102 protein-coding genes and 3 pseudogenes (1 of these 105 running past the window's edge) are annotated in these 115,343 nt (G+C 60.1%); 59 read left to right on the top strand and 46 right to left on the bottom strand.

Annotated features, from left to right (window positions below; all coding sequences use genetic code 11):
* The 11 genes from DTW90_RS26800 to dhaL all read left to right on the top strand — a co-directional run.
* Positions 1-316, top strand: partial view of a DeoR/GlpR family DNA-binding transcription regulator gene (locus DTW90_RS26800; RefSeq protein ID WP_149342300.1) — the final stretch only. The gene continues 473 nt to the left of window position 1, outside the view; 316 of the gene's 789 nt are visible here — the last part of the coding sequence; the start codon falls outside the window, past its left edge; its stop codon occupies positions 314-316.
* Complete coding sequence (locus DTW90_RS26795; protein WP_149342298.1) at positions 300-2,012, top strand: glycerol-3-phosphate dehydrogenase/oxidase; 1,713 nt, start codon at positions 300-302, stop codon at positions 2,010-2,012. Before DTW90_RS26800 ends, DTW90_RS26795 begins: the two co-directional genes overlap by 17 nt.
* 429 nt (positions 2,013-2,441) lie before the next feature.
* Positions 2,442-3,269 carry a phosphogluconate dehydrogenase C-terminal domain-containing protein gene (locus DTW90_RS26790; protein WP_149342296.1) on the top strand — a complete coding sequence of 276 codons (828 nt, stop codon included), beginning with the start codon at positions 2,442-2,444 and terminating at the stop codon, positions 3,267-3,269.
* A gap of 78 nt (positions 3,270-3,347) precedes the next feature.
* A complete protein-coding gene (locus DTW90_RS26785; protein ID WP_149342294.1) occupies positions 3,348-4,289 on the top strand; it encodes a D-ribose ABC transporter substrate-binding protein in 942 nt (313 codons plus the stop codon).
* Positions 4,290-4,387: 98 nt separating this feature from the next.
* Positions 4,388-5,035: a DUF2291 domain-containing protein gene (locus tag DTW90_RS26780; protein WP_246665060.1), complete on the top strand. Its 648-nt coding sequence runs from the start codon at positions 4,388-4,390 to the stop codon at positions 5,033-5,035.
* Positions 5,036-5,037: 2 nt separating this feature from the next.
* The gene (locus DTW90_RS26775; protein ID WP_149342290.1) at positions 5,038-6,582 is read left to right on the top strand and encodes a sugar ABC transporter ATP-binding protein; all 1,545 of its coding nucleotides are present in this window, start codon (positions 5,038-5,040) and stop codon (positions 6,580-6,582) included.
* Positions 6,579-7,643: an ABC transporter permease gene (locus DTW90_RS26770; RefSeq protein WP_149342289.1), complete on the top strand. Its 1,065-nt coding sequence runs from the start codon at positions 6,579-6,581 to the stop codon at positions 7,641-7,643. Before DTW90_RS26775 ends, DTW90_RS26770 begins: the two co-directional genes overlap by 4 nt.
* A gap of 3 nt (positions 7,644-7,646) precedes the next feature.
* Positions 7,647-8,681: a Gfo/Idh/MocA family oxidoreductase gene (locus tag DTW90_RS26765; protein WP_149342287.1), complete on the top strand. Its 1,035-nt coding sequence runs from the start codon at positions 7,647-7,649 to the stop codon at positions 8,679-8,681.
* Entirely contained in the window at positions 8,678-10,615 is a 1,938-nt protein-coding gene (locus DTW90_RS26760) for a hypothetical protein (protein ID WP_149342285.1), read from the top strand. The genes DTW90_RS26765 and DTW90_RS26760 overlap by 4 nt, the downstream gene beginning before the upstream one ends.
* A gap of 54 nt (positions 10,616-10,669) precedes the next feature.
* A complete protein-coding gene (locus DTW90_RS26755) occupies positions 10,670-11,677 on the top strand; it encodes a dihydroxyacetone kinase subunit DhaK (RefSeq protein ID WP_149342283.1) in 1,008 nt (335 codons plus the stop codon).
* An 8-nt stretch (positions 11,678-11,685) separates the two neighbouring features.
* Positions 11,686-12,333 (top strand): dihydroxyacetone kinase subunit DhaL, encoded by a 648-nt coding sequence (gene dhaL, locus DTW90_RS26750; RefSeq protein WP_149342281.1) that lies wholly within the window; start codon positions 11,686-11,688, stop codon positions 12,331-12,333.
* 64 nt (positions 12,334-12,397) lie between these two features.
* Here dhaL and DTW90_RS26745 read toward each other — a convergent pair whose 3' ends face one another.
* On the bottom strand, positions 12,398-13,735 hold the full coding sequence (locus DTW90_RS26745) for a four-carbon acid sugar kinase family protein (RefSeq protein WP_149342352.1): 1,338 nt from the start codon (positions 13,733-13,735) through the stop codon (positions 12,398-12,400).
* A gap of 5 nt (positions 13,736-13,740) precedes the next feature.
* Complete coding sequence (oiaX, locus tag DTW90_RS26740; RefSeq protein ID WP_149342279.1) at positions 13,741-14,994, bottom strand: 3-oxo-isoapionate-4-phosphate decarboxylase OiaX; 1,254 nt, start codon at positions 14,992-14,994, stop codon at positions 13,741-13,743.
* A gap of 195 nt (positions 14,995-15,189) precedes the next feature.
* On the opposite strand from oiaX, the gene DTW90_RS26735 reads away from it, so the two are divergent.
* The 3 genes from DTW90_RS26735 to DTW90_RS26730 all read left to right on the top strand — a co-directional run bounded on the left by DTW90_RS26735 (position 15,190) and on the right by DTW90_RS26730 (position 16,607).
* Positions 15,190-15,903 (top strand): transcriptional regulator NanR, encoded by a 714-nt coding sequence (locus DTW90_RS26735; RefSeq protein WP_149342278.1) that lies wholly within the window; start codon positions 15,190-15,192, stop codon positions 15,901-15,903.
* Positions 15,904-16,070: 167 nt separating this feature from the next.
* On the top strand, positions 16,071-16,361 hold the full coding sequence (locus DTW90_RS37260) for a hypothetical protein (protein WP_188080063.1): 291 nt from the start codon (positions 16,071-16,073) through the stop codon (positions 16,359-16,361).
* 12 nt (positions 16,362-16,373) lie between these two features.
* Positions 16,374-16,607, top strand: a complete 234-nt coding sequence (locus DTW90_RS26730) for a BrnA antitoxin family protein (protein WP_149342276.1) — start codon at positions 16,374-16,376, stop codon at positions 16,605-16,607.
* Positions 16,608-16,634: 27 nt separating this feature from the next.
* On the opposite strand, the gene DTW90_RS26725 is transcribed toward DTW90_RS26730, so the two are convergent.
* From DTW90_RS26725 to DTW90_RS26715, 3 genes are read right to left on the bottom strand one after another with little or no spacing between them, the layout of a single operon-like run.
* Positions 16,635-17,510 carry an ABC transporter permease gene (locus DTW90_RS26725; protein ID WP_149342274.1) on the bottom strand — a complete coding sequence of 292 codons (876 nt, stop codon included), beginning with the start codon at positions 17,508-17,510 and terminating at the stop codon, positions 16,635-16,637.
* Complete coding sequence (locus DTW90_RS26720; protein WP_132524459.1) at positions 17,507-18,448, bottom strand: ABC transporter permease; 942 nt, start codon at positions 18,446-18,448, stop codon at positions 17,507-17,509. Before DTW90_RS26720 ends, DTW90_RS26725 begins: the two co-directional genes overlap by 4 nt.
* 60 nt (positions 18,449-18,508) lie before the next feature.
* Positions 18,509-20,017: an ABC transporter substrate-binding protein gene (locus DTW90_RS26715; RefSeq protein ID WP_132524460.1), complete on the bottom strand. Its 1,509-nt coding sequence runs from the start codon at positions 20,015-20,017 to the stop codon at positions 18,509-18,511.
* Positions 20,018-20,242: 225 nt separating this feature from the next.
* Between DTW90_RS26715 and DTW90_RS26710 the strand changes: the two genes are divergently transcribed.
* From DTW90_RS26710 to DTW90_RS26700, 3 genes are all read left to right on the top strand, one after another.
* Positions 20,243-21,445, top strand: coding sequence for an ROK family transcriptional regulator (locus DTW90_RS26710; protein WP_149342272.1), 1,203 nt, complete (start codon positions 20,243-20,245; stop codon positions 21,443-21,445).
* An 80-nt stretch (positions 21,446-21,525) separates the two neighbouring features.
* Entirely contained in the window at positions 21,526-23,112 is a 1,587-nt protein-coding gene (gene ggt / locus DTW90_RS26705; protein WP_149342270.1) for a gamma-glutamyltransferase, read from the top strand.
* A gap of 9 nt (positions 23,113-23,121) precedes the next feature.
* Complete coding sequence (locus DTW90_RS26700; RefSeq protein WP_149342268.1) at positions 23,122-24,738, top strand: ABC transporter ATP-binding protein; 1,617 nt, start codon at positions 23,122-23,124, stop codon at positions 24,736-24,738.
* Positions 24,739-24,807: 69 nt separating this feature from the next.
* Here the strand turns inward: DTW90_RS26700 and DTW90_RS26695 are convergent, their stop codons facing one another.
* Together DTW90_RS26695 and DTW90_RS26690 are read right to left on the bottom strand one after the other, a co-directional pair.
* A complete protein-coding gene (locus DTW90_RS26695) occupies positions 24,808-25,467 on the bottom strand; it encodes a peroxiredoxin (RefSeq protein WP_132524463.1) in 660 nt (219 codons plus the stop codon).
* 173 nt (positions 25,468-25,640) lie between these two features.
* Positions 25,641-26,642: a sulfate ABC transporter substrate-binding protein gene (locus DTW90_RS26690; protein ID WP_149342267.1), complete on the bottom strand. Its 1,002-nt coding sequence runs from the start codon at positions 26,640-26,642 to the stop codon at positions 25,641-25,643.
* Between the two features lie 272 nt (positions 26,643-26,914).
* Here DTW90_RS26690 and nadE point away from each other — a divergent pair, with 272 nt between their 5' ends.
* The 7 genes from nadE (at position 26,915) to DTW90_RS26650 (ending at position 34,157) form a co-directional block, all read left to right on the top strand.
* Positions 26,915-27,748, top strand: a complete 834-nt coding sequence (gene nadE / locus DTW90_RS26685; protein ID WP_149342265.1) for an ammonia-dependent NAD(+) synthetase — start codon at positions 26,915-26,917, stop codon at positions 27,746-27,748.
* Between the two features lie 217 nt (positions 27,749-27,965).
* On the top strand, positions 27,966-28,814 hold the full coding sequence (locus tag DTW90_RS26680) for an oxidoreductase (RefSeq protein ID WP_149342263.1): 849 nt from the start codon (positions 27,966-27,968) through the stop codon (positions 28,812-28,814).
* Between the two features lie 1,021 nt (positions 28,815-29,835).
* Positions 29,836-30,864, top strand: coding sequence for a sulfate ABC transporter substrate-binding protein (locus tag DTW90_RS26670; RefSeq protein WP_132524468.1), 1,029 nt, complete (start codon positions 29,836-29,838; stop codon positions 30,862-30,864).
* A gap of 6 nt (positions 30,865-30,870) precedes the next feature.
* Complete coding sequence (cysT, locus tag DTW90_RS26665) at positions 30,871-31,728, top strand: sulfate ABC transporter permease subunit CysT (RefSeq protein WP_149342261.1); 858 nt, start codon at positions 30,871-30,873, stop codon at positions 31,726-31,728.
* Positions 31,718-32,590 carry a sulfate ABC transporter permease subunit CysW gene (cysW, locus tag DTW90_RS26660; RefSeq protein ID WP_132524470.1) on the top strand — a complete coding sequence of 291 codons (873 nt, stop codon included), beginning with the start codon at positions 31,718-31,720 and terminating at the stop codon, positions 32,588-32,590. Before cysT ends, cysW begins: the two co-directional genes overlap by 11 nt.
* 11 nt (positions 32,591-32,601) lie before the next feature.
* Positions 32,602-33,651: a sulfate/molybdate ABC transporter ATP-binding protein gene (locus DTW90_RS26655; protein ID WP_132524471.1), complete on the top strand. Its 1,050-nt coding sequence runs from the start codon at positions 32,602-32,604 to the stop codon at positions 33,649-33,651.
* An 86-nt stretch (positions 33,652-33,737) separates the two neighbouring features.
* On the top strand, positions 33,738-34,157 hold the full coding sequence (locus DTW90_RS26650; protein ID WP_132524472.1) for a CopD family protein: 420 nt from the start codon (positions 33,738-33,740) through the stop codon (positions 34,155-34,157).
* A gap of 16 nt (positions 34,158-34,173) precedes the next feature.
* Here DTW90_RS26650 and DTW90_RS26645 read toward each other — a convergent pair whose 3' ends face one another.
* From DTW90_RS26645 to treZ, 3 genes are all read right to left on the bottom strand, one after another.
* Positions 34,174-35,034, bottom strand: coding sequence for an endonuclease/exonuclease/phosphatase family protein (locus DTW90_RS26645; RefSeq protein WP_132524473.1), 861 nt, complete (start codon positions 35,032-35,034; stop codon positions 34,174-34,176).
* 110 nt (positions 35,035-35,144) lie between these two features.
* Positions 35,145-36,608: a phosphatidylserine/phosphatidylglycerophosphate/cardiolipin synthase family protein gene (locus tag DTW90_RS26640; RefSeq protein WP_149342350.1), complete on the bottom strand. Its 1,464-nt coding sequence runs from the start codon at positions 36,606-36,608 to the stop codon at positions 35,145-35,147.
* Between the two features lie 104 nt (positions 36,609-36,712).
* The gene (gene treZ / locus DTW90_RS26635; RefSeq protein WP_149342259.1) at positions 36,713-38,548 is read right to left on the bottom strand and encodes a malto-oligosyltrehalose trehalohydrolase; all 1,836 of its coding nucleotides are present in this window, start codon (positions 38,546-38,548) and stop codon (positions 36,713-36,715) included.
* Positions 38,549-38,978: 430 nt separating this feature from the next.
* On the opposite strand from treZ, the gene DTW90_RS26630 reads away from it, so the two are divergent.
* The 4 genes from DTW90_RS26630 to DTW90_RS26615 all read left to right on the top strand — a co-directional run bounded on the left by DTW90_RS26630 (position 38,979) and on the right by DTW90_RS26615 (position 41,332).
* Entirely contained in the window at positions 38,979-39,257 is a 279-nt protein-coding gene (locus DTW90_RS26630) for a DUF2934 domain-containing protein (protein ID WP_132524476.1), read from the top strand.
* Positions 39,258-39,452: 195 nt separating this feature from the next.
* Entirely contained in the window at positions 39,453-39,743 is a 291-nt protein-coding gene (locus tag DTW90_RS26625) for a DUF3175 domain-containing protein (protein ID WP_149342257.1), read from the top strand.
* 39 nt (positions 39,744-39,782) lie between these two features.
* Positions 39,783-40,508: a glutathione S-transferase gene (locus tag DTW90_RS26620; RefSeq protein WP_149342255.1), complete on the top strand. Its 726-nt coding sequence runs from the start codon at positions 39,783-39,785 to the stop codon at positions 40,506-40,508.
* A gap of 20 nt (positions 40,509-40,528) precedes the next feature.
* Positions 40,529-41,332 carry a Ku protein gene (locus DTW90_RS26615; RefSeq protein ID WP_132524479.1) on the top strand — a complete coding sequence of 268 codons (804 nt, stop codon included), beginning with the start codon at positions 40,529-40,531 and terminating at the stop codon, positions 41,330-41,332.
* On the opposite strand, the gene ligD is transcribed toward DTW90_RS26615, so the two are convergent.
* From ligD to DTW90_RS26595, 4 genes and pseudogenes are all read right to left on the bottom strand, one after another.
* The gene (gene ligD, locus DTW90_RS26610) at positions 41,329-43,860 is read right to left on the bottom strand and encodes a DNA ligase D (protein WP_149342253.1); all 2,532 of its coding nucleotides are present in this window, start codon (positions 43,858-43,860) and stop codon (positions 41,329-41,331) included. The genes DTW90_RS26615 and ligD overlap by 4 nt on opposite strands.
* A gap of 3 nt (positions 43,861-43,863) precedes the next feature.
* Positions 43,864-44,709 carry a Ku protein gene (locus tag DTW90_RS26605; protein WP_149342252.1) on the bottom strand — a complete coding sequence of 282 codons (846 nt, stop codon included), beginning with the start codon at positions 44,707-44,709 and terminating at the stop codon, positions 43,864-43,866.
* Between the two features lie 70 nt (positions 44,710-44,779).
* Positions 44,780-44,917, bottom strand: a pseudogene (locus DTW90_RS26600) (DUF2188 domain-containing protein); the annotation flags it as partial.
* A gap of 18 nt (positions 44,918-44,935) precedes the next feature.
* Entirely contained in the window at positions 44,936-45,190 is a 255-nt protein-coding gene (locus DTW90_RS26595) for a hypothetical protein (protein ID WP_132524483.1), read from the bottom strand.
* A 205-nt stretch (positions 45,191-45,395) separates the two neighbouring features.
* On the opposite strand from DTW90_RS26595, the gene DTW90_RS37255 reads away from it, so the two are divergent.
* Positions 45,396-45,536, top strand: a complete 141-nt coding sequence (locus tag DTW90_RS37255) for a hypothetical protein (protein WP_188080060.1) — start codon at positions 45,396-45,398, stop codon at positions 45,534-45,536.
* An 11-nt stretch (positions 45,537-45,547) separates the two neighbouring features.
* On the opposite strand, the gene DTW90_RS26590 is transcribed toward DTW90_RS37255, so the two are convergent.
* Entirely contained in the window at positions 45,548-45,880 is a 333-nt protein-coding gene (locus DTW90_RS26590; protein ID WP_149342250.1) for a hypothetical protein, read from the bottom strand.
* Positions 45,881-46,167: 287 nt separating this feature from the next.
* On the opposite strand from DTW90_RS26590, the pseudogene DTW90_RS26585 reads away from it, so the two are divergent.
* The 12 genes and pseudogenes from DTW90_RS26585 to DTW90_RS26530 all read left to right on the top strand — a co-directional run.
* Positions 46,168-46,365, top strand: a pseudogene (locus DTW90_RS26585) (hypothetical protein); the annotation flags it as partial.
* A 144-nt stretch (positions 46,366-46,509) separates the two neighbouring features.
* Entirely contained in the window at positions 46,510-47,871 is a 1,362-nt protein-coding gene (locus tag DTW90_RS26580; protein WP_188080059.1) for an amidase, read from the top strand.
* Between the two features lie 333 nt (positions 47,872-48,204).
* Positions 48,205-49,734, top strand: coding sequence for an ABC transporter substrate-binding protein (locus DTW90_RS26575; protein WP_149342244.1), 1,530 nt, complete (start codon positions 48,205-48,207; stop codon positions 49,732-49,734).
* A gap of 193 nt (positions 49,735-49,927) precedes the next feature.
* A complete protein-coding gene (locus tag DTW90_RS26570) occupies positions 49,928-50,662 on the top strand; it encodes a FadR/GntR family transcriptional regulator (RefSeq protein ID WP_149342242.1) in 735 nt (244 codons plus the stop codon).
* A gap of 83 nt (positions 50,663-50,745) precedes the next feature.
* Positions 50,746-52,254, top strand: a complete 1,509-nt coding sequence (locus DTW90_RS26565; protein ID WP_149342240.1) for an ABC transporter substrate-binding protein — start codon at positions 50,746-50,748, stop codon at positions 52,252-52,254.
* 58 nt (positions 52,255-52,312) lie between these two features.
* A complete protein-coding gene (locus tag DTW90_RS26560) occupies positions 52,313-53,260 on the top strand; it encodes an ABC transporter permease (protein ID WP_132524489.1) in 948 nt (315 codons plus the stop codon).
* The gene (locus DTW90_RS26555; protein ID WP_149342238.1) at positions 53,257-54,141 is read left to right on the top strand and encodes an ABC transporter permease; all 885 of its coding nucleotides are present in this window, start codon (positions 53,257-53,259) and stop codon (positions 54,139-54,141) included. Before DTW90_RS26560 ends, DTW90_RS26555 begins: the two co-directional genes overlap by 4 nt.
* Before the next feature lie 23 nt (positions 54,142-54,164).
* A complete protein-coding gene (locus DTW90_RS26550; RefSeq protein WP_149342236.1) occupies positions 54,165-55,952 on the top strand; it encodes a gamma-glutamyltransferase family protein in 1,788 nt (595 codons plus the stop codon).
* Between the two features lie 4 nt (positions 55,953-55,956).
* A complete protein-coding gene (locus DTW90_RS26545) occupies positions 55,957-56,715 on the top strand; it encodes a DUF1028 domain-containing protein (RefSeq protein WP_149342234.1) in 759 nt (252 codons plus the stop codon).
* A gap of 43 nt (positions 56,716-56,758) precedes the next feature.
* Entirely contained in the window at positions 56,759-58,588 is a 1,830-nt protein-coding gene (locus tag DTW90_RS26540; protein WP_149342232.1) for an ABC transporter ATP-binding protein, read from the top strand.
* A gap of 44 nt (positions 58,589-58,632) precedes the next feature.
* Positions 58,633-59,550 (top strand): M14 family metallopeptidase, encoded by a 918-nt coding sequence (locus DTW90_RS26535; RefSeq protein ID WP_149342230.1) that lies wholly within the window; start codon positions 58,633-58,635, stop codon positions 59,548-59,550.
* Between the two features lie 52 nt (positions 59,551-59,602).
* Entirely contained in the window at positions 59,603-60,370 is a 768-nt protein-coding gene (locus DTW90_RS26530; RefSeq protein WP_246665058.1) for a transporter substrate-binding domain-containing protein, read from the top strand.
* A gap of 12 nt (positions 60,371-60,382) precedes the next feature.
* On the opposite strand, the gene DTW90_RS26525 is transcribed toward DTW90_RS26530, so the two are convergent.
* From DTW90_RS26525 to DTW90_RS26485, 9 genes are all read right to left on the bottom strand, one after another.
* Positions 60,383-61,303 carry a DMT family transporter gene (locus DTW90_RS26525; protein WP_149342229.1) on the bottom strand — a complete coding sequence of 307 codons (921 nt, stop codon included), beginning with the start codon at positions 61,301-61,303 and terminating at the stop codon, positions 60,383-60,385.
* A 95-nt stretch (positions 61,304-61,398) separates the two neighbouring features.
* Positions 61,399-63,309 (bottom strand): DEAD/DEAH box helicase, encoded by a 1,911-nt coding sequence (locus DTW90_RS26520; RefSeq protein ID WP_149342227.1) that lies wholly within the window; start codon positions 63,307-63,309, stop codon positions 61,399-61,401.
* Positions 63,310-63,468: 159 nt separating this feature from the next.
* Positions 63,469-63,987 carry an RES domain-containing protein gene (locus DTW90_RS26515; RefSeq protein ID WP_149342225.1) on the bottom strand — a complete coding sequence of 173 codons (519 nt, stop codon included), beginning with the start codon at positions 63,985-63,987 and terminating at the stop codon, positions 63,469-63,471.
* Positions 63,980-64,351: a DUF2384 domain-containing protein gene (locus DTW90_RS26510; RefSeq protein ID WP_149342224.1), complete on the bottom strand. Its 372-nt coding sequence runs from the start codon at positions 64,349-64,351 to the stop codon at positions 63,980-63,982. The genes DTW90_RS26515 and DTW90_RS26510 overlap by 8 nt, the downstream gene beginning before the upstream one ends.
* 77 nt (positions 64,352-64,428) lie before the next feature.
* Entirely contained in the window at positions 64,429-65,220 is a 792-nt protein-coding gene (locus DTW90_RS26505) for a crotonase/enoyl-CoA hydratase family protein (RefSeq protein WP_188080062.1), read from the bottom strand.
* Positions 65,217-66,095 carry a hydroxymethylglutaryl-CoA lyase gene (locus tag DTW90_RS26500; protein ID WP_149342220.1) on the bottom strand — a complete coding sequence of 293 codons (879 nt, stop codon included), beginning with the start codon at positions 66,093-66,095 and terminating at the stop codon, positions 65,217-65,219. The genes DTW90_RS26505 and DTW90_RS26500 overlap by 4 nt, the downstream gene beginning before the upstream one ends.
* A complete protein-coding gene (locus tag DTW90_RS26495) occupies positions 66,092-68,080 on the bottom strand; it encodes an acetyl/propionyl/methylcrotonyl-CoA carboxylase subunit alpha (RefSeq protein ID WP_149342218.1) in 1,989 nt (662 codons plus the stop codon). The genes DTW90_RS26500 and DTW90_RS26495 overlap by 4 nt, the downstream gene beginning before the upstream one ends.
* 7 nt (positions 68,081-68,087) lie before the next feature.
* On the bottom strand, positions 68,088-69,695 hold the full coding sequence (locus tag DTW90_RS26490; RefSeq protein ID WP_149342216.1) for a carboxyl transferase domain-containing protein: 1,608 nt from the start codon (positions 69,693-69,695) through the stop codon (positions 68,088-68,090).
* Positions 69,696-70,859: an isovaleryl-CoA dehydrogenase gene (locus DTW90_RS26485; RefSeq protein WP_149342214.1), complete on the bottom strand. Its 1,164-nt coding sequence runs from the start codon at positions 70,857-70,859 to the stop codon at positions 69,696-69,698.
* Between the two features lie 611 nt (positions 70,860-71,470).
* Between DTW90_RS26485 and DTW90_RS26480 the strand changes: the two genes are divergently transcribed.
* From DTW90_RS26480 to DTW90_RS26470, 3 genes are all read left to right on the top strand, one after another.
* Positions 71,471-71,725 carry a hypothetical protein gene (locus DTW90_RS26480; RefSeq protein ID WP_132524505.1) on the top strand — a complete coding sequence of 85 codons (255 nt, stop codon included), beginning with the start codon at positions 71,471-71,473 and terminating at the stop codon, positions 71,723-71,725.
* A gap of 126 nt (positions 71,726-71,851) precedes the next feature.
* A complete protein-coding gene (locus tag DTW90_RS26475; RefSeq protein WP_149342212.1) occupies positions 71,852-72,520 on the top strand; it encodes a response regulator in 669 nt (222 codons plus the stop codon).
* A complete protein-coding gene (locus tag DTW90_RS26470; protein WP_149342210.1) occupies positions 72,510-73,922 on the top strand; it encodes a sensor histidine kinase in 1,413 nt (470 codons plus the stop codon). Before DTW90_RS26475 ends, DTW90_RS26470 begins: the two co-directional genes overlap by 11 nt.
* 74 nt (positions 73,923-73,996) lie before the next feature.
* Here the strand turns inward: DTW90_RS26470 and DTW90_RS26465 are convergent, their stop codons facing one another.
* The 3 genes from DTW90_RS26465 to DTW90_RS26455 form a co-directional block, all read right to left on the bottom strand.
* Complete coding sequence (locus DTW90_RS26465) at positions 73,997-74,878, bottom strand: ABC transporter permease (RefSeq protein WP_149342208.1); 882 nt, start codon at positions 74,876-74,878, stop codon at positions 73,997-73,999.
* 14 nt (positions 74,879-74,892) lie between these two features.
* Positions 74,893-75,711: an ABC transporter ATP-binding protein gene (locus tag DTW90_RS26460; RefSeq protein WP_149342206.1), complete on the bottom strand. Its 819-nt coding sequence runs from the start codon at positions 75,709-75,711 to the stop codon at positions 74,893-74,895.
* Between the two features lie 99 nt (positions 75,712-75,810).
* On the bottom strand, positions 75,811-76,821 hold the full coding sequence (locus tag DTW90_RS26455) for an ABC transporter substrate-binding protein (protein WP_149342204.1): 1,011 nt from the start codon (positions 76,819-76,821) through the stop codon (positions 75,811-75,813).
* Between the two features lie 719 nt (positions 76,822-77,540).
* Between DTW90_RS26455 and DTW90_RS26450 the strand changes: the two genes are divergently transcribed.
* The 3 genes from DTW90_RS26450 to DTW90_RS26440 all read left to right on the top strand — a co-directional run bounded on the left by DTW90_RS26450 (position 77,541) and on the right by DTW90_RS26440 (position 79,079).
* A complete protein-coding gene (locus DTW90_RS26450) occupies positions 77,541-77,744 on the top strand; it encodes a KTSC domain-containing protein (protein ID WP_132524511.1) in 204 nt (67 codons plus the stop codon).
* Between the two features lie 344 nt (positions 77,745-78,088).
* Positions 78,089-78,553, top strand: coding sequence for a helix-turn-helix transcriptional regulator (locus tag DTW90_RS26445; protein ID WP_132524512.1), 465 nt, complete (start codon positions 78,089-78,091; stop codon positions 78,551-78,553).
* A gap of 283 nt (positions 78,554-78,836) precedes the next feature.
* Positions 78,837-79,079, top strand: a complete 243-nt coding sequence (locus DTW90_RS26440) for a hypothetical protein (protein ID WP_149342202.1) — start codon at positions 78,837-78,839, stop codon at positions 79,077-79,079.
* Between the two features lie 115 nt (positions 79,080-79,194).
* On the opposite strand, the gene DTW90_RS26435 is transcribed toward DTW90_RS26440, so the two are convergent.
* Positions 79,195-79,869, bottom strand: a complete 675-nt coding sequence (locus DTW90_RS26435; RefSeq protein WP_149342200.1) for a TetR/AcrR family transcriptional regulator — start codon at positions 79,867-79,869, stop codon at positions 79,195-79,197.
* A gap of 195 nt (positions 79,870-80,064) precedes the next feature.
* Here DTW90_RS26435 and DTW90_RS26430 point away from each other — a divergent pair, with 195 nt between their 5' ends.
* The 3 genes from DTW90_RS26430 (at position 80,065) to DTW90_RS26420 (ending at position 85,590) form a co-directional block, all read left to right on the top strand.
* Entirely contained in the window at positions 80,065-81,273 is a 1,209-nt protein-coding gene (locus DTW90_RS26430) for an efflux RND transporter periplasmic adaptor subunit (RefSeq protein WP_132524629.1), read from the top strand.
* A gap of 9 nt (positions 81,274-81,282) precedes the next feature.
* Positions 81,283-84,432, top strand: coding sequence for an efflux RND transporter permease subunit (locus tag DTW90_RS26425; protein ID WP_132524515.1), 3,150 nt, complete (start codon positions 81,283-81,285; stop codon positions 84,430-84,432).
* Between the two features lie 135 nt (positions 84,433-84,567).
* Positions 84,568-85,590, top strand: a complete 1,023-nt coding sequence (locus DTW90_RS26420) for a zinc-binding alcohol dehydrogenase family protein (RefSeq protein ID WP_149342198.1) — start codon at positions 84,568-84,570, stop codon at positions 85,588-85,590.
* A gap of 232 nt (positions 85,591-85,822) precedes the next feature.
* Here the strand turns inward: DTW90_RS26420 and DTW90_RS26415 are convergent, their stop codons facing one another.
* The 3 genes from DTW90_RS26415 to DTW90_RS26405 all read right to left on the bottom strand — a co-directional run bounded on the left by DTW90_RS26415 (position 85,823) and on the right by DTW90_RS26405 (position 88,207).
* Positions 85,823-86,332 carry a low affinity iron permease family protein gene (locus DTW90_RS26415; RefSeq protein WP_149342196.1) on the bottom strand — a complete coding sequence of 170 codons (510 nt, stop codon included), beginning with the start codon at positions 86,330-86,332 and terminating at the stop codon, positions 85,823-85,825.
* 91 nt (positions 86,333-86,423) lie between these two features.
* Entirely contained in the window at positions 86,424-86,924 is a 501-nt protein-coding gene (locus DTW90_RS26410; protein ID WP_132524518.1) for a ferritin-like domain-containing protein, read from the bottom strand.
* A 158-nt stretch (positions 86,925-87,082) separates the two neighbouring features.
* Positions 87,083-88,207 (bottom strand): RHE_PE00001 family protein, encoded by a 1,125-nt coding sequence (locus DTW90_RS26405; RefSeq protein ID WP_149342195.1) that lies wholly within the window; start codon positions 88,205-88,207, stop codon positions 87,083-87,085.
* 152 nt (positions 88,208-88,359) lie between these two features.
* On the opposite strand from DTW90_RS26405, the gene DTW90_RS26400 reads away from it, so the two are divergent.
* Both DTW90_RS26400 and cueR read left to right on the top strand, forming a co-directional pair.
* Positions 88,360-90,867, top strand: a complete 2,508-nt coding sequence (locus tag DTW90_RS26400; protein WP_149342193.1) for a heavy metal translocating P-type ATPase — start codon at positions 88,360-88,362, stop codon at positions 90,865-90,867.
* 9 nt (positions 90,868-90,876) lie between these two features.
* A complete protein-coding gene (cueR, locus tag DTW90_RS26395) occupies positions 90,877-91,281 on the top strand; it encodes a Cu(I)-responsive transcriptional regulator (RefSeq protein WP_132524523.1) in 405 nt (134 codons plus the stop codon).
* Positions 91,282-91,351: 70 nt separating this feature from the next.
* Here the strand turns inward: cueR and DTW90_RS26390 are convergent, their stop codons facing one another.
* Positions 91,352-92,542 carry an acetyl-CoA C-acyltransferase gene (locus DTW90_RS26390; RefSeq protein WP_149342191.1) on the bottom strand — a complete coding sequence of 397 codons (1,191 nt, stop codon included), beginning with the start codon at positions 92,540-92,542 and terminating at the stop codon, positions 91,352-91,354.
* Positions 92,543-92,779: 237 nt separating this feature from the next.
* Here DTW90_RS26390 and DTW90_RS26385 point away from each other — a divergent pair, with 237 nt between their 5' ends.
* Entirely contained in the window at positions 92,780-94,327 is a 1,548-nt protein-coding gene (locus DTW90_RS26385) for a cation:proton antiporter (RefSeq protein WP_149342189.1), read from the top strand.
* Here DTW90_RS26385 and DTW90_RS26380 read toward each other — a convergent pair.
* Both DTW90_RS26380 and hmpA read right to left on the bottom strand, forming a co-directional pair.
* Entirely contained in the window at positions 94,314-94,787 is a 474-nt protein-coding gene (locus DTW90_RS26380) for an Rrf2 family transcriptional regulator (RefSeq protein ID WP_149342187.1), read from the bottom strand. The two genes, DTW90_RS26385 and DTW90_RS26380, sit on opposite strands and share 14 nt — an antisense overlap.
* A 145-nt stretch (positions 94,788-94,932) precedes the next feature.
* Positions 94,933-96,135 (bottom strand): NO-inducible flavohemoprotein, encoded by a 1,203-nt coding sequence (gene hmpA, locus DTW90_RS26375; protein ID WP_149342185.1) that lies wholly within the window; start codon positions 96,133-96,135, stop codon positions 94,933-94,935.
* Positions 96,136-96,422: 287 nt separating this feature from the next.
* Between hmpA and DTW90_RS26370 the strand changes: the two genes are divergently transcribed.
* The gene (locus DTW90_RS26370) at positions 96,423-98,003 is read left to right on the top strand and encodes an EAL domain-containing protein (RefSeq protein WP_149342183.1); all 1,581 of its coding nucleotides are present in this window, start codon (positions 96,423-96,425) and stop codon (positions 98,001-98,003) included.
* An 8-nt stretch (positions 98,004-98,011) separates the two neighbouring features.
* Here the strand turns inward: DTW90_RS26370 and DTW90_RS26365 are convergent, their stop codons facing one another.
* The 5 genes from DTW90_RS26365 to DTW90_RS26345 form a co-directional block, all read right to left on the bottom strand.
* Positions 98,012-98,788, bottom strand: coding sequence for a molybdopterin-binding protein (locus DTW90_RS26365; protein WP_132524533.1), 777 nt, complete (start codon positions 98,786-98,788; stop codon positions 98,012-98,014).
* A complete protein-coding gene (locus DTW90_RS26360) occupies positions 98,785-99,639 on the bottom strand; it encodes a cytochrome b/b6 domain-containing protein (RefSeq protein ID WP_132524535.1) in 855 nt (284 codons plus the stop codon). The genes DTW90_RS26365 and DTW90_RS26360 overlap by 4 nt, the downstream gene beginning before the upstream one ends.
* Positions 99,640-99,797: 158 nt before the next feature.
* On the bottom strand, positions 99,798-100,421 hold the full coding sequence (locus DTW90_RS26355; protein ID WP_132524537.1) for a hypothetical protein: 624 nt from the start codon (positions 100,419-100,421) through the stop codon (positions 99,798-99,800).
* 213 nt (positions 100,422-100,634) lie between these two features.
* Positions 100,635-101,219 carry a TetR/AcrR family transcriptional regulator gene (locus DTW90_RS26350; protein WP_132524539.1) on the bottom strand — a complete coding sequence of 195 codons (585 nt, stop codon included), beginning with the start codon at positions 101,217-101,219 and terminating at the stop codon, positions 100,635-100,637.
* A 104-nt stretch (positions 101,220-101,323) separates the two neighbouring features.
* Positions 101,324-102,385: a class I SAM-dependent methyltransferase gene (locus tag DTW90_RS26345; protein WP_149342182.1), complete on the bottom strand. Its 1,062-nt coding sequence runs from the start codon at positions 102,383-102,385 to the stop codon at positions 101,324-101,326.
* A gap of 189 nt (positions 102,386-102,574) precedes the next feature.
* Here DTW90_RS26345 and DTW90_RS37250 point away from each other — a divergent pair, with 189 nt between their 5' ends.
* Together DTW90_RS37250 and DTW90_RS37245 are read left to right on the top strand one after the other, a co-directional pair.
* Positions 102,575-102,721 (top strand): hypothetical protein, encoded by a 147-nt coding sequence (locus DTW90_RS37250; RefSeq protein ID WP_188080058.1) that lies wholly within the window; start codon positions 102,575-102,577, stop codon positions 102,719-102,721.
* Between the two features lie 69 nt (positions 102,722-102,790).
* Positions 102,791-102,928 carry a hypothetical protein gene (locus DTW90_RS37245; protein ID WP_188080057.1) on the top strand — a complete coding sequence of 46 codons (138 nt, stop codon included), beginning with the start codon at positions 102,791-102,793 and terminating at the stop codon, positions 102,926-102,928.
* A 42-nt stretch (positions 102,929-102,970) separates the two neighbouring features.
* On the opposite strand, the gene DTW90_RS26340 is transcribed toward DTW90_RS37245, so the two are convergent.
* Positions 102,971-105,154: a DUF1217 domain-containing protein gene (locus tag DTW90_RS26340; protein WP_246665057.1), complete on the bottom strand. Its 2,184-nt coding sequence runs from the start codon at positions 105,152-105,154 to the stop codon at positions 102,971-102,973.
* A gap of 151 nt (positions 105,155-105,305) precedes the next feature.
* Entirely contained in the window at positions 105,306-106,652 is a 1,347-nt protein-coding gene (locus tag DTW90_RS26335; protein WP_149342178.1) for a formimidoylglutamate deiminase, read from the bottom strand.
* Positions 106,653-106,802: 150 nt separating this feature from the next.
* On the opposite strand from DTW90_RS26335, the gene hutI reads away from it, so the two are divergent.
* From hutI to hutU, 3 genes are read left to right on the top strand one after another with little or no spacing between them, the layout of a single operon-like run.
* Positions 106,803-108,065, top strand: a complete 1,263-nt coding sequence (gene hutI, locus DTW90_RS26330) for an imidazolonepropionase (RefSeq protein ID WP_132524547.1) — start codon at positions 106,803-106,805, stop codon at positions 108,063-108,065.
* The gene (hutH, locus tag DTW90_RS26325; RefSeq protein WP_149342176.1) at positions 108,062-109,597 is read left to right on the top strand and encodes a histidine ammonia-lyase; all 1,536 of its coding nucleotides are present in this window, start codon (positions 108,062-108,064) and stop codon (positions 109,595-109,597) included. The genes hutI and hutH overlap by 4 nt, the downstream gene beginning before the upstream one ends.
* 1 nt (position 109,598) lies before the next feature.
* Positions 109,599-111,287, top strand: coding sequence for a urocanate hydratase (gene hutU, locus DTW90_RS26320; protein WP_132524551.1), 1,689 nt, complete (start codon positions 109,599-109,601; stop codon positions 111,285-111,287).
* 54 nt (positions 111,288-111,341) lie between these two features.
* Here hutU and DTW90_RS26315 read toward each other — a convergent pair.
* From DTW90_RS26315 to DTW90_RS26295, 5 genes and pseudogenes are all read right to left on the bottom strand, one after another.
* Positions 111,342-111,756 (bottom strand): annotated as a pseudogene (locus tag DTW90_RS26315) (type II toxin-antitoxin system VapC family toxin).
* The gene (locus DTW90_RS26310; protein ID WP_132524555.1) at positions 111,753-112,001 is read right to left on the bottom strand and encodes a type II toxin-antitoxin system VapB family antitoxin; all 249 of its coding nucleotides are present in this window, start codon (positions 111,999-112,001) and stop codon (positions 111,753-111,755) included. Before DTW90_RS26310 ends, DTW90_RS26315 begins: the two are co-directional and overlap by 4 nt.
* 120 nt (positions 112,002-112,121) lie before the next feature.
* Complete coding sequence (locus DTW90_RS26305) at positions 112,122-113,477, bottom strand: tetratricopeptide repeat protein (RefSeq protein WP_149342174.1); 1,356 nt, start codon at positions 113,475-113,477, stop codon at positions 112,122-112,124.
* 206 nt (positions 113,478-113,683) lie between these two features.
* On the bottom strand, positions 113,684-114,508 hold the full coding sequence (locus tag DTW90_RS26300; protein ID WP_149342172.1) for a sugar phosphate isomerase/epimerase: 825 nt from the start codon (positions 114,506-114,508) through the stop codon (positions 113,684-113,686).
* A 51-nt stretch (positions 114,509-114,559) separates the two neighbouring features.
* Positions 114,560-115,343 (bottom strand): DUF993 family protein (locus DTW90_RS26295; RefSeq protein WP_149342170.1); only part of this gene is annotated, 784 nt, incomplete at its 5' end.

Raw genomic sequence — 115,343 nt, 5'->3', positions numbered from 1 at the left:
CGAAAACTCCATTTCACGGCTTCGCGCCGATGTTCTGATCTGCTCCGCATCGGCGATCAGCGGCACCACGGCCTTCATCCAGGACCAACAGGTCGTCCGTGTAAAACAGGCGATGATGGCATCCTGCACCAAGCGAATTCTTCTTCTCGACCATGCAAAATTCGACAAGGTCGCCTTGCATGTCTTCGGCGATCTCACCGCCTTCGACGCGGTTCTGGTCACCGACGGCATCAGCGACATTGCAACAACACAACTCCAGCAGGCCGGCGTTCGGCTGCACATCGTAAGGACAGGGCATCATGAGTCTATCGGCTGAACATACGGTAGATCAAACCGCGCAACCCTCACCCGTCGCCGACAGGGGCTCGGTCGACGTCGTCATTCTCGGTGCCGGCGTCAATGGCGCCGGGCTGTTTCGCGACTTATGCGCCCAGGGCGTCAATTGCCTCATCGTCGACAAGGGAGATTTCGGATCCGGCACCAGCGCGGCGCCGTCGAGGCTCATCCACGGCGGTCTCAAATATCTTGAGACCGGCGAATTCGGCCTGGTCGCTCAATCGACGCTGGAGCGCAATCTTCTTTTGAAAAATGCGCCGCATTGCGTCAGCCCCTTGCCGACGGTCATCCCGATCTTTTCGTGGACGAAGGGCATATGGGCGGCCTTGCGCACGCTTCTCGGCTCCACCAGTGCTCCCCGCAGCCGCGGCGCCATCCTGATCAAGATAGGCCTTGCCATCTACGATTATTACGGCTCGCGGCATCAGGTCATGCCGCGTCACAAGCTGGTCGGTCGAAACCGTGCCCTCAGTGATATGCCCGGCTTGACGAAATCGATCGTGGCGGCAGGCACCTACTATGATGCGCGGATCACCCATCCTGAAAGGTTGGTGCTTGAGTTGGTAACCGATGGCCTGGAGGCCAACACATCGTCTGCCGCCCATAATTATACGACGCTGGTTGCCGCCTCCGACGGCGTGCTGACATTCAAGCCGGAAAGAGGCGCGGCATTTTCGGTTCGCCCGAAACTGGTCGTCAATGCAGCTGGCCCCTGGATCGACCACGTCAATGCGGCACTCGGCGCACCATCGAAAATGATCGGTGGTACAAAGGGTTCCCACATTCTGCTCAAGCATGACGAATTGGTTCGAAGCCTCGCAGGCCGAATGATCTATTTCGAAGCGGATGATGGCCGTATCTGTCTGGTATACGACTATCTCGGCCTTGCGCTTGTCGGCTCGACTGACATTCCCGCCGACAATCCCGACAGCGTTCGCTGCGATCCGCAGGAGGTCGACTATCTCATCGAAAGTGTCCGGTCACTTCTGCCCGGCATGACGTTCAGCCATGACCAGATCGTCTACGCCTATAGTGGCATCAGGCCGCTTCCTGCTTCGAATGCTTCTATCCCGGGTCTCATCAGCCGCGACCATTCCGCTCCGGTGACCGAGGCTGATGCGAAGCGTCCCTTCCCCATCGTCTCTCTGATTGGTGGCAAGTGGACGACATTCCGCGGCTTTGCCGAGGAGGTTACAGATACCGTCCTTTCGCGCCTTGGCCGAAGCCGGAAAGCAAGTACGCGGACGATGCCGATCGGCGGCGGCAGGAATTTCCCAACGGATCCGAAGACGCGTGCCGATTGGCTCGCCCGGAATAGCACATCGGTCGAAACGGATCGCAATCGGCTAGACAAGCTGCTGTCGCGCTATGGAACCAAGGCGCTGCAAATCGCGGGCCATCAAAGCCTGTGGAACGCGGAGGACCGTCTGCCTGATTCCTCCGACTACAGCCTCTCTGAAATCGACTACATCCTGCGCAACGAATATGTCGAGCATCTCTCCGACATCGTCATGCGTCGCACGACGCTCGCCATAACCGGTTCGCTGACCGCAAGCGATCTGGAGCAGATTGCGACAATAGCCGGTCGTGCGCTTGGATGGGATTCGCAGCGGATTTCCGATGAGATCAATATGGTGGAGAGCCAACTCAGAGATCGCAACCTGATGCATCTCTGATGATGAAGCGAGGGAACGTTGATTCCCTCGCAAACCAGTGCAATCTCTTTGCCCCGTGGCGGGCTTGAGGCTGATGGAGAATATGGGGGTACGATACCATCAGCCTCAACAGAGATGCCCCTCTGTCCCATCCCCGCAGGTCGGGTCAAGTAGGGATGGACATTGACTGTAGCATCGCTACATGAAGTGAAACTGAAAATTCAGCCGCCGCGAGTATTTCAGCCAATCGCACCCCTACGATCGCCGCAAACGGTTCGCTGACGCACCTCATTCATCACATCAAGATCGCGACGACAGGCACCTCCGTGCCCGATTTCCCGCGCGCGTTTCACGCCATGCACAGAAAAGCAGCCCTCGGCCTGATATGCTCATTGACTCATTATACCAGTTGGCTATAGTCGTGCAAAATCATACTCCAAGGGAGGAAAAATGACTTCCATTGCACTCTTCGGCGCTGGCGGAAAAATGGGCTACCGGCTTGCCAAGAACTTGAAGGGCTCGCGCTTCGACGTGCGCCATGTCGAAGTAAGCGACGCCGGCAAGGCCCGGCTTCAAAATGATCTCGGCCTTTCCTGCATCAGTGCCGACGACGCGCTTTCAGGCGCCGATGTCGTCATCCTGGCTGTGCCGGACACGGCGATCGGCAAGGTCGCAGCGGGCATCTCCGACAGGCTCAAGGCCGGGACGATGGTGATTGCGCTCGACGCCGCCGCTCCTTTCGCCGGTCACCTGCCGAAGCGCGACGACCTCACCTATTTCGTCACCCACCCCTGCCATCCCCCTATTTTCAATGATGAAACGGACATGCAGGCGAAGAATGACCACTTCGGTGGCCTCTTTGCTAAGCAACACATCGTCTCGGCCCTGATGCAGGGGCCGGACAGCGCTTATGCCGTCGGCGAGGAAATCGCCAAGACGATCTGGGCACCGGTCATGCGCTCGCATCGCGTCACGGTCGAGCAGATGGCGATGCTGGAACCGGGCCTTTCGGAGACCGTCGCCGCCTCGCTGCTCGTCGTCATGAAGCAGGCCATGGACGAATGCGTCGCTCGCGGCGTTCCGGAAGAAGCCGCCCGCGACTTCCTCCTTGGCCATATGAACGTGCTTGGCGCCGTCATCTTCGGCCAGGTGCAGGGCGTGTTCTCGGATGCCTGCAACAAGGCGATCGAGTTCGGCATCCCTGCGCTGATGCGCGACGACTGGAAGAAAGTATTCGAACCCAAGGAGATCGCTGACAGCATTCAGCGCATCACCTGATTGATCGGGAGGGCATCACGCCCTCCTTCTCTTCGGCCCCGCCGGGAACGGGGCTGATCTTTAACCCGGGAGGACCTAATGAAACTACACCGTACGCTTACCCTTGCTGCGTTTGCCGGCGTTCTCGCGCTCGGGACCGCGATGCCCGCCTTTTCCGCGGACCTGATCGCGATCATCACGCCCGCTCACGACAATCCATTCTTCAAGGCTGAAGCCGAAGGCGCTGAAACCAAAGCCAAGGAGCTCGGTTACGACGTTCTCAGCGTCTCGCATGACGACGACGCCAACAAGCAGTCGGAACTGATCGATACCGCCATCGGCCGCGGCGCCAAGGCGATCATCCTCGACAATGCCGGCGCCGACGCAACGGTCGCAGCCATCAAGAAGGCCAAGGACGCGGGCATCCCCTCGTTCCTGATCGACCGTGAAGTCAACACGACGGGCGTCGCCGTCTCCCAGATCGTCTCGAACAACTACCAGGGTGCCCAGCTCGGCGCGACGGAGTTCGTCAAGCTGATGGGCGAGAAGGGCAATTATGTCGAACTCGTCGGCAAGGAGTCGGACACCAATGCCGGCATCCGCTCGCAGGGTTATCATGACGTCATCGACGACTATCCGGATCTGAAGAGCGTTGCGAAGCAGTCCGCCAACTGGAGCCAGACGGAAGCCTATTCGAAGATGGAAACCATCCTCCAGGCAAATCCGAATATCCAGGGCGTTATCTCCGGAAACGACACGATGGCCATGGGCGCGATCGCCGCCCTGCAAGCTGCCGGACGCAAGGACGTGATCGTCGTCGGCTTCGACGGTTCGAACGACGTTCGCGACTCGATCAAGGCAGGTGGCATCAAGGCGACCGTGCTGCAGCCGGCCTATGCGCAGGCTCAGTTGGCCGTCACCCAGGCTGACGCCTACATCAAGACCAAGGCCGCTCCGAAGGAAGAAAAGCAGCTGATGGATTGCGTCCTGATCACGGGCGACAATGCCGGCAAGCTCGAAACCTTCGCGCTGACGAACTGATCACAACGGCCAGAAACCGTACGGAGAGCAAGCATGCTTGCTCTCCGTTGCCCTATGGGTCAAAGCCTCAAGAATGCAGGGTGGAGTGCATGGGAAAGATGAGGATGAAAGGAGCTGCGCTCCTTCTCATACTGGCAGCGGCAGCCTTGCCCGGCTGCAAGATCGTCAAGACGCCGACGGCCGAGGAAAAGGCTGCGGCTGCGGCCAAGACTGCATTCAACCCCGCCGAAAAGGTCGACGCCATCTGGCAAACGCAGGCGTTGCCTTCGATCGACAAGCGCGCCGGCGACATCAAGGACGTACTCGCTGCCATCGCCGCCAACCCCGACGATGCGGGAGCCAAATTCGGTCATCGCGACAAGCAGAGCGGCAACTCGCCCTGGACCTATGTTGCGAAATTCCAGGGCAAGATCGTTGCCGCCGACACCCAATCGCGCGCAGCGACGATCGACGTCGACAGTGATGGGGACGGCAAGGCCGATGCGAAGGTGCAGATCGGCCCCGCACTGCGCGGCACGGCGCTGCGTGACAGCCTGGATTTCGTCAACTTCAACGAATTCAAGAACCAGATCGAATGGGCGCAATTCGGCAAGGCCTTCAACGAGAAGGTCAACGCCACGATCCTCCAGCCGCTGCCCCGGGACGGCCTGATCGGCAAGACCGCCTCCGCAACAGGCGCGTTCCCGCTACCCTCCTCGGGACAGCTGCCCCTGGTCACTCCAGCTGCCATCACCATAGGACAATAGCCATGGCCGAGGACGTGAAGGACGACATCATCCTGCGCCTTGAAGAGGTCTCCAAGGTCTATTCGGGCATCGTCGCCGTCAAGCGCGCCAATCTCGAATTGCGGCGCGGCGCAGTCAATGTTCTGGTCGGCGAAAACGGTGCCGGCAAATCGACCCTCATGAAAATCATCGCCGGCGTGGAACGGCCGACGCTCGGGCGCATCATCCTCGATGGCAAGCCCGTCTCCTTCGACAGCCCCGCCGATGCAACGGCGCACGGCATCGGCATGATCTTCCAGGAGCTCAATCTCTTTTCGAATCTTACAGTCGCAGAAAACATCTTCGCGACCCGAGAGATCACGCGCGGCGTATTCGGCATCGATCACAAGGCGCAGGTTCGCAAGGCCAACGAGTTCCTGATGAAGCTCGATGCAGGCATCAATGCCGAAAGCATGATCGAGGACTTACCGATCGGCCAGCAACAACTCGTCGAGATCGCCAAGGCGATTTCGCTGAACGCACGCATCCTGATCATGGACGAACCGACCTCCGCGCTTTCGGCCGCCGAAGTCGACATCCTCTTCAAGGTCATCGCCGAGCTCAAGGCCCAGGGTGTTGCGATCGTCTATATTTCCCATCGTCTCGAAGAGTTGATGCGGATCGGCGACTACATCACCGTGTTGCGCGACGGCCAGATCACCGGCCAGGCCATGGTCCGGGATATCGATACGAAATGGATCGTCCGCTCGATGATCGGCTCCGACGCCAAGGATTTCGCCCGGGGTGAGGGCCATGTCATCGGTAACGAAGCCTTTCGCGCCGAGGATATCAGTCTGCCGCGACGGACCGGCGGGCTTTCCGTCGATCACGTCTCGCTGTCGGTTCGCTCCGGCGAGATTCTCGGCATTTATGGCCTGATGGGCGCCGGCCGCAGCGAATTCTTCGAATGCGTCATGGGGCGGCACATGCACTCCACAGGCCGCATCTTCATCGACGGCAAGGAAGTCCGCGCTCGTGACACGACCCGCAGGATCAAGCGTGGCCTTGCACTCATCCCCGAGGATCGGCAGCGCGAAGGGCTGGTGCAGGTTCTCTCGATCGCCAGCAACCTGACCCTGGCGAGCCTCGGGCGCTTCGTCCGCTTCTTCCACATCCGGGCTGGAGAGGAGAGGAAGGCGATCGACGAGATGATCCGCGACCTTTCGATCAAGGCGCCCAATCCCGATTTCGAGGTCACCTCCATGTCGGGCGGCAATCAGCAAAAAGTGGTTATCGGCAAAGCCTTGATGACAGGGCCTAAGGTTCTCCTGATGGATGAACCCAGCCGCGGGATCGATGTCGGCGCGAAGGCCGACGTCTTCCGCACCATGCGCCGGCTTGCCGGCCAGGGTCTCGCCATTCTGTTTTCAACCTCCGACCTCGAAGAGGTCTTGGCTCTTTCGGATCGCATTGCCGTCCTGAGCAATGGACAACTCGTCGCCATCTTCGATCGGAAGGACGCGACCGAGGATGCGATCATTGCAGCTTCGGCCAAGGGACACGGACACACAGGGAAACTCGCATCATGACGGCGGATACTTCTTCCACTTTTGCAGCCAAGCGGTCGAACGGCTCCGTGCTTCTGACGCTGATGAAGCTCAGAACCTTCATCGCCCTCTTTGCCGTCATTATCTTCTTTGCGTTTGCCGCGCCGAATTTCACCTCGACGGCCAACGTTATCCTGATGTCGAAGCATGTGGCGCTGAACGCCTTCCTCGCCATGGGGATGACCTTCGTCATCATCACCGGCGGGATCGACCTCTCGGTGGGCTCTATCGTTGGCCTCTGCGGCATGGTCGCCGGCGGCCTGATCCTGAATGGTGTAGATTTACCAATCGGTTACACCATCTACTTCAATCTCTTTGAGATCATCCTGATCACGCTTTCGGTCGGTCTGGCCATCGGATTGATCAACGGCCTGCTGATCACTAAGCTCAACGTCGCGCCCTTCATCGCCACACTGGGCACGCTCTATATCGCCCGCGGCCTGGCACTGTTGTCTTCCGACGGGCAGACCTTCCCCAATCTGACCGGCCGGCAGGAATATGCGACAACAGGCTTCGACATATTCGGTGCGGGACGCATCCTCGGCCTGCCGGGATCCATCTGGATCCTGATCGTCCTTGCGCTCCTGGCTGCCTACTTTTCGCGATCGACGCCGATCGGGCGGCACATCTTTGCGGTTGGCGGCAATGAACGTGCTGCCCGCATGTCGGGCATCCGCGTGGATCTGGTGAAGATCCTGGTCTACATGTTCTCCGGGCTTTGCGCGGCCATTGTCGGCATCGTCGTCTCTTCGGAACTGATGGCAGCGCATCCGGCAACCGGGGAAAGCTTCGAGCTCAACGCGATCGCCGCAGCCGTTCTCGGCGGCACCTCCATGTCCGGCGGGCGCGGCACGATCGGCGGCACGATCATCGGCGCCTTTGTCATCGGCATTCTTTCGGACGGACTTGTCATGATGGGCGTCTCCTCCTTCTGGCAGATGGTCATCAAGGGGCTGGTCATCATCATCGCTGTCGTCGTCGACCAGGCACAACGCCGGCTGCAGCAGCGCGTCACACTCATGCAGATGGCAAAGGCAGGCTAAGACATGATGGAACTACGCGGCGCCCTGATCGGCTGTGGCTTCTTCGCCATCAACCAGATGCATGGATGGAACGACGTCAGTGGAGCCAAGATCGTGGCAATCTGCGACCGCGATCCGAAACGGCTGCGCATCGTCGGCGACCATTTCAGCATCGAACGGCGTTATACCGATGCCGGCGCGCTTTTTGCCGATGGTGGTTTCGATTTCGTCGATATTGCGACAACGGTCGGCAGCCATCGCGCGCTGGTCGAAATGGCCGCTGCCCATAAGGTTCCAGCCATTTGCCAGAAACCCTTTGCGAAGACGCTCAGCGACGCCCAGGCGATGGTGAAGGCGTGCCGCGATGCCGGCGTGCCGTTGATGGTGCACGAGAATTTTCGCTGGCAGACGCCGATCCAGGCGGTGCGCGCGGTCCTCGACAGCGGTGTCATCGGGACGCCCTTCTGGGGCCGGCTGTCCTTCCGGTCGGGCTATGACGTGTTCTCCGGCCAGCCCTATCTTGCCGAGGGCGAGCGCTTCATCATCGAGGATCTCGGCATCCACACGCTCGATATCGCCCGCTTCCTGCTCGGCGACGTCAAGTCGCTCACGGCAAGGACAAAGCGCGTCAACCCTCGCATTAGGGGCGAGGACGTCGCCACCATTCTTCTCGATCACGAGAGCGGCGTGACCTCCATCGTCGACGTCAGCTACGCGACCAAGCTTTCGACCGAGCCGTTTCCGGAGACGCTTGTCGAGATCGACGGCAGCGAAGGTACGATCCGGCTGTCACAAGGCTACCGGCTCGAGGTCACCAACGGCGTTGGCACGGAAATCAAGGACGTCTCGCCAAAACTTCTATCCTGGGCATCGCGCCCCTGGCACAATATTCAAGAGAGCGTTTACGCCATCCAGCAGCATTGGACCGATAGATTGGCATCCCGCGAAGAGACCTCAACATCGGGCGCCGACAATCTGAAGACCTTTGCGCTGGTCGAGGCTGCCTATGAGAGCGCGGCGACCGGAAAGACGGTAGATCTTGGAGCTTTGTTGGGATGACCGAAGAAGAGGTCCGACGCCGGAATTTCAATCTCTACGGCACGGAGAAGATTGATACACCGCCGGTTCGGCTGGTGGCTGGACCTCTCAGCGTGGACCTGACTGGCGGCAACCTGCGCAGTATCGCGTTCGAGGACGTCGAGGTCCTGCGAGGGATTGCCTTTCTCGTTCGCGATCGCGATTGGGGCACCTACGATCCGTTGATAAGCGATCTTGCGATCGATCGGCACGAGCACGGTTTCGACATCGGCTATACCGCGACCTGCGCCGGTCCCGGCAACTCCAGCCTCACCATCAAGGCAAAAGTCCTTGGAGATAGGGCCGGGCGTCTTGTCTTCGAGGCGGAGGTTACCTCGCCGACCGGTTTCGAGACCAATCGCTGCGGCTTCTGCATCCTCCATCCCATTGTCGGGATAGCCGGTACGCCTGTTACCGTCGAACATGTCGGCGGCGGGATCGAGCATACGGAACTCCCCGATCTCATCGAGCCGTGGCAGCCTTTCAAGGACATGCGTGCCATCGCTCATACCGTCATGCCGGATGTGACGGCGGAATGCCGGATGGAGGGCGACACCTTCGAAATGGAAGATCAGCGCAACTGGTCGGACGCCTCCTACAAAACCTATGTGAGGCCCCTCGCCCTGCCCTGGCCCTATCAGATTGCCGCCGATGAGCCGGTCAGACAGCGCATCACATTGACCATCCATGACACACGGGCCACGAAGCCCAAAGCAAAGGCGGGACAGAGCGGTGCCTCGGTTCAGCTGTCTCGCGGCAGCGCAAGCGGCAACATGCCGGGCATTGCTCTGATCGTGACGCCGGAAGAAGCCAAAGCGACACTCGAGGCGTACACCACGCTGTCAGAAATCGGCCCGCAGGAACTGCTCTTCCATTTCGATCCTCTCGCCGGACATGGCGCGGCAGCGTTTTCCGACTTTGCCGCGATTCTGGAACGGCATCTGGGCGTATCCACTCTCGAGATCGCGGTTCCTTGCAAAAGACCTCTCGACGAGGAGGTGAGCGAAATTGCAGGCATGATGCAGAAGGCGGGCTTTCATCCTGATGCGATCGTCGTCTCGCCGTCGGTCGACCGCCAGTCGACGCCGCCCGGAAGCATCTGGCCGGAATGCCCGCCACTGGAGGACGTTTACGCGGCGGCGCGGCGCGCTTTTCCGGGGACCCGGCTGGGTGGCGGCATGCTGAGCTATTTTACCGAACTCAACCGCAAGCGCGTGCCTCCGGAAGCGCTCGATTTTATCACGCACTGTACCAATCCGATCGTTCACGCGGCCGACGATCTGAGCGTCATGCAGACGCTGGAGGCATTGCCATTCATCACGCGCTCGGTGCGCGGCATCTATGGCGACCGCCCCTATCGCATCGGCCCCTCGACCATTGCGATGCGGCAAAATCCCTATGGGAGCCGCACCATGGACAATCCCGATGGCAATCGCATTCCGATGGCCAACGTCGATCCTCGCCATAACGGTCTTTTTGCCGCGGCCTTCGCCCTTGGCTATGCAGCGCGTGTCATCCCGGCCGAACTTGAACTCCTGACCCTGTCATCCCTGACGGGCTCCTTTGGCCTGATCGCCGGGGTTGGCGAACCTGTCATGCCGAGCGGCCGACGACCACTCTTCCACGTCGTCCAGAATCTGGCGAAAGTGGCCGGTGCTAAATGGACGGAATGCGTCTCCTCCGATCCGGCTAAAGTTCAGGCAATCGCCATAGGCGGCCAGAATGACGTCGGCCGGCTCTGGTTGGCCAATCTCACGGCGGAGAGGCAGCAGGTTGATGTCTCGGAAATGAACCCGCAATTCGCGACCGTCACCCTGCATAGTAGTCGCGACATGGAGGGAGAGCGGCTCGATTGTGCCGGTGGACGCGTCGATCTGCCGCCCTTCGCGGTCGCATTCGTCGAAGCAGCCGGTTGACCTTTTTCCAGTGCGTGACAAATGTAGGCTCGCGCAATGACTGGGAGAATTATCTTGAAAACTAAGAAGATTATCAACGAAGGCGGTGCAGCCGTCGACGAAATGCTCGAAGGCATTTTGGCCGCGCACCCCGATCATATCTACACGGTGGCAGGGTCCCCGCGCGCGATCGTTGCAAAGCATGGCCCTCGTCAGGGCAAGGTCGGACTGGTCATTGGCGGCGGATCCGGCCACGAACCCACATTCCTCGGTTTCGTGGGCAAGGGTTTGGCGGATGCTGCTGCCGTCGGAAACGTGTTTGCGTCCCCGCCGCCTGATCCGATCATCGAATGCGCCAAGGCTGTGAACGGTGGCGCAGGCGTTCTTTTCATGTACGGCAACTATGCCGGCGATGTCATGAATTTCGATATGGCAGCCGAGATGCTTGCCATGGACGACATCGAGGTTCGAACCGTCCTGACCACAGATGACGTTGCCTCCGCTCCGCGCAATCAGCGCGAGAGCCGGCGTGGCGTTGCGGGCAATGTGTTCATCTTCAAAGCCGCCGGTGCCGCCTGCGACCGCATGCTCTCCTTCGACGAGGTCGAGCGCGTTGCGAGAAAGGCCAATGATCGCGTCTTCTCGATGGGCGTCGCGCTTTCTCCCTGCTCACTGCCGCAGACCCGGAAGCCGAATTTCTCGATCGGCGAAGACGAGATGGAAATCGGCATGGGCATCCATGGCGAACCAGGTATTGCCCGCGGCCCCTTGAAATCGGCCGATGCCATCACCGATGAGCTGATGGACAAGATTCTCGATGAGATGCAAGCGCGGAGGGGGGACCGCGTCGCAGTGCTCGTCAACTCCCTCGGCTCAACGCCGATGATGGAACTCTACATCATGATGCGGCGTATCAAGCAGCGCCTGGATGCGGAAGGCATCGCCATCCATTCCAGCCTGGTCGGGAACTATTGCACCTCGCTGGAGATGGCCGGCGCCTCCATCACTCTGATGCATCTTGATGACGAATTGCAGGCTTTGATCGACCATCCCTGTGATTGTGCCATGTTTCGTGTCGCATGAGGTCTTCCATGAGCGAAGTTACAGCGCAGAGATTGGCCGATCTGTTTGTAGCCATCGCGCAGACGATGGAGCGCGAGAAGGAGCGTCTCTGCGAACTCGACGGCGTCATCGGTGACGCGGATCACGGTATTGCCATGGAGCTCGGCTGTTCCGCAGCGGCCAGGGCAGTCGAACAGCCCGATATCGCGTCGAGCGATCCGACGACGGTCTTTAACACCGCGGCCAAATCCTTCCTGAATGCCGTCGGCGCGTCGTCCGGGCCGCTCTATGCCACAGCCTTCATGCGGGCCGGCGCGGCTGTCAAAGGCAAGACGGTCTTGAGCGATGGTGACATGGCGGACGCCTTCGCTGCCATGGCCAAGGGTATTCAGGATCGGGGCAAGGCGGAACCCGGCGAGAAAACCATGGTGGACGCCTGGGCGCCTGCGGCAAAAGCCTGGGCGCAAGAGCACGCTGCGGGTGCGCCGCTGGCCGTATGCCTCTCCGCCGCAACAGAAGCAGCAAGGGCAGGCGCAGAGTCGACAAAAGCAATGGTCGCCTCAAAGGGGCGCTCGGCGCGGCTCGGCGACAGGTCGCTCGGACATATCGACCCTGGTGCTGCTTCGGCGGTCTGCATCATTGAAACGATGGCGAAGGTGTTGGGAAACGGCGGTTAATCGCAAGCCCGGAATAGGTTCATTCCCGACACATAATCCATTTAAATCAACATGTTGTTGACGTTTATTCAGCCCTGCCGTCACGAATCTGGGCGAAATAGCCATCCTTGCCGACCTGGCCGCCCTTCAATGCAATCTGCAATCCGTTGGTCGCGGCATGATTACCATGCGCGGTGCAGAGCGGTGAGCCCGGTGTCTGCGGCAATGGTAAAAGCGTCGTCAGAGCCTGGATATGAAGCTCCCTCAGCGCGTGGCTCGACGTGTCACCGCCGGCAATGACGGCGCGTTTCAGCCCCTCTGCTTCGACCAGCCGACGCAACATCGTCCCGAGGAGGCTTCCCAGCCGATGGCGGGCACCGGCGATTTTGTCGATGCTGCTGCCGAGGTCGGCCGAAGGACCGAGCGCCGTATAGAGAATAGTGCTCCGCCCCTCTTTCAGACTGCGCAATCCGGCGGCAACGGCCTGCTCGATTACCTGATTGCCATCCTCGCCCAGCAGGGCCAGCGGATCGACGGCAATGCCATCAAAGCCATTTTCGGTCGCATGCCGAATCTGTCGCTCCGTCGTTGGCGACACGCTGCCGGAAACAACTGCGAGACGATCCACCTTGCCGGGCGATAAAAATTCCGTTGGACCATTCGTCAGGCCTTCGGACCGCCAGGCGTTCAGCAATGCATATTCAACCCCGGACGATCCGACGACAAACGAGCCGCCTGCCCGGCGCGACCGCCAGACATGGTGCCCTGCCCGCTCCTGCGATTGAGCGCTGTCGACATCGAAGAGAACAATGCCCTGTCCGGCCAGCAACGCGTCAATACGCTCGCCGGACTCTCCCTCCGCAAGCATTGCCAGATCGGCAACAGCTGTCGGAAGCGATGTCTGCGCGGCCAGATGCAGCGCAAGATCCGATTCCTTCATCGGTGTAACCGGATGGCGGCTCATGACGGGGTGGCGATCGATGCGATAGACCTGGCCCTGGTAGGCCGCGAACAGGTGGCCGAAGGCGGTGTAGCGCTTCAGCTGTGGTGCTCCGACGATCAGGGGCACGATCTTTTGACCGAACACCGCGCTGCCGATCTCGGTCGCCTTGCCGATATTGCCGATCCCAGGGCTCGAGTCGAAGGTCGAGCAGACCTTGTAATGGCAGAGAGCGGCATCAAGCGTTTTAAGCCAAGTAAAGACGGGCGTCAGATGCTCTTCCATCCACACAGGCGTCTCGCTGCGGCTGGTGCCGGCAATACCGATTGCCCTGCAATCGGAGAACCGCGCCAACAGTGCATCATCCGGAATATCCATGAAGAGCACTGTCGGCACGCCATTTGCGGCCAGGGCCTCCATCACATCCGTCGAACCGGTGAAATCATCGCCATAGTAGCTGAGCAGGAGATTGCGAGAGGCCATGGTCGTCATGCGTCCTTGCCGTCACCGAACTTGGCGATAGAGGCGGCAAGCTCCGGATGATCCTTGGCGTAAATATCGAGCGGAATATCCCGAACAGCTGCCTCCCAAGCCTGCTGCACCGCATGAACACCAGCAGCCGGACCGCCGGGATGGCTGACAATACCGCCACCGCAGAGATAGAGGAGATCCGTCGTGCGGCCTGTGCGCTGGTAAGTTTCCGGCGCCTGGCCGCCCCACTGGCCGGAGCCGGCAACCGGCAGCGGGCAATCGGATGGCTCAAAGAGCGGCGTGCTGGCTGCCCTAAAGGATTCGACGAAACTCTCGTCCGGCTCCCAATATTTGACGCGAATGCCATTGATCTGGAATTGGTCGACGCCGATCAGCCGCCAGAACTGCTGCCAGACCTTGAAATCCATGCCGATGCCGGGATGCCGCGTCAGCACGTCCCAGCCGTTGCGATGTGCGTGCAGAACCAGACCCGAGCGCTTGCGCAGGAACGTCACACCGCCCATGCCGATCGAGTTGATGTTGACGACCGCGCAATTGCCTCCGGCTTTCAGAACCAGATCGTGGTTGCGCATCATCTCATCGGGGTCGGCATGCGAAATGCCGAACGCATACATCACTTTCTTGCCGGTCTTCTGCTCGTGATCGAGAACCAGCGGCATGATCGCCTCGACCCTCTCTTTGAGCGGAGAATAGGCGGGGCTCATCAGCTTCTCATCGTCCTTGATGAAGTCGACGCCGGAGGCCACCAATTCACCGACCAGCTCCGCCGTCTCATGGGGCCTCAGCCCAAGTGCCGGCTTCACGATCGTCCCGATGATCGGCCGATCCTGGACGCCGGTCAGCCGCCGGCTCCCGGAAATGCCGAATTGAGGACCGGGGTGCGCTGCACCAAAGGCGTCCGGCAATTTCATGTCGACGATGCGGACGCCCGTCATGCCTTTAATTGAATAGACGCCACCAATCGCAATCGTCATCAGCGCCGATAGATCGGTGCCGATCGCGTCGAGCGGGAAGGCGATGTCGGCGTCAGCGCGGTGGACGACAGCAGCCGACGTCTCGGGCCAGCTTGGGGCAGGTGCATTCGGTAGCGGCCGTATCGCGGTGACCCGCGCGGCGACACGGGCCTTCAACTCCTCCGTCTCACCGGGCACTGCAACGAAGGTTCCCGTCGACTGATCGCTGGCAATCTTTGCCGCCATCGCCTCCACGCTTCCCGGCGTTTCTATGCGATATGTCAGCGTGATCATCATTGGAAATTTCTCCCCGAGCCATCAATCGAGATGGCACTCATCGAGTAACTGGTATAATGAGTATTCCATATTCTGCAACAGAAACCTTGCGACTTGCACCACCAACACGAAGTTTTGCTGGAAAGCCCCGAACCACGACTTTCACAGCCGGGATGGAAAGGTGCATAAGGGAGCGGAGACCGTGAGCGGGGACAAATGAGCCAGCAAACAGAACAGATCGTCCGTCGAAAGCTGTCCGACGAGGTCTTCGCGCGCCTGAAGCGCATGATCACGTCAGGCGAGTTGGAGCCCGGCGACGAGATGCCCTCCGAGCGCGAACTTATGGAACGCTTCGGCGTGGGACGACCAGCCATCCGCGAAGCCATGCAGGCTTTGGCGAATATGGGGCTCGTGGTGATCTCTCATGGCGAGCGCGCCAAGGTCCTGGAGGTCACGGCTCGCTCCATTCTTCAGCAGGTCAATCAGACCGCCAAGATCATGCTGTCGAAGTCCTCGGACTCGCTCGAGCATCTGAAGAGCGCCCGTATTTTTTTCGAACGCGGCATGGCACGCGAAGCGGCAGGCCGGGCAACCGACGGCGATATTGCCGATCTGCAAGCGATCCTCGAGGAGCAGCGCGATTCACTGGGCAAGGCCGAGGAATTCATTTCGGCCGACATGCGCTTTCACATGCGCATCGCCCAGATCTCCGGCAACCCGATCTTCGTCGCGGTCAGCGAGGCGATGCTTGCCTGGCTGAAGGAATACCATACCGATATGCTGATCTGGACCGGCAAGGAGAAATTCACGCTCGCCGAGCATGAGGAAATTATCCATTGCCTCGCCGATCGTGATGCCGATGCCGCGGAGCAGGCCGTCTTGAAACATCTGGAGCGATCACGGGCTCTTTATACCAACAGGGCTTCGTGAGACGCGACCCTTTCCAGAAACAGGCTTTGGAAGGCTGCATCCACGCTTGAGGACGGCAATCGCCGAGACGTGCCAAAGCCTGAAACGCAACTGTCGAGCTTCCCGATTCCCGCATAGCGCATGGCTGCCCTGCAAACAAATGCCTACAACGTGAGCAAAAGTCCTGTATGTTCATAGCCATCGAAGCGATGCACCTCCTCCCGCATCCCTTCGAATTGCAAACGTCCTACTCCTCCTCCCAAGGGCGTTTGCGGGAACAGCAACACTCCTCCTCCCAGTTGCTGTTCGGTTTTTCAGGAAAAGCCTGCCGCACCTCCTCCCGCGGCAGGCTTTTTCGTTTGCGCAGTGCTCTGCGAGCTGAGCAGTGGCAGAACGAAGCGCGCGACCAGCAAGTTTTCAATTCAGTGGATGCGTTTCTGTCTCAAGGATGGAATAAAGGCACGCGCCTGAAACCATAACCGGAGACTTTTATGACAAAAACGCCCCGACGTCCTACCAACCCGCTCGATGCCGCCGAGGCGCTTTTCAAGCCGCAGAAGAAGGTTTCTGCCCCGGCTATCGAGCGCCCCGCGCTGCCAAACACCAAGGAGCTCGTATCCCTAAGGATCGACAGCGACATACTCGCCTATTTTCAGGAAGATGGTCCAGGCTGGCAGGACCGGATCAACGACACCCTTAGGCTCGCCATGAAAGACAAGGGCTAAGCTACTGATCTTGCGAAGACTTGTGGCTTAGTCTTGCCGCGGATCGAGCGCGTCGTTGAGGCCGTCGCCAAGAAGGTTGAAGCCCATGACCAGCAGGATGATCGCAACGCCCGGCCAGATCGGCATCCACGGCGCCTGGGTAAGAAACTGCCGCGCCACGTCGAGCATCGTCCCCCAGGAGGGCGCCGGCGGACGCTGGCCAAGCCCCAGGAAGGCAAGGCTTGCCTCGGCCAATACGGCAGTCGCCATGGTGATGGTCGACTGCACGACGACAGGCGCAAGGATGTTCGGCAGAACGTAAACGGCCATGATCTTGGTGTTCGAAAGACCGAGAAGTCGGGCGGCGGCAATATAGTCCTCGGTCTTCACGGTCATGACCTGCCCACGCGTCAGGCGCACGAAGATCGGCATCGCCGATATGCCGATGGCGATCATCGCATTCTGCAGGCTTGCCCCCAGGAATGCTGCAAAGGCGATCGCCAGCACCAGGAAGGGGCATGACAGCAGCGCATCGGTGCAGCGCGAAATCGCAACATCGACCCATCCCCCGAAATAGCCTGAGATGAGCCCGAGCGGTACGCCGATGACGATCGCAATCGCCACCGAGACGATACCGACCAGGAGCGATGCGCGTGCACCGAAAATCACGCGGGAGAGGATGTCGCGACCGAGGTCGTCGGTTCCGAACCAGTGCACCGCGGAAGGAGCTTGCCGGATCGCGAGCCAGTTGGAAGCGTTCGGATCGAAGGGAGCGATAATCGGCGCGAAGATCGCGATCAGGACGAAAAAGAGAACGATGCCGCCGCCAATGATCGCACTTGGATGGCTGAGGCAACGTAGTAATGTCGACTTGCGGTGGCCGGAAGCAGCGGGAATGGCAAGGGTGGTTTCAGTCGAACTCATCCGCGCAACCTCGGGCTCAGAATGACATAGGCGATGTCGGCAAGCAGGTTCATCAGCAGGAACATGGCCGCCGAGCAAAGGACAACTGCCTGGACAACGGCATAGTCGCGACCGAAGACACCATCGACCACCATCTTGCCGAAGCCGGGAATGCCAAACACCTGTTCGGTCAGGACAGCGCCGGAAAGCAGCTCGCCCAGCTGCAGCGTACTCATCGTCACAACAGGGATAAGGCCGTTTCGCAGCACGTGTCGGATCACAACGATGCGTTCCTTCAAGCCTTTAGCGCGAGCGGTACGGACATAGTCTTGTCTCAGCGTCGTCAGCATTGAGCTGCGGGTATGGCGCATGACGATGGCGGAAGCGGCGGTTCCCAGCACAAGTGCCGGCATCAGGATATAGCGCAGATTATCCAGCGGAGAATCGAAGAAGTTGACGTAGCCGCCGGACGGCAGCCAGCCAAGCATCACGGCAAAAACCAGAATGAGCATGATTCCGAGCCAGAAGCTTGGAACGGAAAGACCTGCAAGACCGATGATGCTGACGCCATAGTCAATCGGCGTTCCCCGCTTCAGCGCTGCAATCACGCCGGCCGGTATGCCGATGACAACGGCGATGATCATCGCCAGGACCGAGAGCTCTATCGTGACCGGCAGCTTCTCAACGATCATTTCGCCGATCGATAGCTTGGTGCGGATCGACGTTCCGAAATCGCCCTGCAGGATGCCCCACAGCCAGTGTACGAACTGAATGTAGATGGGTTGATCCAGCATGTATTTGTGCCGCAGGAAGTCGATGACGGCAGGGTCTCGCTCCTCACCCGCAAGCGCGATGGCGGGGTCGCCGGGAAGCAGCTTCAGCAGGCAGAACACCAGGATGGACACCAAAAGCAATGTCGGAATGGCGACCGCCAGACGGCGCAGAATATAAAGAAACATGGTCTTCTCTCGAAAGCGGACAGCGCGGCCGTTTCCGCGCTGTCCCTCGCAGATCAGCGCTTACTTGGCAGGCTTTACGCCCGTCAGACGCAGCAGGCCATCCGGATAGATCGTGATGCCCGAGACCTCTGCACGCGAGGCATAGAACCAGTTCGGGTGATAGAGTGGGATCGACGACAGATCGTTGAGATAGATATTGGTCGCCTTTTCATAGAGCTGCTTGCGTGTCGCATCGTCAGAGGCCTGGCGAGCGGCCACCAGCGTCTTATCCATCTCGGGATTCTTGTACTTGTTGACGTTCTGGCTGCCGTCGGACCCGAAGAACGCATAGAGTGTCGGATCGGGGTCGGCGCGACCGCTCCAGTTGCCGATATAGGCCTGGAAATCGCCGGCGAGATAGCGCTGGATGGCCGAGGTGGTCTCAAGCGGCAGCAGGTCGACCTGGAATCCGGCTTCGCTTGCCAGCGACTGGATAATCTGAGCCACACGACCGTCGGTCAACGAATTCTCGAAGGTGATCTCGATCTTCGGTGCCGGACCGCCGACTTCGGCGATCAATGCCTTCGCCTTGTCGATATCACGGGCAGGGATCGGATGCGACTTGCTATAGAAGGCGCTTGACGGCGGGATCATCTGGTTGTCGGGGATGAACTCACCGTTGAAGGCGACCTGATTGATCACATTCCGGTCAAGCGACAGCTCCAGCGCCTTGCGCAGACGCGGATCGGTTCCGATCGGCGTCTTGGCCTTGTCGCCGTTGCCGACGTTGATCATCAGATGCGAAACAGCAAGGCCGGGGGAAGAATGCAGCGCGAGCTTGTTGTCGGAGCGGACGGTCGCGAGATCGGTCGGCGCAATGCGCTCGGCGACATCGAGATCGCCGGCCTGCACACGCGACAGGCGCACGGTGGAATCCGGAATGATGAGGTACTGGACCTGGTCATAGCCGATCTGGGCGGCATTCCAGTATCCCGGATACTTGTCGAGAGTGATGGAGTCGCGCGCCTTGCGGTCCTTCAGCTGGTAGGGACCGGAGCAGACCGGATTTGTCGAGAATTCGCCGCCCTTTTGAACAGCCGTCGGCGATACCATCATGCCGGCGCGATCGCTGAGCACGGAAAGCAATGGAGAGAACGGTCCCTTCAGGTGGAAGGTGACATGCGTCGGATCCACAACCTCGACGCTATCGACCGGAGCGAGTTCGGCCTTGCGGTTCGACTCCTTCATGGTCTTCATGCGTTCGATGTTGAACTTGACCGCCGCGGCATCGAAAGGCGTGCCATCCTGGAAGGTCACGCCGCTGCGCAGCGTAAACGTCACATCAGTACCCTTGTCGTTCCAGGTCCAGGCGGTCGCGAGCTGCGGCACGATGTTGAGCTTGGCATCGATATCGACGAGCTTGTCGCACATCGCGGCAAAAACGATACGCGCGGTGTAGGTGCCGCTGGTCGCCGGATCCAATGCGTCCGGATCGTCCTGCAGCCCGACTTTCAGCGTCGCTGCATTTGCAGAACCAATTCCCATGGCGATGGCGGCCGCCACCGTAAAGGCCTTTATAGAAGTTCCCATAATTATCCTCCTGTGGCGAGCCTCGAGGGCATCCCGGCTCCCCTGCTGAGCTTTTTGTACCGACCCAAGTCATGCATGATTTTCGCCCATTGTAAAGCAGCCTGACTAAATATTAGCTAAAAGATTAGGCGGCGTCTAAAAACTAGTCAAAACGATTAAAATTGCGCTTGACGGTCGACTTCATTGCGATAATTTGTTCCCGAAACTGACTAAAAAATTTGGATCATGACAGATATTTCAAATTCCGCGCTCCTGACCCGGCAGATCACATCTCGAACCGTCTTGCGGGCCGTTTTCGAGAACGCCCCTATTTCCCGCGCAGAGTTGGCCCGGCTGACCGGCCTTTCGAAACAAAGCATGTCGGAGATCGTCCGTGATCTAGAGGATGATGGCTGGCTGCGCGTGACCGGCCGTACACAGGGAACGATCGGTCGAAGCGCCATCACCTACGAGCCTGAACCGCGGAAAGCTTTTGTTTTTGGCGTCGATGTCGGCGGAACGAAGGTCCATGCCGCGCTGGCCGATCTCAGCGGCACGATCGTCGGCGAAATCGTCGAGCCGACGGATGGACGCGGTGGCGAGCGCATTATCGAGCAAGTGGCCCGCATCAGCGATGCGCTCATCGACAAGACAGGTGTCGCGCAGAAGAGCGTGAAAGTGGGAGCCATCGGCATTCCGGGTGCCGTGCATCCGAGAAACCGTCACCTGACAATGGTGCCGAATATCGCCGGCCTGACGGATCTCGATTTTGAAGCAGCGCTGAAGAAGCGGCTCGGCTATGAAATCCTGATCGAGAACGACGTCAATATGGCCGCCAAGGGCGAGCAATGGCTTGGAAACGGCCGCAACATCGACAATTTCGTCTTTGTCGCGCTCGGCACGGGCATCGGCATGGGCATCGTCAACGAGGGCCGCATCATCCGCGGGGCCAGGGGTGCGGCCGGCGAAATTTCCACCCTTCCTATCGGGGCCGACCCGTTCGACTCGCGGACTTTCACGGCCGGCGCACTGGAATCATCCATCGGCAGTATCGCCATTCGCGGACGCTATGAAGCCATGGGCGGCGCGCCGGGCCTCACCGTTCGCGAGCTTTTCGAGCGCAAGGACGATCCCCTCGCGGCAACAGTGATCGACGAAGTCGCGCGGGTGGTGGCGACCGCGCTGGTTGCCATCTCTGCCATCGTCGACCCTGAAATGGTGATCTTCGGCGGCAGCGTCGGAGCGCGGCCCGAACTTGTCGAGCGGATCACCTTCCATCTCGCACGCTGTGTACCCGTGCCGCTCTCCTGCACCATCAGTCCGCTTGGAAGCCAGGCAGGGCTCTTCGGCGCCATTGCCATTGCCATGGAGAGATTGCGCGAGACATTGTTCGAAATTCCGGGGCGCACTGAACTTGCGGTCGCTTCCATGATGGAAAAAACGGCTTAGAACATAACTGGACGAATTGCATAATGAGCCGGCCGCGCCGGGAGCGCAGCCAGACGAAGCATGAAGAGGATATTCGGAGTATGCAGCGCGATTTCTTCAAGCCCGGCCGTTCGGTCGCTATTTCCGACCGAGGCATGGCCGCCACATCTCACCCGCAGGCGACGTTGGCAGCAGTCGATATCCTGCGCGCCGGCGGCAGTGCCGTGGATGCCGCGGTTGCAGCCGTTGCCCTGCAGGGCGTCATCGATCCGCATATGACAGGCATCGGCGGCGATTGCTTTGCGCTTTATTGCGCTGCCGGCGGCAAACCGGTCGCGCTCAACGGCTCCGGCCGCTCGCCGCAGAAGGCGACCCTGGACTACTATCTTGAGAAGGGCTTCACATCCATTCCGGACGATAGCCCGCATGCCGTGACCGTTCCGGGTGCCGTTGACGCCTGGTGCAAGCTGATCGGCGCCTATGGCCGCCTTGACATGGGCCGGGTCCTTGCACCGGCAATCGCGGCAGCACAGGATGGATATTGCATCACCCCGCGCGTTGAGCTGGACTGGGTACGCTATAGCGACCGCGTCGCCAAATATCCGGCATCCGCTGCCTATTTCCTGCCGAACGGCCGCGCACCGCGCACCGGCGAGCGCATGACCAATCCTGCCCTTGCCGCGACGCTGAAGTCGATCGCCAGCCATGGCCGGGACGCTTTTTATCGCGGAGCGGTTGCGGAGGAAATTACAGCACTTCTCCGGTCGCTCGGGGGCCTGCATGAAGAAAGCGATTTTTCGAGCTACAGCGCCTTCGAGACCAACCCGATCACCGCAAAATATCGCGGCCGCGATCTCCTCGAATGCCCGCCAAATGGCCAGGGCCTCGCGGCGCTCCTCATCACCCGCATCCTCGATGGCTTCGACCTGCGCGATCCCAAGCTGACCGAGGCTGATCGCATCCATCTTCTGGCAGAGGCGACGAAGGCCGCCTATGCCAAGCGCGACCAGCTGATCGCCGATCCGCAGCACGTCACCTTCGACATCGGCGATTTGCTTTCGGACCGGTCGATCGATGCCATGCGCCGGGAAATCAGCCTGGAGCGCGCCGCCGATGCATCCATTTGGGATGGTCCGACACATAAGGACACGGTCTATGTTTCGGTCGTCGATGGCGACGGCAATGCGATTTCCCTGATCAACTCGGTCTTCTTCGCATTCGGCAGCGGCATATACGCACCCCGCAGCGGCGTTCTGTTGCAGAACCGCGGTGCCGGTTTCGTTGTCAAGGAAGGCCATCCCAACGCGATCGGGCCGTCCAAGCTGCCGTTCCATACGATCATTCCGGCAATGCTGATGGAAGACGGGAAACCGCGCATGAGCTTCGGCGTCATGGGCGGGCAATATCAGGCCGTCGGTCACGCGCATATGCTGAGCCAGATACTCGACCGCGATCTCGATCCGCAGCAGGCAAGCGACCAGCCCCGCAGCTTCTGCTACGGCGGTAAGCTGGCGCTCGAGCCAACCATATCGGAAGACGTGCGCCAGGATCTTGAGCGCCGCGGTCATGTAACCGAATGGGCGGATGAGCCGCTCGGCGGCTGCCAGGCCATCGTGATCGATCACGAACGCGGTGTGCTTCTCGGCGCTTCCGATCACCGCAAAGACGGCGTCGCCCTGGGATATTGAGGAATGACCATGAGCAGTTCCCCCGTTCTGTCTGTCCGTGATCTGACACTGACCTTGCCTGCGGGCGCGGACCGGAAACATGCACTGCAGGGACTGAGTTTCGATCTGGCAGAGCGGGAGATCCTTTGCATCGTTGGCGAGTCCGGATCCGGAAAATCGCTTTGCGCGCAGACGATCATGGGGTTGTTGCCGAAGGTGATCGGTGTTGAAAAAGGCGAAATCATCTTCGAGGGCAGCAATCTTCTGACCGCATCGCCCTTCACGCTTCGCGACCTGCGCGGCAAGCGTGTCTCGATGATCTTTCAGGAGCCTATGACGGCGCTCAACCCGTCCATGAGGATTGGTGATCAGATCGCGGAGGTCTTCGAGGCACATGGTTTGCTGACGGAGAAGGAGCGGACGGAACGCGCCATCAAGCTCGCAACGGAAGTCGGGCTACCCAACCCAGAGCGTATCGTGCGCTCCTATCCGCACCAGCTTTCCGGCGGCCAGCGCCAGCGTGCAATGATCGCCATGGCATTGGCGCTCGAACCCAAAGTCCTGATCGCGGACGAGCCGACCACCGCGCTCGATGTCACCACCCAGGCGCAGATTCTCAGGCTGATCCGCGATATCCAGCAGCGCCGCGGCATGTCGGTCATCTTCATCACCCATGATTTCGGCGTGGTCGCCGATATCGCCGACAGGGTTCTGGTCCTGCAGAAAGGGCTAGTGGTCGAGCAGGGAACAGCTGAAGCAGTGCTCACGCAGCCGACGCAGGATTACACCAAGGCGCTGCTGGCGGCCGTACCCTCGGCGACGCCGCCGGAGCGCGAACCCGTAGAGGCTCAGCCCGTTGCCTTTGCGGTCGAAAATCTCTGCAAGACCTATATTTCCGGCGGTGGCTTCCTGCAGCCGAAGCGTCGCACGCAGGCCGTCAAGAATGTCAGCTTCGAGATTCGCCGCGGCGAGACGCTTGGGCTGATCGGCGAATCCGGTTCCGGAAAATCCACCGTTGCCCGCCTCATAACGCGGCTGGTCGAGCCGGATAGCGGCAAGGTCATGCTGTCGAACAGCGATTTCACCCAGTTCAGGGGCAGCGAGCTGCGCAAGGCACGGCAGAAAATCCAGATGGTCTTTCAGGATCCATTTGCCTCGCTCAATCCGCGCCGCAAGGTCGGCCTCAGCATCGCCGACGGCCCCCTCGCCCATGGCGTCGGGTATGATGCGGCATTCAAGGAGGCGCAGCACCTGCTGATGCTGGTCGGCCTCGATCCCCGCTCTGCAGATCGCCTGCCGCACGAGTTTTCCGGCGGCCAGCGCCAGCGCATCGGTCTTGCCCGCGCGCTGGCATTGAAGCCGGATGTGCTGGTCGCGGACGAATCCGTTTCCGCACTTGATGTCACCGTGCAGGCGCAGGTGCTGAAATTATTGGAAGAGCTGAAAGGCAGGCTCAATCTGGCGATGCTTTTCATCACCCATGACCTGCATGTCGCGGCGCAGGTTTGCGATCGCATCGCTGTGATGCGGCAAGGCGAGATCGTCGAAATCAAACCGGCCGCCAAGCTGATCAACAACCCGGAACACCCCTATACGCGGGAGCTTCTTTCCGCGATCCCTGGGCAGCACCTTCACAGCGTTCATTGAGAGATCGCTGTCAAAAGTTCCCTTCCACGATTGCGGAAGGGAACGTCGTGGCCGCCAAGCTCGGCGCGATCAGTTCGCGGGCTGCTTGGTCTTGCGCAGATAGGGAAGCACGGTATCGAACGAACCGAAGCGGGTGATGGCGTCCTCGTTCGAAACGGCGGCCGTGATGATAACGTCTTCGCCCTGCTGCCAGTTCGCCGGGGTGGCAACCTGGTGCTTCGACGTCAGCTGGATGGAATCGATGGCGCGGAGAATTTCATTGAAGTTGCGGCCGGTCGTCATCGGATAGGTGAGGATCAGCTTGATCTTCTTGTCGGGACCGATGACGAAGACGGAGCGCACCGTGGCATTGTCAGCAGGCGTGCGGCCCTCGGAGCTATCGCCGGCGCCAGCCGGCAGCATGTCATAGAGCTTGGCGACGTTCAGATCCTTGTCGCCGATCAGCGGATATTCGACGTCGAAGCCGGTCGCCGTGCGGATATCGCTCTTCCACTTGGCATGGCTTTCGACAGGATCGACCGAAATGCCGATGATCTTGACGCCACGCTTGGTGAACTCGCCTTCCAGGCCGGCCATTGTGCCGAGCTCGGTCGTGCATACAGGCGTGAAATTCTTCGGATGAGAGAAGAGAACGGCCCAACCATTGCCGACCCAGTCATGAAACCCGATGGATCCCTGGGTCGTGTCGGCAGTAAAATCAGGAGCGATATCGTTGATGCGCAGGCTCATATTCAGTCCTCCATTATCTGATGGCTGTTTCAAATTCTCGGGCACGGGATTTCTTTCTGACAGCTCTGTACAGGGCAAGCTTGAACAGGTCAAAGAGAAGCTCTGCTACTTCACTACAACCTTCGGAGAAGTCACCCTCCCCGAAGGTTGTTTTGTTTGGCAATTTCTATTGTTCAGCGCTTCCCGTAGATCTGATCGAGCAGGGCGCCGGAAGCGAAGTGATCTTTCTGCACCTTGTCCCAGGAGCCGAAGACGTCCTCGACCTTCAGCAGCTGGATCTGCGGAAACTGATCCTTGAATTCGGCCGCAACGGCTGGATCGTTCACCCGATTTCCGTTCTCTGCAAGAACACGCTGTCCATCCGTCGAATAGAGAAAGTCGAGATAGGACTTGGCGATTTCGCGCGAGCCGCGAGCATCCACGACCTTGTTGACGATCGCGACCGGGAACTCCGCCAGCAGGCTCACAGGCGGCGTAACGACCTGCACCTTGTCGGTGCCGAATTCCTTGGCGATACCGCGAGTTTCGGATTCGAAAGTGACGAGGACATCGCCCTGTTCACGCTGGACGAAGCTCGTCGTCGCGGCGCGCCCGCCATTGTCGAACACCGGTACATTGTCGAAAAGCTTCTTCACGAAAGCAGTCGCCTTGGCATCGTCGTTGCCATAGGCCTGTTTGGCAAAGGCAAAGGCAGCGAGATAGGTATAGCGGGCGTTGCCCGAGGTCTTCGGGTTCGGAAAGATGACCTTCACGTCGTCGCGGACAAGATCGTCCCAATTCTTGATATTCTTCGGGTTGCCGGCTCGGACCAGGAAGGACGGAAAGGAATAGAAGGGTGAAGCGTTGTTGGGAAACTCCTTTTGCCAATCCTTCGAGACCAGATTGCTTTCTGCAAGCTTCTCGATGTCGGTGATCTGGTTGAGCGTCACCACATCGGCGTCAAGGCCTTCAATAACGGCTCGGGCCTGCGCGGACGATCCTCCATGCGACTGCTTGATCGTCAGATCCTTGCCCGTATCGGCCTTGTATTTCGGGATGAAAGCCTTGTTTATCGCGACGAACAGCTCGCGCGAGACATCATAGGAGGCGTTCAGGATGGTTGTCGGCGGGTCGGCAAGAGCCTGACCCGACAGCACAATTGCGAAAGCCGCGCCGAGCGCGAATGAGCGAAACATGAAATTCCCCCGAGACGATTTAAAGAACGACGCCAGAGTAGAAGACGAACCCTGGGCACACGAGCAACAGTCCTCCCTGCTTCCATCGATCTCTAGAATTTTTCTCTCCTCCCACAATCGATCGAAACAGCGCTTTGCTATCTCCGCGGACCTCAGGGCGGCGACATAGCGGCCGCGCGGCACCAGTCCGAGTGACTCATTTTTACTCTTCCACTCGCCCCCACCGCCCGCCATGATCTATAAAGGGCAGCCGTGTCGCCGAAGGAGCCGAAATGAGTGTGACAGCCAATGAGCAGGACCAGATTATCCGGGAACTGGGCGTGACCGCCAAATTTGATGCTGGCGACGAGATCGAGCGGCGCACTGCCTTTCTCAAGGAATATCTGGTTGCAAGCGGCATGAAGACCTTCGTCCTAGGCATCAGCGGTGGAGTGGATTCGCTGACAGCCGCCATGCTGGCGCAGCGGGCTGCGAGACAATTGCGCGAGAGCGGCCATGCCGCCGAATTTGTCGCTGTCCGACTGCCTTATGGCACGCAGGCCGACGAAGACGATGCCCAGCGCGCGTTGAATACAATCGGCGCGGATCGTAATGTGACTGTCAATATCAAGGATGCGGCCGACGCCATGCTGAAAGCCGCAAAACAGGGCGGCCTGAGCTTTGCGAATGCCGGCGAAGAGGATTTCATTCTCGGCAACATAAAGGCTCGCCAACGCATGATTGCGCAGTTTGCGCTCGCCGGCGCCTTGCGTGGCATCGTGATCGGGACGGATCATGCCGCGGAGGCGGTCATGGGCTTCTTCACGAAATTCGGCGACGGCGCGGCCGACATCCTGCCGCTCGCCGGTCTCAACAAGCGCCGGGTCAGGCTGGTGGCTAAAACGCTGGGCGCTCCGGAGGAACTGGTCTTCAAGGTGCCGACCGCCGATCTGGAAAGCAACCGCCCGCTTCGACCGGACGAAGATGCCTATGGCGTCACTTACGACCAGATCGACGATTTCCTGGAGGGCAAGCCGATCGACGAGGCGGCCCGGCAGCGCATCCTGTCGACCTACCATACGACGGCGCATAAGCGCGCGCTTCCGGTCGCGGCGAGCGATTTTTAGAATCGACCATCCCGCCGACATGAAGCCACGGGAGAAGCGGCTTTGACCTATGAAGCCGACGGGCATTCACGGGATTCTGATGAATCGGCAGTGCGGCGCAAACGGCGCATTGCGTTTATCGATTGAACAAACCGAAATCTGTTCTAGTTTCGACGGATAATCTCCCCCGGCAGCGTTATCCGCTGCCATCCCTCCATATTGAAGTTGGAAAATTGCCATGTCAGAGCATTCCCTCCCCGTTTGGTTCATCACCGGCTGCTCCACAGGCTTCGGTCGCGAGCTTGCAAAGCTCGTCATCGCCCGCGGCTGGCCAACCGTCGTCACCGCCAGAAACAAGAACAGCCTCGCCGACCTTGTTGAAAGCGCTCAAACGAATACGCTGGCGCTCGATCTCGACGTGACGGATGCAAGCGAGGTCGCTGCCGCCGTCAAGGCTGCCGAAGACCGCTTCGGTCGCATCGATGTCCTGGTCAACAATGCCGGCTACGGCTATCAGGCGAGTATCGAGGAAGGCGAGGAAGACGAAATCCGTGCCCAGTTCGACGCCAACGTCTTCGGCCTCTTTGCGCTTACGCGCGCCGTCCTGCCGCTGATGCGAAAGCATCGCAAGGGCCATGTGATCAACATTACCTCTGTTGCCGGCCTCATCGGCTTTCCGGGCTCGGGCTACTACGCCGCCAGCAAGCATGCCGTCGAAGGCTTTACCGACGCGCTTGCGATCGAAGGCGCACCGCTCGGCATCAAGGCCACCTGCGTCGAGCCGGGCCCGTTCCGCACCGACTGGGCCGGTCGCTCACTGAAGCAGACCCCGAACCTGATCGAGGATTATGCGGAAATCGTGGGCGCGAGAATGCGCACGACCGCAGCAAACAGCGGCAAACAGCAGGGCGATCCTGTGCGCGCCGGCGAGGCAATGATCCGTATCACCGAGACGGAAAATCCGCCACGCCATCTCGTTCTGGGTGAATTCGGCTATAACGCCGTCACGGAGAAGCTGAAGGAGCGCTTAGCGCTGATCGAAAAATGGCGCGAGGCGAGCCTTGGAGCGGACTTCCCGAAGGCGTAATCGCCCGCAGCGAATTTCGCAGTATTCCGTTGGGTGAGAGTGGGTTGAGCCGACTTGCAAGCGGCTTTTCCCGCCATACATAGTCAACTGTGAACCCTACGAGCCATAGCACAGACTATCTGCTTCGGATCGCCGAGAGCGCCCATATCCCAGTGGCGCGACCGACCAGCGAACTGCGGGAATTTGCTGCTAAAGATGGCTGGACAGTCGTGATCTCCAACAAGATCGGCGGGCCGGGACGAATTGACCATCTTGTTTCACCGGATGGCGAATTCGTGTCGCCATGGGATTGGCCGGAATATCCGGACGGGGAGCCAAATCCGGATCGCCAGCGAATGATCGACTGGCGCCCGGTAATCGGGTGGCCGACCCGGGGTATCGGGCGATAAGAATGGGCACTGATAGGTCACGGAAGGAACCGTCATGAAGGCCGAACTGATCACACTTACCACGCTCCTTGCCATCGCTGCCTCACCGGCGCTAGCCATACAGCGCCAGCAGACCATGAACAAAACATGTTCCGAGGTCCAATCGCTGGTGAGGGCACAGGGGGCTGTGATCCTGCAATATCCCGGCACTCGGTCGAGCGGCCTCCTCTACGATCGGGCAGTTGCGACATCCGAAATGTGCTTTGGGAGCGGATACGGCGAACGGACCTATGTACCGGCAAGGGACAGGCGGGATTGCGCTGTATGGGTCTGCCGCCCGAGTACCAATCTTCGTCCCTAGAGTCGCACAGTTAGAAAAGATAGCCGCGCTCACGTCGGGCGCTGGTCGAAATCTGGCCCCGCGATACCATTTGCCCGCTGTGGCCGATACAGCGGAGCGAGGCTGGCGGATTCTTTCTCAAGCATGTTAAAATGATCGCGGGGTGTTGGCCGCGGCCAACGGATGGGAAGTCTGTTTCACATTTCGCCCTTCTATGGGATGAGATTCTAACACCGGACGCGGAACCGGAACGATCTTCGTTACATTATACGACCAACTTGGTAGAGTTACCGTATAAACAAAGGAGGTCATCATGCAGACGATACGGTTCTCCCGGCTCCTCGCGGCCGCAGTCCTGATAGGCAGTTTTTCCCTGGCGGATCTTGCGCCTGCCTTTGCGGCGGACAAGACGCTTCTGAATGTCTCTTACGATCCCACACGTGAATTGTATAAGGATTTCAATGCGGCTTTTGCTGCGAAGTGGAAGAAGGACACCGGCGAGACGCTTGAGATCAAGTCGTCGCATGGCGGCTCCGGTGCGCAGGCTCGATCGGTCATCGACGGCCTTGATGCCGATGTGGTGACCCTCGCACTGGAAGGCGATATCGACGCCATCGCCAAGGCCACCAACAAGATCCCGGCTGACTGGAATACCAAGTTCCCGAACAAGAGCGTGCCCTACACCTCGACGATTGTCTTTCTGGTCCGCAAGGGCAATCCAAAAGGCATCAAGGATTGGCCCGATCTCTTGAAGGATGGCGTCCAGGTGATCACGCCCAACCCGAAGACCTCGGGTGGCGCTCGCTGGAACATTCTGGCAGCCTGGGCCTGGGCGAAGCAGGCAAATGGCGGGGACGAGAATAAGGCGAACGAATATCTCGGCCAACTGCTGAAGCATGTGCCGGTGCTCGATTCCGGTGCTCGCGGTGCAACGACCACCTTTGTCCAGCGCGGTCTCGGCGATGTGCTGCTCGCCTGGGAAAATGAAGCCTATCTCTCGCTCGAAGAACTTGGGCCCGATCAATTCGAAATTGTGACGCCATCGGTATCCGTCCGCGCCGATCCGCCGGTTGCAGTGGTCGAGGGTAACGCCGACAAGAAGGGCACCCGCAAGGAAGCCGAAGCCTATCTGAACTATCTCTACAGCGACGAAGGGCAGAAAATCGCTGCGGCTCACTACTATCGGCCGATCAAGCCTGAAGCTGCCGATCCGAAGGATATTGCCCGGTTTCCAAACATCAAACTCGCAACGATCGACGATTTTGGCGGCTGGAAGGTTGCTCAACCGAAATTCTTCGGGGATGGTGGTCTCTTCGATCAGCTCTATAAGCCGGGGCAATAAGACTTAATGCCTGTAGCAGCCCGCAAGCGATGGCGGTTCAGACAGCCGAGCGTCATTCCTGGATTTGGAATGGCGCTCAGCCTCACTTTGATCTGGCTCATCCTCATCGTCCTTATTCCCCTCTCCGGTCTGGCCTGGAAATCCAGCGCTCTCGGCTGGACCCAATTCTGGTCGATCGCCTCGGATCCGCGCACGCTCGCGGCATTGCGGATGAGCTTCGGCGGCGCATTGATCGCCGCCGTGGTCAACGCGATCTTCGGCGTTATGCTCGCCTGGGTTCTGGTGCGCTATCGCTTTCCGGGAAAGCGCATCATCGATGCCATGGTCGACCTGCCGTTTGCTTTGCCGACAGCTGTTGCCGGTATCGCACTGACGACGCTCTACGCACCCAACGGCTGGATCGGCCAATTTCTGACGCCTCTCGGCATCAAGGTCGCATTCACGCCGACGGGCGTTGTCATTGCCCTGATCTTCGTCGGATTGCCCTTCGTGGTCCGCACGGTTCAGCCCGTCATGGAAGAGATCGACATAGAGGTGGAGGAAGCCGCCGCCACGCTTGGCGCCAATCGCTTCCAGACGATCACGCGCGTTCTCCTGCCTGGGCTGGCGCCGGCTGTGATGACCGGTTTTGCGCTTGCCTTTGCTCGCGCCGTCGGCGAATACGGATCGGTGATCTTCATCGCCGGCAACCTGCCCTATGTCTCCGAGATCGCACCGCTCCTGATCGTCATCCGGCTGGAGGAATATAATTATTCCGCCGCAACCGCGATCGCCGCGCTGATGCTGGTCATCTCCTTTGCCTTACTTCTTGTCATCAATCTCATCCAGTCCTGGAGCAGACGGAGGTACGGCTATGGCGCATGATCTTACCTCGACGCCGCAAAAACTTCATTCCGCCGTGACCGAGCGCATGTTCGCCCGCTGGACTCTGGTCATCATCTCGTTCGTCTTTCTCGCGCTGATCCTGCTTCTGCCGCTGGCGGCGGTCTTCGTGGAAGCTTTCCGCAAGGGCATCGGAGAATATTTCAGCTCCCTTCAGGACCCCGAGACATTCTCCTCCATTCGCCTGACATTGATCGTGGCGGGTATCAGCGTCCCGCTTAATCTCGTCTGCGGCGTTGCGGCCGCATGGGCGATCGCCAAGTTCGAGTTCAAGGGCAAGGCTTTCCTGACGACCTTGATCGACCTGCCGTTCTCGGTCTCGCCTGTTATCGCCGGCCTGGTCTTCGTGCTGCTCTTCGGATCCAACAGCCTGCTGGGACCATGGCTCGAGGCCCATAACGTCAAGATCCTCTTTGCCGTGCCGGGTCTCGTGCTGGCAACGATGTTCGTGACCTTCCCCTTTGTCGCCCGCGAGCTGATCCCGCTGATGCAGGAGCAAGGAACGGCGGATGAGGAAGCGGCACTTTCGCTTGGCGCCAGCGGCTGGCAGACTTTCTGGCATGTCACGCTGCCGAACATAAAATGGGGCCTGCTCTACGGCGTTCTGCTCTGTAACGCCCGCGCCATGGGCGAATTCGGCGCCGTATCGGTCGTTTCGGGCCACATCCGCGGCGAGACCAACACCATGCCGCTGCAGGTCGAAATTCTCTATAATGATTACAATTTCGCAGGCGCCTTTGCCGTGGCGAGCCTTCTCGCCCTGCTTGCGCTGGTGACGCTCGTACTCAAGACGCTGCTGGAATTTCGTTTCAGCGAAGAAATCGCTGCCAGCCGGCGTCACTGAAGGATTGATTGATGGAAGTTCGCGTTCAAAATTTGCGCAAGGAATTCGGCCGCTTTCCGGCGCTTCACGATGTTTCCCTCGATATCCAGTCCAGTGAATTGATCGCTCTTCTCGGCCCCTCGGGATCCGGCAAGACGACGCTGCTGCGATTGATCGCAGGGCTTGAATCGCCGACCGAGGGCCAGATCTTCTTCGGCAGCGAGGATGCATCGAAAAAGACGGTGCAGCAGCGCAACATCGGCTTCGTCTTCCAGCATTACGCACTCTTCCGCCATATGACAGTGCTGGAAAACATATCCTTCGGTCTCAAGGTACGGCCTTCGTCCCGACGCCCGACGCGATCGGAAATTCGCCGCCGCGCTCTCGAATTGCTCGATCTCGTCCAACTCGCTGGCCTGGAAAAGCGTTATCCGGCGCAGCTTTCCGGCGGCCAACGGCAGCGTGTGGCGCTTGCGCGGGCGATGGCAGTTGAACCAAATGTGCTGCTCCTTGACGAACCCTTCGGCGCGCTCGACGCCCAAGTCCGCAAGGATCTGCGCAAGTGGCTGCGCGAGATTCACGACCGAACAGGGCATACGACTGTCTTCGTTACCCACGACCAGGAAGAGGCGCTGGAACTCGCCGATCGCGTGGTCGTGCTGAACAAGGGCGCTATCGAGCAGGTCGGCACGCCCGACGAGATCTATGATTCACCCGTCTCGCCCTTCGTCTATGGCTTTATCGGCCAGTCCAATTGCCTCGACGTTCGCGTGACTGACGGCGAGATCTGGTTTGAGGACCGCCCCCTGGGGCTGACGACGCGCAGCGAACCGGATGGCGAAGCTCAGCTCTATTTCCGCCCACATGACGTCGAGCTTCGCGAAGGATGCTCCGGCTGCATTGCCGGCCTTCATGTCGCCAGCCGCCGCGTTGCCGGCACTCGCCATATCGAAATCGATATCGGCGCCCGCCACAACCACGTCGAGATCGAATTGCCGCCGGACAAAGCCGGCGGTCTCGACAAGAGCCGTATCGCCTTCCGTCCGACGCGTTGGAAGCTGTTTCGAGCCAAACCGGAATGAGGCATAAAGCCGGGTTGCTATCGGCGATCCGGCGGCTATCTTTGCGCCGTCTCTGAATCCACGGGAGGTCTGTGACGGTGTTTTATATGTACTTGAAAGCGGCGCACGTCATCGTGGTCGTGACCTTGCTCGGCGGCATGCTGCTGCTCGCTTTCACGCTCTCAATCGCGTCCGGTGGCCTGGGAGGATTGAGCGATCGAGAGGCTCAATTCATTCGCCGCGTTCAGCGCTGGGACCGCATGGTTACAGCGCCCGCGCTCGGCCTTGTCTGGATCATCGGCATATCGCTCATGAGCCTGGGGCAGTGGTACTCGTCCGTCTGGCTGATGATCAAGATCGTGCCGGTTCTGATCCTCTCGGCACTGCACGGCATGGAGTCCGGCGCCTTGCGACGGTTGGCGAACGGCAAGATCATGCAGCCTCCGCTGATCGTGCGTCATGCAATCGCTGTTATCGCCATATGCTTCATCATTATCGCCGTGCTGGCCGTCGCCAAACCAATCTAACCGTTTCTGAGACCCCTCACGAGAGGCCGCCTGCCGACTTCTGCGATGGTTCCTCATCCGCTATTTCGGCATGCGCTGCCTCGAGACTGACCATCGCCTTGATCGGCAAATGGTCCGATGCGATGCGGGCCAAGGGCGAAGCATGGACTTCGACGGTCGAGACCAGACCCCGGCGGTTGGCCATGATGCGGTCCAAGGCGAGCATCGGCAGCCCCGCGGGAAAGCTCGGCACCGCTGCCGGCAGCGGCCCGAAGGCTGACTGGAAAGTATTGAGTGACGAGCGATCGCCGAGACGCCACTCATTGAGATCACCAAGCAGGATAGTCGGCGTCTTCTCACCCCGGCTGTTCATCAGGTCGATGATCATGCGGGCCTGCTGGGCTCGCGAGCGCCGCAACAGACCCAGATGGGCGGCGATGACGCGAAGCGTCCCTCCCCGCGCCAACTCGATCTCAGCAATCAGCGCGCCCCGCGGCTCGAGCCCCGGCAGGTTTGCCTGGTGCACATCGCGCAGCTTGCCCTGCTTGAAGAGGATCACATTGCCGTGCCACCCGTGCGCCTTGAGCGCCCCGGAAACGGGTACGGGAACGAGGCCGGTCTCGCGCTCCAGACGATGGAGATCGAGCAGGCCCGTGCGCTCGCCAAAACGGCTGTCCGCTTCCTGCAAAGCCATGACATCCGCATCGATCTCGTGAATGACGCGGCTGATCCTCTCCGGATCGAAACGACCGTCGGTGCCAACGCATTTGTGCACATTGTATGAAGCTATGAGCGTACCGGTAGGATGCGTTTTCCCTGTCGAATAGCTTTGGGGGCGCTTCCTGCCTTTTATGGACTCGATGATGCTTGCGCGGAGGCTCTCACGTTTTTTCTGCATCTGTCCGCTGACCGTTTCCGTTGTCGAAGAATGCGACGGAGCTATTGATTGATACTATCGCGCGGCAATCGAGTCCGCCATACCGATCGCTCGCCACCTATTAACGCAGCTCACAGGTAAGGCGATCCAAGCCACAGGATTCTTTCGAGCAGGCGCACGGCGAATGGCCGGGCTCTCAACGCGGCGAGTTCCACCGGCTTGGCCGTTCGCAATGCGGCTTCGATATGCTCCTCGATCTTGCCGGCAAAACCCCGATCGAGGACCTCAAGATCGACCTCAAAATTGAGACGAAGCGAGCGCGGATCCAGGTTGGATGAGCCGACATAAGCCCAGGTTCCATCGATCGTCAGCAGCTTCGAGTGATTGAACGCGCCTTCGGCGCGCCAGATACGGCAATAGTTCTTCAGGATCTGGTCAAACTGCGCTGTCATTGCCCGGTCGACCAGCACCAAATTATTCGCAGCCGGTACGACGATATCCACCTCCACGCCTCGCCGGGCGGCCGTCACCAGGGCACTGATCAACTCCCGGTCGGGCAGGAAATAGGGCGACATGATACGGATCGAACTGCGCGCCACCGAAAAGGCGCCTATCAGCATCCTGTGATTGGTCTCAACGCTCCGGTCCGGCCCTGAGGCAATCACCCGCATGAGCACTGGCGCTCCGGGCTGTGTGGCTGGTGTCGGAACAGTCCAGTGCTCGCCGCGAAGCACTTCGCCGGTCGCAAAACGCCAGTCTTCCGCAGCAATGTGAAAGAGATCGGCAACCACGGGGCCGGTGACGCAGAAATGCGCATCGTGCGCGTAGTTCGCCCCGGCAAACTCGTGTGTGAACCCCTGCCGAATATTCATGCCGCCGGTAAAGGCAATACGCCCGTCAACGACCAGAATCTTCCGGTGCGTGCGCAGGTTCGCATAGGGTAGCCGCAACCCCATGATGACGTTGCCATTGAAGACGTCGACCTGAACGCCCCCATCCTTCAGATGGCCCATAATGCTCGGCACCGAATAGCGGGCGCCGACCGCGTCGATCAGGACGCGAACGCTGACGTCGCGCTTGACCGCAGCGATCAAGGCGTCCGCGATCCTGAAGCCGATAGGGTCGCGATCGAAAATATAGGTCTCCAGCATGATGCTGCGCTCGGCACCATCAATAGCAGCCTTCATCGCCGCATAGGCCGCATCGCCATCTTCCAGCATTTCTATCGTGTTGCCGGTCATCAGCGGATGGCGGGCGACGCGGTCGCCGAGGATTTTCATCGCCCGAAAACGACCCCCATAGGTGCTGGCGACCGTCTCGTTATCGGCATCGAAATTCGTCAGATCCCCAAAGGCGTCTTTTTGGTAAAAGACATTGCGTTGGGAACTGATTGTTGCCCTGCGGATGCGGTTAACGCCGGCGATGGCATAAAGCACCGCGCCGACGATCGGCGACAAGAGGATGACGCCAACCCAGCCAGTGGCGGCGCGAACTTCCTCCTTGGTCATAGCGGCATGGATAGCTGCCGCTGCGCCCAGCACGATCGACAGGGCGGCAAGGATATGCGGCCAATAGGTGGATAAGAGATCAAACATATTCAAGGAGTATAGTCATGCCCCCGCGAGATCTACTCGTCTGAAAAGTGCAACACATTTAGCCGTTTAGAGCAACAACAGATCCCAGGTGATTTCGAATTTCCTCAACCTGCGTTCGCAAAAGCCGAATCGATCGCAAAAGCCACCGCCCGCGGCCCAAGCTTTCCCTCCGCCGTTTGGGCTTTCCCGGAAGGCGAGCCATTGTCAAAAATGACGACGCCGTCGAGCGGAGGAATCGCTCTCATTTCACTTGAGAGATTGGCCCGCAATTCCAGCTTGTGTTCGCCTGATGTCCAGGAGACAGCGACGACGTGATCCGGTGCCCTTAAGATCTCCGCCCTGACGTTGCCGCGCTTCAGTACGGGCACGACATAGCGCTGGCGCAATGTCAGCAGATTGCGAACCAGCCGTCGCCAGTGCTGCCCATGTCCAGTGTCGACCGATTGCCATTGCAGTTTCGATCGATCGAAGGTCGATTTGGCATTGGGATCGGGCAGATCGACGAGCGACTTCCCGTCCTTGATGCCGCCGAAACCCTCAGCTTCCGCCGCCCTGCCCTTGCGGACGATCTCACCGAGTTCGCCGGGATAGTCGCAGAAGAAGAAGAAAGGTTGCGTTTCCCCAAAATCCTCACCCATGAACAGGAATGGGATTTGTGGCGACAACAGCATGATCGATGTCAGCGCCTCGACCATGCCATCGTCCGCGAGGCTAAGGAGCCTTTCACCGAATGCCCTGTTGCCAATCTGATCGTGATTTTGCAGGAAATTTATAAAGGAGGCTGGCGGTAGAACCGCGTTGTTGCCAGGCTCTGACAGGGCACTGGCCGAGGCGGCGCCACGGTTGGGAAAAATGAATCCCTCGGCCAGCGATTTGGCCAGTTTTTCCGCAAGATCGGTCGAAAATGTCTTGTAGTGACCCGCTACTTCGCCGGTAGCGATTACATGGGCGACATGGTGAAAATCGTCGTTCCATTCCGCCGTATAGGTTTTTACTCCACCACCGGCATTGCGCGCCAGGACGCCCGTATCATTGCGTTGGTCTTCTACGACAAGATGGATTTCGCGATCAGGGAACGCCCCAAGCACTCTCTCTGCAATCTCGGTCAGGATATGCTTCGGAGAACTGTCATAGATCTGCTCGATCGCATCGAGGCGGAGCCCGTCCAGCTGAAACTCGCCGATCCAATAGAGCGCGTTGCCGACGAAATAGCGGCGCACGGCCTCCTGGCCGTAGTCGATCGCAGCTCCCCATGGGGTCTGCACATCGGCGCGGAAAAAGGCCGGCGCATACCTCGGCAGATAGTTCCCTTCCGGACCGAAATGATTGTAGACGACATCGAGCAGCACCATGATGCCATGAGCATGGGCGGCGTCTATGAAGGCCTTCATGTCGTCAGGTGTCCCATAAGCCGGGTGCGGGGCGTAGTGGAGGACACCGTCATAACCCCAGCCGCGCTTGCCGGAAAAATGGGCTACAGGCATGATCTCGATCGCCGTGAAACCACTCTCGGCAAGATGCAGCAGCCTTTCCATCGCAGCCCGGAATGTCCCTTCCGGCGTGAAGGTGCCGATATGCAGTTCGCAAATCACGGCCTCTTCCCAGGGTCTGCCGCGCCATTTTGTCTTCCATTCATAACTATCAGGCACCGTCAGCAGCGACGGCCCATCGACCGCTGAGAGCTGCGATCGCGAAGCGGGATCGGCCACGGCAAGACCGTCAGACAGGATGAATTGATATTCGCTTCCGAAGGGCGGTTTCGCGCATCGATGCTCGAACCAGCCGCCTTCCTTCGCCGTCATGGCAAATTCTTGTGAATCAAGCCGAATTCTCACCTCTTTTTCGTTGGGCGCCCATAATCGAAAGATCACATCGCCGTCATAGATCTCTGGTCCCCAGTGCGCTCGGATACCGGCCAAGTTGCGGTTCAGGCTCGTCATGCATTGGTCTCCCGGAACGTTCGCATCGGTCGATCGGACACTCTGGGCAAAGGAACAGTCAAACCGGCCAATGGTTCCTGTCTCCCTGCAATGTCCATAATTTTAACGCTAGCCGCGGATCGGCAGTCATTTTGAATTGAACCGGCAGACCGGTAGGCCCATACTCGCTGCGTCGCTGCTTCGCCTCCACACTTCTTTTTGCACAAGTCTAGGGATCTCGTCGGCAGGAGGTCGCAGCGGATTTTGTAAGCGTAGCGTTCGGAAGATGTGCCTTCCGTGGCCCAAGGGGCCTGTTTTCACATGCAAGCCCGCGTTTCAAGAACGGGCATTCACTTAATCAAGCATTGGCGTGCACAGGATGCCGCAGGCCAGGAACTTTCGGCATTTTGCAAAGTTAAGCGAAGTCCAGTCATGGGAACGGAGATAAGCGATGACGGAATCAAGGGACGAATGGATCAAAAAGCGGGCATACGCCATCTGGGAAGAAGAAGGTTATCCGACAGGTCGTGACGCAGCCCATTGGGAACAGGCAAGCAAAGAGCGCGCCTCGGTCGAAAAGACCTCTCCCCATGGCATCGAAGTCAAGCCAAAGGCAAAGCGTAAAACCGCGCCAAAGGTGGCGGTTGGCAGCAACGGCGCTGCAGCTGCTGTAACGCAGGCAGTTGCCGCAAAACGCGCGCCGCGCAAGGCGCCCGCAGCAAAAGTCTGAGCATATCCTTCTTCGCCCCACAATTTCTCGATCCAAACTTTGCGATGGCCCGACGGTTCCCCGTCGGGCCATATCGTTTTGGGTCATTTCGGCGAAATTCTTCGGGATGGAACAATCCCGAGCGCAATGAATTTCATGTGCAGCGAAAAGCGAGGAACGGGAATTGATGCTCGCGAGCATCCAGGGACGATGACCATGGCCAAGTCGCAGAAGAAGAAATGGTCGCAGGACGTGACCGAAAACAGCGATGCGATGGACCTGAAGGAAGGTGTATTCAAATCGCACGATCCGAAGAAGATTGCGGACGCTCTGAAGCATTCAGCAGAGGCAAGTTCTCGACGCAAGTCCAGCCCCTTCCGATCGGCGATGTCGATGCTGAATTTCTACATCAATCGCGCGGGCAATCAGCTCGACAAAAAGCAGAAGAATAGGCTCGAAGAAGCGAAGAACGAGCTGCGTAAGGATTTCCATCGCAAGCCCAAATAGAACGTTCACCAGCAGCATATTGGACAAGGGACGATTTGGATGACCTATGAGCTATACTACTGGGACGGCATTCAGGGCCGTGGCGAGTTCGTGCGGCTCTCGCTTGAGGAAGCGGGAGCCGACTATGTCGACGTGACGCGCGGCCCGCAGGGCATGAGGGCTATGATGAAGATCATGGAGAGCCGGACCGAGCCCCATATCCCCTTCGCGCCGCCATTCCTTCGAGATGGCGACCGGATCATCTCTCATGTCGCAAATATCCTGATGTATCTTGGACCCAAGCTTGGGCTTGCCCCGGCGGATGAAGGGCTTCGGGCCGTCACACACGGACTGCAGCTGACGATCACCGATCTGGTCGCGGAGGTGCACGACACCCACCACCCGATCGCGACCTCCCAATATTTCGAGGACCAGAGGCAGGAAGCCAAGGCACGGTCTGCCGAATTCATCGACAACCGCATTCCGAAGTTTCTCGGTTATTTCGAACGTGTCCTGCAACAGAACCCGGAAGGACCGGAGCACATTGTCGGCAAGAGCCTGACCTATGTCGATCTGTCGCTCTTCCAAGTCGTCGAGGGGCTGCACTATGCATTTCCGCGCGGGATGCTCGGCTTTGCAACGAAATATCCGGCACTTGCAGCCCTGCACAGCTCAGTCCGCAAACGTCCCAGAATCGCAGATTACGTGAAATCCGAGCGGAGGCTTGCATTCAGCGAAGACGGCATCTTTCGGCATTATCCCGAACTGGACAAGGACGCCGCTTGAAGTGCGGCTGATGGAAACCCATGGCGCGACAGACCTTCTGGAAGGGATATCTCAAGCTCTCGCTGGTGACGGCATCGGTGTCGCTGACGCCTGCCACATCAGAGAGCACCAAGATTCGTTTCCATGTGCTGAACCGTGCCACCGGCAACCGCGTGGAAAGTCATTACGTCGACAAGGTGACTGGCAAACCCGTCGCCGACAAGGACCAGGCCAAGGGCTATCCGCGCGGCGAGGACGACTACGTCATCTTGGAAGACGACGAGATCGAATCCGTCGGGCTCGAGAGCACGCGGACAATCGATATCAGCACCTTCGTCCCACGCGGCTCCATCGACTGGATCTGGTATGAGAAGCCGCATTTCCTGACGCCGGAGGACAAGGTCGGCGTCGAGGCCTTCTGCGTGATACGCGAGGCGATGAGAGCGCAGAACGTGGTCGGCATTGCCCGCCTCGTGCTCTATCGCCGCGAGCGAGCGGTGTTGCTGGAACCTGACGGAAAAGGCATCGTTCTCTGGACCCTGCGCTATGGCGACGATGTCCGCGCGCCGGAAGGTGATTTCACCCTACACGGCAAGCCCGAGGCCGAGAGCATGACGCTCATGAAGAAACTGATCCAGGAGCGCACGCGCGACTGGTCACCCGATATGGCCGAAGACCCCGTGCAGGACCAGCTCTCGGACATCATCAAGGCCAAGAAGAAGGGTCGCAAGAAGGCGCCAGCGCCGAAGCCGGAACCGCCTCCCACAACAGGCAATGTCATCAACATCATGGACGCGCTGAAGAAGAGCATCGCCTCGGAAAATCGTGGTTCGAAACCGCGCTAGCCCTTCGCCTTCGGTTTGCCTGTCTGCAATGGCCCCGCTGCCTTGAAGAAGTTGCCCCAGGGGTCGCTCGAAAGCGCCTCCGGTCGCGCCGCCGCATTGTCGACCGTAAAATGGGCAGGGCCGATTTCCTTGCCGAGTTCATCCCACGACAGGGGCATAGACACGGCAGCGCCCGGACGAGCGCGGGTCGAATAGGCTGCGACGGCAGTGTTGCCGCGGCCATTGCGCAGGTAGTCGATGAAAATCTTGCCCTCGCGTTTGGCTTTGGTCGCGACCGAGAGATAGCGCTCCGGACTGTCCTTGCTCATCCCATCCGCAAGCGATTTCGCAAAGGCCTTGACCTCCTCCCAGCCTGCCCTCGGTTTGAGCGGCGCGACGACATGCAGGCCCTTGCCGCCCGAAGTCTTGACAAAGGAAGCAAGGTCGACCGCCGCAAAGCGAGCCTTGATCTCGCGAGCTGCATCGATAACCGCGCTCCATTCGACATCTTCGCCCGGATCGAGATCCATGGTGATCATGTCGGGTTTTTCCCAATTGTCGGTCGTCGTGCCCCAAGGGTGAATTTCAAGGACCGCGGATTGCACCAGCGCGATCAACCCATCGAAATCGATGATCCGCAACAGCTTCTCGCCATCCTTGTCTTTGGGATCGGTGATCTGTTCGATATGGGCATTGATGCCCTTCCAGGCATGTTTCTGGAAGAAGCGCTGGCCATCGATGCCATCAGGGCAACGCAGCAGCGCCAGGGGCCGGTTGACGACGAAAGGCTCCATATGCCGCCAGACCTGCGCATAGTAATTCGCAAGCCCTTCCTTGGTGACGCCTTCGTCCGGCCAGTATATCCGGTCGGGATGGGTGAGCGATACGCTCGCTTTCGGCAGGCTCGGTGCTGTTGTCTTTTCCATTTCGCGAACGATCTCTTTTGCCGGTTTATCCTCGCGCAAACCCCGGAAGGCAGCGTGGCGGAGATTACCGTCGCCCGACCAGGCGCGATACTCTACCTCGCCGACGAGTTCGGGCCTGACATAGACCAGCCCTCGCCGCTCTTCGGCAGTCAGCTTATCGTCGAAGGAACTTTCCTTTTGCTCCATTGCCGAGAGCCGGAGATAAAGGTCCTGCGCCAGCGCCACTGTGTAACCGGTGCCGACACGGCCGACATGGATAAGCTTGCCCTTTTCATAAACGCCCATGGCAAGCGAGCCGATCGCGTTCTTCAGCGTGGTTGAGGGCACATAGCCGCCGATCACGAACTCCTGCCGCTGCGAGCATTTGGACTTGATCCAGCTGCCGGTGCGTCCGGATGTGTACTCACTGTTTCGATCCTTGGAGACGACGCCTTCGAGACTTAGCTGGCAGGCATGCTTTAGCACGAGACCGCCATCATCAACGAAATGGGTGCTATAGCGAAGCACCTCACCGTGCTCCGGCAGGAGCTTCTCCAGCAATTCCTTGCGCTCGATTAAGGGCACTGATCTCAGATCGTAGCCATCGAGATAAAGGAGATCGAACGCGTAGAAGATGAACCGATCGCTCCTGCCTTCGCTGAGATCATGCTGCAGGGCAGAGAAATCCGACGCGCCGGAATCGCGCTCGACGACAAGTTCACCGTCGATCAGCGCGGTCTTGGCCGGAAGCGCCTGCAATGCGGCAGCGACTGTCTTGCCGAACCGATCCGTCCAATCGAGGCCGCTGCGCGTCAGGAGCTTCAACTCTCCATCGTCCAGCCGTGCCTGAAGCCGATAGCCATCGAACTTGATCTCGTGAATCCAGTGCTCACCGGCAGGCGGTTTTGGCTTCAGTTTGGCAAGGACCGGCTCGACGAAATCAGGCAGAGCCGCCCTCTCCGCCCCCTTGGGCATGGTGGGTCTCCTTGCAACTTCAGGGGCTTTCTTTCGCGGCGAAACCGGCTTGGCTGAAGTGGCAGGTTTCTCGGCTCTCTTTGCCCTGGAGTTCCAGGTCTTTTCCGGCGCTTCGGCGACTTCATCGAGGCTGCGACCGGTCTTTGCGGAATCGGGCATCTGCTCGAGTATGTCCTCGCCGTCGTGGCGTGCCTCGGCGTCGTCACCTTTTATCAGCAGCCAGTTGTCGTGCTTCTCATCGCTGCGTCCGGCCATGCGGACAAGGTGCCAGCGGCCATGCAGTTTCTCGCCGTCCAGCTCGAAATCGAGATGGCCCTTGGCATAACCCTTTTTCGCATCACCGATCGGCTTCCAGGTGCCACGGTCCCAGACGATAACCGTGCCGCCGCCATATTGGCCTTTCGGGATAGTGCCTTCGAAGTCTCCGTAGTCGAGCGGATGATCCTCGACATGGACGGCGAGCCGCTTGTCCTCGGGATTGAGGCTTGGGCCGCGGGTCACCGCCCAGCTTTTCAGGACGCCGTCCATTTCAAGACGGAAATCGTAGTGCAAGCGCGTCGCATCGTGCTTCTGGATGACAAAGCTCGATCCCGCCTGATGGTGCGCGCGACCTCGTGGCTCCGGCGTCCTCTTGAAATCCCGCTTCGAATGGTATGTTTCGAGGGCCATGGCTCATCCCGCCTTTCGTTGGCGCTGTGCACCCGCAGGCGGCTTGCCCTTGGGCGCGCCCCCCTTGCCCTTGCCGCCGAGCCCCGCGCTCTCGCGAAGAGCCTGAAGCAGATCGACGACCTTTTCTTCCTTTGCGGGCTTCCCCTTCGGAAGCGGCTTGCCTTCGATCTTGGCTTTCACCAATTCGACAAGAGCAGCCTCGTAACGATCCTCATAGGCTGCGGGTTTGAACTCACCCTGCTTGGTGCCGATGATATGGCCGGCAAGATCCAACATCTCGTCGGTTATCTTGAGATCGGGAATGGCTTTAAATGCCTCTTTGGCGGAACGAACCTCATAGTCGAAATTGAGCAGTGTCGCGACCAGCCCGTCTTCGTGGGGACGAATGAGCATGGTGCGATAGCGGCGAAAAAGCACCGCCCGCGCAAGCGCTGTCACTTTTCTTGCCCGCATCGCCTCGGCGATCAGCGCCAGAACCTCATCGCCCTCGCCCGGACCAGCCGCGAGGTAGTATGGCCGCTCGAAGAAGAGCTTGTCGATATCGTCGCTGTCGATGAAGCTCTCGACCGTGAGCGTCTTGTCGCCATGGGGCGTGATGGATGCGATCTCATCATCTTCGATCATGATGTAATCGCCCTGTTCGAGCCGATAGCCCTTGACCTGATCATCGCGCGAGACGGGTTTGCCCGTCTCGCTGTCGACGAATTGCCGCTCGACGCGATGGCCGGTCTTGCGGTTGATGATATTGAACGACAGGCGATCCGCTGAAGAGACGGCCGTATAGAGGGCGACAGGGCAACTCAACGCCTCGATCATCAGAAACCCTCTCCAGCTTGCACGTGTCGTCATGCACCAGCCCCTCGTTTATCGATTATCTCGTTCTCGCCGCATGCTCGCGGACGCTCACGTCTTCCACGTCCAGCTTCTGGCGCGCCGCCGCGCTTTTTGCGCCTTCGATGGCGTCCTCGCGATAGGCATAAGTCTCGGAGAGAGTATTTCCGAGCTTGTAAGCCCAGCCGCCGTCGTGGCGGACGATTTCATATGTGACGTAGGTCATGAAATTACTCCTCTTTCCTCAATGTTTGCGCCTGCTTCTATCAAGCGCGATGAGCTTCTCGAGCGCCGCCACATCCTCACTGGTGACGACCGGAACAGGATCGCCGGCAATTGCCTCAAGCACCTCGTTAGACAGTCCCCCGTTACGGATGACCCATTCGAGCGTTTCGCGGGTTTCCCGCTCTGCCTTCAGCTGTGCGTAAAGCGCGATGATCAGCCGATCGCGCGGATCCATCTTCTCTTTCGGTCGGTCGATTTTGCGGATTCCAGGCATGCATTTTCCTCGAGCTTAAACTCACGAATTCAACTTTTTCTCCGGCAAAAGGTTCCTCCTCCACCGGCCTCGAAGGGAACCTTTCGCCCGGCTTCGTTGTTCGACAGAACGATCCAACGTTTGCAGGGCAAACAAGGAAAGAAGAAAGCCATGCGATCGCATCAAACTAGGGTCGTCGACGGATATCAGACTCAGTGAGTTCCAGTTGAGAACACTTCTTCTTCTCATCATTGCCGGAATGATCGCGTCGGTCCTCAGCATCGTCGTCATCAAGCCCTTCGTGTCGGGTGGCGACCAGCAATCAAGCGAGCCACCCAAGACGATAGAACAATCCGAGCCGCGATGACGGTCTCGCCGTTATTTGCTTTCTGGTTGGCCCTGGCCGTTCGGGACATCGCCAGGCGGAATGACTGGCGTCTTCCCGCCCTCAGGGGCCGGCGTCACCATGCCGCTGTCTCCCGTTGCCGGCGGTTGAAGTATCCCGGAGCAATCCGCAAGCTTGCTGCTATCGATACCGTTTGTTGCTGCGGCCTCGCCATTTTCCTTCTTCGCCTGCTGTTGATGTTGCGGTGCCTTGCATCTCTCGCTTTGCGGAGCCTGCTGTGCAAACGCAACGCCTGCCAAGGCGAAGGTTGATAGAAATGCGGCTCCAAGCGCTAATTTTCTTGCCCATTTTGGCGGGTTTCTCATCGTTGATCTCCTTGCTTCATGGAGTTCAACGGGACATTTTCCGGAAAGGTTCCTAAAAAAGCGGACGTGAGAAACGCTAAATGCGGCCCCAGGAACCTATCTCGAGATAGTCGGGGGTGGCCAATTCGTCTCCGGTCCCGGAACCTTCGCAGCCTGTGGCAGTTTGGAAGACCAAACTCTCTGTAATCCGACCTTTGAAGGAGGCACCCATGGGCAAGACCAGAATTCATCCTGAGCAGGACCCCGCAGAGGGAGCAGACGATATTGTCGAGCACGAGCTCGAACGTGCCGAAAAGAAAGCCGATCAACGTCTGCAGGATGAGGCGGATCGACCTGACGATGAGACGGTTGAGCCCGACGACCTCCCGAATTTCGACGCGATGCGGGAGGCCGCCCGCGAACATAGCGATGCCTATATCGTCAAGAGCGATCTGGAGGACGTGGATCAACGCGAAGCGACGCCTGGCACGCGTGAGCAGGAATAACTCGCGCTTCCATTGGCGAAGGAAATCCGCGTCGAATTCCAGCTTTTCAACTGTTCTAATCTAATGGACACTTGTCGACCCACAGTTCCGTGCCATAGCTTGTTCCAGAGGAACAGGCCGGCGGCGGACAAAGGGGGAATCGAGGTGGATAATACGCAGCCCGGTTCGGATGAGGACATCGGTTTTCTCGGCGTGCAGGAATTGGGCGCTCGATATCGCGACGGTTCGCTGTCGCCTGTGGATGTCGTCGAGCAGGCGCTCGCCCGTCTCGAGGATGCCGAACCGCACCTGAATGCAGTCGCCCACGTTATGAAAACGGCGGCGATGCGTGATCCGGAGCAGTTGGCGTCGGAGTTCCGCTCGGGACGGGATCTGGGGCCGCTTCACGGTGTGCCGGTTGCCATCAAGGATATCATCGAAGTACGCGATGCGCCGACCGGCTTTGGGAGCCGTGTCCGAAAGCCGGCCATCGCCAATGCCGACGCGCCGCTTGTCCGGCGACTGCGGGAAGCGGGCGCTATCATCCTCTGCAAGACCAATCTGCTCGAATACGCCTATGGCATCGCCCATCCCGATATCGGCCAGACGAACAACCCTCATGACACCGGCCGGACCTCGGGCGGATCGAGCGGTGGTTCGGCGGCGGTGGTTGCAGCCGGCATTGTCCCGCTTGCGGTCGGAACCGACACGGGCGGCTCGATCCGCATTCCCGCCTCCTATTGCGGTATCGTCGGATTGAAGCCGACTTATGGGCTTGTGCCCACCGAAGGCGTGTTCCCACTGTCGTGGAGCCTCGACCACGCCGGGCCACTCTCGCGCAGCGTCGCCGATACCGTGATCATGCTCGAATGCCTCTCGGGCAAACCCTTCTCGTTGTCACCGGCGTCTCTTGCCGACGTGCGGATCGGCGTCCTCGCCTATCATGCCGACAGTCGCGAACTGACCCCCACTGTAGCGCAAAACCTGCGGCACTCCATCGAGATCCTGAAAGCCCTGGGCGCGACCATCAAGGCAATCGACATCCCGGAGCTTTCCGCGGCAAATTCGCAGTTGCGGAAGATCATCAGGCCGGAAGCGTCCTTGATCCATGCCGAACTGCATGCTGAAAATCGGGAAGGCTATGCGCCGAGGACACGGGCGCAGGTCGAAGCGGGGTTTGAGGTCAGCGCGGTGGAATATCTGCAAGCGCAACAGTTCAGAGCAACACTCCGACAATCGATCGAAGACCGCTTCGCCGAGGTGGACGTCTTGCTGAGCCCAAGCGTTCCCTTCCCCGCCCCGATAGAAGATCCTGAATTCACCGAGGACGGCGAGGAGGGCGAAATGCTTTCAAGCGGTTTCGCCAACATGACGGGCCAACCCTCGATCAGCATTCCTTGCGGCATGGACGGTCACCTGCCGCTCGGTCTGCAACTTACCGGCGCATTTGGCGCAGACGGAAAACTTCTCCAAGCCGCACTCGCGGTCGAAGCTGCGCTCAACGCCTACCGCAGACCCTCCATCTAGGCATTTTTTAAGCACATCGCATCGGATTTCGGCGTTGCAACGGAACGCCTGGATATGCCCCGCTCGGATGTGAATTCAAGTGTTCTGCAACGCTAGAACATGAGCGCCAGGCATGACCGCCACGATATCAGCATCCTCGCATTCCGCGCAATCTGGTTGCAATATGCTCACATTCTTTGAAAGAAATTTCTAATATTATAATACATTGCACAAGATTTAGGCGCTGCACGATATTGTGCAGTGCTGTTCTCTTGTGATAGTACGCTTTCCATCGTGAAATGTTGGGACAATCGTAGGCGTTGCCGTTGGCAACCCGAAAGAGGGGTACTGACTATGCATTCACCAGTCCGCCGAGCCATCGGCGCAGCAGCCACTTTCCTTCTCGCAGCCCTCGTAACCACCGGCGTCTCGGCCGCGGATTTGCGCATCGGCCTGAGAGCCGATCCGGATGTCCTCGACCCGGCCCAAGGCGTATCGGTCGCCGGCCGCGTCGTCTTTGCGGCGATGTGCGACAAGCTGATCGACACGACTGCAGATGGGAAATACCAGCCGCAGCTCGCGACATCGTGGACCTGGTCTGCCGACAACCTGACCTTGACGGTGAAACTGCGCGAGCACGTCCTGTTCCAGGACGGCCAGGCCATGGATGCGGCGGCCGTAAAGACCAATCTCGACCGCTATCGCACCGATCCGATTTCCAAGCGCAAGACCGAGCTCAAACCGGTCGCAAGCGTGGATGTCGTCGACCCCTTGACCGTAGCCATCAAGCTCAAGGAGCCCTACGCGCCGCTGGTCAGCGTCCTGACCGATCGCGCCGGCATGATGATGTCCCCGGCAGCCCTTGCCAAGCAAGGCGCCAACATCGGCGATCATCCGGTTTGCGCGGGTCCCTTCCAGTTCGCCGAACGCGTCTCCCAGGATCACATCCTGCTCAAGCGATTCGATCAATATTGGAACCGCCAAGCGATCTTCCTGGATTCGGTCACCTATCGCATGATCCCCGATGACAGCGTGCGCCTGCTCAGCCTGCGGTCCGGCGATCTCGATCTCATCGAACGGCTTTCGCCGAGCGATATGGCCACGATCAAGGATGACAAGAGCCTCAAGGTCATTCAGGGCCCATCGACCGCCTTCGACCTGATCTCGATCAATGTCAATCACGGCGACAGTGCCAACAATCCGCTCGGCAAGAACGCCAAGGTCCGGCAGGCACTGGAGCTCTCGCTCGACCGGGACGCCTTGAACCAGGTTGCCTATGAGGGGCTCTTCGTACCGGCAAATCAGACGGAACCGGTCGGCACCCAATTCTACGATCAGTCGCATCCGCTGAAGGGTCGCGACATCGCAAAGGCAAAGGCGTTGCTTGCCGAAGCCGGCACGCCAAATCCGTCATTCACGCTCGCGGTTGCCAACAGTCCGATCCTTGAGCAGGTCGGCCAGATGATCCAGGCGATGGCGGCCGAGGCCGGTTTCGACGTGAAGATACAGACACTTGAATCGTCGACACTCGCCGCCAATTCCGACGCCGGAAAATACCAGGCGTCCATGGCGATCTGGAGCGGAAGACCCGATCCCGATGGTAATATCAGCCCTTGGGTCTCCTGCGACGGCTTCCTGAACTGGGGCCATTATTGCAATCCGGATCTAGACAAGGTTCTGTCCCAGGCGCGACAGACCACCAATGATCAGGAGCGCGCCAAGCTCTATGCCCAAGGCGTCGGCCTCTATCTCGCCGACATGCCTTTCATCACCCTCTATCACTACAAATCGCTTTGGGCAGCACGCAACAACATAGATGGTTTCGTTCCCTATCCGGACGGTCTCATCCGGCTGCAAGGCGTCAAGAAAACCTCGGGCAGCTGAGGCGATTGAAGCGACTGTTCGCACAGGAGAAAGGCGCGCCTGCGCCTTTCTCAAGCAAGTCTCCAACACGTCTTTAGGCGCATCGCACAAATATTGTGCACCTGCGAAATTGCACAAAAAAGCGCTTGACGCTCGCCTGTCATATGGACTTCTATTGGACCAATCGGAAATTGGTTCAGATAGTTTCAGCCTCATGACCACCAGCAACTTGCCGGAGAATTCGACCTACGCCCTGGAGCGTCTCCGGGGGCTGTTGAATTCCGGCGAGCTCGAAGCGGATGGCAACAGACTGCCGACCGAGCGGGCGCTTTCGGAGCTGTTCGGCGTCAGCCGTCGCGCCCTTCGACGGGCGCTCGAAGTGCTGGAGGCCGAGGGGCGCATCTGGCGCAAGCAGGGCTCGGGTACTTATGCCGGCGCCCGGCCGGACGGCTGGAGCGAGCATGTGAACTCGCTCGTGGCCGGCACCGACCTCATGGAAATCATGGAAGTTCGCTTGCGCATCGAACCGCAGCTTGCCCAGCTCGCGGCGATCCGCGCCAAGACCGACGAAGTCGAGCGCATGCATGAGCTGACCAAGAAGATCTATGAAAGCGACGATGCCGATGGTCGCGAATTGTGGGACGGCGCCCTGCACCGACTGATCGCACAGAGTGCCGGCAACCAGTTCTTCCTGACGATCTTCGATGTCATCAATCACGTCCGGCAGGATGAGGCCTGGCAAACCATTCGCGAATTGGCCCGCAGCAGCAACAGGACCCGCGAGCGCACCTATGTCCAGCATCGGGCAATCGTTGACGCGATTGCTGCCCGCGACCCGATGGGCGCGGCCGAAGCCATGCGCCAGCACCTCCTCCTGCTGCAGGAAAGCCTCGTTCGCGTGACCTCGTTCGACGCTCACTCGAAGGAGGGCCTTAACGAACCGGCCTGAAGGTACTCCACCGCGTTGACGCCATTGACGGCTGGAAGGGAAGCCAGCCGACCAAAGCAACAAATTAAAAACAGGGAACAGATATGAAAATCGCCAAGTTTCTAGCAACTCTCGCCGCCGGAGCCCTGGTCGCTCTGCCGGCCTTTGCCGTCGAATTGAAGATCGGCCTGCAGGACGATGCCGACGTGCTCGACCCAGCCCAATCGCGGACCTTCGTTGGCCGCATCGTTTATACTGCGCTCTGCGACAAGCTGGTGGACGTCACGCCTCAGCTCCAGTTCGTGCCGCAGCTTGCGACCGCCTGGAAGTGGTCCGCCGACGGCAAGGAGCTGACGATGACGCTACGCCAGGGCGTCAAGTTCCATGACGAAACGCCGTTCAACGCCCAGGCAGTTGTCGATGACATCCAGCGCAACATGACGATGCCGGAATCTCGCCGCAAGAGCGAGCTTTCGTCAGTCGCCAAGGTTGAGGCGACGGGCGAATACGAAGTGAAGTTCACGCTGAAGGCGCCGGATGTCACGCTGCTTGCGCAGCTGTCCGACCGCGCCGGCATGATGGTGTCGCCGACCGCCGCCAAGGCGGCAGGCGCCAAATTCGGCGACCACCCCGTCTGCTCCGGCCCGTTCAAGTTCGTCGAGCGCGTGCAGCAGGATCGCATCGTGCTCGAGAAGTTCCAGGATTACTGGAACAAGGACAATATCTTCATCGACAAGGTCACCTATCTCCCGATCCCGGATACGACGGTGCGTCTCGCCAACCTTCGCTCCGGCGACCTCGACATGATCGAACGCGTCGCGGCCTCCGACGTCGCAACCGTCAAGGCCGATCCCAAGCTCTCCTATGCCGACGCCGTCGGTACCGGCTGGCTCGGCATCTATGCCAATATCGGCAATGGCGATCGTTCCAAGAACCCGATGGGCCAGGACAAGCGTCTTCGCCAGGCCTTCTCGATGGCGATCGATCGCGAAGCAGCCATGCAGATCGTCTTCGACGGCACGGCGCTCGCCGGCAACCAGCCATTTGCGCCGAACAGCCCTTGGTTCGACAAGGATGTTCCGGTTCCGGCACGCGATGTCGACAAGGCCAAGGCGCTCGTAAAGGCCGCTGGCTTTGACCGCGTCCCCGTCGAAATTGCCGTCACCAACGATCCGGTCACGCTGCAGACGATGCAGATCATCCAGTCCATGGTGGCTGAAGCCGGCTTCGACGTGACGCTGAAGCCGACGGAATTCGCCACACTGCTCGACGCACAGACCGCCGGCAATTATCAGCTCAGCCGCTCGGACTGGTCGGGCCGTCCGGATCCTGATGGCAACATCCAGCAGTTCGTCACGACAGGCGCAGGCCTGAACGACTCCAAATACAGCAACCCCCAGGTCGACAAGCTGCTTGTTGAAGCAAGGCAATCTCAGGACAACGCGGTCCGCAAGCAGAAGTATGATGCTGCGGAGGCGATCATGAACGACGAACTGCCGATCATCTACATCGGCCACCAGGCATGGATCTGGGCTTACAAGAAGGGCGTTACCGGCTTCGTGCCCTCGCCCGATGGCATGATCCGCTTGGCCGGCGTCAAGAAGAGCGGCTAATCGCGCGTGCCGCGCGGGGAGCCTCCCCGCGCGGCCGATGTTCAGGTCAGGATTGCCCATGTATACCTACATCGGAAAGAGACTGCTCGTCGCCATACCGACGCTGCTGATCATCTCCGTCTTCGTCTTTTCGCTGCAGAAACTGCTGCCGGGTGATCCCATCCTGGCCATGGCCGGCGAGGAGCGCGACCCGCAGGTCATCGAATTCCTGCGCGAGAAATACCGGCTGAACGACCCTGTCGTCTATCAATACGGCTATTGGCTGGGTGCGGTCCTCAAAGGCGATCTCGGTATCTCGCTGCGCACCAACCAGCCTGTCCTCACGCTGGTTGCCGAAAAGCTGCCCGTGACGATCCAGCTTGCCGTCATGTCGATGTTCTTTGCCTTCGTCATCGGTATCCCGATGGGCATTCTGGCCGCCGTCAAGCGCAATACGGTCATCGATTTCCTCGCCAACCTGATTGCCTTATGCGGGCTGTCGATCCCGAATTTCTGGCTCGGCATCATGCTGATATTGCTGATCTCGGTGAACCTCGGCTGGCTTCCTGCGTCAGGCTACCAGCCCTTCTTCGATGATCCGCTGCAGTCGATCAAGACGATGCTGATGCCGTCCTTCGTGCTCGGCAACGCGCTCGCCGCAACCCTGATGCGCCACACGCGCTCCTCGATGCTGAGCGTGCTCAGCGCAGACTATATCCGCACCGCGCGCGCCAAGGGTCTGCCGGAAGCCGCAGTGGTTCTCTCACACACGTTCCGCAATGCCATGCTGCCGATTATCACCGTCAGCGCGCTGCTCTTCGGCGAACTGCTCGCAGGTGCTGTCCTGACGGAGCAGATCTTCACCATTCCGGGCTTCGGCAAACTGATCGTCGATGCGGTCTTCAACCGCGACTATGCGGTCGTGCAAGGCGTGGTTCTCTGCACCGCCTTCGGCTTCATCATGATGAACCTGATCGCGGACGTTCTCTACGTCCTCTTGAACCCCAGACTGAGGGCCGCACTATGACCGCGATAGAGCAAACCACGGCCATTCAGGCGGCTGCCGCAAGCCAACGCTCTCCGAACCGCGCCTGGCGTAAGCTGAAGGCCAACAAGGGTGCACTCGTCGGCCTTGTCATCATCGTCTTCTTCACCGCCCTGGCGATCTTGGCACCCGTCCTGCCTATCCCCGATCCCGTCGCCACCAGCTGGTCGGCGATCCGCAAGGCGCCCTCGGCCGCCCATTGGCTCGGTACGGACGATATCGGCCGCGACATTCTCTCGCGCATGATCTGGGGCGCGCGGGCCTCTCTCATGGCCGGCGTCTTCTCGGTGACGATCGCAGTCGTCATCGGCGTGCCGCTCGGCCTGATCTCCGGCTATTTCGGCGGCTGGGTGGACATGATCATTTCCCGCGTGACGGAAGCGTTTCTCGCCATGCCCTTCCTGATCACGGCGATCGCACTTGCCGCATTCCTGGGTCCGAGCCTCACCAATGCCATGATCGCGATCGGCCTTTCCGCCATGCCCGTCTTCATCCGGCTGACGCGCGGCCAGGTATTGGCCGTCAAGACGGAGGAATATGTCGAGGGCGCGCGGTCGATCGGTCTTCGCCATCTCAGCATCATCACCCGCTATATCCTGCCAAACGTCTTCGCGCCCATACTGGTGCAAGCGACGCTAACCATTGCGACCGCGATCATCGCCGAGGCGAGCCTTTCCTTCCTCGGCCTTGGCCAGCAGCCGCCAGCGCCCAGCTGGGGCTCGATGCTCAATGTCGCCAAGAATTTCTTGAGCCAGGCTCCCTGGATGGCGATGTGGCCGGGTGCCGCAATCTTTCTTGTCGTCATCGGCTTCAATCTTCTCGGCGACGGGCTGCGCGATGCGCTCGACCCGCGCGACGCCTGAATCTTTCGAAAAGGACTTTTGAAATGAATGCATTCACGACCCGCCCCGAAATCCTTGGCACCTTCGGCGTCGTCACCTCGACCCACTGGATCGCCTCGGCGGTCGGCATGAGCATCCTGGAAAAGGGCGGCAATGCCTTCGATGCTGCCGTTGCGACCGGCTTCGTGCTGCAGGTTATCGAGCCGCATCTCTGTGGTCCCGGTGGCGATCTTCCGGCACTCATCTATTCCAAGAAGAAGGACAAGGTCGAGGTTATATGCGCGCAGGCCCCAGCGCCCGCAGGTGCAACGATCGAGCATTATACCGGCGAGGGCCTGACGCTGATCCCGGGAGACGGGCTTCTTGCGACCGTCATCCCCGGCTCCTTCGATGGCTGGATGCTGATGCTGCGCGACTACGGCACGATGACGGTTCGCGATGTCCTCGAACCCGCGATTTTCTACCTGGAGAACGGCCATCCCGTGCTCGCCCGCGTTTCCACGATGATCAAGGGGCTGGCGGACTTCTTCGAAAAGGAGTGGCCGACATCCCATGCCACCTGGCTCCCCGGCGGTTCGGCACCGGAGCCACTCTCCAACTTCAGGAACCCTGTCCTTGCCGAGACATGGCGGCGCGTCGTCGCCGAAGCGGAAAGCAAGCGCGGGCGCGAGGAGCAGATCGAAGCTGCGCGGGACGCCTTCTATCGCGGTTTCATTGCAGAGGCGATCGACAAATACGCCCGGAACAACGCGGTCATGGATGCCAGCGGCACCAAGCACAAAGGTGTGCTGACCGCCGACGACATGGCAGGCTGGTCGGCGACGGTCGAAGCGCCGCAAACCTTCGATTACAACGACTGGACCGTTGCCAAGATCGGTCCTTGGGGCCAGGGACCGGTATTCCTGCAGACGTTATCGCTGCTGAAAGGCTTCGACCTCGCTGCCATGGAGCCGACAGGCGCCGATTTCGTCCACACCGTGGTCGAAGCGATGAAGCTCGCCTTCGCCGACCGGGAAGTCTATTACGGCGACCCTGAATTCACCGACGTGCCACTCGATACGTTGCTGTCCGAAGCCTATGCCGCAGAGCGCCGCAAGCTGATCACATCGGAGGCGTCGCTCGATCTTCGCCCCGGCAAGATTTCCGGCTTTGAGAGCCAGTATGATGCGACCATGGCGATGCTGGACACATCCGCCTCCAAATCGGGTGCCGTCTACGAGCCGACGATGGCGCACCTGACGGAGAAGCGTGGCGACACAGTCCATATCGACGTCATCGACCGCGAAGGCAACATGGTGTCGGTCACGCCTTCGGGCGGCTGGCTGCAATCGTCGCCGACCGTTCCGGGCCTCGGCTTCTGCCTGAATTCCCGCGCGCAGATGTTCTGGCTGAAACCCGGCCTGCCCTCATCGCTCGCACCCGGCAAGCGGCCGCGCACCACGCTGACGCCGTCCATCGCGCTTCACGAAGGTCGTCCGACGCTCGCCTTCGGCACGCCGGGCGGCGACCAGCAGGAGCAATGGCAGCTCGCCTTCTTCCTGCATTATGTCCATCACAAACTGAACCTGCAGCAGGCATTGGACCTGCCGCTCTTCCACACCACCCATTTCCCGAGCTCCTTCTATCCCCGCACACGCGAGCCCGGCGGCCTGACCGCCGAAGCCAACTTCCGGCCTGACGTGCTCGAAGCCCTGCGCAACAAGGGTCACAAGCTAACGGTCGCCGAAGAATGGACCGTTGGTCGCCTGACGGCCACGCGGCGCGATGTCGACGGATTGCTGCGTGCCGCAGCAACGCCGCGCCTGATGCAAGCCTACGCGGTGGGGAGGTAAGCGCATGACCTGGTCCATCGTTACCCGCGATCCTGAAACCGGCTACCTCGCGATCGCCGTCGCTACCCGCTTCTTTGCGGTCGGCAGCGTCGTCCCTCATATCCGTGGGCGCATCGGCGCCATCGCGTCACAGGCCTTCTCCAGCCCTCTCTATGGTACGGACGGCCTGATCATGCTTGCCGAGGGCAAAACACCGCAGGAGGTGATCACTGCGCTGACGAGCCGCGATGACGGACATGAGCAGCGCCAGCTCCACCTCATCGACAGCAAGGGCCGCAATGCCGCCTTCACCGGATCCAAATGCATCGACTGGGCAGGCCATCTCGTTGACGAGAACGTATCCGTCGCCGGCAACATGCTCTCCGGCCCGCAGGTGATCGCCGAAACCCTCTCGACCTTCAAGAAGACAGTGGGAAAGCCGCTGGCGGAACGTTTGCTGGAGGCCATGGATGCCGGTGAATATGCCGGCGGCGACAAGCGCGGACGGCAGTCGGCGGCACTCGTCATCTACCGCGACCAGGACTATTCCTGGCTCAACCTTCGCGTCGACGATCATGCCGAACCGCTTGTCGAGCTGCGCCGTCTCTATGCGGTCGCAAAGGAGCGCTTCCTCCCGGTCACGGAAACAATGCCGACGCGGGAAAACCCGAGCGGGATGATCGATCGCAGGGAAATCGACGCGGAGATCGCGCGGATGGAAGCCGAGCGGAGTGCCGCCGGGCTAAGCTCCGCATCCTTTGCCACCTCGCCGAAGACCGCATGAGCTCGTCCGTCCGCAACATGAGTTTGGAATATCGAGGTAAGCCATGACAAATGCAGCCGCAACGCCCGTGCTGTCCGTCTCACACTTGACGACCTCCTTCCTCGTCGATGGCGAATGGCGGCAGGTCGTGCGCGACATCTCCTTTGATGTGATGCCCGGTGAAACGGTTGCGATCGTCGGCGAAAGCGGCTCGGGCAAGAGCGTCACCTCGCTTTCCATCATGCGGCTACTGGCGGCCGGCAGCAGCCGGATCGAGGGTCAGATCACGCTCGGCGGTCGTGATATTCTTTCACTGTCGGACAAGGAAATGCGCAAGGTCCGCGGCAAGGATGTCGCGATGATCTTTCAGGAGCCGATGACCTCGCTGAACCCGATTTTCACGATCGGCCGGCAGATATCGGAGGCGCTGACCTGCCATGGCGACATCTCCAAGGCCGACGCAAAGGCCGAGACTATCCGCCTGCTCGAAAAGGTGCGCATCCCCAATGCCGCGTCCCGCTTTGACGAGTATCCGCACCAGTTTTCCGGCGGCATGCGCCAACGCGTGATGATCGCCATGGCCCTGGCTTCGCGCCCCAAGCTATTGATCGCCGACGAGCCGACGACGGCGCTCGACGTCACCATCCAGGGCCAGATCCTCGACCTGATCAAGATATTGCAGGAAGAGGAAGGCATGTCCGTCCTCTTCATCACCCACGACATGGGCGTCGTCGCCGAGATTTCGGACCGTACCATCGTCATGTATCGCGGCGAGGCGGTCGAGACCGGAGAGACGGACGATATCTTTCATCGCGGCAAGCATCCCTATACCCGCGCGCTGCTATCAGCAGTCCCCCGTCTCGGCTCCATGGCCGACAGGAAATGGCCCCTGCGCTTTCCCATCGTCGATGCGACGACCGGCGAACGCGCGGAGCCGGTCGAAATCGCCGATACGGTCGATCGCCGCAAGACGCCGATCTTAGAGGTGAAGAACCTTGTGACCCGCTTCGATATCCACGGCGGGCTCCTTGGGCGAAAGACGGGGGCTATCCATGCGGTCGAGAACGTCTCCTTCGATCTCTTCCAGGGCGAGACCCTGTCACTGGTCGGCGAGAGCGGCTGCGGCAAGTCCACCACCGGCCGTTCGATCATGCGCCTGCTCGATCCCAACGCGGGCGAGGTTCATCTCGACGGCTACGACGTGATGAAGCTGGATTCGATCAGCCTTCGGCAGATGCGTCGCAGCATCCAGATGATCTTCCAGGACCCGTTCGCCAGCCTCAATCCGCGCATGTCGATCGGGTCAGCGGTCGCCGAACCCATCATCGAACATGGCCTCGGCACCCGCGCGCAGGCCCGCGACAAGGCCGCCGACCTTCTCGAGCGCGTCGGGCTGAAGGCGGACATGATGAGCCGCTATCCCCATGAATTCTCTGGCGGACAGCGTCAGCGAATCTGCATCGCCCGCGCGCTCGCCTTGGACCCCAAGGTCATCGTCGCCGATGAAAGCGTGTCGGCGCTCGACGTCTCGATCAAGGCGCAGGTCTGCAACCTCCTGATGGATCTGCAGCAGAGCCTGAACCTTGCCTATCTCTTCATTTCGCACGACATGGCCGTTGTGGAGCGCGTCAGTCACCGTGTCGCCGTCATGTATCTGGGGGAAATCGTCGAGATCGGGCCGCGCGCCTCGGTATTCGAAAATCCGCAGCATCCCTATACCAGGAAGCTGATGGCCGCCGTTCCGGTGCCCGACCCGTCGAGGCGCGGCATCAAGCGCAATTTTTCGACCGACGAGCTGAAGAGCCCCATCCGCCCGGTCGGCTATGTCGCGCCTGTTCGCAACTACCGCGAAATCTCGACCGGCCATCTCGTACGGCTGGACGAGGCCGCCTGAGTTTTTCACAATATGTCTACTTCGTCATTTTGAGGATCCGATCGATGAACGTCCTTCCCGCCCTGCGTACCGGCAAACCCCGTGTGGAATTCGGCCACGTCAAGCCAATCGAAGAGCTGGAGATCCCCTTCGCCATCATCGAAGGAGCCGAGGCCGGCCCCTGCCTGCTGATCACGGCTGGAGTGCACGGGTCGGAATTCTGCTCGATCGAGTCGGCGGTTCAGCTGATGCAGACCAAGCCGGAAGAGATTAAGGGGACGCTGGTCATCCTGCCCATCCTCAATGTGCGGTCCTTCCACAACCGCAACATCTACATCATGCCGCAGGACGGCAAGAACCTGAACCGAATGTTCCCCGGCAAGCCTGACGGCACGGTCAGCGAGCGCCTGGCCAACTGGCTCGTGACCGAAGTGTTTCCGAAGGCCGATGCCTATATCGATTGCCATGGCGGCGATCTCGACGAGGGACTTGCACCCTTCACCATATTCCCGGCCGGAAGCGAGAAGTCGCAGGCGCTTGCCGCAGCCTTCGGCATTCCGGTTGCGGTCGCGGCCGGCGGCTCGGGCTATACGGTCGATGCGGCCCACAAGCTGGGCATCCCGAGCATTCTGCCCGAAGTCAGTGGCAACGGCCTCTGGGGAGACGACACCGTCGGCATGATGACGAGCGGGATCCGCCGGGTGATGCAGCATATTGGCATGCTGCCGGGCGATGCGCCCATTACAGAACTCAACGTCGTGACCATGTGGGTGCCGACGGCACCGGTGACCGGTCTCTGGTATCCGAAGAAGGACCTGGCGGACCCGGTCGCCAAGGGCGAGCTTCTTGGAGAGATCAAGACCGTGTTCGGCGAAACGCTGGCGAGCATCCATTCGGAAAAGGAAGGTTTCATCCTTTACCGGCTGACCAGCCTGTCAGTAAACGAGAAAGAAGCGTTGCTCGGTGTCGGCACGCCAGTGTAATCGCATTCCTGTAATCGCTCTTCCTGCAGGAACCATCGAGAGGACAGGCTTCATGACATCGACAGCAAACACGACCGGTGGACAAGCCGGCGATGGCGAAGCACTGCGGGAGCTGACACCGAGTGGAGTGCTGCGGGTCGGCATCGTCGCGGCGCCGGCCCCATCGGCGCTGTTCGCCGTTGCGGATGACGAGACCTATCGTGGCGTAACGATCGACATCGGGCGGGCGCTCGCCGTGGAACTTGGCGTTTCCCTTTCGCTGGTGAATTTCCCCAATTCCGGCGCCTGCACCGATGCTCTCGAACAGGGCGCGATCGATGTCAGTTTCATGCCTGTGGACGAGGAGCGACGCAGGCGCGTGGCTTTCGGCCCGGCCTATTACATTCTCGAAAGCACTTACATGGTAACTGCCGCCTCCGGCATCACCTCGCTGCAGGAGGTGGATCGCCCTGATGTCCGCGTCGTCGGCATTGCCAATACCACCACGATCCGCGCTGCGACACGCTCGCTGAGCCATGTCGTGCCCGAACCTGTCCAGTCGATTGCAGAGGGTGTCGAGCGGATGCGCGCTGAAACGGCGGAAGCCTTTGCCCTCTCCCGCGACGCCTTCCAGACGCTGTTGCCGACATTGCCGGGCGCACTCGTCGTCGATGGCGGCTTCCAGTCGACGGGCATTGCGATTGCGGTCGGCAGGGAGAAACCGGCCGCCCTGTCCTTCGTCACCACATTCCTGGAAGAGGCTAAGCGCTCGGGACTTGTCCGCCGCGCGCTGGATGCCGCAGGCTTTCCCGATGAGCCCGTGGCGCCGCCACAGGGCTGAACCAAGAAGCGGCTAGTGCCCGTCCTTGGCCACGGCCTCGATGGGCTCGGCGTCCTCGACCACCTTCTTGCGATGGAAGATGAACAGGCCGGCCAGCACGATGATGCCGGAGCCGACGAGAACCTGCGTTCCGGGAATATCGCCGAAGATGATGAAGCCCAGGATGAAGGCCCAGAGCAGCAACGTATATTGCAGCGGGGCAAGCAGCGAGGCGGGGGCAAGCTTCAGCGACCGCGTGATCATCAGGTGGCCGCTTGATGCGACGATGCCGAGAAGCAGCATGCCGCCGAGATCGATCATGGACGGCGTTTTCCAGGCTCCCAGGCTGAGGACGCCGCCGACGATCATGGCGGCAATGGTCTGCCATGTCACAAGCGTCGCATCTTTGGTCGAGCGCAGCACACGGTTCAAGACAAGCGTCATCGCAAAGGAGGCGCTGCCGATCAGGCCGAATATAGACGGCAGTGAAAACATCGCCGTAGACGGCTTCAGCGCGATCACAACGCCGATAAAGCCGGCGAAGATCGCCAGCCAGCGCCGCCAACCGATCTTCTCACCGAGAAAGATGTGGGAGACGGCGGCGACATAGATCGGCCCAGCCATATAAAAGGTCATGACGTCGGCCAACGGCAGATAGGCAACCGCTGCGTAGAAAAGCCCGACATCCATGGTCGCCAGGACGACGCGCAAGAGATGCAGATGTGGGGTCTCGACACGGATCAGCGAGGAGACGCCCTGACGGGCGATCATCGGGCCGAGGATCAGGAAGGCGCCGATAGACCGGACCAGCAGGACTTGGCCGACGGGAAGGCTGGTCACCAGCCATTTTCCCATCGCGTCGTTCAACGCAAACAGGAAGTCACCCGCCAGCATGATGAGAACGCCGGCCAGAATGAGATTGTCTTTGCGACCGGATGACGTCTCTATGCTCATGATTTCATCATTGGCTGGGATTCTGTGTCTGCAACCTTGATGACGGTCAAAGCGATCGAGCGCAAGTGCTTAACGGATAGGCAGGCGGGAAGATTTCAGCCATCCTGCCGCTTCTTGCCACCGAACTTCTTGCCGGCAGGCTTGCCCTGCTTCGGCCGGCCGTCATTCTTCGCAAAATCGGGCTTCTTGAAATCCGGCTTGCCAGGCTTCTTGTTCCAGGGCTTGCGGTCCTGCTGTTCCGCGGACGCATCCTGCCTTGCAGCCGGGCGGGGTGACTTGCGCTGGAAGGCCGGTTCCGCATTGTCCTTGGCATAGGACTTCTTCTTTGTCGGCGCGAAAGAAACATCCTGACCCGAGCGGGAGGTGTCCGGTTTGCCATCCAGCGGCTTCACGCGGATACCTTTCTCCAGCGTACCCGCAGGCCCGATCGCCGCCATGAAACGCTCGGCACCCTCGGCGGAGAGTTCGACGAAGGTTTCGTCGGGCTGCATGCGGATTGCGCCGATATCACGCTTGGTCAGGTTTCCGTGGCGGCAGAGCATCGGGATCAGCCAGCGTGGTTCCGCGCTGTGCTTGCGGCCAACCGAGAGCGACACCCAGGCGCCATCGGTGAAATCGGCGCGGACCGGCGGGCCGTCTTCACGGGGTGCGGAGAAATCGTCCCGGCGAACGTTCTTGCGATCGTCGTAGACCGAAACCTCGGCTAGATCTTCCGGAGCGGAGTGACCAGCACGGTACTGGCGCAGGAAAGCGGCAGCGACCTGCTCGGGGCCATGGCGCTGAAGCAATTCCTTGATGAAGGAGACCTCGTCCTCGCCAGGCGCCTCGGTGAAGATCGGATCAGCAAGAATGCGCTCGTCGTCGCGCTTGCTGACTTCGTCGGCCGATGGCGGCTTGGCCCAGGTCGCGTTGATGCGCGCATTTTCCAGCAGGCGCTCGGCGCGGCGACGCGCGTTGAGCGGCACGATCATCGCGCTCACCCCCTTCTGGCCGGCGCGTCCGGTGCGGCCGCTGCGATGCAGCAGCGTTTCCGGATTGGTCGGCAGATCGGCATGGATGACGAGTTCAAGGCCCGGCAAGTCGATGCCTCGGGCGGCGACATCGGTCGCGATGCAGACACGGGCGCGACCATCGCGCATGGCCTGCAGCGCGTGGGTACGCTCGTTCTGGCTGAGCTCGCCCGAGAGCGCCACGACGGAAAAGCCGCGATTGTTGAAGCGGGCCGTCAGATGGTTCACGGCAGCGCGCGTCGAGCAGAAGACGATGGCGTTACGGGCTTCGTAGTAGCGCAGCACGTTGATGATCGCATTTTCGCGGTCGCTCGGGGCTACGACAAGGGCGCGATATTCGATGTCGACATGCTGCTTCTGCTCGGACGCCGTAGCGATGCGCACGGCGTCGCGCTGGTAATTCTTGGCAAGCGTCGCAATGGAACGCGGGACGGTTGCCGAAAACATCAGCGTGCGCCGGTCGGCCGGAGCGGTGTCGAGGATGAATTCGAGGTCTTCACGGAAGCCGAGATCCAGCATCTCGTCAGCCTCGTCGAGAACGACGGCCTTGAGTTCGGAGATGTCGAGCGCATTGCGTCGGATATGGTCGCAGAGGCGGCCCGGCGTACCGACGACGATATGGGCGCCACGTTCGAGCGCACGCCGCTCGCTACGGATATCCATGCCGCCGACGCAGGAGGCGATGGTCGCGCCGGTCATCTCATAGAGCCATTCCAGCTCGCGCTTGACCTGCAGCGCCAGCTCGCGTGTCGGCGCGATCGCCAGTGCCAATGGCGTACCGGCGCGGCCGAAACGGCCTTCGCCATCGAGCAGCGTTGGCGCAAGCGCGAGACCGAAGGCGACAGTCTTGCCCGAGCCCGTCTGCGCCGAGACCAGCGCGTCCGCACCCTCAAGCCCGCTATCGAGCATCGCCTTTTGAACCGGCGTCAACGTCGTATATCCGCGTTTTTCCAACGCCTGGGCGATCGCTGGTGCGATGCCTTCGAATTCAGTCATGTCATGTCTTTCGGAATTCGGTTTTCGCGCGCCGGACTATGGGAGGATCGGACTGGCGCAGATCGCCGCGGCCCGCACGTCGCAGGCCTGTTCATAGCGCGCTACATACGCGGTCGCCGGCGAAATGTACAGTGCCGATTAGGACATGCTTTCCGATGGTTAAAGCCAGGATGCAGGCGACTTCGGTAACCGCCCCTCGGGATCGACGACATCGAGCTTCGGCCCGCCAGCCATATTCCAGCGCCAGAGCGCGACGCATGTCCCGCCCGGCGACATGAAGGAGGGATAGATCACGCCGTCGAAGCCCTGCGCAAGCAGCCGCTCACGCAGGCGGTGCGTCTCCGGCACTTCTTGCCTGTCGAGCACAAAACGCCATTCGCATCGGTGGATTTCCACGGAAGCTCCGACGGCATCCAGTTGCACCGGATCGGTAAGGTCGGCAAGCAGCGCATTCCTCAGCTCAAGCTGCGCAATCAGGGCCGGATGCTGGACAAAGCCCTGATTATATTCCGCCCAGGCCGTCGAGAGTTCTCGCGCCGCATAGATGGTCAGCGCACCGACGGGATTCCAGCGACCGCCGAAGCGCGCGGCACCCTCGCCCGACAGCGGCGCATGTGCCCACCGCGGCACGAAAGCGCGCCATAGATGATGGATCGGAGGCTCCCTGGTCTCAGGCATAAACGCCGGACCGCACAGCCTCCAGATAGGCAAGCACGCGATCCGCCTTGCCCTCGTTGACGAGATCGAAGGCCGTTTTGCCGGCCCAGCCGGGAATGGGCTGATGCTTGAACCAGATGACTGCGCGGCTTTCGTCACCCGCCATTTCGGCAGCCATTGCCAGGATGCGGACGATCGGACTGAGAGCGCTGTCGACCTTGCGCGCACTCGATTTCGCCGTCAGCGTATTGCGCGCGACACCGGTCAGCTTGGCGAGTTCGGACAAGGTCACGCCCAGTTGCTCTGCAACGCGCCTTGCCGACAGAAAGGGCGAGCCACCGTCGCCGAACCGGCTTGCTACAACATCGAAACCCATCGCGGCCATCACAGCCTCCAGCATGCTTTGATCAGAACAATATCAAAATATGCTCAATTGACGCGCAATTCAAGCGCAGGGTGTAGTCAGCCCGGCTGCGCCCACTCCGGCTTCCGATGCTCAAGAAAGGCTGCGACACCTTCCTTCGCCTCAGCGGTTTCCCAAGTGTCGGCCAGTTGCTGCACCGCACTCTCAACGACCTCTTCCGTAATCGGCGCGCCCAATGAGCGCGCAAGCCTCTTGGCACGCGCCACCGCTCCGGGCGCAGCGGAGAAGAAATGCCGGATTTCGCTTTCGATTGCCTCGTCCAGTTCCTCTGCTGGTACGACGCGGGAAATAAAGCCGGCGGCATGCGCCTGCCATGCATCGATCACCTTTCCCGATAGAAAAAGCGGACGCGCCCTGCCCTCACCGATGCGGGCAACGACATAGGGGCTGATGGTGGCCGGGATCAGGCCGAGACACACCTCGGTCAGACCGAAGCGAGCAGTGGCTGCGCCAATCGCGAGATCGCAGACGCTCAGAAGCCCGACGCCACCGCCGAAGGCATTGCCGTGAACGCGGCCAATCAGAGGCTTCGGCATCTCGTTCAGCGCCTTCAGCATCAGAGCCAGCCGCCGGGCTTCGGCCACGCGTCCAGCGCGATCCGCATCGAATTGCGCGCGCATCCAATTCAGGTCGCCGCCGGCGCAGAAGCTTGCGCCCTCGCCCGCCAGAATGACCGCGCGCACGGCGTTATCCGATCCAAGCCGAAGCGCTGCCTCGGCCAATTCATCGATCATCTGCGCCGACATGGCGTTGTGCTTTTCGGGCCGGGCAAGCATCACCCGCGCCACCCCCCTTTCGTCGATTTCGCTGCGGATCGTATCTGCCATCAGACATTGCTCCTCAGGCGGGCGGCGAAAGCTGCAGCGCGCTCAAGCTTTTCGACGGAGAGCCCGGTCTCGAAGCCCTTGCTTCTCAGAAAGCGCTCGACCGACAAGGTGTCCACATTTCCCTTCGCGCCCGGCGCATAGGGACAGCCGCCGAGGCCACCGACGGAGGCATCGAAAACCCGCAAGCCATGATCCAGGGCCACTTCGATATTGTCGAGCGCCCGCCCCGACGTGTCATGGAAATGACCTGCCAGCATCGAAGCCGGAAGATCCGTAAGCACCGTCTGCAGCATTTTCGCGACCGCTTCCGGCTGACCTCTGCCGACCGTATCGCCGAGGCTGATCTCATAGCAGCCGAGATCCCGAAGATAGCGCGCGACGCGAGCGGCATTGGCCGGCGGAACGGCTCCCTCATAAGGGCACTCGACCACGCAGCTCACATAGCCGCGCATCGGTATTTGATGCTCGCGGCTTGCCTCCGCAACAGGTCGGAAGCGGGCGATGCTCTCATCGATCGAGCAGTTGATATTGTGCAGTGAGAAGCTCTCGGACGCTGATGCGAAGATTGCAATTTCATCGGCTCCGGCGTCCAAGGCAGCCGTGAAGCCTTTCATGTTCGGCGTCAGAACAGCATAGCGAACCCCCGGGTTCCGCGTGATTGCCGCCATGACCTCTGGCGCATCGGCAAGCTGCGGCACCCATTGCGGACTTACGAAACTGGTGACCTCGATCCGTTCGAAACCGCATTCGGAGAGCAGGTTGACGAGCGCGATCTTCTCATTCGTCCCGATCAGCTCCTTCTCGTTCTGCAATCCGTCACGCGGCGACATTTCGACGATCGATACATGTCCGGTCGAGGGCGCGGCAGACGAACTCATGACGCCTCCTTCGGCTCCAGCGATAGCAGAACCGTACCCTCGGCAACCTGATCGCCCTCCGCGACATGAACGTTTTCGACCACACCATCATCCATGGCTGCCAGAGTCAGCTCCATCTTCATCGCTTCCATGACGATCAGTGCATCGCCGGTGGAGACGGTATCGCCGGGACGTACTCGAACGATCTTGACGAAGCCCGGCATCGGCGCCACGAGATGGTCGCTGCCGGCAGCGTGGTCGACACCGCCAGCCAGCATATCCGGCACATGAAACTCATGAGCCTTGCCGTCGGCAAGCAGCGTCATCCGCTGAGGCGATCCGAATATCTGGATGCGCATCTGACGCCCGTCGACCTCCATGAGGCAACCATCCTCGAGACGTCGAATGATGCGGGTTGCGGTCATGCGCTGATCGGTCTGGACGACGAACAGATCCCGTCCCTTGGCAATGACCCTAAGAAGAATGCGGCCATAAGCATGTTCCAGTGTCACGATGCGGCTCATCTCGCCCCATTGCTGCCAATGGCCAAGGGCCTGCCAGGGGTCGTTCGCGTCGAAGGCCCGGTGGACATCCAGCGACAGAACCGCGGCCGCGGCGACGATTGCGTCACCCGGCGGTTCGATTGAAGTCAACGCGTCCACCTGGCGATCGATCAGCCCGGTATCGGGATGGCCGGCGACGAAATCGCCCTGCTTGCTGAGCCGCGTCAGGAAATCCAGATTTGTCGTAACCCCACCGATCCGGCATGCCTGCAGGCCGCGCGTCAGTTTTCCAAGCGCTTCGCGGCGGCTGGGCGCGTGGACGATCAGCTTTGCGATCAGCGGATCATAATAGGGCGACACCTGATCCCCCGCCCTGACGCCGGTATCGATCCGCACATCGTCATCGGGAAAGGTCAGGTGCGACAGCGTGCCTATCGCGGGAAGGAAAGCATGAGCGGGATCCTCCGCATAAATCCGTGCCTCAAAGGCCCAACCGTCGATTTCGAGATCGGCCTGCTTCTTCGGCAGCGGTTCGCCGGCGGCAACGCGCAGTTGCCACTCGACCAGATCGAGATCCGCAATCGCCTCTGTGACGGGATGCTCGACCTGCAGTCGGGTGTTCATTTCCATAAAGAAGAAGCGATCCGGCCATAGGCCGCTCGATGCATCGACGATGAATTCGACAGTCCCAGCACCGCGATAGCCGATAGCCTGCGCTGCCCGAACGGCGGCGTCGCCCATCGCCCGGCGCATCTCTTCGGTCATGCCAGGGGCCGGCGCCTCTTCGATCACCTTCTGATGCCGGCGCTGCAGCGAGCAATCGCGCTCGAAGAGATGCACCATATTGCCATGTCGATCGCCGAAGACCTGGATTTCGATATGCCGGGGCTGGACGAGGTATTTCTCCACCAGCACGGCATTGTCGCCGAAAGCCCCCTGCGCCTCGCGCCGGGCCGCATCGAGTGCTGAGGAGAAATCCTCCGACCGCTCCACCCGTCGCATGCCCTTGCCGCCACCGCCCGCGCGAGCCTTGATGATGACGGGATATCCGATCTCTTCGGCACGCTCTGCCAGAAAGCCGGCATCCTGATTATCGCCGTGATAGCCGGGAACGATCGGAACGCCCGCCCGCTCCATCAGCATTTTCGCCACATCCTTGCGCCCCATGGCGCGGATGGCATCGGGAGGCGGACCGATGAACACAAGACCAGCGGCTTCGACGGCCGCGGCAAAATCGCCGTTCTCGGAGAGAAATCCATAGCCCGGGTGAACGGCCTGGGCACCCGAGCGCCTTGCGACCGCGACGATGCGCTCGATCGAAAGATAACTCTCGGCGGCAGGCGCAGCACCAAGCCGAAATGCTTCATCGGCTAGCTCGACATGCAAGGCGCCGATATCGGCATCGGAATAGACGGCGGCAGTGCGGATACCCATCCGCTTTGCCGTCCGGATGACGCGGCAGGCAATCTCGCCCCTGTTGGCTATGAGGATCTTGTCGAACATCGCCGCCTCACATCCTGAAGAGCCCGAAACGCGTATCGTCGATCGGTGCGTTGAGCGTTGCGGAAAGCGAAAGTGCGAGCACATCGCGGCTCTTGCGCGGATCGATGATGCCGTCGTCCCATAGCCGTGCCGAGGCGTAGAGCGGATGGCTCTGCGCCTCGAAGCGATCGAGGATCGGTTGCTTGAACTGCGTCTCCTGCTCCTCCGTCCATGGCGTGCCCGCGCGTTCCAGCGCCTCGCCCCGGACGGTCGCCAGCACGCCTGCAGCCTGTTCGCCACCCATGACCGAGATCCGGCTGTTCGGCCAAGACCAAAGGAAACGCGGCGAGAAGGCGCGGCCGGCCATGCCGTAATTGCCGGCGCCGAAGGAACCGCCGACCAGCATGGTGATCTTCGGCACCTTGGTCGTCGCTACCGCCGTCACCAGCTTGGCGCCGTGTTTTGCTATGCCTTCGGTCTCGTATTTCCGCCCGACCATGAAACCGGTGATGTTCTGCAGGAAGACGAGCGGTATCTTTCGCTGCGAACACAGCTCGACGAAATGGGCGCCCTTCAAGGCGGACTCCGAAAACAGCGCGCCATTATTGGCGATCAACCCTACCGGCATCCCGTGAACATGGGCAAAGCCGCAGACCAAGGTCGTGCCATAACGCGCCTTGAACTCGTCGAAACGCGAGCCATCGACGATGCGGGCAATGACCTCTCTTATATCGTAGGGCGTTCGCAGGTCCGCCGGAACGATCCCGGCTATGTCAGCCGGATCGTAAAGCGGTGCTTCCGCGGCCTGCATTTCGATCGATGGCCTCTTCGGTCGATTGAGCATGGAGACTGCCTGACGCGCCAGCGCCAGCGCATGGGCATCGTCGCGCGCCAGATGGTCGGCAACGCCGGAGAGCCGGGTATGCACATCGCCGCCACCCAGATCCTCCGCGGTGACGATCTCGCCCGTCGCTGCCTTCACCAGCGGCGGCCCGGCAAGGAAGATCGTTCCCTGGCCTTCGACGATGATGGTGTCGTCGGACATGGCAGGCACATAGGCGCCGCCCGCCGTACAGGAGCCCATCACGACAGCGATCTGCGCAATGCCCGATGCCGACATGTTGGCCTGGTTGTAGAAGATACGGCCGAAATGATCGCGATCCGGAAAAACCTCGTCCTGATTGGGCAGGTTCGCTCCACCGGAATCGACCAGATAGATGCAGGGCAGATTGTTCTCGGCCGCGATCTCCTGCGCCCTGAGATGCTTCTTGACCGTCATCGGATAGTAGGTGCCGCCTTTGACCGTGGCGTCGTTGCAGACGATCATGCATTCGCGGCCTCGGATGCGGCCGATACCGGTTATCAGGCCAGCGGCAGGAGCATCGTCGCCATACATTCCATGGGCGGCCGTCGTTCCAACTTCGAGGAACGGCGTGGCGGGATCGATCAAGGTGGCGATCCGGTCGCGCGGTAGCATCTTGCCGCGGGCAACATGTCGTTCGCGCGCCGTCGCACCGCCGCCATTCGCGGCCTGCAACGCCGCCTCCTCGACCACACGGATCGCTTCGATCATCCCCGCGCGATTGGCCTTGAAAGTCTCTGAACTGGTGGAAATCTGCGATTTGAGGACGGTCATCTATGCCGTTTCCGAAAAGAGTTCTCGCCCGATCAGCATGCGCCTGATTTCCGATGTGCCGGCGCCGATCTCATAGAGCTTGGCGTCGCGCAGCAGACGGCCGGCGGGATAGTCGTTGGTATAGCCATTGCCGCCCAGCGCCTGGATTGCCTCGAGCGCCATGCCGGTTGCATGCTCGGCGGCATAGAGGATGCAGCCTGCTGCGTCCTTTCGGGTCGCCTCACCACGATCACAGGCTGCGGCCACGGCGTAGACATAGGCGCGGGCCGCATTCATCGTCACATACATATCGGCAAGCTTGCCCTGCATCAGCTGGAATTCGCCGATTGCCTGGCCGAACTGCTTTCGCTCGTGCAGATAGGGAATGACCACGTCCATGCAGGCGGCCATGATGCCGAGCGGGCCGGCGGACAGCACCACGCGCTCATAATCGAGGCCGGACATCAGCACGCGTACACCGCCGCCGACGCTGCCAAGCACATTCTCCTCGGGCACCTCGCAATCACGAAAGACAAGCTCGCCGGTGTTGGAGCCGCGCATGCCGAGCTTGTCGAGCTTCTGGCCGGTCGAGAAGCCCTTGAAGCTTTTCTCGATCAGGAAGGCGGTGATGCCCCGCGGTCCGGCCTCCGGATCGGTCTTGGCATAGACGACCAGCACATCGGCATCAGGGCCGTTGGTGATCCACATCTTGCTGCCGTTCAGGACATATCGGTCACCGCGCTTTTCGGCGCGCAGCTTCATCGCGACGACATCCGAACCGGCCGCCGGCTCCGACATGGCGAGTGCTCCGACATGCTCGCCGGATATCAGCTTCGGCAGATAGCGCTGCTTCTGCTCATCGGAGCCGTTTCGACTGATCTGATTGACGCACAGATTGGAATGGGCACCGTAGCTCAAGCCCACAGAGGCAGAGGCACGGCTGATCTCTTCCATCGCGACGCAATGGGCGAGATAGCCGAGGCCGGCGCCGCCATAAGCTTCAGGCGCGGTAATGCCGAGCAGGCCAAGAGCACCCATCTCCCGCCAGAGAGCCACCGGAAAGTTGTTTTCTCTATCGATAGAAGTTGCAAGCGGCGCAATGCGCTCGTCAGCAAAGCGACGAACACTTTCGCGCAATGCTTCAACATCCTCCCCCAGAGCGAAGTTCAGTCCGCCTGAATACATTTCTCCTCCCTCCCCGTTCAGCCTCAGTCAAGCTGCATGCGGCATGCGTGGCCTCTTCTCCCTCGACGTTTTTTCATATGCGTCCATGCGCTGCGAAACCTGCACCATGATATCTGGGACGACCGCCTCCTTGACCGGCCCGAAACCACGAAAGGATCGGGCAAAACTCCACGAAGGTTCTTAGCCGAGCAAGTTGGCGCAGCAGCCGCAAAATCCAAGAGCCGAACTCCCCTTTCTTCGGCCATCCATTCGGCTCTTTGCCTGCAAGCTGACGCGCATGTTTGCGGCTTGTTTGGTTTCTCCTCAAAAACCGATTGGATCGCCTTCGCAATCCTGACCACGTGCTTTTGATATTAGCACTCCTGAATGCTAACTTCCGAACGAAGACAGTCGTGCCCGCGCATGATTTATAAAGGAACATGCCCCGAAATGTTCCACTCTTTGCCGAAAATGATCCGACGACCGGCACGAATCATCCGCTCGGTCTTTTGTCGGCAGCCCGTCCTTCCCTTCGGAGAGGACACGGCAATGTGATTATCCGTCCGGAACAGTGCGCCGAGAGAGGCGTTACCGATAAGGGTGAACCACCCCGCAAGCTGGAGGATAACGACATGATCAGAACGACGATTATTGCGGTGATGCTGGCTGGAGCAAGTGCTGTGCCGAGCTTCTCTGCAAGCATGGCAATGATGAAATGCGACAATGACTCGATGACGAAAGTGCAGTCGCAAGTGGACGCCATGACGGATGCCGCCAAGAAGAAGACGGCCATGAAGAGTTTGGCGATGGCCCAGACGGACATGAAGGCTCACAAGATGAAGTCCTGCGCCACCCATATGAACAATGCGATGAAATCGACGATGTAGGGCGGCGGCCCTTCGACAACGCAAGGCCCCGGGTCGGGCTTAGAAGCTCGACTTTCCAGTTAAAATCTCACGGCGTGGCGCGCTTCGGCTCGCCACGCCGTTCGCGTGCTTGTAATATGTTTTCGCATGAGGATTCTGATCGTCGAGGACAACCGCGAACTGGCTTCCTGGCTCGGCAAGGCGCTGCGCCAGGCGCAGTATGCCGTCGATATAGCGCATGACGGCGAAGACGCGGAACACATGCTGAAAGTCGCTGCCTACGCCGTCGTCATTCTTGATCTGTCTCTGCCGAAACTCGATGGCCTGACCCTGCTGAAACGGCTGCGCCAGGGCGGCAACAAGGTGCCCATCATCATCCTGACGGCCAATGCCAGCCTCGATGGCCGTGTTGCCGGCCTTGACAGCGGTGCCGACGACTATCTCGCCAAACCTTTCGAAATTGCGGAACTGGAAGCCCGTATCCGGGCGCTCGTTCGTCGCGGCCATGACCGCGCAGCACCGGAGATCGCCATCGGCGATCTGGTCTTCGACGGAGGCACACGGCAATTTTCTCTCGGCGGCGATACGCTGGCACTGACGCCCCGGGAGCATGCCGTGCTTGAACACCTCATCATGAAGGTCGGCACGACAGTTACCAAGACAGCTCTTTCGGAGAGCGTCTTCGGCTTCGATGACGTCGCTGATCCGAGCGCCATCGAAATCTACGTACATCGGGTTCGCAAGAAGCTGGAGGGCAGCACGGTGCAGATCGCCACCCTGCGCGGCCTCGGATATCTGTTGCGCCATGCGCACTGAAGACACGGCAATTAGACGCGGGAAAATGAGCCGCGTCTTTCACAGGCTCCGCGAGAGCCTTCAGATCCAGTTGCTGGCATGGGTGCTTTTGACGCTGTTTGGCGCAATCTGCATCAATCTCTACCTTAGCTTTCGCTCGGCCGACATCACGGCCGATCTCGTCACTGACCATACGCTGCTCGCCTCGGCCCGCGTTATCGCGGAAGCTGTCCATGTCGATGCGGGCGGCACGGTCGCGGTCGATATTCCCCCTGCTGCACTGGAGATGTTCGATACGGGATATGGAGACCGGGTGTTCTATCAGGTGGTGACTGCATGGGGCAGCCTGGTGACCGGCTTTCCCGGCATGCCCCAGCCCAAGATCGAACAGACCGGCGAAGACGGCAATTTTCGCGGCGACCCGGTGCGCATGGTGATGCTCAACCATCCTGTCGTCGGCTTGCCGAATGATGGCGACATCTCGGTGACCGTCGCGGTGACGCGCAATGGCCAGCATGCTATGCGCCGCAGTCTCTGGCTGTCGGATTTCACCAAGCAACTCGTGCTGGTCCTGCTTGCCGGCCTGGTCACCATCATCGGCTTACAGCGCGGATTGGCACCCGTCCTGCGGCTGCGCGACGCGGTCCGCGATCGCGGCCGCGACAGGCTCGACCCCTTGCGGCCCGATATGGTGCAAAGTGAGCTTCGCCCGCTCGTCCATGCCCTCAACGACCATATGGAAAGGGTGCAGAACCAGATGGCTGCGCAGAGGCGCTTCGTTTCCAACGCCGCCCATCAACTGCGCACGCCGCTCGCGTTGATTTCGACGCAGGCAAGCGTCGCCGCGCGCGAAGCGGACTCGGGCCGCAGGGACGAGGCTCTGCAAGCGCTGCGCGGCAGCACCCGTCAGGTGACCCGCCTGGCGAGCCAGCTTCTCACGCTGTCGCGTGCCGAACACGGCGCGCGTCGGCCGCGCAATGACAGGATCGATCTTTCCGCCATCGCCCGTCAGATCCTGGAAAGTCACGCCGAGGAAGCGCTGAGGCGAAACCTCGACCTCGGCCTTGAGGCGGAAGAGCCTGTTTTCGTCGAAGGCGACGGCACAATGCTGCGCGAGATGCTGGTCAATCTGGTCGACAACGCGCTGCGCTATACGCAATCGGGCGGAACGGTTACGGCGAGCATTTCGAAGCAGGACGACGTTGCCATTCTCGCTGTCGAAGACAACGGACCCGGCATTCCCGAAGCCGAGCGCGGTCAGGTATTCGAGCGTTTTTACCGCATCATGGGCACCGAGCAGGAGGGCAGCGGTCTGGGCCTCGCCATCGTGCGCGAAGTCGTCGACAGCGCCGGAGGCTCGGTTGAGCTCGACGAAGCGGCGGGCGGCGGGCTCCGGGTGACGATACGGCTGCCGGCGGCGTAGGAGTCAGTCTCAAGGCAAAAAAGAAGGCCGGGTGGGGGCGCCCGGCCTTTTGAGTTTGCGGGTGGATTCTGTGTTTATTGAATGTCCATGTGCTGCTGCGGGCGCCATTTGGCGAGCCGGTTCTCGACAATGGTCATGATCGCTTCGGCAGCCAGCGTTACGATCATGACAAGGATGATCGCCGCATACATGCCGGCGGCATCGAAGGTTCCCTTGGCGATCGAGATCAACTGACCGATGCCGAAGCGCGCACCGACGAACTCGCCGACGATCGCACCGATGATGGCAAAGCCGAAGGAGACGTGGAGGCTGGCGAAGATCCAGCTCATGGCCGAGGGGACGATGACCGTGCGCGTCACCTGCCAGTTGGAGGCTCCGAGGATGCGGGCGTTGGCGATCATGTTGCGATCCGCCTCACGCACACCCTGGAAGGCGTTGGCGAAGACGACGAAGAAGACCATGATGAAGGCGAGCGCCACCTTGGACGGCAGGCCGAGCCCCATGATCATGATGAAGATAGGCGCAAGCACGACGCGCGGGATCGAGTTGATCGCCTTGATATAGACCGAAAAGATATCCGACAGGAACCTGTTGCGGCCAAGACCGATGCCAACAAGGACGCCGGTGATCGAGCCGGCGAAGAAGCCGATCAGCGCCTCTTCCATGGTGACCCACAGATTGTACCAGAGCGAGCCCTCGGTCGTCCCTTCCGTCGCCCACTCATAGAGACGCTGCACGATGGCGCTCGGGCTCGAATAGAAGAATGGGTCGATCCACTGCAGATTGGAGGACAGTTCCCACAGGCCGATAACGATGACGAGGATCGCGATCTGCCAGAAGAGCACCAGATTCTTGCGACGCTGGATCGATTTCAGCGCCGCTGCTTCGATTTCCGCATCCGAGGTCCCGGTGCGGAACACGGGAGCCGTTCCGGCCTCAAGGGTTGTATGTGCCATGATCCTGTCCTCCCTTACGCCGCTTCGCTGGCGCGGCGATAGCTGGTCTCGACCTCTTCGCGAAGGTCGTCCCAGATGGTCTTGCAATAATCGATGAAGCTCTGCTCGTAGCGGATTTCCGAGACGACGCGCGGGCGCGGGAGATCGATCGGATAGACCGACTTGACCGTTGCCGGGCCGGCGGTGAGCACGTAGACCTTGTCAGCAAGCGCCACGGCCTCTTCGAGATCGTGGGTGACGAAGACGACCGAGGCCTTGCGCTCTGCCCAGAGCTTCAGCAGCTCTTCATGCATGACGGTGCGGGTCTGGACGTCGAGCGCCGAGAAGGGCTCGTCCATCAACAGAATTTCCGGCTCGTTGATAAAGGTCTGTGCCAGCGAGACGCGCTTGCGCATGCCGCCCGAGAGCTGATGCGGATAGTGGTGCAGGAATCTCGAAAGACCGACGCGCGCGAGCCAATCCTTGGCCAGTCTCTCCGCTTCCGCCTTCGACTTGCCGCGAAAGAGCGGGCCGGCCATGACGTTGTCGATGACATTCTTCCATGGAAACAGCGCATCCGTCTGGAAGACGAAACCAACACGCGGATCGATGCCGCTGACCGGGCCGCCCATCAGGCGAACTTCGCCGGCGCTCGGGCGCGCAAGTCCCGTCACGAGATTGAGCGTGGTCGACTTGCCGCAACCGGTCGGACCGACAACGGCGACGAATTCGCCGCGCTCGACGGACATGTTGAAATCGCGCAGCGCCGTCAAAGACTTGCCTGTCGGCGATACGAAGCGGCGGCTGACATTGATCAGCTCGATTGCCGGTGTCCGGCCTTTATCCTGTTGCATCGTGATAACCTGAAGCGTGCTTTCAGCGGGCATGCACGCAAGGCCCGGGATCAATCTGAGCCGCTTCCGGCGGTTGGCCGGAAGCGGTGCGATGGACGCTTACTTGACGTTCTTGACGAATTCGGTCGTGTAGGTCTTCGAAAGGTCGATCTGCTTGCCCTTCACGTTCTTGGAGAACTCGGAGAGCACGGCGAGAACCGTCTTCGGGCCGTCTTCCGGCATGACGCCATCAGGCGTGAACATGCCCTTGCCTTCGTCCAGCGCCTTGATGTAGCCGTCCTTGTCGCCGACGTAGAAATCCTTCGGCATCTTGTCGGCGATCTCGGCGGCAGAATGCGTGTTGATGAACTTCAGCGTCTTCACGAAGGCATTGGCGAGCTTCTGCGATTCTTCCTTGTGGGCTTCGACCCAGGAGGTCTCGAGATAGAAGGAAGCCGCCGGATAGGTGCCGCCAAGTGCCTGGCGGGTTGCTTCAACGGTGCGCATATCAACGAGAACCTTAGCTTCGCCGGTTTTCAGCATGCGCGAGATCGTCGGCTCGGTGGTCATGCCGGCCTGGATCTGATCCTGTTGCATGGCGGCAATGAAAGTAGCGCCCGCGCCAACGGGAACGGTAACCACGTCACCCGGCTGCAGGCCAGCCTTCGAAGCCATGTAGAGCGTCAGGAAGTTGGTCGAGGAACCAAGGCCCGTAACGCCAAGGCTCTTGCCCTTGAAATCTCCGGGCGACTTGATTTCCGGATGCTTGCTCGAGACAAGCTCGACTTCGCCGGGAGCCTGGCTGAACTGAACGATGGATTCGACGAACTTGCCCTTGGCCTGCAGGTCGACGCAGTGATCGTAGAAGCCGACGACGCCTTCCACGGCACCGGCAAGCAGCTGGTTTTCGGCGTCGACGCCGGCGGATTCGTTGAGGATCTCGACGTCGAGCCCCTCATCCTTGAAGTAACCGAGAGCTTCGGCAAGCTTGGCCGGCAGATAAATCTGCTTCTCATAGCCACCGACCATAATGGTGATTTTGTCGGCCGCGTGGGCGGTCGCGCCGAGCGAGGCGGCGGTCATGACGACGGAAAGGGCTACAGTATGAAAAAGAGCGCGTGACGAGCGCATAGGAAATCTCCTCCTGAGTTATGGTCCTCATCGCTTCCCGTCGCCCGACAGGCATCCGGCTTCCTCCGCGATGTTCTCTAAAGCTAGCACGCTAACCTTTCAGTCAGCTTTCAGCGCCAGGACTTTCCGAGAGAGCGGCGTCGCCCGTCGAATTTCACACGCAAAGGACGCACGGCATTTTCAATCCGCTGCAAAATTTCACGGATTATAAGATAGAGGCTTAGCCCCAATTGATGAGGCAACCTCCCTGACGAGTAGGTTTTTCACAATGCTTGTGCGAGTTGCGCAATCAGGAATTAAAGCACAAGTTTGTGGACGGACGTAGCTTTCTGGTGGATCGTCCGCAGCGCCGTGCTTGGACGGCCGGGGCTCGCTGTCCCCCCTTGCCGCTAGGCATGGCGAGCCCCGCAAAGATAGCAAAAAACGAATAAAAAAAGACCCGCTGTTCTTGGTTCAGCGGGCCAAAGACTCCAGCAACTTGTCCGGGCGCGGGCACGACCGGACAACGTGCATTAAGTGCCCCTAATATTACAGGGTCAAGACGTAAATTGAACCAATTTTGGACTTTGCTTATACAATCGGTGATAGATAACTCGTTTGTATCACCCCTAATCCGTTGACTTCGCTCCCCAAAGATGACGAAATTGTAAAGGTCATTGGCGTGCAATGAATGCCTTTCGATTGGCTTCATTTGTTGCTGCAGGCCAGGGGAGCTCAGAATGGAATGGATGCCGGTGAAATCATCACTCATCGAAGCAGTTCGCTACGACGATGAGGTGAAGCGGCTGGATGTGCACTTCATGAACGGCGAGGTACGCTATTTCGGTGTCGTGCCTGCGAAGGTGGTGAAGGAGCTTGTGGCCGCGAAATCACCGGGCCGCTTCTACATGGACGAGATTCGCCGAGTCTATCCGCGGCTCTGAAAACGAGCCAATCGCTCAGTCGAAATTGTGCCGACATACCACGGGTTATTGCGAGGCTATGCGGCTCGCAGCTCAGTCCCCACGAAAGACAATCTCGCCTGCCCGGTATTTCGTTGCGGGTCGGCGTCGGTATTCAACCCGCAATGAAGCTGTATTTGAGCTGCCCGTCATCCCTATGGCTGTTGAAAGTTTATACGGGTGAAGACTTTTAGTTGAAACTCGCCGCGTTTTATTACAGATTGTGCGATTAATGGGATTAAGTCCTTGCCTCTTTCCCGGGGGCACAGCGCAGGCGGGTTCATGCGTAGTTGCACCGTGCTGTTGTAAAACAAGGAGACGGCGCAGTGAGTGTAAAGCTACCCAATCCCATCGACGCCTATGTCGGTTCGCGCGTCCGGATGCGCCGCCTGATGCTCGGCATGAGCCAGGAACGACTGGCCGATCGCATCGGCGTAACATTCCAACAGGTCCAGAAATACGAAAAGGGCACCAATCGCATTGGCGCCAGCCGGTTGCAGACAATTGCCGCCGTGCTTGCCATACCGGTCAGTTTCTTCTTCCAGCAGGATAATTCGCAGGCTCTGACCACCGATGGCATCGGCGGCTTCGACGGCCTGGAAGATCTGTCTGAATTCCTGACATCCAAGGAAGGTCTCGGCCTCAACAAGGCCTTCATGAAGATCACCGATCCGAGCGTCCGCCAGTCTGTCCTCATGCTCGTGCAGTCGTTGGCGAACGCGTCGTCTGCGGAATCCGCTCTGCCCCATAGCCAACTTTCGGCTGACTTGTCTGTCGGTCTGCGCAACTAGACCGACGCAGTTCCCGTGAGCCGACGTTCATGCCGGCCGTAATTCCTTGATTTTCTGACGACTATCCCCTTGTTTGGCGCCCTGGAATTGAAAAATGCGAGCGCCAACGCAATCCATACCTGTGTCACGCCTCCTGTCACGCGCCAGCCCACACGACATGGGCTATAGTCCCTTCAGGAAGCACCTTGAGAGAAGGTGCACCTGATCGAAGATCGGAAGCAGGCTGCTCTTTGAGGGAAGTGCAGCGCTCCGGTCGCGACAATAACAAGGCAAGGGGCAGACAATGACAGCAATATTTCCGATCGAACCGACGAGCCACGATTCCCACTCGTTAAAGGAACTCGCTTCGATCGCGCGCCTGATTACCTACGCACGCCAGAGCGCCAAGGGCTTGAACGCGGATTTTCCCGTCTGGTGCCTGGATCTTGCACTCAGCGCCGTTCTTCAGGAAATGTACGCAAACGGCCTACAGCAGCCGGTTTTTGAAGAAGTCCTGGAAACAAACGTCTCCATGCCCAGGCACTGACAGTTCCATCGAATTTTTTCTCTGGTGGGGGCCGGAGAAAAACATATGCCGGCATGATCCGATGGGATCATGCCGGCATGTTCGTTTGAGGTGGGCGCTTATTGTACCAGCATGCTCATCGCCCCGGACGAACGCCGTTGAGAAAGACATCTATGCAGCGTCGCAGGTGCCTGCTCCGCGTTTCTCTATCAGGCCAATAGTTGGCGTGCCCGGATGGGCCGACCATCGCGGCAAAGATCATGTCCATCAGCATGCGGGCGGCGCTCAGCGTATCGTCGATATCGATCTTGCCCTCGGACCGCTGTATCGTCAGCCAGTCGGCGAGAATCTGGCGTGACTCATCGACGCCATATGTCTGCAAGGCTTCGCTGATTTCGGGAAATTGCTGTGCGTCCAGTATCAGCGCCTGAATGAAAGGCCAACGCTCGCGTTCGGCCTCCTCATCGATATCGATCATGAAAATCTCTGCGAGCTCTTCAGCAATCGGCATATCCGCACCCGGCGCACGCGGGAGCGCCAGCATGCTTTGGCGGTGAACGGCCATCACAGCGACGAAAAGTTCAAGTTTACTAGCAAAGAGTTGATAGAGCGTCTGCTTGGAAATCTTGCAGCGCGAAGCAACAAGGTCCATTGTCGTTCCGCCGTATCCCAACGTTTCGAAGGTTTTTTGCGCTTCCGCGATGATTTTCATTCGCTTAGCGGTATCGCTAGCAGCTTTCGGACGGCCCCGGGGCCGTCGCACTGGCGGAGAGGATGCGCCTTCAGCTATGAGTTTTTGCCGACGCTCCATTGATCTTTCCGAACCTTAAACCGATTGACATTTGCCCCAACACACATATTTTCTGTACTCCATCGTACAATAATTAGCATCCTGGGAAATAGCAACGTGGAAAAGCTCGCCTCTACCTCTCAAGCTCTCGGTCGGTTCCGCGAGGTCTCGTTCGACGGGCATCGGGTTCGCGGATACAGGCTTGGTCTCCTTGCCATGGGTATCGCTGCCACGGTGCTGCTCGCAGGCTGCAACGAACAGAAGGCCTCGCAGAACAATGCGCCGGCCGTGAAGACCGAAGTCAGCGCCGTGACATTGCATCCGCGGTCGGTTGCAATCACCGCCGAGCTGCCGGGCCGCACCTCCGCCTATCTGGTCGCCGAAGTCCGGCCGCAGGTCGGCGGCATTATCCGCCAACGCAATTTCCAGGAAGGCAGCGAGGTCAAGGAAGGCGACGTTCTCTACGAAATCGATCCTTCCGCCTATCAGGCCGCCTATGACAGTGCCCAGGCGGCGCTGACGAAGGCGCAGGGTGCGGTTCCAAGCGCCCAGGCAAAGCTTGATCGCTACAAGGGCCTCAGCGCACAGAACGCGGTCAGCCAGCAGGATTTCGACGACGCCAATTCGACGCTGATCCAGGCACAGGCGGATGTAGCCTCCGCCAAGGCCGCGCTGGAGACAGCCCGGATCAACCTTGACTACACCAAGATTCGTGCACCGATTTCCGGACGCGTCGATGCCTCGACCGTCACCGTCGGCGCGCTGGTGACGGCGGATCAGACGACAGCCTTGACGACGATCCGCAAGCTGGACCCGATGAATGTCGACGTTACGCAGTCCAGCACCAACCTCCTGAAGTTCCGTCGCGCAGTGGACGAGGGGCGCCTGAAGACCAGCGGCGACAACGTCTCGGTGCGTCTGACCCTCGAAGACGGCTCGACCTTCGATCAGGTCGGCAAGCTCGAGTTTCTCGAATCCGCGGTTGCCGAGGCGGTCGGCACCGTGTCGGTGCGCGTCGTATTCCCGAACCCGCAACGGATCCTGCTGCCCGGCATGTATGTCCGCGCAACGTTGCAGGAAGGTGTTGCCGAAAACAGCTTCCTCGTTCCGCAGCGCGCGGTCACCAGAAACACCAAGGGTGAGCCGACGGCAATGTTCGTCACCGCAGACGGCAAGGTGCAGCAGCGCGTGCTCGCCGTACAGCGCAGCGTCGGCAACAGCTGGCTTGTTGCTGACGGCATCAAGGATGGCGATCGCGTCATCGTCGAAGGCACCCAGCGCATCCGTGACGGCCAGGACGTCACTGTCGCTTCCGTGACCATCGACGACGCCAGTGGCGAGTTGAAGCAGGCTGATGCTGGCGACAGCGCCAAGCCGCAGACCGGTGGCGCAGACAAGAGCGTCATCACCGGCTCGACGAAGTGAGGTAGATCGATGTCGCGTTTTTTCATCGACAGGCCGATCTTTGCCTGGGTTATAGCCATTATCATCATGCTGGCCGGCGCGTTGTCGATTACGACGCTATCGATCTCGCAGTATCCCCAGATTGCACCGACCACAGTGCGTATCAGCGCCACCTATTCAGGTGCGGACGCGCAGACCGTCGAAAACTCGGTGACCAAGGTCATCGAGCAGGGCATGACCGGTATCGACAACCTCGACTACATGGCCGCGACTTCGACATCGACCGGCCAGGCATCGATCTCGCTCACCTTCAACAACAAGGCAAACCCCGACGTTGCCCAGATGCAGGTGCAGAACAAGCTGCAGCTGGTTACCGCGCAATTGCCTCAAATTGTCCAGAACACGGGTATCGTCGTTTCGAAGTCGACTTCGAACTTCCTGATGGTTATCGGTTTCGTGTCGACCGACGGCAAGCTCAGCAGCAACGACCTTGCGGACTATGTCAACAGCACGCTCAACGACACGCTGAAGCGCGTGCCAGGTGTCGGTGACACGCAGCTGTTCGGCGCCGGGTATGCAATGCGTATCTGGGTCGACCCCGACAAGCTTGCGAAATACCAGCTGATGACGTCAGATGTCGTTGGCGCAGTGGAAGCCCAGAACACGCAGGTTTCCGCGGGCCAGCTCGGCGCTCTTCCGCAGGTAAAAGGTCAGCAGCTGAATGCGACGGTGACGGCCAAGAGCCGCCTGCAGACGCCGGAGCAGTTTGAAAACATCATCCTGAAGAGCCAGCCCGATGGCGCGCTCGTCCGGTTGAACGACGTGGCCCGTGTCGAGCTGGGTGCCGACAGCTACACCAGCTCGAGCGCCTACAACAACCAGCCTTCGGCCGGTCTCGCCATCAACCTTGCATCGGGCGCAAACGCGATCGATACGGCCGAGGCGGTGGAAAACACCATCAACAGCCTGAAGCAGACGCTGCCGCCCAATGTTGAGGTCGTCTATCCTTACGATACGACACCCTTCGTCAAGCTCTCGATCGAGGACGTGGTCAAGACGCTGTTCGAAGCAATCGTGCTCGTCTTCATCGTCATGTTCGTGTTCCTGCAGAACATTCGCGCGACGCTGATCCCGACGCTCGCCGTTCCGATCGTTCTGCTCGGCACGTTCGGCGTGTTGTCCTTCTTCGGATATTCGATCAACACGCTGACAATGTTCGGCATGGTGCTCGCGATCGGTCTTCTCGTCGACGATGCGATCGTTGTTGTCGAGAACGTTGAGCGCGTCATGGAGGAAGAAGATCTCTCGCCTCGCGAGGCGACGATCAAATCCATGGAAGAAATCACCGGCGCCCTGATCGGCATCGCCACCGTTCTGTCCGCCGTCTTCATTCCAATGGCCTTCTTCTCCGGCTCGGTCGGCGTTATCTATCGCCAGTTCTCGGTGACCATCGTCTCGGCCATGATCCTGTCGGTCGTGGTGGCCTTGATCCTGACGCCGGCGCTCTGCGCGACGATCCTGAAGAAGCCGAAGCATGGCGCCAAGGAACGCGGCGTCTTCGGTTGGTTCAACCGCAATTTCGATCGCGGTACCCGCGGATATCAGCGGTCCGTCCGCGGCATCATCAGGTTCACGCCGGTCTTCCTTATTATCTTCGTTCTGATTGCAGGTGCTGTCGGCTATCTCTTCAACAAGCTACCGACCTCGTTCCTGCCCGATGAAGACCAGGGCATTCTGCTCACCAGCGTGCAGCTGCCGCCAGGCGCCACCGACTATCGAACGAAGCAGATTCTGGCGCAGGTGAGAAACTACTATCTCGAAAAAGAGAAGCCCTATGTAGACGCCGTCTTCACCGTTGCCGGCTTCGGCTTCAACGGACAGGGCCAAAACGTAGGGATCGCCTTCATCAAGCTGAAGGACTTTGCTCAGCGGCCGACGAAGGAAGGGAAGGCGCAGGCGATCGCCAGCCGCGCCATGGGGGCGTTCTCCAAGATCAAGGATGGTAGCGTATTTGCGCTTGCCCCGCCGGCAATTCCCGGCTTCGGCAGCTCGTCAGGTTTCGACTTCTTCATCAAGGACATTAACGGCGCGGGCCATGACCAGCTCATTGCTGCCCGCAATATTCTGCTCGGAGCCGCCGGCAAGGATCCCAAGCTTTTCGGCACCCGTCCAAACGGGCAGGAAGACACGCCACAATACTCAGTTGAGATCGACCAGGAAAAGGCGAGCGCGCTCAACATCAACCTCGCCGACATCGACTCCACCCTGTCGACGGCCTGGGGCGGCACCTATGTCAACGACTTCATCGATCGCGGGCGCGTGAAGAAGGTCTATGTCCAGGCCGATTCCAAATTCCGCATGCAGCCGGAGGATTTCGATCGCTGGTATGTCCGGAACTCCAGCGGCGACATGGTGCCGTTCTCAGCCTTCGCGACCGGCAAATGGACCTATGGCTCGCCGCGCCTCGAACGCTATAACGGCTCCTCCGCAGTCGAAATCCAGGGCGCGGCAGCTCCCGGCGTTTCATCGGGCGACGCCATGAACGAGATCGACCAGATCATGGCCAAGCTGCCTCCGGGCTTCAGCCATGAATGGACGAGCTTGTCCGCACAGGAAAAGCTTTCGGGCAACCAGGCGACGCAGCTCTATGCGATCTCGATCCTCGTGGTCTTCCTTGCGCTGGCAGCCCTCTATGAAAGCTGGTCGATCCCGCTCGCCGTCATGCTCTCGGTTCCGATCGGTATCTTCGGCGCCTTGGCAGCGGCAACCCTGTTCGGCCAGTCGAATGACGTTTACTTCAAGGTCGGCCTGCTCACGACAATCGGTCTGGCTGCGAAGAACGCCATTCTGATCGTGGAATTTGCGATCGATCAGCAGAAGACCGGCAAGCCGCTGATCGAAGCGACGCTGGAGGCGGCAAGGCAGCGTCTGCGCCCGATCCTCATGACCTCCCTCGCCTTCATCCTCGGCGTTCTGCCGTTGGCGATCGCCAATGGCGCCGGCTCCGGCAGCCAGAACTCGATCGGTATCGGCGTCATGGGCGGCATGATCTCGGCGACCGTGCTCGGCGTGTTCTTCATACCGTTGCTCTTCGTCAGCGTCCGCCGCATCTTCAAGGGCAAGTTGCCGGAAGAGAAGCAGCCTGACGTTCCCGAAGGGGCAAGCGAAGCGGCCCAATAGTCGCTGCTGACATCAAAGGCGCCACGGCTTTTGCAAGAGAGCCGTGGCGTTTGCTTTGCGAAATAGATATGAAGGCTGGATACCTGTCCGGATGCCCGAAAGATCGGCGCTCGGCAGGCGCCGGGGGAGGGCAGCATGATCAAGGCATTGATGATCGAGGCGGAGAACGTTACCCGCTTTCACGAGGTGGAAGAAGCGCCGCTCGGGAACGGCCAAGTCCGGGTGAGCGTTCGCCATATCGGCCTCTGCGGCAGCGACCTCAATACATTCAAAGGCCTCAATCCGCTGGTGAAGCTTCCGCGCATCCCCGGCCACGAAATCGGCGGCGAAATCCTTGAAGTCGGCGCAGGCGTCGATGCGGCCTATCAGCCCGGAAAGCGCGTCATCGTTCTGCCCTATACCAACTGCGGCAAATGCACCTCTTGCCGCAAAGGCCGATTGAACGCCTGCCGCTATAACAAGACGCTCGGCGTTCAGCAGGATGGCGGCCTGGCGGAGGAAATCGTTCTGCCGGCGGAAAAGCTCATCCTGAACGATACTCTGCCTGCGCATCGCCTTGCTCTTGTCGAACCACTCTCCGTCGGCTTCCACGCGGTCGAGCGTGGCCGGGTTTCACACGGCGACCGCGTTGTCGTGCTCGGTTGCGGCATGATCGGCATGGGCGTGCTGATTGCTGCGGTCGCGCGAGGCGCCGAGGTGATTGCCGTCGATCTCAGCGAAGAAAAACGTGCTCTCGCTAAGACCTTCGGTGCGGTCGAAACGATCGATGCCGGCAATGAAGATGTGGTGGCAAGGGTCAGCGAGCTTACGGGTGACGACGGCGTCGATGTCGCCTTCGAAGCCGTCGGCCTGCCCGCGACCTTCACGCAGGCGATCGATCTGGCCTGCTTCGGTGGGCGTGTCGTCTATGTTGGCTATTCCAAGGCACCGGTGACTTACCAGACGCAGTTCTTCAATTTGAAAGAGCTCGATATCATGGGTTCACGCAACGCCGTCATGCAGGATTTCCGCGACGTCATCAGCCATCTCGAGACGATCGGCGACCAGGCCGATGCGCTGATCTCCAAGATCGTGCCGTTTGACGAAGCGGAAGGCGCCCTTCCCTATTGGGACGGCAACCGCAATGCGCTGAAGATCATCATCGAGCGTAGCGTCTAAGACAGGGGATGGAACAAACCTCCTGAAGAGCTGAAAAGATCAGACAGTTCTTGCACCGTTGACAGAGCGCGACCGGACCTCGATCCGGTCGCTGTCGTCTTCTCTTGGTGCTTCCTCCTAAAGGGTCTCTTGCGGACCCTAGACGAGGAACGTCCGATCCATAAGGATGTCCCTGGAACTCGCCGGATCATGAAAGGTGATCGAACAACCCCAGTGGCAAGGCGCTTGAGCCTTATGATTTGCTCTTGCCGGCCGATGGGACAACGGTGTTGCGGGCAGTTCGAGAACTCTTTGGCAGGGATACCGCCTCTTCTCTTAGCGATGCCGATTTAGCGGCCTGTGCCACAGGTTTCTTCTTGGTTCGTTTTCGATCGACCTTCGCCTCGATGCGTTCGGCTTGCTTGTGCAGGCTCTTGCTGAGCGCGCGCAGCTCGTTCTCATCGAGATTTTCGACGCCGATGAATTTGTTTTGCGCCTTGCTGGTGAGGATGAGTTCGTCAAGTTTCGTCTGGATCGCCTTGCTGTCGCGGTTCTGCGAATTCTGAAGGACGAAAACCATCAGAAAGGTCACGATGGTGGTCGCTGTATTGACCACGAGCTGCCAGGTTTCGGAATAGCCGAAGAACGGGCCAGAAATGGCCCACAGGATAATAACAATGAAGGCAATGCCGAAGGTTACGGGCTTGCCCGCACCTTCTGCCACGGCAGTGGAAAAGATCGTGAAGATATGGTTCAGCTTCATGGCCCCCGGGTCGCTATCCGCTTCAACGTTACAATTGAAAATTAGAAAGGTCGCAACGCTTTCAAGGGCGCTGCGACCGTAACGTTCAACTTCAAGCGACCTTCTTCTGTGCAGCGGAATTCACCGCTGATTTTGCCAGACTTGTCAGCGCCATATCGGTCTCGGATTCCTCCTGGAGGGTTGCGTCCAGAAGCTTGGCGGCATTCTTCATCCCGAGCTTTTCCGCCCAGGCCTTCAATGTTCCATAGCGGGTGATCTCGTAATGCTCGACGGCCTGTGCCGAAGAGATGAGGCCGGCGTCGAGTGCCGCGGTGCCCTTGAATTCCTCGATGATTTCCTCTCCTTCGGCAATAATGCCTTGGATGGCTTCGCAGGTCTTGCCCTGTGCCCGCTTGCCGATGATCTCGAAGACTTCCTGCAGCCGGTCGACATGGCCTTCCGTCTGCTCGCGATGTTTTTCGAAAGCGGCGCGCAGTTCCGGTGCCTTTGCAGCGCGTGCCATTTTCGGCAGGGCTTTCAGGATCTGCCGCTCGGCATAGTAGATATCCTTCAGTGTGTCATGGAAAAGGTCGTCCAGCGTCTTCTCGGCCATGGGTTCAACTCCCTGTTTAGCGTTCTACGCGCTCCCCAGGACCTGCAAACGTCTTGTTCATGCGAATGTTCCGGCCCAACGAGCTGCCTAGAGCCAAGTGTCCGGATGGCGGGATTGTCGGCGAACCACTTCCCTTCTTTCTCCCGCCAGGGAAGCGTCTAGAGGACACCCCAGCCGCGATAACGCCCTCTGCCGGTCATTTCCCGTACGCCGAGTTCACCAACGAGATTGAGGGCTCCACGGGCCGTCACATTGACATGCCGAGCGACCATATTCACCGATACGATCGGTCGCGACAGGATGAGTTCGATCACGCCGGGCAGCTTGCTGTTCGAGCGCCGGTCCTTCATTCGCCGCTCCATCTGGCTCCTGGCAAGCGAGAGCCGGTCGAGCTCCTTCAAGCCGGCATCAGCCGCCTGTGTCATGGCATCCAGGAAGGCCAGCAGGCGAAGCGTACCATCGCGGGACCGGCGGCGTTCGTGACGGATCGACTTCAAGCCGACATTGAGACTGAAGAGATGGGAGGTGACCTTTCCGCGGCTGCGCAGATAGGCGCTGACGAGCAGGCTGCCCATCCAGTGCTGCCGGCGCAGCGGCTCGATCCGTTCCCAGGCATCGAAAAGTATGGCGGCACCGAGAGATGGCGGTAAAGCATCCGCATCGCGGATTACGTTTCGCCATGCCTGAAGCCGTTCTTCCTCGTCCCATTCTTCATCATGGACCAGCCCCAGCGGATCGACGTCCGTGGCAGCCGAGCGACTTTCTGAGATGCCGGCGCCTGCCTCGAGAGCGCGTTCGGACCGCGCAAGAATAGCGTCGATCTCGGCAAATTCAGCGGCGAGAGAATCTTCCTCTTCGTCCTCATCGCCGATTTCGCCTGCATCTTCGGCTGTCTGCAAAGAGGGAGGACGTGGCACGACGACATCGTCCGCACCCTCCGCCCCGCCCCGTATCGCCGCAATTCCGGCCGGACTGATGCCCCAGGCCGGTTCGGCATTCCAGAGGCGGCGGCGCGCCCGCAGGACAGCGTGGGCGATGGTCAACTCATGGGTCGGGGCACGCGCATCCATATGGGCGTCATGCAGCACCAAATCCTCGACATGGACGAGTTCGCCGCCGACCCAGAGCGCCGCAACAGAATCGAAGAAATGACCGCGCTCCTTAAATCCATCGGCGACAGCGTGTCTCAACACACGTTCATCAAGCCGCGCCAGCATGTCCTCCGCCTGGCTTAAGGCAGGCAGAAGTTCGGATAGCGGGAGGTCGCTGAGATCGTATCGCATTGGAATCACTTCACGGAAATCGTCATGCGGAACCTATCAGCAAAGTTCGCTTCACGACAGTTTAGTGGACGGTTCGAAAAGTGCTTGACCTTCCAGTTGCTGGAAGGTTCATAAGGGCTGCCAACTGCTCTTGCGAGCATCTGGAGCCTGACATGACATTGCATGAAGAACATGATCACACGCATCACCACCATGACCACGGAGGCCATCACACCCACGGCGGCGACGGCGCGGTAATCCGCGACCCCGTCTGCGGCATGACCGTCGATCCCCGTGCCGGCAAGCCCACGCTGGATTACAACGGCCGTACCTATCATTTCTGCAGCGACAGCTGCCGCGGAAAATTCGAGGCAACGCCGCAGGACTACCTGACCGCCAAGGACCCGGTCTGCGGCATGAATGTCGATCGTTCGACAGCGCGGCATTTCTTGACGCACGAGGGCGAGAAGTTCTATTTCTGCTCCGACGGCTGCAAAGTGAAATTCGAAGCCAATCCCGATGCCTATCGCAGCGGCCAGCCGGCGGCGAAACCGATGCCGAAGGGCACGCTCTATACCTGCCCGATGCACCCGGAAGTCATCAGCGAGAAACCGGGCGATTGTCCGAAATGCGGCATGGCGCTGGAGCCGATGGGAGTTTCCGCAGCCGACGAAGGCCCCAACCCGGAACTCGTCGATTTCACGCGCCGCCTCTGGATCAGCGCTGCCCTGTCGATCCCCCTGCTCATTCTCAGCATGGGACCGATGCTCGGCCTGCCTTTGCGCGAGGCGATCGGCGAGTCCGCCGCAACTTGGATCGAATTCATCCTCGCAACGCCTGTTGTCATCTGGGCGGCCCAGCCTTTCTTCCGCCGCGCCTGGAACTCGCTGGTCAACCGCAGTCCGAACATGTGGACTCTGATCGGGCTCGGCGTTGGAACGGCTTATATCTACAGCGTGGTCGCGACGCTGGCGCCGGATATCTTCCCGATGAGCATCCGTGGCCATGACGAGGCCGTTCCGGTCTATTTCGAGGCGGCATCCGTCATTGTTGCACTGGTTTTCGTCGGCCAGGTTCTGGAGCTGAAGGCACGCGAACGCACCGGCTCAGCGATCCGCGCCCTTCTCGACCTTGCTCCCAAAACGACACGGCTTATCCATGCCGACGGCAGCGAAACGGACATCCCGGTCGATGACGTCAGGACAGGCGACCGGCTGCGCATCCGGCCGGGCGAGCGCGTCCCCGTGGATGGCTCGGTTACAGAAGGTCAATCGACGGTCGATGAAACGATGATTACGGGCGAGCCCCTCCCGGTCGAGAAGAGCAAGGGCGATGCCCTGACTGCCGGGACGATCAACCGCAACGGCGGGCTTATCATGATCGCCGAGAAAGTCGGTGCCGACACCATGCTGTCGCGGATCGTCGACATGGTCGCCAAGGCACAGCGGTCCCGTGCACCCATCCAGGGCATGGTCGATCGTGTGTCGGCAGTCTTCGTGCCTGCCGTCGTTCTTGCCGCCATCACAGCCTTTGCAATCTGGGCTTTCGTCGGCCCGGAACCGCGGCTGGCGCATGCGCTGCTTGCAGCCGTTGCCGTCCTCATCATCGCCTGCCCTTGTGCGCTCGGCCTTGCCACGCCGATGTCGATCATGATCGCGACGGGCCGCGGCGCGCATGCCGGCGTGCTCATCCGGGATGCCGAGGCGCTGGAGCGCTTTGCCAAGGTGGATACATTGATCGTCGACAAGACGGGGACGCTGACCGAAGGCAAGCCAAGGCTCACCGATGTGCTTGCCGTGGACGGCATGGAGGAGAACCGTCTGCTGTCGCTGGCCGCCAGCCTCGAGCGCGGCTCGGAACATCCACTGGCCGAGGCGATCGTCGCTGGCGCCGAGGAGCGCCGTGCCGTGCTCGGCGACATCTCAGGCTTCGAGGCCATAACCGGCAAGGGTGTTCAGGGCCTGTCCGGCGATACCGCTGTTGCGCTCGGCAACAGCGCAATGATGGCCGATCTTGATATTGATGTCGCCACGTTGAATGCAGAAACGACCACTCTCCGCTCCGACGGCAAGACCGTGATGTTCGTCGCGCTCGGCGGCAAGCTGGCCGGATTGATCGCGGTCGCCGACCAGATCAAACCCACGACGGCGCAGGCGATCAGGGCGCTGCATGCAAGCGGACTGAAAATCATCATGGCAACAGGCGACAATGCGGTCACTGCTGCTGCCGTCGCCAGGAGCCTTGGCATCGATGAGGTCCGTGCCGATATATTGCCCGAAGGCAAGAAAGCGTTGGTCGATGAACTCCGCGCCCGCGGTGCGGTCGTCGCCATGGCCGGAGACGGCATCAACGACGCGCCGGCGCTCGCTTCCGCCGATGTCGGCATTGCCATGGGCACTGGCGCCGATGTCGCGATGGAAAGCGCCGGCATCACGCTCGTCAAGGGCGATCTGAACGGTATCGTCCGCTCGCGTCATCTGTCTGAGGCGACGATCCGCAACATCAAGCAAAACCTCGGCTTCGCCTTCGGATACAACGCGCTCGGCATACCCCTCGCGGCCGGCATTCTCTACCCGGTCTTCGGCCTGTTGCTGTCGCCGATGATCGCGGCTGCAGCCATGAGCCTGTCGTCGGTTTCGGTCATCGGCAACGCTCTACGGCTGCGGCGGGAAGAGCTATAGGAGAACGACATGAATATCGGCGAAGCATCTGATCGATCCGGCCTGCCGGCAAAGACGATCCGTTATTATGAAGATATAGGCCTGATCCATCCGGATCGGGCCGATAATGGATACCGGGACTATGGCAGCGACGACGTGCACAAGCTGCGCTTCCTCCACCGCTCGCGCGGTCTCGGCTTTTCCGTCGAGGAATGCCGGCAATTGCTGGCGCTCTATGAGGACAAGAGCCGCGCCAGCGCAGACGTCCGCGAGATCGCCTCATCCAAACTGACCGAGATCGATCGCAAGATCCGAGAACTGACCGAGCTTCGGCGAACGCTCGAGCACCTCGTCCATGCCTGTCATGGCAATGACAGGCCCGATTGCCCGATCCTGGAAGAACTTGCTGAAGCGGCGACCGTCCAAACCGGCTAGCCGGACGCTTTTTCGGAGTTTGCGCATTTAGCAGCGAACGCCGCTACGGCTGGTGAGCCGTTGGGGCAGTTCAGTTCACCCGTTCGACGGCGATCGCCGTCGCCTCGCCGCCACCGATGCAGAGTGCAGCCACGCCCCGCGTGGCGCCGCGGCGCTCCAGCGCGTGCAGCAGCGTCACGATCAGCCGGGCTCCCGTCGCGCCGATCGGATGACCGAGCGCGCAAGCGCCGCCATTGACGTTCAGGCGATCACGCTCGATGCCGAGATCCTTTGCGGCGGCCATCGCAACGACGGCGAAGGCCTCGTTGATCTCGAAAAGGTCGACATCCCCGACCTTCCAGCCGGTCTTGTCGAGCACCTTGCGGATCGCAGGGATCGGCGCGGTAGTGTACCAGGCCGGCTCCTGGCTGTGGGTCGCATGGGCCTTGATCTCGGCGAGGATGGGAAGGCCCTCGCGCTCGGCAACGGAGCGCCGCGTCAGCACCAAGGCGGCCGCGCCATCGGCATTTGCGGATGCACTAGCCGCCGTGATTGTTCCGTCGGCGCGGAAGGCTGGCTTTAGCGTCGGGATTTTTTCGGGCGAGACCCTCAACGGGTGCTCATCCTTGCTGATCGTGACAGGACCACCTTTCGCGGGCACCGACAGGGGCGTGATCTCGGCTTCGAAGGCGCCGCTTTCGATCGCCGTCCGCGCCCGGGTCAGGGTTTCGACAGCATAGGCATCCTGATCGTCACGGGTGAACTGGTAGGCCTCGACCGCTGCCTCGCCGAAATCACCCATCGGCCGGCCCCTCTCATAGGCGTCCTCCAGGCCGTCGAGCATCATGTGATCAAAAATCGTGTCGTGGCCAACGCGATAGCCACCCCTCGCCTTGGCCAGCAGGTAGGGCGCGTTCGACATCGATTCCATGCCGCCCGACACCACGATCGAGGCTGAGCCGGCAAGGATGAGATCATGCGCCAGCATCGTCGCCTTCATGCCGGAACCGCAGACCTTGTTGACCGTGGTTGCGCCGACTGCATCGGGAAGGCCCGCCTTTCTAGAAGCCTGCCGGGCGGGCGCCTGTCCCTGGCCGGCCGGAAGAACACAGCCGAAGAGCACTTCCTCGACGCGTTCCGGCGAGAGGCCGGCGCGCTCAAGCGCCGCGCGAATGACATGGCTGCCGAGTTCCGGCGCAGCAAGCGCCGATAGTTCTCCCTGGAAACGCCCGAGTGGTGTGCGTGTGGCCGAAACGATGACAACGGGATCTGAGGCGGACATGGCATTCCTCTCTGCGACGACTTAAATGACGACCATCATCATAAACCAATTAAATGACATATGTCATGAAAACTTCCATTCCCGACGGAAGAATCTTTGTCGAGACCCGGACAATGCCGTGACAAGATTAGCCGGAAACCATTTCGCCAAAAGTGCGTTCCCTTCCGAGCCTGGCAGCTTACCTCTTTGCCCTCCGCATTTTTCCGGACATGATCGACGCCAAGGGGAACCTCAATCATGGCCTTCTTCGAAAGCTTGCTCACTCTGCTGGCGGTAGCGGTCATAGTCCTGCAGCCGTCGCGCCGATTGGTCATTCCATATCCGACCATGCTAGCGGTCGCCGGCGTACTCGTTGCGGCGCTGCCCTGGGCGCCGGCGATCTCGATCGATCCCCAGCTTGCGCTCGCCTTGTTTATTTCACCCGCCCTCTTCGACGCCGCCTACGATCTGCCGCCGCGGACATTGAGACAGAATTGGCTGCCACTAATATCGCTGGCCGCCATCGCCGTGATCCTCACCACACTCGCCGTTGCCTGGCTCGGCGTTGCCTTTGCAGGACTGCCGGTCGCCGCCGCGATCGCACTCGGCGCAATCGTCGCGCCGCCGGATGCGGCCGCCGCAACGGCCATGCTCAGCCGCTTTTCCCTGCCGCGCCGGGCATTTGCCGTGTTAAAAGGTGAAAGCCTGCTGAACGATGCCGTGGCGCTGCTCATTTTCAGCGCCGCAGTTTCGACGGCATCTGGGATCGTCCCCCTCGTGGAACTCGCCCCTCGGCTTGCCCTTGCCGTCCCGGGCGGACTGCTCCTCGGCTTTCTTCTCGGCAAGCTCTACCTGCTTCTGGCGACAAGGCTCGCAGGCACGCTCGGCGGGTCGCTTTTCGAATTCGTCGCCACCTTCGGCACCTGGGTGATCGCAGAGCGGCTGCATCTTTCCGCCGTGCTTGCCATCGTCGTCTATGCAATGGTCATTGCCCGCTACATGCCTGAGCGGCAGACGGCGCGCAACCGTATCCATTCCTACTCGGTCTGGGAAGCGACCATCTTCATGCTCAATGTACTGGCATTTCTGCTGATGGGCATGCAGGCGCGCGCGACGATCATGCAGCTTTATCAACACGACCTGGCTTTTGCCTCGCTTTTTGCCGCCTCGGTATTCCTTGTCGTGGTCGGCGTTCGCATGCTGTGGGTGTTGTTCTACAATCGGGTGCTCCATTGTCTCGCCAAGGCGGGGATCGTTTCGGAGAGGTCGCCATCCATGGCGATGACCATCCTTGCGGGATGGTGCGGCATGCGCGGCGTAGTCACGCTTGCAACCGCAATCGCTCTTCCGGCTTCTTTTCCTTCGCGCGATCTGATCGTATTCAGCGCTCTCGCCGTCGTACTCGGCACGCTTATCTTGCAGGGCCTGACGCTGGGCCCCCTGATCCATCTGCTTAAATTTAAAAGCGACGACTCGTTGCGCGACGAGATCGCCGCCACGCGACTGGCATTGCTCGATACTGCACTCGATGAATTGGACAAGTCCGAACAGACGGATGAGGTCCGTACGCTGCGCGAAATCTATCGCGGAGAGCGCAAACTGACCAGCAGCGGAATTCACCCCCGTGAAGCCAGCGAGTTCGACAAGCTTAGGCGGAAAACCATCAGGGCCAAACGCGTCAAGCTCGCAGAGTTGCGCCGCAGCGGGGCGATCGATGACGATGTCTTCCACGCCCTTGAACGGGAACTCGACTGGGCGGAACTTGCCGCGGCGACACCCGACCAGTTCGAGATCATCGAGGGTTAGGCCGGGGTGCCCGAACGACATCCAGGTTGATACCCAAAAGCTGGCGTAGCGGCACCGAGGGGCGAACGAGATCCGCCAGCGTATAGCCGTCGAGCACATCCAGAAAAGCAGCAGCCGCAGAAGCCAGCGCACGCTTGAGAACGCAGGCTGGCTGAACCGCGCAGACCATGGTTGACCCCGCCTCCATGCAGGGAACGATGGCAAAATCGGGCTCGCATGCCCTGACGATCTCACCGACACCGATCTCGGAGGCACCGCGTGCCAGCCGCATTCCGCCCTGACGCCCTCGCACAGTTTCAATGAGACCTTTCTGTCCAAGTTCATGGGTGATTTTCATCAGATGAGCCTTCGAAATATCGTAGGCTTCGGAAATCTCTGAAATGGTCGCAAGACGATCGCCGTTCAGCCCGAGATACATCATCAGGCGCAACGCATAGTCGGAGTAAACGGTCAGTCGCATGGTCTGCTGTCCGAACAACGATGGAAATGGCGGATGGATATCTACCACACAAAGATACCTTGCCAATCCATCATTTTATCGGTGAAATCTAAAATAGGCCTCCGGACTTCAGGCCGGAATCCGGAGGCACTCTCAGTCTTTGCCGTCAAAGATTATCGGCAGGGCCGAAGAATTCGTAGTGAATACGGCTCTCCGGCACGCCGGCACCGGCCAGCCCCTTGACGAAGGCGGCGAGGAACGGCTTGGGACCGCAGAGATAGAAATCGGCCTCGGCAATCGGCGTATTGTCGGCCAGCCAGTCGACGGTGACAAAGCCGTCATGGTCGTAATGCACGCCCTTCTCGTCCTCATCGGTCGGCGCCTGGTAGAAGATCGTCGTGTTCAGATGCGGACGGTCAGCCGCCAGCGCGCGGACATGCGAGCCCATGGCGTGGACGCGGCCATCCTGAGCGCCATGGACATAATGAACGGGCACATTGCCATCCGAGCCGGCAATCGCTTCCAGCATGCTTACCATCGGCGTCAACCCTACGCCGCCGCTGAGCAACACGATGGGGCGCTGCGGCTTTTCGATGAGGAAGAAATCGCCGGTCGGCGGGGCGACATCGAGCAGCGCGCCCTCTTCAAAATCGTTGTGCAATGCGTTGGAAACCAGCCCATGTGGTTCGCGCTTGACGGAGATACGATAAGTCTCGCCGTTCGGTGCCGACGAGATGCTGTAGTTGCGCCGCTGGGGCGAGAGCCCAGGCAAAGCAACGCGAAACGTCAGGTACTGGCCGGGGCGGTGACGTATCACGGCGCCGCCATCGACCGGCCGCAGGATGAAGGACGTGATGATGTCGCTCTCCCGCCGCCTGGTCTCGATGCGGAACTGCCGCCATCCCGTCCAGCCGCCTTCGGAGTTCTGCAAGTCCCCATAGATCTGCTTCTCGCGGCCGATCAGGATGTTTGCCAGAAACCAGAAGGCTTCGCCCCAGGCCGCAAGGACCTCGCTCGTCGCAGCCTCGCCCAGCACTTCCTCGATCGCGCCGAGCAGCGCTGACGCGACATAGGGATAGTGAGCCGGCAGTATCTGCAGGCCGGCATGCTTCTGCGCGATACGCTCGACGGCTGCCCCCATGACGCCGAGATTGTCGATGTTGCGGGCATAGGCAAGGATCGCACCGGCAAGTGCCTTGGTCTGCCGGCCGCCCTCCCCCTGATTGGACTGATTGAAGAGATCGCGCACTTCGGCATCCCTAAACAGCCGCCGATACATCGCCGCTGTAATGTCCGTTCCATGCGCCGCAAGCGCCGGCACTGTGGCCTGGACGATGGCCCTTATCGGTTCGCTGAGAGGTTCTGACATCTTGGTCTCCTTGCTTTCAGATCTATCGATGCAGGAGATTTATTCGACAAAAGATATACGTACAATGTATCTTTTATCGCAAAATGGGTTCCGCGCCATTCTGTCACAGCGCGTCCCTGCAAGGGTAAGCCGGTCCGGATCTGCACTGCCGCAATTGCCGAGACAGAGGCCACAGAGACGGGCTGGTTAATACACTTTCTCCAAAATCTGCGAGAAATCGCCCTCAATATTTCAACGCTTATTTCAGAATGTTACGATAAGAAACATTCGACATGTTGGGGGTGAGGATGTCGGATTTTCTTCGTACGAGGGCGGGAAAGCAGTTCCTGTGTTTGCTGGTGCTGGGTCTTGCGCTCTGGCTGCTCGGTATCGAATTGCAGTTCCAGCAGAACCTTCTGGGGTTCCTGGAAGCCTATCGAAGCTACGGCGCCGAAGCGGTGGTCCTTGCGCTGAATATCGGCGGCGCCATGAGCTTCCTCTACTCCATCTTCCGCATCTATGACCTGCGTAAGGAAATGGACCTGCGCGCGAAAGCCCAGGCACGCGCTGATTGGACGGCCACCCACGACCATCTGACGAAGCTTCCAAACCGATATGCATTCGAGCGCCGGCTCTTCGGCCGCCGCCAGATGAGATCCTCGGATGATGACGGCGAGCCGGAGGACCAGACGGTCACCGTATTTTCCGTCGATCTCGACGGATTCAAGAAGGTGAACGACCTTGTCGGACACAAGGGCGGCGATGCCCTGCTGATCGAGGTCGCACGGCGCCTGAGCGCGCTCGGCGATGTCGGTTGCGTCTATCGTTTCGGCGGCGACGAATTCATCGTCGTCGCAACCGGATTGACGCGCGAGCGCGAAGAGAAATTCGCACGGATGATCATCCATGCGCTGACGCGCCCCATCCATATCGGGTCCCTCCCTGCGGAGGTTGGCGCCAGCATTGGCTACGCGACAACGACGATGGCGGACGCAAATCTCGAGGAAGCGGCCCACTGCGCCGATCTTGCGATGTATGAGGCGAAGAGCCAGGGACCGAACCGCTATTTCGCCTATGAAGAGGCGATGCAAAACAAGGTGACCGAGCGGGCAGCACTGGAATCGAAACTGCGCGCGGCGATCCAGGAAAACGAAATCCGGCCCTTCTATCAGCCTCTCATTAATCTTAGGAGTGGCGATCTCTGCGGTTTCGAGGCCTTGGCACGCTGGACCGACAATGACGGTATAAGCATTCCTCCGCCCGCCTTCATCGGCATTGCCGAAGAGACGGGCATGATCACGGAACTCTTCGAGAATCTCCTCAAGCAGGCCTGTCTCGATGCCCGGCATTGGCCGGATCACATTACGCTTTCCTTCAACGTCTCGCCCGTGCAGATGGAAGACAAGCTGCTCGCGACGCGCATTCTGCGCATTCTCGCCAAGGGACAATTGCCGCCGCATCGGCTCGAGATCGAAATTACCGAGAATGCGCTCATCCAGGAGCCGGAGATCGCCGCACTCATTCTCGACGAACTCCACGGCGCCGGCGTCCAGATTGCACTCGATGACTTCGGCACCGGCTACTCCAGCCTGGCGCAGCTGGCACGCTATCGTTTCGACAAGATCAAGATCGACAAGAGTTTCGTTGCCACCTACGGCAGCGAGGAGCGGCAGGAAAAGATCGTCCGCGCCATGCTGGGCCTCGGCCGCAGCCTCGGCATCAAGACAACGGCGGAAGGGATCGAGGAACACAGCCAACTCGTCTATCTCGTCAACCATGGCTGCGATATCGGACAGGGCTATCTCTTCGGAAAAGCGGTTCCCGCAGACCAGGCCATCGCATTCATCGCGTCGCGGGAAAGCGACCTGCCTTCGGTAAGCCAGGCCTGAAAGCCGGCTCAGATGCCGGCGTACCATTCATAGCCGCGGTCTTCCCAGAAGCCGCCATTCCCGCCCCAGATATCGCTGAACTTGTCCCTGACCTCGATGCGCATCAGGTATTTGGCGTGCTTGTAGCCCAGGTGACGCTCGACACGCAGGCGCAAGGGAGCGCCATGGGCGACTTCCAGATCCTTATCGTTCATCGAATAGGCAAGAATGGTTTGCGGATGGAACGCGTCGATAAGATCGATGCTTTCATAGTAGCGGCCACTGCCGTCAAGGGTCTGTTCGAGCTCATCGGCACAGTAGAAGACGACATAACGCGCGCCCGGCTTCACCCCGACGCTGCGCAGCAGGAGACCAAGTGGCACACCGGTCCATTTGCCGATCGCGCTCCAGCCTTCGACGCAGTCGTGGCGCGTGATCTGCGTTCGGGACGGCAGCTTTTTCAGATCCGCGAGCGAGAGGTCCATCGGCTGGTTGACCAGGCCATCGACTTTCAGCTTCCAGGTGGAAAAGCCGTTCTCCACCATCGCAGCATATTCCTCGCTACCCGGCTGGCTGGTGCCGTTCGGGCGGAAGGTCGGAGAGATATCCTTCTCGGTGAATTCGCGCGCGAGCTTCTGTTGCGGCACGAGCAGGCGCTGGCTGCGCATGGTCAGCTGCTCGGCCATCGCCAGGACCTTCTGCACGTTCTCGTTCTGCACGACATCATCGCACCCGGTCAGTCCCACTGCGCCGAGCGCGGCCCCGGAACCGATCAGAAAGCGTCGGCGGTTTATGATCGAGGTCATATGTTCGATCCTTCGGTGCGGATAGCATAGCGCCCGGTCACCATGGAACGGAGGTTGTTCCAGAGGCCAGAGAGAATGACCATCACGAGATGGACGATGACGAAGAGCACGATCGTCCAGGCGCTGATGAAATGGATGCTGCGCGCGGTCTGCCGTCCGCCGAAGACGTCCAGCAGGAAGGGATAGCCGGCGTCGATGCCCGGCGACATGGTCAGGCCGGTCGCCAGCATCAGCGGCAGCAGAATGAAGATGACCACGAGATAGGTGACCTTCTGCAGCACGTTATAGTGCCGCGCCTTGTCGCCCTTCGGAAAACGCAGCCGCGCATGGTCGATGATTTCGTGCCAGATATTGCGGGGCTTCAGCTCGCCGCCCGAGGGCGCGAGATCGCGGCGGAAATGGCCGGCGGCAAAGCCATAGACGAGATAGACGAAGCCATTGATGACGAAGAGCCAGGCAAAGAAGAAATGCCATCGCCTGCCCGTCGCCAGATCCTGATAGCTCGGGATTGTCGCCCAGGCCGGAAAACCGCGCTCGGTCATTTCGCCGTCAACCCTGGAAGCGCCAAGAATGCCGGTCGTCGGGATCGTGATGTCGCCAATCCGGGTCGTGCCGCGCAGCGTCTCACCGTCCTCGACTGCCTTCATCTGCAGCCAGGACGGATCGGCATCCGCACCATACTGACCCCAGTAGAGTGCCGGATGCGCGTTGAAGATCTGCATCCCGCTCATCAAAAGCAGGCTGAGGCACAGGACGTTGATCCAATGGGAGATGCGCGTGACCAGGGAGTGGCGACGAATGTAGACGGTTTTAGCTGATGGCAACGACAGACCACCTTCGCTCTCGGCCATGACGGTACTCCTCGTAAGAGTGGAAGGACCGATCGTCGCCTATGGCGTCATCCCTCCCACGAATAGGAATACGATGCTTAGCGGCAATTTGTTACAGTCCGGGAGAGATTTTTTGCCATGGGCCGCTGCCGCGTCCGCGACGCGGCCCATGGAATGGATCACATCGGCGGAACAACACCGTTGAGACCCACAGCGACGCGATCGGTGGAAACCATGCCATCGCCGGAGCTGTCGCCGGTGATGAAGACGCCTGCACCGGCCTTCAGGTCATCCTTGCTCGCGGATGCGAAGGTCACGACCGGCGTGCCATCAGGAATATTGATCTTCTTTTCCTTGCCCTGGAAGGTAAGTGTCAGCGTCGGGCCACTCACCGATTTGACGGCATTGGCGACGGTCGCATTGGTCATCGAGCTGTTCGGCTTGGAGTCCCAGGGACGATCACCCTCGCCGGTGCCCTTCATCGCAGCCGGGAACACCACGACCTCGATTGCGCCGTTGACGCCGCTGGAGGTCGGCACAGATGCGATGCCGACAAAATCGCCCGGCTTGATATCGGCAGCGGATGCGTTGACGACGCCGGCCACGGCCCAGCCTGACTTCAGCATCACCATGATTTCCTTGCCGTCATGGTCCTTGACCTTCAGCGTATCGCCGTCGAGGCTTTCGATGGTGCCACGCACGCGCACCCGATCTGCGGCGTTTGCTGCCTGAACAGCGGCGAACGTGACGACGATACCCGCCGCCAGCGCAAAGGCGCCCTTTGCCAGATGCTTACGATCCATCTTATATCTCCTTTGACTGACCTACTAGTCGGTAGACGTTCCGACAACACAACTGGATGCCAGATCGATCGATTTGGGCGACGAACAATCTGAAAGCGTTCGCCCAATCCGTCTCTCTGCGATATGGGCGATCCTATCCAGCCACCGACAGAGCGGCCAATCAAACAATGGTGAGGCTGACTTGATCGCAAACAGGCGCTTGCGCACCCGTGATCAATGACGGACTGAAAGCCGATCAAACAGCGGCCCGACGATCACAGCAAATGCCGCCTCGTCGCCTTCGACGCGCGCCGAGAGCATTGCACCATGAACCGTTGCCATAAACGTGGCCGCCTCGTCGGCAGCCGTGCGGGATAACGAAAAACGCCCCTGCCGCACACCTTCCTCCATCACCGAAGCCAGCCAGGCGGAAAGATCGCGGAAATGGCCACGCACCTCGACCGCCACATCAAGCGGCAGCACCGGAAGCTCCGCCGCGAGCATGGCGCAGATGCAGAAGGGCGCCGAGCTATCGCGAATGCAGGCCTCCCAATAGCCGGTATAGGCGCGCAATCGCGCGACCGGATCCGGAACGCTCGCCTCCAGCGACGCCATCGCCGCGCGAACGCCTTCGCGGTAGCGCGCCACAACGGTCCGCACAAGGTCGGCCTTGGTCGCAAAATGATGATGGATGCTCGCCTTTCTGATACCCACGGATTCAGAAATATCAGCGTAACTGAATCCGTTATATCCGCCGAGAATGATCAGGTTGCCGGCGGACTGAAGAATCTCGTCCGCTTTGGAAGAAGGGTTTCGCATGGGCAAAACCTGCCCAGCGCAGAGAAGCTTGTCAAGCAGATCGAGAGGGGAAGCCCGCGGATGGACCCGGGCTCCCCGGAGCTGCTATCTAAACTCGGGTTCGCTCAGGCTTGCACCTCGAAGACCATATTGAACGGCGTTTCCGTCGCCCTCCGGAAATGATGGAATCCAGCATCCATCGCGACTTTGCGGAGCTTCATTTCTCCCGCCTGCGCACCCAGTCCGAGCCCCACATCCTGGGATAGCGAGGCAGGCGTGCAGATCATGGTTGAGGCGGAATAGTAGACCCTGCCCACCGGATTGAGATTTTCCTTCAGCGTGTCATGGGCAAATGGTTCGACGATCATCCAGATGCCATCCGGCGCCAACGTCTCCCTGACGTGCCGACCGGCGCCAACAGGGTCGCCCATGTCGTGGAGGCAATCGAACATGGCAACGAGATCATAGCCTTGTCCAGCAAACTGATTTGCCGGCGCCTGTTCGAACGTCACGCGATCGGACACGCCGGCTTCCTTCGCCGCCTCGCGCGCCCGCTCGACGGACGGACCATGATAGTCGAAGCCATGGAATTTGGATTCGGGATAGGCCCGGGCCATGAGGATCGTGGATGCCCCGTGGCCACAACCGATATCGGCCACCCTTGCCCCTCTTTCCAGCTTTTCCTTCATGCCCTTGAGCGCGGGGATCCATTCATCAATGAGGTGATTGTTGTAACCTGGCCGGAAGAATCGCTCGGTCCCGCGGAAGAGGCACAGGCTGTGCTCATGCCAGCCGAGGCCCTTGCCCGTGCGAAACGCCTCGGCCACCTTCGGCTCATCCATCCACATGGATTGTATCATATCGTAGGCGCCCATGAAAAAGGCGGGGCTGTCTTCCTGCGCAAAGACCATCGCCTGCTCCGGTGTCAGGCTGAAGCGGTCGGTCCGCTCGTCGTAGACGATATAGTCGGATGCCGCCTGTGCGGACAACCACTCCCGCACGTAGCGTTCCTTGACGCCCACCCTGCCTGCAAGCTCCGCTGCCGTCAGCGGTTCACCATCGGCCATGGCTTTGAAGAGACCGAGATGATCTCCAAGAATAACGAGGGCGCCGGAAGTGGCCGCCCCGATATCTCCGAGCAATCGATTAACGAAGGCGTCGAGTTTCTGCATGTCAGGTTCACGCATAGTATCCTCCCGTGGATAAAGCAGCGTCAGGCCAGCAACACGGTAAGAACAACTCAACTCGGCTGTCTTGAATGAACCGATCAAACTATCATCCCAAAGGGGGTTCCCCATGGGCAACTGCCTCAAAAACCTCGTGCTCTTGTGTTATTTGTCCCATAACGGTCACACTAATGAACGGAGCAGCGAGCGATGGCGATCCGCCCCCTACTGATCGGCCTTTCCCTCATCTTTGCCTTGGTTTTGGTCATTCTCAGCATATTGCTGGTCAACCCCTCGCAGCCCATGCGCGAGTCCGAGGGTCTGATGCCCAATCAGCAGAGCCCATCGCAACAGTAGATCAGCAACGCTACGGGAACCCAGGCCCATCGCCAAGCGTTTTGTCGCGAAGGTTGATGAGGATACCGTATGCGAGTGATGATTGCCGTCGTAGTTCTGATGATCGCTTCGATCCTGAGTCTCGTAGTCCTAAACCCCTCGGGCGAAGGGCAGGCAGCCAATGGCGGCCAGCTGGAAGCCAGCATAACACCGCCGCAGGCCAAATAGCGGCCCGCGGCAAATGTTTCCCAATCTCTTCGGACAACCCCGTCAGCGCGACCGAAGCTGGGCGATGGAAAGGAGCGTGTCCGCGTTGATTCCGACCGCTCCCCCCCCGGTTAGGATGGAAAGCGATGGCGAATTGGCAGTGCCATTCTGTTGGTCGTACATCGCCGTGAACCGCTTCAGCAACGAATCGACTTTTTTCGGATTCTGCAGGTCCTTGATGTCGATGAACTGCTTCAACGCCTCGGCCTGTTTGTCGACATCCATGTTCGATATGCCGCTCGGCAAGTTGAACGTCGTCGTGATGACCTGAAACAGAGCCTTGTCCCCCATCAGGTCGAACATCGAGGTCACGCCGGAAGCCTTGCGCTCGAAATAGAGTGCGAGCCGAACCCCGTCGCTCGTCTCTCCCTCCTGGTTCTCCAGGGTTTGACGAAGAAACGTTGCGTTCAATTGCTTCAACCCGATCTCCGACTGGGCAACGCCTGAAGTGTCCCGCGTCAGATTACCCTTGGTGTCGAAGTTGAACGAGACGACGATATCCTTGATCTTGGCGTTTTCGGGCTTGTTGAGAATGCTCTTCGCGTCGTCCGGATCCGCAGCGAAAGCCTTCTTTAGGAAGTCCTTGTCCTTCTCATAGGTCTTCGGGTCCAGGCCCTCGGCAGTCAGCACGAAGGAAACAAGCTTCTTGTCGGCAAGGAAGTCCGACGCTGTCTTCACCTTGCTCATAGTCTCTTTGAAATAGTCGGTATCGTCCTGCACAGTCTTCTTAGCCGCCGTCAATTGTGCGCCTGTCAGCAAGACGGTCTTCTGCTTCTTGTAGTCGGACGCATATTTGCTGATCTGATTTTGAGACAGCGCTTCCAGGGGCGTTGTGATTTTGCCGTCGCTGTCGAAATTGAACGCCTTGGCGAGTTTCACCAGACGGTCGTCCTTCAGCGAGTTGACGTAGCTCTTGGGATCATAGGGATCGCTTGTCAGAACCTTGCGAAGGTCCGATTTGGTGATCGTATCCGGTTCGATCCCGTAGGCCCGCAGCGCAACCTCGTACAGTTCAGGCTGCTTGTCGTTCAACGGGCTCTTGTCGTCCTTGTTGCTCAGGAAGAAGTCGTCGATCGTCTTGATGCCGCTGGTCGTGCGATTGATGAAATTGTTGGCGGCGTTGGTCACATCCAGATCATGGCTACTACTGTAGTTGGCAAGATAGTCTTTCGAAGTCAGCTTTATCTGCTCATCGCTCTGAGCCGGGGTTCCACTGGGAAGCGTCCCACCCTGGTTGAAATTGAACTTCTTGACCGCTGAGGCAAGCCCCAGAATGTTTGCAACGCTCTTTGGATCATCCAGATTGCTCTTGAAAACCGACTCCGCCGACGTCGCACTCAGCGTTGCAGGCATGTTGAACGCCGACTTGATATAGGCGAAAAGACGGGGATCGCCGGTCAGCTGCGAAACGGTTGTGATCGACCCGATCTTGCTTTCGTAATAGGCCTTGTTGTACTTCGCCGCCGTCTCCGTGACATAGGACGGAACGGTCAGGTGATAGGCCTCCACCAGCTTAGATGTCTGGTCGGCGGTCTGGGCCGTATCGCCGGACAATGTCCCGTCGGCCTTGAAATCGAACAATCCGGCAAGGGTCTTGAAGCCGGCAATGCCGCTCTGATTGGCGACGCTGTTGGGATCGTTCGGATCGCTCGTCAGAACGGACTTGAGAAAATCCTTCGACACATAGGTCGGATCGATATCCGTGGCCTTCAGCATGAAGTCGCGCATGCGACTGTCGTTGAGGAGGCCGCTGACGTTCTTTACCTTGCCGATATTGGCGTTCCAGTAATCCGCCTCGGTCTTTGCCGATGTCTCTTCGTCGGCAAACGAATGCTTGTAGAGGCCGATCAGCTCGTCTTCCTGGGCCTCCGACTGGACGTCAGCAGTACCGTTTCCGCCGAAGTTGAAAGCCGCAGCGAAATCCTTGTAGCGCTGGTCGGACATGCGGTTTGCAAAGCTGTTGTCGTCGCTGAGATCGCTCTCCAGGACCTTCTTGATGAAGGCTTTCGCATATCCCACATCGTCAAGGCCATAGGCCTGAACGGCATAATTATAGAGACGATAATCGCCCATGAAATCGTCAACGGTTTTCACCTTGCCGATATTCGCATTGTAGTAATCAATCTCTCGCTTTGTCGCCGGCTGCGCCGCGACGCGATCGAGCGCTGCCGGGATATCACGATTCACGATCGAATATCCAAGATACGTGGAAAGCATTGAAGCCCCCTTTCCCCACCTGCCTCCGGAAACAACGGAGACCGGCAAGGAATTACACGGGGACCTTGCGCGAAGGTGATCCCAACCACCTCTCGGCTGCAACGGTTCAGTGGAGCCAGCCTCAGCCGGCGAGCAGTTCCTGCATGGCAGCGCCGAAGCGTTTGGCGATCGCCTCGCGCTTCACATGCCGCCCGCGCTCAACCTGCTTGCGCCCGAGCGCCCAGACGCAATCGACGGAAACGCCGCCGGCAAAGATCCACTGGTCGAGAAGTTGATCGTCGGCGAGATAGGGAACCGCGGACGCGTCGAGCGACACCATATCGGCGAAACCTCCCTCGGCAAGACCGGACCCGGCCCTCAGCGCAGTACCGCCACCGGCCAGCGCGCCCTCGAAGAGCGAGCGAGCCGTGGAGCCGCCCGTTTCGGCAATGACGTTGCGGGCGCGCAGGCCAAGGCGCTGCGAATATTCGAGCTGGCGTAGCTCTTCGGGGATCGAAATCAGGATATTCGAATCGGAACCGATGCCAAAGCGACCACCCTCGCCAAGGAAATGCGGTGCGGCAAAGATCCCATCGCCAAGATTGGCCTCGGTTATCGGGCATAGGCCGGCAATCGCACCGCTCCGCGCCATGCCGCGCGTTTCCGCATCCGTCATATGGGTCGCATGGATCAGACACCAGCGATCATTGACCGGTGCGTGGTCGAGCAACCATTCGACCGGCCGCTGCCCGGACCATGCGACGCAATCGTCAACTTCTTTCGTCTGCTCTGCCACGTGGATATGGATCGGCCCTTCACCAGCGGACCCAACAGCTGCAGCCAGTTCCTCCGGCGTGACGGCACGCAGGCTATGTGGCGCGATACCGAGTTCCGCCCCCGGCAGGCGTGCGACCACCGTTTGGCAGCCGGCCATCAGGGCCTGGAAACTATCGAGCGAATTGATGAAGCGTCGCTGTCCTTCGATCGGAGCCGTCCCGCCGAAGCCGGAATGAGCGTAGAGCACGGGCAGAAGCGTCAGGCCGATGCCGGTCTCAAGGCTTGCCGCCCCGATGCGCTCAGCCAGCTCGGCGATATTGGCATAGTGGCTGCCATCCTTGTCGTGATGCAGGTAATGGAACTCGCCGACGCGAGAGAACCCCGCCTCCAGCATTTCCATATAGAGCTGTGCTGCCACCGCCTCGACATGTTCAGGCGTCATCGACAGCGCGAATTTGTACATAACCGTCCGCCAGCTCCAGAAGCTGTCGTTGGCGGGGCCGCGCACTTCCGCGAGGCCCGCCATGGCGCGCTGGAAGGCATGACTGTGCAGGTTCGGCATGCCGGGCATGATAACCCCATGGCGCTCGTCGCCGGCTTCCGGCGCGGCACCGATTTCGATCGAAGCAATCCGGCCATCGGCCAAGGTCAACCGCACGTTTTTCTGCCAGCCGTTCGTCAACAGCACCGATTCCGCATGAAGTCTGGTCATGGCCTCTTCCCTTCTTTTCTGGCCTTCTTTTCTGGCCTTCTTTTCTGGCAGTGCGCATCTTTCTTTTCCAACAGAAGCGCACAAATTCCCACTTGTCACCTTTTCCATTATGTATATACATGATGCCCAATAAAGAAAGGCGCAAAGCTGATGAGTGGGAACAGTTTTTTGGCGCGCAGCTCGGACATCGAGGCCCGTCCGCGCCTCTGGCGCAACGTGCGCCTGGCGACGCTCGCCGCAGATCAGGCCGGGTTGGGCATCATCGAAAAAGGCGCGCTCGTCACCGAGGGCGGTCGGATCAGTTTCGTCGGCGCGGAGAGCGATCTTCCCGTGGCTGCGATCGAGAAGGCGGAGATTGTCGATCTCGAAGGCCGCTGGGTCACACCCGGCCTCGTCGATTGCCACACCCACATCGTCTATGGCGGCAACCGCGCCCGTGAATTCGAGATGCGGCTGGAAGGCGCGACCTACGAGGAAATTGCACGCGCCGGCGGAGGCATCGTGTCCTCCGTGAAGGCGACCAACGCGCTTTCCGTCGGCGGTCTTGTCGAAGCAGCCCTACCGCGCCTCGATACCTTGCTCTCCGAGGGAGTGACGACGATCGAGATCAAGTCGGGCTACGGACTGAACGTCGAAGCCGAGCTGAAGATGCTTCAGGCGGCCCGCGCGCTCGAAACAATTCGCCCAGTCCGCGTCCTGACCTCCTATCTCGGCGCCCATGCGACGCCGGTCGAATACAAGGGCCGCAACAACGAATATATAAGCGATGTCGTTCTGCCCGGACTTGAGCAGGCGCATGCGGAAGGGCTCGTCGACGCCGTCGACGGCTTTTGCGAGGGCATCGCCTTCTCCACTGACGAAATCGCCCGCGTGTTCGATAAGGCAAAGGCGCTGGGCATCCCGGTAAAGCTTCACGCCGAGCAACTCTCCGATCTCGGCGGAGCCAAACTCGCGGCCTCCTATGGGGCGCTGTCCGCCGACCATCTCGAATATCTCGATGAAGACGGCGCCCGCGCCATGGCTGCGGCCGGTACCGTTGCGGTCCTGCTGCCGGGTGCTTTCTACGCCATTCAGGAAAAGCAGAAGCCGCCGGTCAGGGCGCTCCGCGACGCCGGCGCCCATATCGCTATCGCCACCGACTGCAATCCCGGCACCTCGCCGCTGACCTCGCTGCTTCTGACCATGAACATGTCGGCCACGCTCTTCGGCCTGACCGTCGAGGAATGTATCGCCGGCGCCACACGCGAAGGTGCACTCGCCCTTGGTCTGCTCGACGAAACCGGCACGCTGGCGGTCGGCAAATCCGCTGATCTGGCGATCTGGAATGTCGAGAGCCTGGCCGAACTGGTCTACCGCATCGGCTTCAATCCACTCCATGCACGTGTCTTCAAGGGCGAAAGGATCGACCGATGACCATCGCGCTTCATCCCGGCTCCGTCTCGCTGAGCGAACTTTCCGCAATCTATTGGAGCGGCGAACCGGCAAGGCTCGATCCGTCCTTTGACGCCGGCATTGCAAAAGCCGCGGCACGCATCGCCGAGATCGCCGCCGGCAATGCACCGGTCTACGGCATCAACACCGGCTTCGGCAAACTCGCGTCGATCAAGATCGACAGCGCCGATGTCGCCACCCTGCAGCGCAATCTGATCCTGTCGCATTGTTGCGGCGTTGGCCAGCCGCTGCCGGAAAACGTCGTGCGCCTGATCATGGCCTTGAAGCTGGTCTCACTCGGCCGCGGCGCCTCGGGCGTCCGGCTTGATCTCGTTCGGCTGATCGAGGGCATGCTCGAAAAGGGCGTCATCCCCGTCATCCCAGAAAAGGGATCGGTTGGAGCCTCCGGCGATCTCGCTCCACTTGCGCATCTGGCCGTCGTCATGATGGGAGAAGGCGAGGCCTTTTTCGCCGGCCAGCGGATGGATGGCGCTGCGGCACTTGATAAGGCCGGCCTCAAGCCAGTCGTACTTGCGGCCAAGGAAGGCCTTGCGCTGATCAATGGCACACAGGTTTCGACAGCGTTGGCGCTTGCCGGGCTCTTCCGCGCCCACCGTGCGGCCCAGGCCGCGCTGATAACAGGCGCCATGTCGACAGATGCGGCCATGGGATCATCCGCTCCCTTCCATCCAGACATACACACGCTGCGTGGCCATCGCGGCCAGATCGATACGGCAGCTGCCCTGCGCGCTCTCCTCGACAATTCCGTGATCCGCCAGAGCCATATCGAGGGCGACGAGCGAGTGCAGGACCCCTATTGCATCCGCTGCCAGCCGCAGGTCGATGGCGCCTGCCTGGATCTCCTGCGTTCCGTGGCCCGCACCCTCGAGATCGAGGCCAATGCGGTCACCGACAACCCGCTGGTTCTCTCCGATAATTCCGTCGTGTCGGGCGGCAATTTCCACGCCGAGCCGGTCGCTTTTGCCGCCGATCAGATCGCGCTCGCCGTGTGCGAGATCGGGGCGATCGCGCAGCGACGTATCGCGCTGCTCGTCGATCCGGCCCTCTCCTATGGCCTGCCGGCCTTTCTCGCCAAGAAGCCGGGCCTGAACTCTGGCCTCATGATCGCCGAAGTGACTTCGGCGGCGCTGATGAGCGAGAACAAGCAGATGTCGCACCCGGCCTCTGTCGATTCGACGCCGACCTCGGCCAACCAGGAAGACCACGTCTCCATGGCCTGCCACGGCGCCCGCCGCCTGCTCGGCATGACCGACAATCTCTTCGGCATCATCGGCATCGAGGCGCTGACGGCGGCACAGGGTGTGGAACTGCGCAGCCCGCTAGCCACCAGCCCGGAACTGCAGAAGGCGATTTCGACCATCCGCGCCGCAGTCCCTTCGCTCGAAGAAGATCGCTACATGGCGACCGACCTCAGGGCCGCAGGCGATCTCGTCGCAACAGCCGCCCTCAACCTTTCCGTTTCCGCAGGTATCCTGCCCTCTCTGGAGATCTGACATGACCAGCAACCCACGCCACAACATCCGCGAAATCCGTGCCCCGCGCGGCGACCAACTGAACGCCAAGAGTTGGATGACAGAAGCGCCGCTGCGCATGCTGATGAACAATCTCGACCCCGATGTGGCGGAAAATCCGAACGAACTGGTCGTTTACGGCGGCATCGGCCGCGCCGCCCGCACCTGGGCCGATTTCGACCAGATTGCCGAAACGCTGAAGACGCTGACGGAAGAAGAGACCCTGTTGGTTCAATCGGGCAAGCCGGTCGGCGTATTCCGCACCCACAAGGACGCGCCGCGCGTCCTGATTGCCAATTCCAACCTCGTGCCGCACTGGGCGACCTGGGATCATTTCAACGAGCTCGATAAGAAGGGTCTTGCCATGTACGGCCAGATGACGGCCGGCTCGTGGATCTATATCGGCACGCAGGGCATCGTCCAGGGCACTTACGAAACCTTCGTCGAAGCCGGTCGTCAGCACTACAGTGGCGACCTTAGGGGCAAGTGGATCCTGACCGGCGGCCTCGGCGGCATGGGCGGCGCGCAGCCGCTGGCGGCCGTCATGGCCGGCGCCTGCTGCCTCGCCGTCGAAAGCGACGAGACCCGCATCGATTTCCGCATCCGCACCCGCTATGTCGACGAGAAGGCAAGGACGCTCGACGAAGCGCTAGCGCTGATCGACAAGTGGACCAAGGCCGGCGAAGCCAAGTCCGTCGGCCTGCTCGGCAACGCCGCCGAAATCTTTCCCGAGCTTGTGAAGCGGATGAAGGCCGGCGGCCCGCGCCCCGACATCGTCACCGATCAGACCTCGGCTCACGACCCGCGCAACGGCTACCTGCCGGCCGGCTGGACCGTTGCCGAGCACAAGGCCAAGCGCGAGAGCGACCCGAAGGCCGTCGAAGTTGCTGCCCGCGCCTCGATGAGGGCGCATGTGGAGGCAATGGTTGCCTTCTGGGATGCCGGCGTTCCGACGCTCGACTACGGCAACAACATCCGCCAGGTCGCCAAGGATGAGGGTCTCGAAAACGCGTTCGCCTTCCCGGGCTTCGTGCCTGCCTATATTCGCCCGCTCTTCTGCCGCGGTATCGGCCCCTTCCGCTGGGCGGCTCTGTCGGGCGATCCGGAAGACATCTACAAGACCGACGCCAAGGTGAAAGAACTGCTGCCCGACAACAAGCACCTGCACAATTGGCTCGACATGGCCAGGGAGCGCATCGCCTTCCAGGGTCTGCCGGCGCGCATCTGCTGGGTCGGCCTCGGCGACCGCCACAAGCTCGGCCTCGCCTTCAATGAGATGGTGAAGAACGGCGAACTGAGGGCCCCTGTCGTCATCGGCCGCGACCACCTCGATTCCGGCTCGGTCGCCTCGCCGAACCGCGAGACGGAAGCGATGAAGGACGGCTCGGACGCCGTTTCCGACTGGCCGCTGCTGAACGCCCTGCTCAACACCGCATCGGGCGCCACCTGGGTGTCACTGCACCACGGCGGCGGCGTCGGCATGGGCTTCAGCCAACATTCCGGCATGGTCATCTGCGCTGACGGCACGGATGACGCGGCAAGGCGCTTGGAGCGCGTGCTCTGGAACGATCCGGCCACCGGCGTCATGCGCCACGCCGACGCGGGCTATGACATCGCCATCGAATGCGCCAAGGAAAAAGGCTTGCGGTTGCCCGGTATTCTCGGGAACTGATTGGATCGCCGATCAAATGAACTCAAAGACGCCGCCGAAAAGAACGGCGGCGTTCTAGAAGTCCCATGGCGAAATTAATTCGACGCCCGTGGTACTAAAGTCGCTGAGGTTACGGGTCGCAAGTTTGCCTCCGTTTACCCCGCGCTATCGCGGCGATCATGCCATCAGGCACGGACATCACACGCCCCTGGCGTGCCGCGGATCCCATGATTTCGCCGTAGGCAAGAGCGGCCTCTTCCGTCAATCCGAATATCCGGTCTGCAAAACGTCTGCGCCATTCGTAAAGACCTTGCTCCAGACGATCCGCCCGTTGATCGGGCCTAATTTTTTGAATGCCGAAAGCAACTTCAGCAATTGTCACAGTCGGCAACGCGAGTTCGGAGTCGTAGCGCGTAAGCCATGCGACAACAGCTTCGTCGGGATATCTCTTCAATGTTTCCCAGACGACATTCGTATCGAGCAGGATCAAAGGTCGATACCCTTGTGAGGCTGGCGACCTTCTCGGATAACGTCTTCCAGATCGATATCTGTACCACTTTTTTCTGAAAGCCGACGATAGAAGGAAGACGCAGGCTCACGCCCAGTTTCCCGGATATCGTAGGCCTCCAATGCCCTCTCAACGATCTCCGCGATCGAACGATTTTCTCGGCGAGCTAGGCGATGGGCGAGATCACGCGCCTTAGCACTTCTGACTGAGAGTTGAGGTTCAACCATCGGAATCTCCTTTGCAGCAAATATAGACCCCGACAGGGTTGCCATCAAGATGGCAGCTGACGGCTAGCCATCCAGCGGTTCCGGTTGCCAACCATCATGCTGCCAACCGGATGACCCCTCTTACGCAGGCATCACTATCAGGCTGCTGCGATCATGGCCAACGACCAGTTCGATCGTCTGGCCCGCGATAACCTCAACCGGCTTGGGGAAGGTGTGCAGCACCTGGAGCCAGCCGCCGTCATGGTAATCGTCCGGATGGTTGCTGAAGGTGATATCGTCGATGAGGTCGATATGCATCCACTGCACGATACCGGTCGCCCGACCCGAAACGCTGACAGGCAGCCTTATCTTCCTGCTCGCCGCTGCATGTTTCGGCTGCGTAAGGTCGATGCTGACCAATTCGAAATCGTCCGATAGGCGCGTCCAGCCTGTCATCGTCCCGTGAAGGGGCAGGCGGTTCGGTGCCAAGGCATTGAAGCGGGAGACATCAAAGCCGGAGGCCGTCTGGACATGGGCATATTCGGCAAGGGTGTCGCTTGCCACAAGGCACCCGAGCGCCGTCGCCGCGCGCGGGATGATGATCGCATCGTCGCTGAGAAGCCTTGAATGCGCATCTTCGAACGTCGCTATGACATGCTCGGCCAGCAGGTCGCTTGAAAGAATCTCCGAGATCAGAATATCGGCGCGACTCTCCATGTCCTTGCCGATCACCAGATCCTGCGATGTTTTCGCAGCGACACTGATCCTGTCCTCGAACCCGTTATCGGCAATGATCTCGGCAGCGGTCTTCGCAATGACGGGGACGGCTTCGCAGGTAGCGATATTCCTGGCACCAGCTCGGGCCGCCATCATCGAGAGCAGGCCGCTTCCCGAGCCGATATCCAGGATCTGAGCTTCAGCACCGCGCATTTCGATGGCGCGCTTGATCGCGGCCTCGAACGCATCGTTTCTCGGCTGATCGTTCATCATCGCAATATGCCAGAAGGGCACGATCGCCGAAGACAGACGCCGGATCTGGTGCCGGACGTCGATATTGTCTGGCTGCAGTCGGAGAACCTGATGAAACATCTCCAATGCCTCATCCCGGCGACCGGCATCCGACATGGTCACAGCGAGATTGTTGAGAATCAGCGGATTGCCGGGCGATACCGAGAGCGCCAGCTTGTAGCAGGCAATGGCATCGGCCAATTGGCCGCGCTTGTGCAGAATGCCGCCCTTTTCGAGAAGGCCGACCAGATGGCCGGGCTTCAGGGTCAGCAAACTATCCCAATAGTAGAGTGCGAGCTCGTAGTCGCCGCGCTTCGCGACGATGCCGGCCAAGAGCGGCAGGATATCCTCGGTGCGGTAGTCCCGGTTCAAGACCTGCACATAGTGCTTTTCCGCCGTCGGAAGATCCCCCGAAACGTGGGAACTCATAGCCTCATTCAAGGATTTGCGCGCAGCGAGGCTGTCGTCATTGTTTTCGATCGTCGACATTACGTCTCCCATGGTCGTTTCAGTGCACACGGCAATGGAGGTAACAACCGTGCCCCTCCCGAGGCTTGCGCCTTGTTCGGTGGCCGACTGATTTTCCGCCTACGATCTACATTGGAAATCCACCCCGTATGCCCCCTACGGCGCGGCGCAGCCGAACGTTACAAGGGCCAGAAAAATTTCAGCAAGGGTGCCAAATCACGCTTTGCTCAGCAGACGGTGCGAAACCGTTCGATGCATGTGGAAAGCACCTCATGGCCGGGCCTCTTCCACCAGTTCTGAGCCGAGAATATCTCGACCTCCTGAGCGCCGAAATATCCAGCCTTTTCAATGGCCTTGCGGATACGCTTCAGGTCGATGACACCGTCGCCCATCATGCCGCGGTCAAGCAGCAGGTCCCGGGTCGGCACGAGCCAGTCGCAGATATGGTGAGCCAGAATTCTATTCGACGTCCCTGCCCGAGCGATCTGATCTTCAAGCTCCGGATCCCACCACACGTGGTAGACATCGATCGCAACGCCAATGCCGTCGCCCAGGAGATCGCAGATGTCGAGGGCCTGCTCCAGCGTGTTCACGCAAGCCCGGTCGGCCGCATACATCGGATGCAACGGCTCGATCGCCAAGGGAATTCCGGCAGCCCGCGCATGCGGCAGGATTGCCTCGATGCCCTCGGCGACCATCTCGCGAGCACCGCGGATATCGCGCGAACCGGGGGGAAGCCCGCCGACAACGAGGACGAGACAGTCGGCGTTCAGTGCCGCGGCCTCATCGATGGCCCGCTTGTTATCATCGATGGCTGCCGCCCGTCCGTCCGCGTCGGCGGCGGGAAACATGCCTCCGCGGCAGAGGCCGGTCACACGGAGCCTGTTGTCCGCGACGATGCGCGCGGCTTCATCGAGACCGATCGCATGAACCTGGTCACGCCAGGGCGCAATTGCCGTGATGTCCTGTTTCAAGCAGGCCTCGACAGCCTCGCGCATGTTGTATTGTTCTCGCACGGTGGCGAGATTGATGGAAAGGCCTTCGACAGCCATTCTGCTTGTCCTCCCACCCAACCGCCGGCCCTCTCTGCCGGAAGCAGGTACTTAAATTCCAGCAGTCGCGAGTATCGTCTTCATCCGTGTTGCCGCCATATCAGGATCACGTAGGACGCGAGCCTTGTCGGCAAGGCGAAAGAGTTCCGAAAGATGCAGGATGGAGCGCGTGCTTTGCTGGCCGCCGAGCATATGAAAATGGTTCTGGAAGCCGTTCAGATAGGCGAGGAACACCACGCCGGTCTTGTAGAAACGCGTCGGCGCCTTGAAGATATGCCTTGAGAGCGGGACGGTCGGCGCCANAAGATCGTCCTTGGAGCCCCAGTAGCCGCTGAGCGCCGGATCGAACATGTCGCCGAGCCAATGAATGATGACGGGCTCGCGCACCTGGGAGAGTATCCGGTCATAGACGCGGACATAGTCATCCGGTCCCTTGGCGGCAGCCGCCAGGGCGCGGCTTGCCATCAGGATGATACGGCCGCCCTGCCCTTCGACAAAGGCGAATTGTTCCTCGTAGGCCCTGATGACGTCATCCACGCTGACGTCAGGACCGGATGCAAGGTGATCCGTACCCGCACCATAGGCAATCAAAGCGTCGGAACGGCCGCGTGCCGCCGACTGGGCATGGGTGATCAGCTCCTTTGCGCCGGCCCAATCGAGCCCCATCCCGCGTTGCGCCGTGTCCATGGCCTCGGCGACGCCGAGACCGAGGTCCCAGAGATATTCGCGAAACGCGATCGTGCGCTCCCAGTCGATGTTGCGATCAAGCCAGGGATCGTTGTCGGCCAGCGGGTCGACGACGACGTGTGCCGCGGCGAAGGCAACACGGTTGAAG

The sequence above is a fragment of the Neorhizobium sp. P12A genome (assembly GCF_008365395.1).
Classification (GTDB): Bacteria; Pseudomonadota; Alphaproteobacteria; order Rhizobiales; family Rhizobiaceae; genus Rhizobium.
This window is presented reverse-complemented; position numbering and strand designations above follow the sequence as displayed.

What these genes read in the sequence shown, in the direction of transcription:
- DTW90_RS26795 (WP_149342298.1), top strand. Translation starts at nt 300, where the DNA reads ATGAGTCTATCGGCTGAACATACGGTAGATCAAACCGCGCAACCCTCA.
- DTW90_RS26790 (WP_149342296.1), top strand. Translation starts at nt 2,442, where the DNA reads ATGACTTCCATTGCACTCTTCGGCGCTGGCGGAAAAATGGGCTACCGG.
- DTW90_RS26785 (WP_149342294.1), top strand. Translation starts at nt 3,348, where the DNA reads ATGAAACTACACCGTACGCTTACCCTTGCTGCGTTTGCCGGCGTTCTC.
- DTW90_RS26780 (WP_246665060.1), top strand. Translation starts at nt 4,388, where the DNA reads ATGAGGATGAAAGGAGCTGCGCTCCTTCTCATACTGGCAGCGGCAGCC.
- DTW90_RS26775 (WP_149342290.1), top strand. Translation starts at nt 5,038, where the DNA reads ATGGCCGAGGACGTGAAGGACGACATCATCCTGCGCCTTGAAGAGGTC.
- DTW90_RS26770 (WP_149342289.1), top strand. Translation starts at nt 6,579, where the DNA reads ATGACGGCGGATACTTCTTCCACTTTTGCAGCCAAGCGGTCGAACGGC.
- DTW90_RS26765 (WP_149342287.1), top strand. Translation starts at nt 7,647, where the DNA reads ATGATGGAACTACGCGGCGCCCTGATCGGCTGTGGCTTCTTCGCCATC.
- DTW90_RS26760 (WP_149342285.1), top strand. Translation starts at nt 8,678, where the DNA reads ATGACCGAAGAAGAGGTCCGACGCCGGAATTTCAATCTCTACGGCACG.
- dhaL (WP_149342281.1), top strand. Translation starts at nt 11,686, where the DNA reads ATGAGCGAAGTTACAGCGCAGAGATTGGCCGATCTGTTTGTAGCCATC.
- DTW90_RS26745 (WP_149342352.1), bottom strand. Translation starts at nt 13,735, where the DNA reads ATGGCCTCTCGCAATCTCCTGCTCAGCTACTATGGCGATGATTTCACC.
- oiaX (WP_149342279.1), bottom strand. Translation starts at nt 14,994, where the DNA reads ATGATGATCACGCTGACATATCGCATAGAAACGCCGGGAAGCGTGGAG.
- DTW90_RS26735 (WP_149342278.1), top strand. Translation starts at nt 15,190, where the DNA reads ATGAGCCAGCAAACAGAACAGATCGTCCGTCGAAAGCTGTCCGACGAG.
- DTW90_RS37260 (WP_188080063.1), top strand. Translation starts at nt 16,071, where the DNA reads ATGTTCATAGCCATCGAAGCGATGCACCTCCTCCCGCATCCCTTCGAA.
- DTW90_RS26730 (WP_149342276.1), top strand. Translation starts at nt 16,374, where the DNA reads ATGACAAAAACGCCCCGACGTCCTACCAACCCGCTCGATGCCGCCGAG.
- DTW90_RS26725 (WP_149342274.1), bottom strand. Translation starts at nt 17,510, where the DNA reads ATGAGTTCGACTGAAACCACCCTTGCCATTCCCGCTGCTTCCGGCCAC.
- DTW90_RS26720 (WP_132524459.1), bottom strand. Translation starts at nt 18,448, where the DNA reads ATGTTTCTTTATATTCTGCGCCGTCTGGCGGTCGCCATTCCGACATTG.
- DTW90_RS26715 (WP_132524460.1), bottom strand. Translation starts at nt 20,017, where the DNA reads ATGGGAACTTCTATAAAGGCCTTTACGGTGGCGGCCGCCATCGCCATG.
- DTW90_RS26710 (WP_149342272.1), top strand. Translation starts at nt 20,243, where the DNA reads ATGACAGATATTTCAAATTCCGCGCTCCTGACCCGGCAGATCACATCT.
- ggt (WP_149342270.1), top strand. Translation starts at nt 21,526, where the DNA reads ATGCAGCGCGATTTCTTCAAGCCCGGCCGTTCGGTCGCTATTTCCGAC.
- DTW90_RS26700 (WP_149342268.1), top strand. Translation starts at nt 23,122, where the DNA reads ATGAGCAGTTCCCCCGTTCTGTCTGTCCGTGATCTGACACTGACCTTG.
- DTW90_RS26695 (WP_132524463.1), bottom strand. Translation starts at nt 25,467, where the DNA reads ATGAGCCTGCGCATCAACGATATCGCTCCTGATTTTACTGCCGACACG.
- DTW90_RS26690 (WP_149342267.1), bottom strand. Translation starts at nt 26,642, where the DNA reads ATGTTTCGCTCATTCGCGCTCGGCGCGGCTTTCGCAATTGTGCTGTCG.
- nadE (WP_149342265.1), top strand. Translation starts at nt 26,915, where the DNA reads ATGAGTGTGACAGCCAATGAGCAGGACCAGATTATCCGGGAACTGGGC.
- DTW90_RS26680 (WP_149342263.1), top strand. Translation starts at nt 27,966, where the DNA reads ATGTCAGAGCATTCCCTCCCCGTTTGGTTCATCACCGGCTGCTCCACA.
- DTW90_RS26670 (WP_132524468.1), top strand. Translation starts at nt 29,836, where the DNA reads ATGCAGACGATACGGTTCTCCCGGCTCCTCGCGGCCGCAGTCCTGATA.
- cysT (WP_149342261.1), top strand. Translation starts at nt 30,871, where the DNA reads ATGCCTGTAGCAGCCCGCAAGCGATGGCGGTTCAGACAGCCGAGCGTC.
- cysW (WP_132524470.1), top strand. Translation starts at nt 31,718, where the DNA reads ATGGCGCATGATCTTACCTCGACGCCGCAAAAACTTCATTCCGCCGTG.
- DTW90_RS26655 (WP_132524471.1), top strand. Translation starts at nt 32,602, where the DNA reads ATGGAAGTTCGCGTTCAAAATTTGCGCAAGGAATTCGGCCGCTTTCCG.
- DTW90_RS26650 (WP_132524472.1), top strand. Translation starts at nt 33,738, where the DNA reads ATGTACTTGAAAGCGGCGCACGTCATCGTGGTCGTGACCTTGCTCGGC.
- DTW90_RS26645 (WP_132524473.1), bottom strand. Translation starts at nt 35,034, where the DNA reads ATGCAGAAAAAACGTGAGAGCCTCCGCGCAAGCATCATCGAGTCCATA.
- DTW90_RS26640 (WP_149342350.1), bottom strand. Translation starts at nt 36,608, where the DNA reads ATGTTTGATCTCTTATCCACCTATTGGCCGCATATCCTTGCCGCCCTG.
- treZ (WP_149342259.1), bottom strand. Translation starts at nt 38,548, where the DNA reads ATGACGAGCCTGAACCGCAACTTGGCCGGTATCCGAGCGCACTGGGGA.
- DTW90_RS26630 (WP_132524476.1), top strand. Translation starts at nt 38,979, where the DNA reads ATGACGGAATCAAGGGACGAATGGATCAAAAAGCGGGCATACGCCATC.
- DTW90_RS26625 (WP_149342257.1), top strand. Translation starts at nt 39,453, where the DNA reads ATGGCCAAGTCGCAGAAGAAGAAATGGTCGCAGGACGTGACCGAAAAC.
- DTW90_RS26620 (WP_149342255.1), top strand. Translation starts at nt 39,783, where the DNA reads ATGACCTATGAGCTATACTACTGGGACGGCATTCAGGGCCGTGGCGAG.
- DTW90_RS26615 (WP_132524479.1), top strand. Translation starts at nt 40,529, where the DNA reads ATGGCGCGACAGACCTTCTGGAAGGGATATCTCAAGCTCTCGCTGGTG.
- ligD (WP_149342253.1), bottom strand. Translation starts at nt 43,860, where the DNA reads ATGGCCCTCGAAACATACCATTCGAAGCGGGATTTCAAGAGGACGCCG.
- DTW90_RS26605 (WP_149342252.1), bottom strand. Translation starts at nt 44,709, where the DNA reads ATGACGACACGTGCAAGCTGGAGAGGGTTTCTGATGATCGAGGCGTTG.
- DTW90_RS26595 (WP_132524483.1), bottom strand. Translation starts at nt 45,190, where the DNA reads ATGCCTGGAATCCGCAAAATCGACCGACCGAAAGAGAAGATGGATCCG.
- DTW90_RS26590 (WP_149342250.1), bottom strand. Translation starts at nt 45,880, where the DNA reads ATGAGAAACCCGCCAAAATGGGCAAGAAAATTAGCGCTTGGAGCCGCA.
- DTW90_RS26575 (WP_149342244.1), top strand. Translation starts at nt 48,205, where the DNA reads ATGCATTCACCAGTCCGCCGAGCCATCGGCGCAGCAGCCACTTTCCTT.
- DTW90_RS26570 (WP_149342242.1), top strand. Translation starts at nt 49,928, where the DNA reads ATGACCACCAGCAACTTGCCGGAGAATTCGACCTACGCCCTGGAGCGT.
- DTW90_RS26565 (WP_149342240.1), top strand. Translation starts at nt 50,746, where the DNA reads ATGAAAATCGCCAAGTTTCTAGCAACTCTCGCCGCCGGAGCCCTGGTC.
- DTW90_RS26560 (WP_132524489.1), top strand. Translation starts at nt 52,313, where the DNA reads ATGTATACCTACATCGGAAAGAGACTGCTCGTCGCCATACCGACGCTG.
- DTW90_RS26555 (WP_149342238.1), top strand. Translation starts at nt 53,257, where the DNA reads ATGACCGCGATAGAGCAAACCACGGCCATTCAGGCGGCTGCCGCAAGC.
- DTW90_RS26550 (WP_149342236.1), top strand. Translation starts at nt 54,165, where the DNA reads ATGAATGCATTCACGACCCGCCCCGAAATCCTTGGCACCTTCGGCGTC.
- DTW90_RS26545 (WP_149342234.1), top strand. Translation starts at nt 55,957, where the DNA reads ATGACCTGGTCCATCGTTACCCGCGATCCTGAAACCGGCTACCTCGCG.
- DTW90_RS26540 (WP_149342232.1), top strand. Translation starts at nt 56,759, where the DNA reads ATGACAAATGCAGCCGCAACGCCCGTGCTGTCCGTCTCACACTTGACG.
- DTW90_RS26535 (WP_149342230.1), top strand. Translation starts at nt 58,633, where the DNA reads ATGAACGTCCTTCCCGCCCTGCGTACCGGCAAACCCCGTGTGGAATTC.
- DTW90_RS26530 (WP_246665058.1), top strand. Translation starts at nt 59,603, where the DNA reads ATGACATCGACAGCAAACACGACCGGTGGACAAGCCGGCGATGGCGAA.
- DTW90_RS26525 (WP_149342229.1), bottom strand. Translation starts at nt 61,303, where the DNA reads ATGAGCATAGAGACGTCATCCGGTCGCAAAGACAATCTCATTCTGGCC.
- DTW90_RS26520 (WP_149342227.1), bottom strand. Translation starts at nt 63,309, where the DNA reads ATGACTGAATTCGAAGGCATCGCACCAGCGATCGCCCAGGCGTTGGAA.
- DTW90_RS26515 (WP_149342225.1), bottom strand. Translation starts at nt 63,987, where the DNA reads ATGCCTGAGACCAGGGAGCCTCCGATCCATCATCTATGGCGCGCTTTC.
- DTW90_RS26510 (WP_149342224.1), bottom strand. Translation starts at nt 64,351, where the DNA reads ATGGCCGCGATGGGTTTCGATGTTGTAGCAAGCCGGTTCGGCGACGGT.
- DTW90_RS26500 (WP_149342220.1), bottom strand. Translation starts at nt 66,095, where the DNA reads ATGAGTTCGTCTGCCGCGCCCTCGACCGGACATGTATCGATCGTCGAA.
- DTW90_RS26495 (WP_149342218.1), bottom strand. Translation starts at nt 68,080, where the DNA reads ATGTTCGACAAGATCCTCATAGCCAACAGGGGCGAGATTGCCTGCCGC.
- DTW90_RS26490 (WP_149342216.1), bottom strand. Translation starts at nt 69,695, where the DNA reads ATGACCGTCCTCAAATCGCAGATTTCCACCAGTTCAGAGACTTTCAAG.
- DTW90_RS26485 (WP_149342214.1), bottom strand. Translation starts at nt 70,859, where the DNA reads ATGTATTCAGGCGGACTGAACTTCGCTCTGGGGGAGGATGTTGAAGCA.
- DTW90_RS26480 (WP_132524505.1), top strand. Translation starts at nt 71,471, where the DNA reads ATGATCAGAACGACGATTATTGCGGTGATGCTGGCTGGAGCAAGTGCT.
- DTW90_RS26475 (WP_149342212.1), top strand. Translation starts at nt 71,852, where the DNA reads ATGAGGATTCTGATCGTCGAGGACAACCGCGAACTGGCTTCCTGGCTC.
- DTW90_RS26470 (WP_149342210.1), top strand. Translation starts at nt 72,510, where the DNA reads ATGCGCACTGAAGACACGGCAATTAGACGCGGGAAAATGAGCCGCGTC.
- DTW90_RS26465 (WP_149342208.1), bottom strand. Translation starts at nt 74,878, where the DNA reads ATGGCACATACAACCCTTGAGGCCGGAACGGCTCCCGTGTTCCGCACC.
- DTW90_RS26460 (WP_149342206.1), bottom strand. Translation starts at nt 75,711, where the DNA reads ATGCAACAGGATAAAGGCCGGACACCGGCAATCGAGCTGATCAATGTC.
- DTW90_RS26455 (WP_149342204.1), bottom strand. Translation starts at nt 76,821, where the DNA reads ATGCGCTCGTCACGCGCTCTTTTTCATACTGTAGCCCTTTCCGTCGTC.
- DTW90_RS26450 (WP_132524511.1), top strand. Translation starts at nt 77,541, where the DNA reads ATGGAATGGATGCCGGTGAAATCATCACTCATCGAAGCAGTTCGCTAC.
- DTW90_RS26440 (WP_149342202.1), top strand. Translation starts at nt 78,837, where the DNA reads ATGACAGCAATATTTCCGATCGAACCGACGAGCCACGATTCCCACTCG.
- DTW90_RS26435 (WP_149342200.1), bottom strand. Translation starts at nt 79,869, where the DNA reads ATGGAGCGTCGGCAAAAACTCATAGCTGAAGGCGCATCCTCTCCGCCA.
- DTW90_RS26430 (WP_132524629.1), top strand. Translation starts at nt 80,065, where the DNA reads ATGGGTATCGCTGCCACGGTGCTGCTCGCAGGCTGCAACGAACAGAAG.
- DTW90_RS26425 (WP_132524515.1), top strand. Translation starts at nt 81,283, where the DNA reads ATGTCGCGTTTTTTCATCGACAGGCCGATCTTTGCCTGGGTTATAGCC.
- DTW90_RS26420 (WP_149342198.1), top strand. Translation starts at nt 84,568, where the DNA reads ATGATCAAGGCATTGATGATCGAGGCGGAGAACGTTACCCGCTTTCAC.
- DTW90_RS26415 (WP_149342196.1), bottom strand. Translation starts at nt 86,332, where the DNA reads ATGAAGCTGAACCATATCTTCACGATCTTTTCCACTGCCGTGGCAGAA.
- DTW90_RS26410 (WP_132524518.1), bottom strand. Translation starts at nt 86,924, where the DNA reads ATGGCCGAGAAGACGCTGGACGACCTTTTCCATGACACACTGAAGGAT.
- DTW90_RS26405 (WP_149342195.1), bottom strand. Translation starts at nt 88,207, where the DNA reads ATGCGATACGATCTCAGCGACCTCCCGCTATCCGAACTTCTGCCTGCC.
- DTW90_RS26400 (WP_149342193.1), top strand. Translation starts at nt 88,360, where the DNA reads ATGACATTGCATGAAGAACATGATCACACGCATCACCACCATGACCAC.
- cueR (WP_132524523.1), top strand. Translation starts at nt 90,877, where the DNA reads ATGAATATCGGCGAAGCATCTGATCGATCCGGCCTGCCGGCAAAGACG.
- DTW90_RS26390 (WP_149342191.1), bottom strand. Translation starts at nt 92,542, where the DNA reads ATGTCCGCCTCAGATCCCGTTGTCATCGTTTCGGCCACACGCACACCA.
- DTW90_RS26385 (WP_149342189.1), top strand. Translation starts at nt 92,780, where the DNA reads ATGGCCTTCTTCGAAAGCTTGCTCACTCTGCTGGCGGTAGCGGTCATA.
- DTW90_RS26380 (WP_149342187.1), bottom strand. Translation starts at nt 94,787, where the DNA reads ATGCGACTGACCGTTTACTCCGACTATGCGTTGCGCCTGATGATGTAT.
- hmpA (WP_149342185.1), bottom strand. Translation starts at nt 96,135, where the DNA reads ATGTCAGAACCTCTCAGCGAACCGATAAGGGCCATCGTCCAGGCCACA.
- DTW90_RS26370 (WP_149342183.1), top strand. Translation starts at nt 96,423, where the DNA reads ATGTCGGATTTTCTTCGTACGAGGGCGGGAAAGCAGTTCCTGTGTTTG.
- DTW90_RS26365 (WP_132524533.1), bottom strand. Translation starts at nt 98,788, where the DNA reads ATGACCTCGATCATAAACCGCCGACGCTTTCTGATCGGTTCCGGGGCC.
- DTW90_RS26360 (WP_132524535.1), bottom strand. Translation starts at nt 99,639, where the DNA reads ATGGCCGAGAGCGAAGGTGGTCTGTCGTTGCCATCAGCTAAAACCGTC.
- DTW90_RS26355 (WP_132524537.1), bottom strand. Translation starts at nt 100,421, where the DNA reads ATGGATCGTAAGCATCTGGCAAAGGGCGCCTTTGCGCTGGCGGCGGGT.
- DTW90_RS26350 (WP_132524539.1), bottom strand. Translation starts at nt 101,219, where the DNA reads ATGCGAAACCCTTCTTCCAAAGCGGACGAGATTCTTCAGTCCGCCGGC.
- DTW90_RS26345 (WP_149342182.1), bottom strand. Translation starts at nt 102,385, where the DNA reads ATGCGTGAACCTGACATGCAGAAACTCGACGCCTTCGTTAATCGATTG.
- DTW90_RS37250 (WP_188080058.1), top strand. Translation starts at nt 102,575, where the DNA reads ATGGCGATCCGCCCCCTACTGATCGGCCTTTCCCTCATCTTTGCCTTG.
- DTW90_RS37245 (WP_188080057.1), top strand. Translation starts at nt 102,791, where the DNA reads ATGCGAGTGATGATTGCCGTCGTAGTTCTGATGATCGCTTCGATCCTG.
- DTW90_RS26335 (WP_149342178.1), bottom strand. Translation starts at nt 106,652, where the DNA reads ATGACCAGACTTCATGCGGAATCGGTGCTGTTGACGAACGGCTGGCAG.
- hutI (WP_132524547.1), top strand. Translation starts at nt 106,803, where the DNA reads ATGAGTGGGAACAGTTTTTTGGCGCGCAGCTCGGACATCGAGGCCCGT.
- hutH (WP_149342176.1), top strand. Translation starts at nt 108,062, where the DNA reads ATGACCATCGCGCTTCATCCCGGCTCCGTCTCGCTGAGCGAACTTTCC.
- hutU (WP_132524551.1), top strand. Translation starts at nt 109,599, where the DNA reads ATGACCAGCAACCCACGCCACAACATCCGCGAAATCCGTGCCCCGCGC.
- DTW90_RS26310 (WP_132524555.1), bottom strand. Translation starts at nt 112,001, where the DNA reads ATGGTTGAACCTCAACTCTCAGTCAGAAGTGCTAAGGCGCGTGATCTC.
- DTW90_RS26305 (WP_149342174.1), bottom strand. Translation starts at nt 113,477, where the DNA reads ATGTCGACGATCGAAAACAATGACGACAGCCTCGCTGCGCGCAAATCC.
- DTW90_RS26300 (WP_149342172.1), bottom strand. Translation starts at nt 114,508, where the DNA reads ATGGCTGTCGAAGGCCTTTCCATCAATCTCGCCACCGTGCGAGAACAA.